The organism is Sphingomonas asaccharolytica NBRC 15499 (assembly GCF_001598355.1).
GTDB classification, from domain to species: Bacteria; Pseudomonadota; Alphaproteobacteria; order Sphingomonadales; family Sphingomonadaceae; genus Sphingomonas; species Sphingomonas asaccharolytica.
On record NZ_BCYU01000005.1, the window covers coordinates 1 to 91138 of the forward strand.

Annotated in this window: 83 protein-coding genes and 2 tRNA genes; 33 read left to right on the forward strand and 52 right to left on the reverse strand. The window is 64.4% G+C overall.

Annotated elements, in window-relative coordinates; all coding sequences use genetic code 11:
- The first annotated feature begins 75 nt into the window (after positions 1 to 75).
- Both SAS01S_RS02130 and SAS01S_RS22725 read left to right on the forward strand, forming a co-directional pair.
- Positions 76 to 486 (forward strand): SufE family protein, encoded by a 411-nt coding sequence (locus SAS01S_RS02130; RefSeq protein ID WP_066804089.1) that lies wholly within the window; start codon positions 76 to 78, stop codon positions 484 to 486.
- A gap of 69 nt (positions 487 to 555) precedes the next feature.
- Positions 556 to 729: a hypothetical protein gene (locus SAS01S_RS22725; RefSeq protein WP_169804886.1), complete on the forward strand. Its 174-nt coding sequence runs from the start codon at positions 556 to 558 to the stop codon at positions 727 to 729.
- Positions 730 to 766: 37 nt separating this feature from the next.
- Here the strand turns inward: SAS01S_RS22725 and SAS01S_RS02135 are convergent, their stop codons facing one another.
- Entirely contained in the window at positions 767 to 1087 is a 321-nt protein-coding gene (locus SAS01S_RS02135; RefSeq protein WP_066804092.1) for a DUF2218 domain-containing protein, read from the reverse strand.
- Positions 1088 to 1172: 85 nt separating this feature from the next.
- Positions 1173 to 1766, reverse strand: a complete 594-nt coding sequence (locus tag SAS01S_RS02140) for a PadR family transcriptional regulator (protein ID WP_439646826.1) — start codon at positions 1764 to 1766, stop codon at positions 1173 to 1175.
- Positions 1767 to 1926: 160 nt separating this feature from the next.
- On the opposite strand from SAS01S_RS02140, the gene SAS01S_RS02145 reads away from it, so the two are divergent.
- The 4 genes from SAS01S_RS02145 to SAS01S_RS02160 all read left to right on the forward strand — a co-directional run bounded on the left by SAS01S_RS02145 (position 1927) and on the right by SAS01S_RS02160 (position 4580).
- Positions 1927 to 3261: a replication-associated recombination protein A gene (locus tag SAS01S_RS02145; RefSeq protein ID WP_066804098.1), complete on the forward strand. Its 1335-nt coding sequence runs from the start codon at positions 1927 to 1929 to the stop codon at positions 3259 to 3261.
- On the forward strand, positions 3242 to 3598 hold the full coding sequence (locus tag SAS01S_RS02150; protein ID WP_066804102.1) for an MmcQ/YjbR family DNA-binding protein: 357 nt from the start codon (positions 3242 to 3244) through the stop codon (positions 3596 to 3598). The genes SAS01S_RS02145 and SAS01S_RS02150 overlap by 20 nt, the downstream gene beginning before the upstream one ends.
- Positions 3588 to 4460, forward strand: coding sequence for a hypothetical protein (locus SAS01S_RS02155; RefSeq protein ID WP_066804316.1), 873 nt, complete (start codon positions 3588 to 3590; stop codon positions 4458 to 4460). The genes SAS01S_RS02150 and SAS01S_RS02155 overlap by 11 nt, the downstream gene beginning before the upstream one ends.
- A gap of 44 nt (positions 4461 to 4504) precedes the next feature.
- A tRNA-Thr gene (locus SAS01S_RS02160) sits at positions 4505 to 4580 on the forward strand.
- A 53-nt stretch (positions 4581 to 4633) separates the two neighbouring features.
- Here SAS01S_RS02160 and SAS01S_RS02165 read toward each other — a convergent pair.
- Both SAS01S_RS02165 and SAS01S_RS02170 read right to left on the reverse strand, forming a co-directional pair.
- Positions 4634 to 5224, reverse strand: a complete 591-nt coding sequence (locus tag SAS01S_RS02165) for a hypothetical protein (RefSeq protein WP_218016231.1) — start codon at positions 5222 to 5224, stop codon at positions 4634 to 4636.
- Between the two features lie 65 nt (positions 5225 to 5289).
- Complete coding sequence (locus tag SAS01S_RS02170) at positions 5290 to 6078, reverse strand: class I SAM-dependent methyltransferase (RefSeq protein WP_084238405.1); 789 nt, start codon at positions 6076 to 6078, stop codon at positions 5290 to 5292.
- Positions 6079 to 6202: 124 nt separating this feature from the next.
- On the opposite strand from SAS01S_RS02170, the gene pdxR reads away from it, so the two are divergent.
- Together pdxR and SAS01S_RS02180 are read left to right on the forward strand one after the other, a co-directional pair.
- A complete protein-coding gene (gene pdxR, locus SAS01S_RS02175; RefSeq protein ID WP_066804109.1) occupies positions 6203 to 7702 on the forward strand; it encodes a MocR-like pyridoxine biosynthesis transcription factor PdxR in 1500 nt (499 codons plus the stop codon).
- Positions 7703 to 7799: 97 nt separating this feature from the next.
- Positions 7800 to 9860 carry a S9 family peptidase gene (locus SAS01S_RS02180; protein ID WP_084238414.1) on the forward strand — a complete coding sequence of 687 codons (2061 nt, stop codon included), beginning with the start codon at positions 7800 to 7802 and terminating at the stop codon, positions 9858 to 9860.
- Between the two features lie 39 nt (positions 9861 to 9899).
- Here SAS01S_RS02180 and SAS01S_RS02185 read toward each other — a convergent pair whose 3' ends face one another.
- Positions 9900 to 12290, reverse strand: coding sequence for a penicillin acylase family protein (locus tag SAS01S_RS02185; protein ID WP_066804112.1), 2391 nt, complete (start codon positions 12288 to 12290; stop codon positions 9900 to 9902).
- Positions 12291 to 12761: 471 nt separating this feature from the next.
- On the opposite strand from SAS01S_RS02185, the gene SAS01S_RS02190 reads away from it, so the two are divergent.
- From SAS01S_RS02190 to dgcA, 4 genes are all read left to right on the forward strand, one after another.
- The gene (locus SAS01S_RS02190) at positions 12762 to 15752 is read left to right on the forward strand and encodes a TonB-dependent receptor plug domain-containing protein (RefSeq protein WP_066804115.1); all 2991 of its coding nucleotides are present in this window, start codon (positions 12762 to 12764) and stop codon (positions 15750 to 15752) included.
- Between the two features lie 228 nt (positions 15753 to 15980).
- The gene (locus SAS01S_RS02195) at positions 15981 to 16865 is read left to right on the forward strand and encodes a LysR family transcriptional regulator (protein WP_066804118.1); all 885 of its coding nucleotides are present in this window, start codon (positions 15981 to 15983) and stop codon (positions 16863 to 16865) included.
- Positions 16866 to 16959: 94 nt separating this feature from the next.
- Entirely contained in the window at positions 16960 to 17991 is a 1032-nt protein-coding gene (dgcN, locus tag SAS01S_RS02200) for an N-acetyltransferase DgcN (RefSeq protein WP_066804121.1), read from the forward strand.
- A gap of 8 nt (positions 17992 to 17999) precedes the next feature.
- A complete protein-coding gene (gene dgcA, locus SAS01S_RS02205; protein WP_066804130.1) occupies positions 18000 to 18992 on the forward strand; it encodes an N-acetyl-D-Glu racemase DgcA in 993 nt (330 codons plus the stop codon).
- 56 nt (positions 18993 to 19048) lie between these two features.
- On the opposite strand, the gene SAS01S_RS02210 is transcribed toward dgcA, so the two are convergent.
- A complete protein-coding gene (locus tag SAS01S_RS02210; RefSeq protein ID WP_157082630.1) occupies positions 19049 to 19624 on the reverse strand; it encodes a hypothetical protein in 576 nt (191 codons plus the stop codon).
- Positions 19625 to 19810: 186 nt separating this feature from the next.
- On the opposite strand from SAS01S_RS02210, the gene SAS01S_RS02215 reads away from it, so the two are divergent.
- Positions 19811 to 20209 carry a response regulator gene (locus SAS01S_RS02215; RefSeq protein WP_066804136.1) on the forward strand — a complete coding sequence of 133 codons (399 nt, stop codon included), beginning with the start codon at positions 19811 to 19813 and terminating at the stop codon, positions 20207 to 20209.
- 184 nt (positions 20210 to 20393) lie between these two features.
- Here the strand turns inward: SAS01S_RS02215 and SAS01S_RS02220 are convergent, their stop codons facing one another.
- Positions 20394 to 20768, reverse strand: coding sequence for a ribose-phosphate pyrophosphokinase (locus SAS01S_RS02220; protein ID WP_066804139.1), 375 nt, complete (start codon positions 20766 to 20768; stop codon positions 20394 to 20396).
- A gap of 83 nt (positions 20769 to 20851) precedes the next feature.
- Here SAS01S_RS02220 and SAS01S_RS02225 point away from each other — a divergent pair, with 83 nt between their 5' ends.
- Positions 20852 to 21547 carry an endonuclease/exonuclease/phosphatase family protein gene (locus SAS01S_RS02225; RefSeq protein WP_066804142.1) on the forward strand — a complete coding sequence of 232 codons (696 nt, stop codon included), beginning with the start codon at positions 20852 to 20854 and terminating at the stop codon, positions 21545 to 21547.
- Positions 21544 to 23829: a patatin-like protein gene (locus SAS01S_RS02230; RefSeq protein ID WP_066804145.1), complete on the forward strand. Its 2286-nt coding sequence runs from the start codon at positions 21544 to 21546 to the stop codon at positions 23827 to 23829. Before SAS01S_RS02225 ends, SAS01S_RS02230 begins: the two co-directional genes overlap by 4 nt.
- A gap of 51 nt (positions 23830 to 23880) precedes the next feature.
- On the opposite strand, the gene SAS01S_RS22350 is transcribed toward SAS01S_RS02230, so the two are convergent.
- Entirely contained in the window at positions 23881 to 24042 is a 162-nt protein-coding gene (locus tag SAS01S_RS22350) for a hypothetical protein (RefSeq protein WP_157082631.1), read from the reverse strand.
- A 5-nt stretch (positions 24043 to 24047) separates the two neighbouring features.
- Positions 24048 to 25058 (reverse strand): threonine ammonia-lyase, encoded by a 1011-nt coding sequence (locus tag SAS01S_RS02235; protein ID WP_066804148.1) that lies wholly within the window; start codon positions 25056 to 25058, stop codon positions 24048 to 24050.
- Positions 25059 to 25208: 150 nt separating this feature from the next.
- Between SAS01S_RS02235 and SAS01S_RS02240 the strand changes: the two genes are divergently transcribed.
- Together SAS01S_RS02240 and SAS01S_RS02245 are read left to right on the forward strand one after the other, a co-directional pair.
- Complete coding sequence (locus SAS01S_RS02240; protein WP_084238415.1) at positions 25209 to 26426, forward strand: type III PLP-dependent enzyme; 1218 nt, start codon at positions 25209 to 25211, stop codon at positions 26424 to 26426.
- Between the two features lie 155 nt (positions 26427 to 26581).
- A complete protein-coding gene (locus tag SAS01S_RS02245) occupies positions 26582 to 27661 on the forward strand; it encodes a 1,9-bis(guanidino)-5-aza-nonane synthase (protein WP_066804151.1) in 1080 nt (359 codons plus the stop codon).
- 422 nt (positions 27662 to 28083) lie between these two features.
- Here the strand turns inward: SAS01S_RS02245 and SAS01S_RS02255 are convergent, their stop codons facing one another.
- Positions 28084 to 28854: an SDR family oxidoreductase gene (locus SAS01S_RS02255; RefSeq protein WP_066804153.1), complete on the reverse strand. Its 771-nt coding sequence runs from the start codon at positions 28852 to 28854 to the stop codon at positions 28084 to 28086.
- A 104-nt stretch (positions 28855 to 28958) separates the two neighbouring features.
- Between SAS01S_RS02255 and SAS01S_RS02260 the strand changes: the two genes are divergently transcribed.
- From SAS01S_RS02260 to SAS01S_RS02270, 3 genes are all read left to right on the forward strand, one after another.
- The gene (locus tag SAS01S_RS02260; RefSeq protein WP_066804155.1) at positions 28959 to 29357 is read left to right on the forward strand and encodes a winged helix-turn-helix transcriptional regulator; all 399 of its coding nucleotides are present in this window, start codon (positions 28959 to 28961) and stop codon (positions 29355 to 29357) included.
- Between the two features lie 75 nt (positions 29358 to 29432).
- Positions 29433 to 29873: an MAPEG family protein gene (locus SAS01S_RS02265; RefSeq protein WP_066804158.1), complete on the forward strand. Its 441-nt coding sequence runs from the start codon at positions 29433 to 29435 to the stop codon at positions 29871 to 29873.
- Positions 29866 to 30045, forward strand: coding sequence for a hypothetical protein (locus SAS01S_RS02270; protein ID WP_066804161.1), 180 nt, complete (start codon positions 29866 to 29868; stop codon positions 30043 to 30045). The genes SAS01S_RS02265 and SAS01S_RS02270 overlap by 8 nt, the downstream gene beginning before the upstream one ends.
- A gap of 113 nt (positions 30046 to 30158) precedes the next feature.
- Here the strand turns inward: SAS01S_RS02270 and SAS01S_RS02275 are convergent, their stop codons facing one another.
- The 12 genes from SAS01S_RS02275 to SAS01S_RS02330 all read right to left on the reverse strand — a co-directional run bounded on the left by SAS01S_RS02275 (position 30159) and on the right by SAS01S_RS02330 (position 45578).
- Positions 30159 to 32039 (reverse strand): XrtA/PEP-CTERM system amidotransferase, encoded by a 1881-nt coding sequence (locus SAS01S_RS02275; protein ID WP_066804164.1) that lies wholly within the window; start codon positions 32037 to 32039, stop codon positions 30159 to 30161.
- A 111-nt stretch (positions 32040 to 32150) separates the two neighbouring features.
- A complete protein-coding gene (gene xrtA, locus SAS01S_RS02280; protein WP_066804172.1) occupies positions 32151 to 33686 on the reverse strand; it encodes an exosortase A in 1536 nt (511 codons plus the stop codon).
- A complete protein-coding gene (locus SAS01S_RS02285) occupies positions 33683 to 34900 on the reverse strand; it encodes a TIGR03087 family PEP-CTERM/XrtA system glycosyltransferase (protein WP_066804175.1) in 1218 nt (405 codons plus the stop codon). The genes xrtA and SAS01S_RS02285 overlap by 4 nt, the downstream gene beginning before the upstream one ends.
- Entirely contained in the window at positions 34900 to 35967 is a 1068-nt protein-coding gene (locus SAS01S_RS02290; RefSeq protein ID WP_084238417.1) for a FemAB family XrtA/PEP-CTERM system-associated protein, read from the reverse strand. Before SAS01S_RS02290 ends, SAS01S_RS02285 begins: the two co-directional genes overlap by 1 nt.
- Before the next feature lie 2 nt (positions 35968 to 35969).
- Positions 35970 to 36812 carry an XrtA system polysaccharide deacetylase gene (locus tag SAS01S_RS02295; protein ID WP_066804181.1) on the reverse strand — a complete coding sequence of 281 codons (843 nt, stop codon included), beginning with the start codon at positions 36810 to 36812 and terminating at the stop codon, positions 35970 to 35972.
- Between the two features lie 20 nt (positions 36813 to 36832).
- Positions 36833 to 37963: an XrtA/PEP-CTERM system-associated ATPase gene (locus tag SAS01S_RS02300; protein ID WP_066804190.1), complete on the reverse strand. Its 1131-nt coding sequence runs from the start codon at positions 37961 to 37963 to the stop codon at positions 36833 to 36835.
- Between the two features lie 36 nt (positions 37964 to 37999).
- A complete protein-coding gene (locus SAS01S_RS02305) occupies positions 38000 to 39622 on the reverse strand; it encodes a hypothetical protein (RefSeq protein ID WP_245656720.1) in 1623 nt (540 codons plus the stop codon).
- Positions 39622 to 40626, reverse strand: a complete 1005-nt coding sequence (locus tag SAS01S_RS02310) for an AAA family ATPase (protein WP_066804196.1) — start codon at positions 40624 to 40626, stop codon at positions 39622 to 39624. The genes SAS01S_RS02305 and SAS01S_RS02310 overlap by 1 nt, the downstream gene beginning before the upstream one ends.
- Positions 40623 to 42143 carry an XrtA system polysaccharide chain length determinant gene (locus SAS01S_RS02315; protein ID WP_066804199.1) on the reverse strand — a complete coding sequence of 507 codons (1521 nt, stop codon included), beginning with the start codon at positions 42141 to 42143 and terminating at the stop codon, positions 40623 to 40625. Before SAS01S_RS02315 ends, SAS01S_RS02310 begins: the two co-directional genes overlap by 4 nt.
- Positions 42144 to 42159: 16 nt before the next feature.
- Positions 42160 to 42801 (reverse strand): XrtA/PEP-CTERM system exopolysaccharide export protein, encoded by a 642-nt coding sequence (locus SAS01S_RS02320; protein WP_066804202.1) that lies wholly within the window; start codon positions 42799 to 42801, stop codon positions 42160 to 42162.
- A 108-nt stretch (positions 42802 to 42909) separates the two neighbouring features.
- Positions 42910 to 44097, reverse strand: coding sequence for a pyridoxal-dependent decarboxylase, exosortase A system-associated (locus tag SAS01S_RS02325; RefSeq protein ID WP_066804205.1), 1188 nt, complete (start codon positions 44095 to 44097; stop codon positions 42910 to 42912).
- A complete protein-coding gene (locus SAS01S_RS02330; protein ID WP_066804208.1) occupies positions 44094 to 45578 on the reverse strand; it encodes an acyl-CoA ligase (AMP-forming), exosortase A system-associated in 1485 nt (494 codons plus the stop codon). Before SAS01S_RS02330 ends, SAS01S_RS02325 begins: the two co-directional genes overlap by 4 nt.
- A 248-nt stretch (positions 45579 to 45826) precedes the next feature.
- On the opposite strand from SAS01S_RS02330, the gene SAS01S_RS02335 reads away from it, so the two are divergent.
- Genes SAS01S_RS02335 through SAS01S_RS02350 form a run of 4 tightly spaced genes read left to right on the forward strand, consistent with a single transcriptional unit; the run spans position 45827 to position 48010 of the window.
- On the forward strand, positions 45827 to 46114 hold the full coding sequence (locus tag SAS01S_RS02335) for an acyl carrier protein (RefSeq protein ID WP_066804211.1): 288 nt from the start codon (positions 45827 to 45829) through the stop codon (positions 46112 to 46114).
- Entirely contained in the window at positions 46111 to 46809 is a 699-nt protein-coding gene (locus tag SAS01S_RS02340) for a hypothetical protein (protein WP_066804214.1), read from the forward strand. The genes SAS01S_RS02335 and SAS01S_RS02340 overlap by 4 nt, the downstream gene beginning before the upstream one ends.
- Positions 46797 to 47567: a hydrolase 1, exosortase A system-associated gene (locus SAS01S_RS02345; protein WP_066804217.1), complete on the forward strand. Its 771-nt coding sequence runs from the start codon at positions 46797 to 46799 to the stop codon at positions 47565 to 47567. Before SAS01S_RS02340 ends, SAS01S_RS02345 begins: the two co-directional genes overlap by 13 nt.
- Before the next feature lie 56 nt (positions 47568 to 47623).
- A complete protein-coding gene (locus SAS01S_RS02350) occupies positions 47624 to 48010 on the forward strand; it encodes a nuclear transport factor 2 family protein (protein WP_066804220.1) in 387 nt (128 codons plus the stop codon).
- Between the two features lie 2 nt (positions 48011 to 48012).
- On the opposite strand, the gene trxB is transcribed toward SAS01S_RS02350, so the two are convergent.
- On the reverse strand, positions 48013 to 48981 hold the full coding sequence (gene trxB / locus SAS01S_RS02355; RefSeq protein ID WP_066804223.1) for a thioredoxin-disulfide reductase: 969 nt from the start codon (positions 48979 to 48981) through the stop codon (positions 48013 to 48015).
- Between the two features lie 232 nt (positions 48982 to 49213).
- Between trxB and SAS01S_RS02360 the strand changes: the two genes are divergently transcribed.
- Positions 49214 to 50224, forward strand: a complete 1011-nt coding sequence (locus SAS01S_RS02360) for an alpha/beta hydrolase (RefSeq protein WP_218016233.1) — start codon at positions 49214 to 49216, stop codon at positions 50222 to 50224.
- A gap of 6 nt (positions 50225 to 50230) precedes the next feature.
- Here the strand turns inward: SAS01S_RS02360 and SAS01S_RS02365 are convergent, their stop codons facing one another.
- Positions 50231 to 51427 carry an acetyl-CoA C-acyltransferase gene (locus SAS01S_RS02365; protein ID WP_066804226.1) on the reverse strand — a complete coding sequence of 399 codons (1197 nt, stop codon included), beginning with the start codon at positions 51425 to 51427 and terminating at the stop codon, positions 50231 to 50233.
- A 105-nt stretch (positions 51428 to 51532) separates the two neighbouring features.
- Between SAS01S_RS02365 and SAS01S_RS02370 the strand changes: the two genes are divergently transcribed.
- Entirely contained in the window at positions 51533 to 52405 is an 873-nt protein-coding gene (locus SAS01S_RS02370; RefSeq protein ID WP_066804228.1) for an HpcH/HpaI aldolase/citrate lyase family protein, read from the forward strand.
- 107 nt (positions 52406 to 52512) lie between these two features.
- Here SAS01S_RS02370 and SAS01S_RS02375 read toward each other — a convergent pair whose 3' ends face one another.
- The 10 genes from SAS01S_RS02375 to SAS01S_RS02420 form a co-directional block, all read right to left on the reverse strand.
- Positions 52513 to 53361, reverse strand: a complete 849-nt coding sequence (locus SAS01S_RS02375) for a helix-turn-helix transcriptional regulator (RefSeq protein ID WP_218016234.1) — start codon at positions 53359 to 53361, stop codon at positions 52513 to 52515.
- Positions 53362 to 53429: 68 nt separating this feature from the next.
- Positions 53430 to 54251: a DUF4198 domain-containing protein gene (locus SAS01S_RS02380; protein WP_066804230.1), complete on the reverse strand. Its 822-nt coding sequence runs from the start codon at positions 54249 to 54251 to the stop codon at positions 53430 to 53432.
- Between the two features lie 4 nt (positions 54252 to 54255).
- Entirely contained in the window at positions 54256 to 54708 is a 453-nt protein-coding gene (locus tag SAS01S_RS02385) for a hypothetical protein (protein ID WP_169804887.1), read from the reverse strand.
- 17 nt (positions 54709 to 54725) lie between these two features.
- Positions 54726 to 55325, reverse strand: a complete 600-nt coding sequence (locus SAS01S_RS02390; RefSeq protein WP_066804234.1) for a HupE/UreJ family protein — start codon at positions 55323 to 55325, stop codon at positions 54726 to 54728.
- A complete protein-coding gene (locus SAS01S_RS02395; protein WP_066804236.1) occupies positions 55322 to 56506 on the reverse strand; it encodes a DUF4331 family protein in 1185 nt (394 codons plus the stop codon). The genes SAS01S_RS02390 and SAS01S_RS02395 overlap by 4 nt, the downstream gene beginning before the upstream one ends.
- Positions 56507 to 56570: 64 nt before the next feature.
- Positions 56571 to 57539, reverse strand: coding sequence for an alpha/beta fold hydrolase (locus tag SAS01S_RS02400; RefSeq protein ID WP_066804239.1), 969 nt, complete (start codon positions 57537 to 57539; stop codon positions 56571 to 56573).
- Positions 57540 to 57750: 211 nt separating this feature from the next.
- A complete protein-coding gene (locus SAS01S_RS02405; protein WP_066804242.1) occupies positions 57751 to 59799 on the reverse strand; it encodes an alpha/beta hydrolase family protein in 2049 nt (682 codons plus the stop codon).
- 71 nt (positions 59800 to 59870) lie between these two features.
- Entirely contained in the window at positions 59871 to 60335 is a 465-nt protein-coding gene (locus SAS01S_RS02410; protein WP_169804888.1) for a DUF2497 domain-containing protein, read from the reverse strand.
- A gap of 46 nt (positions 60336 to 60381) precedes the next feature.
- A complete protein-coding gene (locus SAS01S_RS02415) occupies positions 60382 to 61887 on the reverse strand; it encodes a TolC family outer membrane protein (RefSeq protein WP_066804245.1) in 1506 nt (501 codons plus the stop codon).
- 34 nt (positions 61888 to 61921) lie between these two features.
- Entirely contained in the window at positions 61922 to 62602 is a 681-nt protein-coding gene (locus SAS01S_RS02420) for a protein-L-isoaspartate O-methyltransferase family protein (RefSeq protein ID WP_066804248.1), read from the reverse strand.
- A gap of 182 nt (positions 62603 to 62784) precedes the next feature.
- On the opposite strand from SAS01S_RS02420, the gene SAS01S_RS02425 reads away from it, so the two are divergent.
- A tRNA-Cys gene (locus SAS01S_RS02425) sits at positions 62785 to 62858 on the forward strand.
- A 25-nt stretch (positions 62859 to 62883) separates the two neighbouring features.
- Here SAS01S_RS02425 and SAS01S_RS02430 read toward each other — a convergent pair.
- From SAS01S_RS02430 to SAS01S_RS02485, 12 genes are all read right to left on the reverse strand, one after another.
- Positions 62884 to 63774 (reverse strand): aldo/keto reductase, encoded by an 891-nt coding sequence (locus SAS01S_RS02430; protein WP_066804254.1) that lies wholly within the window; start codon positions 63772 to 63774, stop codon positions 62884 to 62886.
- 39 nt (positions 63775 to 63813) lie between these two features.
- Positions 63814 to 64200 (reverse strand): response regulator, encoded by a 387-nt coding sequence (locus tag SAS01S_RS02435; RefSeq protein WP_066804256.1) that lies wholly within the window; start codon positions 64198 to 64200, stop codon positions 63814 to 63816.
- Between the two features lie 66 nt (positions 64201 to 64266).
- Complete coding sequence (locus tag SAS01S_RS02440) at positions 64267 to 66645, reverse strand: ATP-binding response regulator (protein ID WP_084238425.1); 2379 nt, start codon at positions 66643 to 66645, stop codon at positions 64267 to 64269.
- Between the two features lie 98 nt (positions 66646 to 66743).
- Complete coding sequence (locus SAS01S_RS02445; RefSeq protein WP_084238427.1) at positions 66744 to 67949, reverse strand: EAL domain-containing protein; 1206 nt, start codon at positions 67947 to 67949, stop codon at positions 66744 to 66746.
- A 597-nt stretch (positions 67950 to 68546) separates the two neighbouring features.
- Positions 68547 to 70019, reverse strand: a complete 1473-nt coding sequence (locus SAS01S_RS02450) for an efflux transporter outer membrane subunit (protein WP_245656721.1) — start codon at positions 70017 to 70019, stop codon at positions 68547 to 68549.
- Between the two features lie 2 nt (positions 70020 to 70021).
- The gene (locus SAS01S_RS02455; protein ID WP_066804262.1) at positions 70022 to 71647 is read right to left on the reverse strand and encodes a DHA2 family efflux MFS transporter permease subunit; all 1626 of its coding nucleotides are present in this window, start codon (positions 71645 to 71647) and stop codon (positions 70022 to 70024) included.
- A 1-nt stretch (position 71648) separates the two neighbouring features.
- Positions 71649 to 72773 (reverse strand): HlyD family secretion protein, encoded by a 1125-nt coding sequence (locus SAS01S_RS02460; RefSeq protein ID WP_066804266.1) that lies wholly within the window; start codon positions 72771 to 72773, stop codon positions 71649 to 71651.
- Positions 72770 to 73402 (reverse strand): CerR family C-terminal domain-containing protein, encoded by a 633-nt coding sequence (locus SAS01S_RS02465; protein WP_066804269.1) that lies wholly within the window; start codon positions 73400 to 73402, stop codon positions 72770 to 72772. Before SAS01S_RS02465 ends, SAS01S_RS02460 begins: the two co-directional genes overlap by 4 nt.
- 94 nt (positions 73403 to 73496) lie before the next feature.
- Positions 73497 to 75152, reverse strand: a complete 1656-nt coding sequence (locus tag SAS01S_RS02470; protein WP_066804271.1) for an inorganic phosphate transporter — start codon at positions 75150 to 75152, stop codon at positions 73497 to 73499.
- 101 nt (positions 75153 to 75253) lie between these two features.
- Positions 75254 to 76501, reverse strand: coding sequence for an MFS transporter (locus SAS01S_RS02475; RefSeq protein WP_066804274.1), 1248 nt, complete (start codon positions 76499 to 76501; stop codon positions 75254 to 75256).
- Positions 76502 to 76789: 288 nt separating this feature from the next.
- Positions 76790 to 77239, reverse strand: coding sequence for an SgcJ/EcaC family oxidoreductase (locus SAS01S_RS02480; RefSeq protein ID WP_066804277.1), 450 nt, complete (start codon positions 77237 to 77239; stop codon positions 76790 to 76792).
- Positions 77240 to 77241: 2 nt separating this feature from the next.
- Positions 77242 to 77865, reverse strand: a complete 624-nt coding sequence (locus SAS01S_RS02485) for a hypothetical protein (RefSeq protein WP_157082635.1) — start codon at positions 77863 to 77865, stop codon at positions 77242 to 77244.
- A gap of 127 nt (positions 77866 to 77992) precedes the next feature.
- Between SAS01S_RS02485 and SAS01S_RS02490 the strand changes: the two genes are divergently transcribed.
- Complete coding sequence (locus SAS01S_RS02490) at positions 77993 to 78640, forward strand: outer membrane beta-barrel protein (protein ID WP_066804283.1); 648 nt, start codon at positions 77993 to 77995, stop codon at positions 78638 to 78640.
- Positions 78641 to 79007: 367 nt separating this feature from the next.
- On the opposite strand, the gene SAS01S_RS02495 is transcribed toward SAS01S_RS02490, so the two are convergent.
- Positions 79008 to 80510 (reverse strand): amidohydrolase family protein, encoded by a 1503-nt coding sequence (locus tag SAS01S_RS02495; RefSeq protein WP_245656722.1) that lies wholly within the window; start codon positions 80508 to 80510, stop codon positions 79008 to 79010.
- 86 nt (positions 80511 to 80596) lie between these two features.
- Between SAS01S_RS02495 and SAS01S_RS02500 the strand changes: the two genes are divergently transcribed.
- Positions 80597 to 82984 carry an ATP-dependent helicase gene (locus SAS01S_RS02500; protein WP_066804286.1) on the forward strand — a complete coding sequence of 796 codons (2388 nt, stop codon included), beginning with the start codon at positions 80597 to 80599 and terminating at the stop codon, positions 82982 to 82984.
- Positions 82971 to 84020 (forward strand): hypothetical protein, encoded by a 1050-nt coding sequence (locus SAS01S_RS22355; RefSeq protein ID WP_157082636.1) that lies wholly within the window; start codon positions 82971 to 82973, stop codon positions 84018 to 84020. The genes SAS01S_RS02500 and SAS01S_RS22355 overlap by 14 nt, the downstream gene beginning before the upstream one ends.
- A 76-nt stretch (positions 84021 to 84096) precedes the next feature.
- On the opposite strand, the gene SAS01S_RS02505 is transcribed toward SAS01S_RS22355, so the two are convergent.
- Positions 84097 to 84813: a phosphatase PAP2 family protein gene (locus tag SAS01S_RS02505; RefSeq protein WP_066804296.1), complete on the reverse strand. Its 717-nt coding sequence runs from the start codon at positions 84811 to 84813 to the stop codon at positions 84097 to 84099.
- A gap of 222 nt (positions 84814 to 85035) precedes the next feature.
- On the opposite strand from SAS01S_RS02505, the gene SAS01S_RS02510 reads away from it, so the two are divergent.
- Positions 85036 to 85380: a hypothetical protein gene (locus tag SAS01S_RS02510; RefSeq protein WP_066804298.1), complete on the forward strand. Its 345-nt coding sequence runs from the start codon at positions 85036 to 85038 to the stop codon at positions 85378 to 85380.
- Positions 85381 to 85420: 40 nt separating this feature from the next.
- On the opposite strand, the gene SAS01S_RS02515 is transcribed toward SAS01S_RS02510, so the two are convergent.
- The 4 genes from SAS01S_RS02515 to SAS01S_RS02530 form a co-directional block, all read right to left on the reverse strand.
- Entirely contained in the window at positions 85421 to 85792 is a 372-nt protein-coding gene (locus SAS01S_RS02515; protein ID WP_066804300.1) for a GFA family protein, read from the reverse strand.
- Positions 85793 to 85856: 64 nt separating this feature from the next.
- Positions 85857 to 86108, reverse strand: a complete 252-nt coding sequence (locus tag SAS01S_RS02520) for a hypothetical protein (RefSeq protein WP_245656723.1) — start codon at positions 86106 to 86108, stop codon at positions 85857 to 85859.
- Positions 86109 to 86268: 160 nt separating this feature from the next.
- Positions 86269 to 86655 carry a DUF427 domain-containing protein gene (locus tag SAS01S_RS02525; RefSeq protein WP_066804311.1) on the reverse strand — a complete coding sequence of 129 codons (387 nt, stop codon included), beginning with the start codon at positions 86653 to 86655 and terminating at the stop codon, positions 86269 to 86271.
- Between the two features lie 50 nt (positions 86656 to 86705).
- Positions 86706 to 89039, reverse strand: coding sequence for a GH92 family glycosyl hydrolase (locus tag SAS01S_RS02530; protein ID WP_084238421.1), 2334 nt, complete (start codon positions 89037 to 89039; stop codon positions 86706 to 86708).
- Between the two features lie 163 nt (positions 89040 to 89202).
- Between SAS01S_RS02530 and SAS01S_RS02535 the strand changes: the two genes are divergently transcribed.
- The gene (locus SAS01S_RS02535; protein WP_084238423.1) at positions 89203 to 89601 is read left to right on the forward strand and encodes a cupin domain-containing protein; all 399 of its coding nucleotides are present in this window, start codon (positions 89203 to 89205) and stop codon (positions 89599 to 89601) included.
- Positions 89598 to 91037, forward strand: a complete 1440-nt coding sequence (locus SAS01S_RS02540) for an MFS transporter (RefSeq protein ID WP_066804341.1) — start codon at positions 89598 to 89600, stop codon at positions 91035 to 91037. The genes SAS01S_RS02535 and SAS01S_RS02540 overlap by 4 nt, the downstream gene beginning before the upstream one ends.
- Positions 91038 to 91138: the final 101 nt, after the last annotated feature.

Here is a 91138-nt window from a genome sequence, read left to right on the forward strand (position 1 = left end):
CGATCCTCGTGGTAATTGAGTGCGGACCCAAGGGCGACGGTTGGATTGGACGGCAGGAGCGCTATAGCGCGGACCATGCCGAGCCTTTCCGACCTGCACGACGAATATGAATTCCTCGACGCCGACGATCGCTATCGCCTGCTGATCGATCTCGGCCGCACGCTCGAGCCGATGCCCGACGCGCTCAAGACCGATGCGACACTGGTGCGGGGATGTTCGGCGTCGGTGTGGGTCTACCCCACGGTTCGCGACGACGGCGTGCTCCATTTCCTGGCCGAGTCAAACGCTGCGATCACCAAGGGCATCATCGCGCTGGTATTGCTGACGGTGCAGGATCGGCAACCGGGCGACATCCTGGCGACCGATATCGACGCCGCGCTGGCGCCGTTCGACCTGCGCAACCAGCTCAGCTCGAACCGGACGCAAGGCATTCCCAACATGATCGCGCTGATCAAGGCGACCGCGGAACGGTACGCCGGGAGCTAGACCAAGCGATGGCTGTTCCAGCCGCCTCGAAAACCTTCTAGGGCGCCCGGAAATCCCGGGAGATTCTTCGTGAAATTCATTCTGCTCAAGTCGCGCGGCGGCGATTATCTCGTGGTCGCGGCGAACATCGCTTATCTGCGCGCCGACGAGAACGGCCAGACCAAGGTCGGCATAGTCGGCGGCGACTCCCTGCTTGTTGTCGGCAGCATGGAGGAAGTCGCGGAGAAGGTCTTGGCTGGGTGAAAATTCCTCCCCGGCACGGGGAGGAATTTTCAGTCCCTCACGCCACCTGCCAGTCGAATGCCAACGGCGCCTCGCGAAAGGCGAAGCGATCGAGATGACGCGCGACGGCACCCTTCAATCCTTCGAGCTGCTCAGCAACGCTGGCGTCGATCCGAACGTCGAGCGCCTCGCCCGACGCATCGAACGTGACCAGCGCGTCGCCGGGCCAGTCCGCACCGCGCGCGTCCTTCGGAAAGGTCACGGTACCGTGATCGGCGGTGAACTCAACCGTCAGATTGTGTTGCCAATGCTTGCACAATTGCTGGAGATATTTGCTGGCGCTCGCGGTCGGCACCTTGGCGGTCTCGGAAACGGTCATGGGGTTCTTTCGATAAGGGGCCGGCGGCCGGGTCGATGCCCAGCCGCCGGCGGAGGATCTGCAAGCGGGTAGTGCCGCTCACGCCTTACAGCCGCTCGATCTTCTGCGCGGCCTCGTCGAGCAATGCGACGACCTGGTGCAAGATCTCGTCATCGACCTCGCCCGAGTTGAGCCGGTTGACCAGCACTTCGCGAAGATTGCCCATCGCGCGGCGGATCGACGTGGCGTCGACTTTCTGCCGCTCCTCGCCGATCGCGCTCAGTCGGGCGATCAGCGCAGCGACCTGCTCGGCATTGGCTTCGAGCTCGGCAGTGCCGGCCTCGGTGACCGCGAACAGCTTCTTGGCGCCCTCGCTCTGCTGTTCCTGGATTAGGCCCATATCGTCCAGCAGGGTGATGGTCGGATAGACCACGCCCGGGCTCGGCGCATAGGCGCCGCCGGTCAGCTCTTCGATCTGCCGGATAAGGTCGTAGCCGTGGCGCGGCTCGTCGGCGATCAGCTTCAAGAGGACAAGGCGAAATTCGCCGCCGTCGAACATGCGTCGCGAGCGGCCCTCGCCGCGCCCTTCACGGCCGCCGCCGAAACCGCGGCCATGCCAGCCGCGATGGCCCCAGCCGCCGCGCATCGCATGATGTCCGGGATGGCAACCGTGGCCGCCGTGATGATGATGAGAAAACATGGATCTCCGATTCCTTGGGTGTTTCATGATGCCACCAAGATATATCTTAGATAGCCGCGTCAAGATATATCTTAGAATAATTTTTGATCGACGGCTCCGCGCTTCTCCCAGAACGATCGAACCGCTGGGATTCCCGCCCTCCCCGCCCTATGTTCCCGTTATGGCCGATCTCTTCGCAGGCTTCGAACCCGAAGCCTCTTCCCAGGATGTCCCGAGCGAGAACGCACCGCTCGCCGATCGGCTGCGCCCACGCCGGTTGGAGGATGTCGTCGGCCAGGAGCAAGTGACCGGGTCGGAGGGCGCGATCGGGCGGATGGTCGCCGCCGGTCGGCTGTCGTCGATGATCCTGTGGGGCCCGCCCGGCACCGGCAAGACGACGATCGCGCGGTTGCTCGCCGACTCGGTCGGTCTGCGCTTCGTCGCGATCTCTGCGGTGTTCTCGGGCGTCGCCGATCTCAAGAAAGCCTTCGCCGAAGCGCGCGAGCATGCCCGGATCGGCAAGCGTACCTTGCTGTTCGTGGACGAGATCCATCGCTTCAATCGCGCGCAGCAGGACGGGTTCCTGCCTTATGTCGAGGACGGCACCGTCACGTTGGTCGGCGCCACTACCGAGAATCCCAGCTTTGAACTCAACGCCGCCGTGCTCAGCCGCGCGCAGGTGCTGATCCTCCACCGGCTCGACGCCACCGCGCTGGGCAAATTGCTTGATCGTGCCGACGAATTGATGGGCCGTCCCCTACCCCTCACAGCCGAAGCCCGCGCGGCGATGATCGCCAGCGCCGATGGCGATGGGCGCTTTCTGCTCAACCAGGCCGAAACGCTCTATTCGGTCGACTTGCCCGAACCGCTCGACCCCGCCGGGCTGTCGGCGTTCCTGCAACGCCGCGTCGCCGTCTATGACAAGGATCGCGAGGGGCATTACAATCTGATCTCGGCGCTGCACAAAGCGGTGCGCGGCAGCGATCCCCAGGCGTCGCTTTATTATCTCGCACGGATGCTCACCGCGGGCGAGGAACCGCTTTTCCTGCTGCGCCGGCTAATCCGCATGGCGATCGAGGATATCGGTCTCGCCGATCCCCAGGCGCTGGTCCAGTGCATCGCCGCCAAGGATACTTACGACTTCCTCGGTTCGCCCGAAGGCGAACTCGCGCTGGTCCAGGCGTGCCTCTATCTCGCGACCGCACCCAAATCGAACGCGTCCTACAAGGCGATGGGCGCGGCGTGGCGGTCGGCGAAGGAAACCGGCTCGCTGATGCCGCCACAGAACATCCTCAACGCACCAACCAAGCTGATGAAGGATATCGGCTACGGCAAGGGCTATGCCTATGACCACGACACGGAGGAGGGTTTCTCGGGGTCGAATTACTGGCCCGAGGAAATGAGCCCGCAGACCTTCTATACGCCGACCGAGCGCGGCTTCGAGAAGCGAATCCAGGAGCGGCTGGATTATTGGGACAGCCTGAGGCGGAGGGCCGATGACCGGGACGCTCGATAGTTGGGACGACATCGTCGCCTTCGCGCTGACGCTGCCCGAGACCTATATGGAAAGCTTCTACGGCACGCCCTGCCCCAAGGTGAACAAGAAGGCGTTCGTGTCGCCCAGCCACGAAGCCGCGACCAGCTTCCATGTGCGTTGCACGCATGACGAAAAGGCTATCCTGCTCGAAACCGATCCCGACACCTTCTGGCAGACGCCGCATTACGAAGGCTGGCCAGGGGTATTGATACGCTATGGTTCGGACGATCCCGAACGCGTTCGGACCGTGATCAAGCGCGCCTGGTGGGATCGCGCAAGCAAGGCGCAACGAGTGGCTTTTGGCGATCGCCCCTGATCATTTCGACCATTATGCGGCGATCGACTGGTCTGGCGCGGTCGGTCCGGTGCAGCGCGGAATCGCGGTGGCGATCTGTGCCCGTAACGATGGCGCTCCGGAGCTGATCGCGCGGCCGGGCGGATGGTCGCGAAGGGCCGTGCTCCATTGGCTGCGCGATGAGATGCCCGATGCGACGCTGGTCGGACTCGATCTCGGGCTGTCGCTGCCGTTCGCCGATCGCGGCGCGTTCTTCCCCGGGTGGGACGAGAGCCCCGCCGATGCGCGCGCCTTGTGGGCGCTGGTCGACCGGATCTCGGCCGACGATCCGCACCTCGCCGCGTCGAGCTTCGTCGATCACCCGCACGCCTCGCGCCATTTCCGGCGGCATGGCGGGCGCGAGGGCGATCAGTATGGCGGTGGCCGTGGCCGACTCCGCCTCAGCGAGGTCGAACAGCGGCTCCAGGGGCTGAACCCGTACAGCAACCTCAATCTCGTCGGCGCGGCGCAAGTCGGGAAATCGAGCCTGACCGGGATGCGCGTGGTGCACCAGCTGGCCGGCAAGCTTCCGATCTGGCCGTTCGATCCGGCACCGGCGCGAGGATCGCTGATCGTCGAAATCTATACCAGCCTGGCCGCGATCGCCGCCGGGCGGGCGAAGGGGCGCACCAAGATGACGTCGATCGAGGCGCTCAACATCGCGTTGGAGGCAATCGGCAGCGCGCCGGTGACGGGGAGCGGCGCGATCGACGATCATAGCGCCGACGCGCTGCTGACCGCGGCATGGCTGCGCGCCTATGCGCCTCGTCCGGAATTATGGTCGCCCGCCGGCCTGACGCCTGACATCGCGCGAACAGAGGGCTGGACCTTCGGCATCACCTGACGCATGGGAGCTGCCAGTTGAATACCGGGGCTCAGGCCCCGAGGGCCGGATTAGCTCAGCTGGTAGAGCAGCGGTTTTGTAAACCGAAGGTCGCGGGTTCGATTCCTGCATCCGGCACCATCCCGACATACGCTATGATATTTGGATGGCCCGGTTCGGCGGTCAGAAAAAGGCTAGGATGTCGTCCGCGTATCGTCGGCGATCCAGTTCACTTCCCAGGTCTTGCCGCCGTCGGCGGAGAGGGCCTGTTCGAAATGGATCGCGTCCTTCGACCGCTTGATGATAACGAAGCGCACGAAAATCGCGCGGCCGCCCAGCGTATCCTGCTGATAGAATTCGCCACGACCATCGCGGAAGCCGCCGACGGTGGGCGCGACCATCTGGCCGTCGCTGCGGTTGGCGAAATTCAACCCCCATTGCCGGGTCTGCGGATTGTAGAGACGCAGCGACAACCCCTCGAAATGGCCGGCCGGTCCGTCGACGACGAGTTCGACCAGGTTCGCGGCGCCATTCCAGACGGGTCTGACGATCGTCGTACCGTCATAGTCGACCCAGGTCTGCGATCCCGTCAGCGGATGAAGACGGCGAGATAAATGCGTCTTCCACTCGCCGATCTCGAAGTCGAAATCGTGCTCGCCGGCGGCCAGCGCCGTCGCGGTCACTGCCGGCGGTAGCGTGCCTGCCCGGACCGGATCGTCGCTCGATCCGTATGCCGGCATGGTGAGGCACAGACAGGCCGCGAAGCCCAATCCCAATCTCGACATGGACCATTCCTTCCTGAGCCGCGCCGCCGACAGCAGAGAATCCGCCCGGCAATCAACGGAGTATCTCAACGCAGCGGCCGTCTGAACTTGAAAATGAACTGATCGGTATGCCCGCGAATAGCGGCGTTGAACGGACCCGCGGTATGCGGATCGGCTGGATTGGCGAGAAGGTCGCTGCCCCCAACGAACTCGAATCCCGCTGCTTCGACCTCGCGCCGAACCGTCGACGGTTCGATGCGATGCAGCGTATCGGTGACGTCCGCCGGCGATCCCTTCGCGGCGACATGATCGAGCACGATATAGACACCGCCCGGCTTGAGCGCGGCATAGACCGCGCGATTGAACGCCTTCATGTCGACCGGCCCCATGAACGGGTCGTGCAGATCGTGATAGTTTTGCGAAATCCAGAACAGATCGAGCTTTTCTGGAAAGCGCGCGACGTCGATCGCCGATCCAGCCGTCACCGAGACATTGGGGTGCTTGACGATATAGGCCTGGATATCGGCGATCCCTTTGACGATGTTCTCATATTGAAACAGGCTCGCCGGGACGCTCGCATAGACATGTCCCTGTGCGCCGACGATCCCGGAAAACAGCCGCGTGAAATAGCGGTTGCCCGCGGCGTAATCCGCGACCCGATCGCCCGGCTTGACGCCGGCAAAGGCGAGCACCTCGCCGGGCTTTCGGTTGGCGTCGCGCTCGACATCCGCCGCCGGGCGCGCGGAGTCGGCGATCGCGGCGGCAATATAGGTCGGCATCGGCCCGTTTACGCACGCATCGACTGCCGGAGCGGTCGCGAGCAACATCGAAAACCCGGCCGCCAGTCCAATTCGCCGAACGGTTTGCGCCAACATGCCGATAGCCTCCGATTGCCTTGATGTATCCCGCCCCGCACCTATGCTGGCGACGAGCGGGAATTGAGGGCCAGTCGGGACAAAATCGGTTGGTCCACTTGGCCGGGTCCGGCAAAAGGCTGCAATGAATCCATTGTTCGAGTTGCGGCTGGAGCGTGGCGGCGACGGCACGCGCAATTCCGCGCGCAGCATCTATGAGCAATTGAAGGCCGCGATCGTGGAGGGCCGGCTCGCGCTCGGCGCGCGGCTGCCCGGCACCCGGCAATCGAGCGCGTTTTTCGGCGTGTCGCGCAATACCGCGACCGACATCTACGAGCGGCTGATCAACGACGGCTATGCGGTCAGCCGGCGCGGCTCGGGCACCTATGTCGTCGACGCCTTGCCGATGGCGCCGCCGTTCGATGCCGACCAGGACGCCCCGACCGACGATCCGAGGTTGAACGGCTTCTGGTTGAGCGAGGAAACGCGCGCGGCGATCGGTTTCTGGCGCGATGAACCGATCGCCGGAAACCGCCCCGACAAGGGCACCGCGATCGATTTTCGTCCCGCGATGATCGACACGCGGCTCTTCCCGATGGACGTATTTCGGCAAATCAGCGTCAAGCAGTTACGTAGCCTCGAAAACCAGCCGCCTAGCTTTAAGAGCGCGCAGGGCAATCAAGGCAATTTCCGCCTTCGCGAGGCGATCGTCCGCCACATCGCGCTGACCCGCGCGGTGCCGTGCCGCCCGCAGGACGCGCTCGTCACATCGGGCGCGCAACAGGCGTTCGACATCCTCGCGCGGACTCTCGTCACGCCGGGCAAGACCGTCGTCGCGATCGAGGATCCCGGCTATCCACCGATGCGCGTCGCCTTTGCCGCGGCAGGCGCGACGATCGTGCCGATCGAAGTGGATGACGGGGGGCTGATCGTCGATCAGCTGCCGGCGAACACGAACATCATCTGCGTCTGTCCGTCGCATCAATTCCCGATCGGCGTCACCATGTCGCCGCGGCGCCGCGCGGCATTGGTGGCATTCGCCCGCGCCAATGGCGCGGTGATCGTCGAGGACGATTATGACGGAGAATTCCGCTACGAAGGCAGTCCAGTCGAAGCGCTGAGGACCGCCGATGCCGCCGATCTCGTCTTCTATGTCGGCACCTTCTCCAAATGCATGCTGCCCTCGCTGCGGCTGGGATTCATCGTCGCGCCGCCCTGGGCAATGCGGACGTTGATCGCGGCGAAAAACTGCCTCGACTGGCACTGCCCGATCCCGACCCAGATGGGAGTCGCCGGGTTCATTGGCGAAGGGCATTTGACGCGTCACGTGCGCAAGATGCGCGGGATATACGACCAGCGGCGGCGGCTGATCATGTCGCTCATGACGGCGCATCTGGGTGAGTGGTTCGATCCGGTCCCGCCACCTTACGGCATGCACATCGCGGGGCTGGCCCGAGATGGCGTCGATCTCGAAGCGGTGACCGCCGGCCTGCTTGCGAGCAACGTCAAGATCCACACGCTCGATCGCTACCATTTCGGCTCGCCCAAGCGGCGGGGCATTGTACTCGGCTATGGCGTGGTCGGCCTGCCAGAGATCGAGCATGGCCTGTCACTGTTGCACCAGGCCTTGGTCCGTCCGCGCTAGGCCGCCTATATCTCAACGAAGGAAAGCCATAACCGCCCGGCATAAGCAGCGAATCCAGTGCTTGCCCGACGCTTTTTTCTGATCCTAGCCTGTATCCATGAAGCTGCATCCCGCCTGGCTGGCCTCCGCATTGCTCGCACTTTCCGTCGCCGCCGCGCCGGCGCTTGGCGGACAAACTACGCGCGATGGCAAGCCCGTCGACGCATTGGCCTCCAATCTCGCGCTGCCGTTCGCCAGCGATCTCAATGGCGCACGCCAGGCGCCGGTCTTCGCCTGGATCGAAGATGTGGCGGGCGCACGCAACGTCTGGATTGGCGGACCCGATATTCCCGCCCATCCGCGCACCGCTTTTGCCGGCGACGAAGGCATCGAGCTCTCCGAGCCGCAGCTGAGCCAGAATGGGCGCCGTCTGCTGTTCGTGCGCGGCGGCGATGCCGAATTTCCCGAAGCAAACGTCCCCAACACGGGGATCACGCTCGAAACGCCTGAACAAGCGCTGTTCGTCGCCGACGTCGCGGGGGCGCAGGCGCCGGTCAAGATCGGGCTGGGCCATGGCGCGGCGTTCAGCCCGGACGGCATGCGCGTCGCTTACACCCGCAAGGGTGAGATCTGGCTGTGGAGCGGTGATGCCGCGGCGCATCGGCTCGCCACCGTCACGGGCTCGGTGGAGGATTTGCAATGGTCGCCGGACGGCAGGCAATTGCTGTTCATCGAGCAGCGCAAGGGCCATAGCTTTGTCGGCCTGCTCGATGTCGAGCAGCGCTCGCTCCGCTATATCGGGCCGACTCTGGGCCAATCGAGCGATCCGATCTTCTCGCCCGACGCCCGACAAGTGGCGTTCTTGCAGTTTCGCGATCCGCCTGCGGACGTGCCAGACAGTAGCGCCTCCTTTTGGTCCGTGCGCGTGACCGACTTGGCAAGCGGCGTCACGCGCTCGCTCTGGTCGGCGCCCAGTGGCGAAGGTGGGCAGTTCGCAGGGACGCGCGGGCGCAATTTGTTCTGGACCGCATCCGGCCATTTGCTGTTCCCGTGGGAGCGGACCGGCTGGATGCACATCTACGCGCTGCCGGCCGCGACCGGCGGCACGCCGCGCGACCTGACGCCGGACGCCAACGAAGTCGAGACTTTCACCCCGACGCCTGACGGCAAGGCAATCGTCTACGCCGCCAATGCCGGCAATCTCGATACGCGCCAGCTCTGGCGCACTGCGATTGAGGGCGGCAAGCCGGCGCGGCTGACCCAGAATGACTTCTTCGTCTTTCGCCCGGTGTTCGGTGGTGATCGGCTCGCGGCGACCGCGACCGACGCCCAACGTCCGGCGCATATGGTGCTCGTCGACGGCATGAAGCCGCTGGGGCCGGTGGCGATCGCGCCCTCCTATTCCAAGCCCGAGACGATCGTCTTCACCGCCACCGATGGCATGCCGGTCCACGGCCAGTTGTTCCGCGGCAAGGGTCCGGGTCCCCACCCTGCCCTGATCTTCGTCCATGGCGGACCGCGCCGCCAGATGCTGCCGGCGTTCAACCCGATGCATTATTATTCGAACGCTTACGTCCGCAATCAGCAATTCGCGGTGCTGGGATACACGGTGTTGTCGGTCAATTATCGCAGCGGCACCAATTATGGCCGCGCGTTTCGCGAAGCGCCCGGGACCGGGCGCGACGGTGCGTCCGAATATCGCGACGTCCTGGCCGGTGGGCGCTGGCTGGCGAAGCAACCGGACGTCGATCCTAAAAGGATCGGCATTTGGGGCGGAAGCTGGGGCGGATACCTCACGGCGCTGGCGCTCGCCCGCAACAGCGATCTGTTCGCCGCAGGCGCCGATTTCCACGGAGTTCACACCTTGGTTCGGCTTGGCGATGCGTCGCTGTCGCCCGATGCCGAGATCAAGGCTCGCGCGCTGCAATGGCAGTCTTCGCCGATGGGGTCGATCGACCGCTGGAAGTCGCCGGTGCTCATCGTCCATGGCGACGACGATAAGAATGTCGACCATGACCAGTCGCTGTTGCTGGCCCGCGAACTGACCGCGCGCGGCGTGCCGTTCGAGGAATTGAGTCTGCCCAACGAGCGGCACGAATTCTTCCGCTATGGCGACTGGCTGGCGAGCTATCGCGCGACCGAAGCATTCTTCGCGCGGATGCTGAAGGCGGGGAAGTGAGGGATTGACCTAATTCCTCCCCGTTCCGGGGAGGATTTTTTACGCCTTTGGCGCGATCGTCGTCCACGTCACCGCATGCGCGTCGACCGCCGCCTTACTGAACCACAAGGGCTGCGTGTTGGCGGTCAGCCAATCCTGATACCAGTCGCGATAATGCGGCGAACGCGGGTCGCCGGATTGGCCCGGGAGTAGCAGCACCCGGCTATTGTCCCAGGCGCCGACGTCCGCCACGAGCAGATAGCTCGCTCCGTGCATCACGTTGAAGCTCTTGCGCCCCAGGTTCACGCCGCGCGCCATAACGGTGTAGCTGTCGCCGCCCGACCGCCCGCCATCGATTTTGGGGAATGCCGCGGCGATCGCCGGCGAGGCCAATAGCGGATGCGCGATCGATACTTGGTGCAGGTCGCCCCAGCGCCATTTCGCAGGATCGACGCCGGCGAGCTCGACCGTTTTGGCCCATCCCGCCGCCAGCGCCTTGTCGAGCAAAGCGTCGCGTGCCGCGACGGGATCGTCGCCGAGATAATGGTCGGGCTTGGCGAGCAGCCGCAGCATCTCCGACAGGTTCATCGTCTTGAGGAGGTCGCGCGCGGCCTTCGGAATGACGAGGTCGCGGAACGCCGAGGACAGTTCGGGCATGACCTGTTCATACAGCAACGCCGCCGCGCTATCTGCCGCGATCCCGTAATTCCATTGCCGCAACAGCGCCGCCGCCGGCGCCGCTTGAGGCGAAAGACTGGCGGGCAGCAGCTTCACCAGCGCGCGCGCCGACAGCGATTGCACGTCGTGCTGGAGCGCGACGCTATCCTCGACGCGGTGCTTGGACTGGCTGCTCAGCACCTCGGCGATGCGATCGTAGCGATAGGAATCGCTCCAGCTGAAGCTGATCTTGCGCTCGCGATACGGATAATCGGAGGGCAAGTTCATCTGGTTGGCCGAGGCAAACCAGCCCGCTTTTGGGTTATAGCTGTTGGGCATTTCCTCGACCGTGAGAATGCCGGTCCAGTCGTAGCTGCCGTCCCCAGGCGCGGGGAACAAGCCATCGTGCTTGGGCCGCTTGGGCGTGAACCCACTGGCATGCCATCCGGTATTGCCGTGAATGTCGGCGTAGTGATGGTTGGTCGGCGAGACATGAATCTTGAGCGCCTGACGCAACGATGCCCAGTCATGCGCCAGGTTGATCGCGATGATCGCGAACCGCATGTTCGCGCCCGGCAACAGCGCCACGCTGGCCTGGACCACCGCGCGGTGGTGTGCCGGGTCCTGCGAGATGACCGGCCGGCCTTGCGAATAGCGCAAGGTCACACGCGCGGCCGGCGCGTCCTTGATCGCGATCTCTTCCTCGACCGTCTCGAAGCGCTTCCACTTGCCCTTGTGCCAATATTGCTCGGGATCGTCCTCGCGCGTCTTCAGGATGAACAAGTCGGTCTGGTCGATATGGAAATTGGTTCGCCCGAAGGCGAAGCGGTCGGTATGACCCTGCATGATGCCCGGCAGACCGGGATCGCCACCGCCCATCACATCCAGGCCAGGTGCGGTCAGGTGCGCGATGTGCCGGGGACTAAGCCCGCCAATCCCGAGATGCGGATCGTTGGCCAGGATCGGGCGCCCGGTCGCGGTGCGGCTGCCGGCGACGGTCCAGGCGTTGCTGCCTTGCGCGATACGGTCGATGCGATCGAGCTCACGGTCATAGGCGGCGATCTTCTGGCCGAACGGCAGCGGCGTCGATCCATCGAGCAGGATGCCCAGATCGGCCTCGCTGACCGCCGCGCAATCGAGCCCGTCGGGGACGGTGAATTGCCAAGCCGGGCGCAGCGGATCCATGAATCGATCGTATTCGAGCAGGCCGCGCGCCTGAAGCTGCGCGTGGCGCACTTCGTCATCGGCATCGCCCATCCCGCCGCCGCGCATGCGGACCAGGTCGCGCACGTCCCAGCGCAGCGGCGTGATGCCCAATATTCCATATTCGAGCGGTAGCTGACTGGGATCAGTCTCGAGTTCGTCGATCCGCGCGTTGATCCCCGCGACATAGCCGCGCGCGCAGTCGAGCACCTCGGGCGGCAACGACCTGAGTTCGGCGTCTATATCGCCGCGATAGAGGAACAGCCGCGCCGCGCTATCGGCAGTCACGAAACGCGAGCCGAACACTTCCGCCATGCGCCCGAGCTCACGGCGATAATCCCAATCGATCTGGAACATCCGGTCGCGCGCGACGACATACCCCTGGCCGAAGAACGCGTCATGCTTGGACTTGGCGCGGATGTGCGGGACGCCCATCGCGTCCTCGATGATCTCGATCGGCGCGCGGGCGCCGGCCAGGCGGATACTACGCCCGCGTCCAGGCCCGGTCTTACTCACCTCGGGCGCAATGCCCGCACCGGGCAGCGCGAGCATCGCGACCGAGGTCAACAGGAACGCGCGACGCTGAATCATCAAGGGCCCCAATCGTCATCACCCAATCGCCATCACCATGAATCGAGACCCTATCGCAGCCGGTTGGGCAAAAGTGCATACCGAGCCGGGCATCGCCTATAGCCATGAGTTATCGACGCCCCTGCCAATGCGACTCCGAGCCGCGCCGGCGAACCCTATTCCCTCAGGCTATACCCAAGCAAAATCATAGTAACCCCGCTTCTATTGACCCCCTTTAGGCGCCCTGTAACCTCCCGTCTCGGAAGTGACATGTTTCCGCAACACAGCGGGCAGTCACTCTTCCAAAAAGGCAGGGATGACAGGAGGACAAGCCGATCGGCCCTTCCGGTACATCCCGCCGACCAATGCAGGTGGGACACATGAGCTGATCGACAGCCATGGTCCAAGCTACGACATCGGGTCTCGACGCGCCACGCACGTCGGAGGAGTTCCTCCACATCGGCCCGATCGCAAGCCAAAGGGGTTGTTTGAATGTCTATTTTCGGGCGTATTAATCCGCGGATCGACCGCCGTTACGCGGCGGGCATCGCCATGACGGCGCTGGCCGTCGTCCATAGCGCGCCGGCTTTTGCGCAAGCGGCCACGGCACAGGACGCCCAGGCGACGCCGCAAAACGTGCCGGCCGCGGCGCCGATCGACGATTCGGACATCGTGGTCACCGGTTCGCGCATCGTGCGCAGCGGATTCCAATCGCCGCAGCCGCTGACGGTACTGACGCAGAAGGAGATCGAAACGCAGTCGCCGACCAACAACCTGGCCGACTTCGTCAACACGCTCCCCGCGCTCGCCGGCTCGACCAGGCCGGCCAACTCTCGCCTCAACCTGTCCAACGGCCAAGCGGGCATCAACCAGCTCAACCTGCGCAACCTCGACAACTCGTCGACCGGTACGCGCACCCTCGTCCTGATCGACGGCCGCCGCTCGGTCGGCTCGACCGTCAACGACATCGTGGACATCAACACCATCCCGCAAGGATTGGTGAAGAGCGTCGAGATCGTCACCGGGGGCGCATCGGCCGCTTATGGGTCCGACGCGGTCGCCGGCGTGGTCAACTTCATCCTCGACAAGAAATATGAGGGGCTGAAGGTGTCGGCCGACACCGGCGTCACGACCTATGGCGATGGCAGCAATTATAGGTTCGCCATCACGGGCGGCACGTCGTTCGCGGGCGGCCGCGGGCATGTCGTGCTGAATGGCGAACTCGCGCACCAAGACGGCATCTTCAGCGTCGATCGTGCCTGGAACGCCACCGGCTATGTCCGCTTCACCAATCCAGCATGGACCGCCGGCGATGCCACCGCACCGCAATATCTGACGACGCTGCGCCAGGTTGGCGCGGCGAACTCGACGCCGGGCGGTCTGATCACGGCATCGACGGGAACCACCGCCAATAGCCTGCGCGGCATCTATTTCGGCCAGGGTGGCTCGGTTAATCACTATCAGTTCGGCGCGCTGACCTATCCCGCGATCTCGGGCTCCGCAGGTCCCCAGGTGACTCAGGGCGGCGATTGGCTGGTCAACGATTCGGGCCGCCGGATCGGCCTGATGCCAGAGGAGAACCGCTACGGCGTGTTCGGCCGGCTGAGCTACGATATCACCGACAATGTCGAAGTGTATTTCGAAGGGTCGTACAATCGCGGGAAGTCGGTGTTCAACGCGGGGCCGAACCTTTCGACGGGCATCGCATACAAGACGGACAACGCTTTCCTGATCCAGGAATTGGGCGCGGCGCAACTTGCCGGCATCACTGGCGTGACCGTCGCCACTACCGCAGTCGACCTGCCCTATCGCGGCGTGAACAACGAGCGGAAGGTTCAGCGCTACGTCGTCGGTGCCGACGGCAAGTTCCAGGCATTCGGCAAGGCGGCCCATTGGGATATCTATGCCCAATATGGCCGCACCGATATGCGCGAGCAACTGACGAACATCATGAATACGCAGAACATGCTGAATGCGACCGACGCGGTGTTCGCACCGGCCGGCAACGCACTCGGCGTGGCGGCGGGGACGATCGTGTGCCGCTCGTCGCTGACCAGCCCGACCAACGGCTGCATTCCGCTCAATCGCCTGGGCATCGGCGTCGCCAACCCGGCCGCCTTCGCTTATGTGCTCGGCAACCCCGAGCGCAGCGAGATCGCCGAGCAGAAGGTCGCCGGCGCAAATCTGGCGCTGACGCCGTTCGCTACCTGGGCGGGTGACGTCAGCGTGTCGGTCGGTGCCGAATGGCGCGAAGAAAGCATCAAGGGATCCGTGCCGGCACAATTCCAGCCGATCATCAACCTTGACGCCAACGGGCATGCCATCTCCACAACGAACCGCTGGTCCGTCGGCAATTATCTGCCGACCAACGGCAGGTACAACGTGAAGGAAGCCTATCTCGAAACCGTCGTGCCGCTCGGGCTGGGGCTCGAGTTCAACGGCGCGGTGCGGGCGACCGATTATTCCACCTCCGGATATGTCACCACATGGAAGGGCGGCCTGACCTGGCAGCCGATCAAGGACATCCGTTTCCGTGTGACGCGGTCGCGCGACATCCGGGCGCCTAACCTGAGCGACCTTTACCAGGCCGGTGGTTCCAACAGCGATTCGGTCAGCAATCCTTTCTACAAGGACAACCACAATCTGCCGGCGAGCTATTCCTATTCGGCAACGGTCATCGGCAACCCGAACCTGAAACCCGAAAAGTCGAACTCGTGGAATGTCGGCGCGGTCCTGACGCCACGTTTCCTCCCCGGATTCAACGCCTCGATCGATTACTTCCGGATCGAGATCAAGGACGCGATCGGCTCGTTCGGCGCGCAGGACATCATCAACCTGTGCTATCTTGGCAACCAGGACTTCTGTGCGGGCTATACCGTCGATCCGACGAATGCCTCGAAGCTGCTGTTCCGTAGCCAGCCATTCAACTTTTCACGACAGCTCGTTCGCGGCATCGATTTCGAGGCGGCATATCGCGTGCCGTTGGGTAATGCTTCTTCTTTCACGCTGCGCGGTACGGCAACCAATTATCTCGACAATTTGCTGTACACCGGCATTCAGGGATCGGTTGCCGTCAACACAGCAGGTGTCAATGGCGGCCAGGGCAGCACGCCAAGCTGGATCTTCCACTTTAGCGGCACGCTCGACTTCCCAACCACGTCGATTACCGCAGTGGCACGTGGTGTGAGCTCGGGCAAATATGCCTCGAACGGCATCGAATGCGCGTCGGCGTGCCCGGTATCGACCACCAACTACCCCACTTACGACAACAACCACGTGTCGGGGCTGTTCTATGTCGATCTCAACCTGACGCAGCGGGTCAAGATCAACAACACGTCCGATGCCGAGTTCTTCGTCAATGTGACCAACCTCTTCAACCGCTGGCCGCTGCTGGTTCCGGAAACCGGTCTGGCCGCCAATACCACCTATTCCGACATGCTCGGACGTACCTTCCGCGTCGGCGTTCGCATCAAGCTGCGCTGATCCAGAGTCCCTCCCCCTGGGGCGTCGCGTGGCCGAAAGCCGCGCGGCGCCCTCCCCTTTTCGGGGACCGGACTTCCGAGCGGACTTTGCAATCCATAGCTTTAGGGAATAGGTACCGGGAACCGCTCCATTCCCAGCTCGCTAGCATGCGCCACCGACGCAGAGACGGCAATCAGAGGGGCGTTCGATGACCGGGCGTTTCGGTGCGGGTATCAAGAGGGCCAAGACATGAATCTGCGCCAGCTCGAAGTGTTCCACGCCGTTTATCTGCACGGCACCGTCAGCGCCGCGGCGCGATCGCTCAACGTCTCGCAACCGTCGGTCACCAAGGTGCTGCGCCATGCCGAGGATTCGATCGGCTTGCCACTGTTCGAGCGCGCGCGCGGGCGCCTGATCCCGACCCAGGATGCGCGCGCGCTGTTCGGCGAAGTGTCGGAAATCCAGGACCGCGTGCGGTCGCTGCGCCAGGCGTGCCACAATATGCGGCTGGGCCGGGGCAGCCTGTTGCGGATTTCGGCGCTCCCCTCGCTCGGATTGGGCGCCATTCCGGACGCTGTCGCCGAGTTCCTGCGCGGGCATGAGGACATATTGTTCGACCTGCAGACGCTGCATCACGATGAGATGGTGCGCAAATTGTACGAGCGCGAGACCGATATCGCGATCAGCTACGAGGTACCGCCGGCCGCACCGGTCGGGCATCAGGTGATCGGCGAAGGTGAATTGGTCGTGCTCTATCGCGAACAGGATTTCCCCGACGCACCGTCACGCATTCATCTTACCGATTTGCGCGAGCACAAGTTCATCAGCCCTGTCCAATCGGGGCCGATCGGACGCATGTTATCGAGCGAACTCAACCAATTGGGCGTGGTGCTCGACGAAGTGGTGTCGGCGCGCACTTACTATGTCGCGGCCGCGTTGGTCCGCGCCGGCGTCGGCATGGCGATCGTCGACAATTTCACCGCTCAGGCATCGGTAGCGACCGGGCTGGCGTCGCGCCCACTCCAGCCGGCGATCACCTTCGACATCAACGCGGTCTATATGCAGGACCGCCCGCCGACCCACACCGCTTCCGAATTCCTCGACCTGCTGGCGGACGTGATCGATAAGCTATAGCCCCACGCTATAGGGGCCGTGGCGTTAAATATTGGGGCTGGTCCGGGCCCGGCGATACAGTCTGTCCTCCCTGAAAATTTGCAGCCGAACCGACATGATCGCCACGCCTTACCTCCTCTATCTCGGTCACTCGAACGACCATGCCGGCATCAAGACGTCGCGCGGGCTGGCCGTGTTCCGGCCGGAAGTGTGCGTCGGCGAATTCCGCCACGATGATTGCCGGCTCACGCTCGACCTGCCGCGAATGGATTTCGCGACCGCAGTCGCGGCCGGCGCCAAGACGCTGATCCTGGGCGTCGCCAATGCCGGCGGCACGCTGGGCGAGGACATGGTCGCCGACGCGATCGCCGCGATGGAAGCAGGGCTCGACATCGCATCCGGGCTCCATCAGCGGCTGAAGGACGAGCCGCGGCTGGTCGAGGCGGCGAGCCTGCTCGGCCGCGCACTCCACGACGTGCGCGATCCGCAACCCGGCATTCCCGTCGGCAACGGCCTGCCCCGCGCCGGCAATCGCCTGCTGACCGTCGGCACCGATTGTTCGGTCGGCAAGATGTACACAACCTTGTGCCTGACGCAGGGACTAGTCGAGCGCGGCGTCAGGGCGGATTTCCGCGCCACCGGCCAAACCGGCATCCTCGTGGCGGGGAGTGGCGTTCCGCTCGACGCGGTGATCGCCGATTTCATTTCGGGCGCGATCGAGCAACTGTCGCCCGCGCGCAGCGACGGCGGCTGGGATTTAATCGAAGGCCAGGGATCCTTGTTCCACCCGTCTTTCGCGGGCGTTTCCACCGGCCTGCTACATGGTGCTCAGCCGGACGCGATCGTGATGTGCCACGACCCGGTGCGCAAGCATATGCGCGGCCTGCCGCATTTCAGCCTGCCCGGGCTCGCCGAGTGTCTGGAGGCCAATCTCCAAGTCGCACGGCTAACCAATTCCAAGGTGCGGGCGGTGGGCATCGCGCTCAACACCTCGGCCATGCACGAGGAAAAAGCGCGCGCGCTTTGTGCTCAGACCGCAGACGAGCTCGGCCTGCCCTGCTCCGATCCCTTCCGGTTCGGCGCCGAAGCCATTCTCGACAATTTGCTCGACGAGCCCGCCCGCGCGGGCACCAGGCAAGTCGCCTGATCGCCGCCATGCGCCGAACGATATCGATCCAGCCCGAGACCTTCCCGCTTAGCGCCCCGTTCCGCATCTCGCGCGGGACCAAGACCGCCGCCGAGGTCGTGACCGTGCGGATCGAGCAGGACGGCGTGGCAGGGCGCGGCGAATGCGTTCCCTATCCGCGCTATGGCGAGACGGTCGACGGCACGGTGGCCGCGATCGGCGCGGTACGCGACGCGCTCGAAAATGGGGTCGGACGTGACGAGCTGCTGCGGCTGATGCCGGCAGGTGCCGCGCGCAACGCTGTGGACTGCGCCTTGTGGGACCTGGAGGCGCGGCTGGCGAGCAGCGACGTCGCGACGATGATCGGCCTGAAGCAACCGCTTGGCCCGATCGCGACGGCGATGACCGTCGGGCTGGACACGCCCGACCGGATGCGCGTGGCCGCGGCGGCGCTGGCCGACGTGCAGCTGATCAAGGTCAAGGTCGACCGCACCGATCCCGCCGCGCAATTGCGCGCGGTCCGCGACACGGCGCCCCTGCCCCGCCTGATCGTCGACCCCAATGAGAGCTGGACGATCGACGAGGTGCGGTCGCTTCAGCACTTGCTGCTTGAACTGAGGGTCGACTTGCTCGAACAGCCGCTGCCGGCGGCGGACGATGCCGCGCTGACGGGGTTCGTTTCGGCCATCCCCATCGCCGCCGACGAATCGGTCCACGCCGCAGCTGACCTCGCAGCGCTGCCCGACGGCTATGGCGTGGTGAACATCAAGCTCGACAAGGCCGGCGGCCTGACCGGGGCGCTCGAGTTGGCGCAAGAAGCGCGCCGGCTCGGATTGGACGTGATGACCGGCTGCATGATCTGCTCCTCGCTGTCGATCGCGCCGGCGCTGATGATCGCCGCGGACAGCGTGTTCGCTGATCTCGACGGCCCGTTGTGGCTGGCCCACGATCGGGAGGGCGGGGTCGAATGCGTTGCCGGGACGCTCAGCGCACCGCGGCCTGGGTTCTGGGGCAACATTTAACATATGCGCATTTGGTTTGCCGCCTAGCGGACCACAGGGATAGGATTGTCCAGGATCTACTTGATGCGGGTCAGATAGGCCTTGAAGACGGCGGCCCAGCTCCGTCCGCCATCCTGTGAATAAGAGATTTCAAAGCGGTGCGAATCTGCCGTGATGTCCGACCAAACCCCGCGCACCAAGACGTTGCGGTCCTTGTATTTCCCGGTCGCGTAAAACTCGCCCCTCCCGTCCTTGAATCCACCGATCTCCGGCGTGTCCACCTCGGCGCCGTCGCTGTCGATATAGGACTGGCTCCATTGGCGAGACTTCGCGTTATAGAGAAAGATCGTCGCGCCCTGCCAATGTCCGTCCTGGCCGTCGACATCGAGCTCCTCGATCCAGCCCCGGCCACCCCAGATCGGCGTAGCGGTCTTGGTGCCATCGGAAGTGGTGATACGGGTTCCGCCGTCGAACGGATCGAGCACACGGGTGATGTGCGTGTGCCAGACGCCGCGCGCGAAATCGAAATCGTGCGATCCGTCGTGCGGCACTTGCGGCACGGTATTGGTGTCGGCAGCGCGACCGATGCCGACGGGCAGACTGAGCGCGAGAGTCAAGGCCAGACCGAGGGCCATTGGGGTGCGAACGTTCATCCCTACATCTCCGATAAGCGAGCGTGATCGCGCCACATGTGATCGGACGCACGATCAGATCGAAGTGCCGGTTTTAGGAAATCTTCCTGGTCCACTCAGTCGGGTGTGCTGGAGAACGGCGCGGTAGCACGCCACTAATTCCATATTAAGGCGTTGTCCGTTTCATAACGGACAGGGGAGAAGGTCATGTTCAATGTGCTCGTCGTTGACGACTCGCTCACCGTGAGGGCGATCATCGAGCAATTGCTTGAGGGCGAGAAAGATTTTCGGGTCGTGGGATCCGCGGACAGTGTGGTTGCGGCGCGGGAAATGATCGAAAAATTCGTGCCGAGCGTCATCATACTCGATCTCGCCATGCCGGGTATCGACGGCTTCGCTTTCCTGGATGAGCTGGCCGGACATCCGCACGCTCCCGTCCTTGTGGTATCGTCGCACACGACATGGGGATCGTCCGCCGAGACCGAGGCGATCGAGCGCGGCGCGAAAGCATGCTTCGACAAGGCTGAATTGGTCCGCCACGGAAAGAGCTTCGTCGCGTTGGTCAGGAAAGCCGTGAACAACACGGCAACATTGGATCGGGCGTAGCGAACCCTGCCCTTGGGTGTTGTCGACGCACGTGGAACGATAGTCCGGATCGGCGGCCATGGGAGCAACCCAGTCGGGCGACGTGGTTCCGTCGAGAATGTCGCCCGATTTCCCGGGATATCAGAGAATTACGTTCCAGATTATGGCGCGCGTGCCGCAGGCTCAAAACTTATCCGGTTGCCCATCATTCTGTCCGCCAATAATCGAACGCGATCCGCTGCTGCTCGCGCACCAGCTTCATCGCTGCCGGCCCAGTCCACGGCCCATCATACCCCAGCACGAACGCCCTCGCCCCGACCCACCAGCCCTGCCCGGGCAGACCATCGGATTCGCGCACGACCAGTACCGCCAGCCCGGGTTCGCCCGCCGTGATCGCGGCTTCGTCGATCAGGTCGAGCGTCTTGCATACAGCGCGCATCTTGGGCCGGGTGAAACGGTGCCCCAATTGCGCGAGCAGGTGCGAATAGCTGATCGCCTCGCCCGCTTTGGCCGCCTCAATCAGCAGCGCCCGGACGCGGGCGACGTCGGCGATCGAATTGGCGGAGTTCTGGTCGATCATGACGCCTTCGGGATGACATGCACCGGTCAATTGGGCTAGTCCTCTGCAACCCGCACCTATCGGAGGCGTTCACACAAGCTCCAATGATCAAGGTCGCGAGCTACAATATCCGCAAAGGGGTCGGCACCGATCGCATCCGCAGTCCGGAGCGGATCCTGGCGGTGCTGCACGAAATCGACGCCGATGTGATCGCTTTGCAGGAAGCCGATCGACGATTCGGCCGGCGAGCGGCGATCCTTGGGCCCGACCATTTGTCCGATCACGGGTCGTGGAAGGCGCTGCCATTCGGTGCCCGTCCGCTGTCGAGTGGATGGCATGGCAACGTGCTGCTGGTCCGACGTGACGTGCAAGTGGTCGATTGCGAGGCGATCCATTTGCCGACGCTGGAGCCACGCGGCGCAGTGATGGCCGATCTGCGCATTCGCGGCCAGGCGCTCCGCGTGGTCGGCATGCACCTCGATCTGTCGGGGCTGATGCGACGGCGCCAGGCCGACGCGATCCTGGCGCATCTCGACGCCAGCACGCAGCAATTGCCGACGGTGATGATGGGCGACCTCAACGAATGGACGCGGTCATCGGGCTGCCTCAAGGATTTCGGCGCGCGCTTCCACTTCGCCACGACCGGGCCCAGTTTTCACGCGCGGCGACCGGTTGGACGGCTCGACCGCATCATGGCGTCGCCCGACCTCGCGATCACCGATTGCGGGGTGCATGTCAGCCATGCATCGCGCTGGGCATCCGACCACCTGCCGATCTGGGCCAAGGTGGAGACGGCATGACGCGCGAGAAGGAGCTGCGCATGGCGCTGGTCTGCTACGGCGGGATCAGCCTCGCGGTCTATATGCACGGCATCACCAAGGAGATCTGGCGGCTGGCGCGGGCCAGCCGAGCCTACCATTCGGGCCAGGCGCCGCACGTCAAATCGACCGAACATATATATTTCGGACTGTTGAGCGAGATCGAGAAGGAAGCCGATATCCGGCTGCGCGTGCTGCCCGACATTATCGCCGGCGCCAGCGCGGGCGGGATCAACGGCGTGTTTCTGGCGCAGGCGCTGGCGACCGGGCAGAGCCTAGAGCCGCTGACGCAATTGTGGCTCGACGTCGCCGATATCGAGGCGTTGCTCGATCCGAAGGCGGCGCCGTCGCACCGTTTGTCCAAGGCTTGGGCATTGCCGATCGCCTGGATGGCGCAGCGGCGCGGTGCCGCGAGAGTCGACGAATTGGTCGAGGCCGGAGCACGCGCCGAGGTCGAGCGCAAGCTGTCGCATTTCGTCCGCTCGCGCTGGTTCGAACCGCCCTTCGGGGGCGAGCGCTTCACCAACCTGGTGCTCGATGCGCTGGCGGCGATGGGGGCAGGCGGAGGCGATGGACGATTGCTGCCCGCCGGGCAACCGCTCGATCTGTTCGTCACCGTCACTGATTTCCGCGGCCATCCCGAGCGGCTCGAGCTCAATTCGCCGCCCGAGGTGCTGGAGACCGAGCACCGTCTGGTCATCCCGTTCACCGATCACGGCATGGGTGCGTTTGCGGATCCCGCCGAGCTCGTCTTCGCCGCGCGGGCCACATCGAGCTTCCCCGGCGCCTTTCCGCCCTTCACCGTCGCCGAGCTGGACAAGGTGCTGGCCGACCGGGAAATGATATGGCCGACGCGTGAGACGTTCCTCGAACGCGCGCTGCCGCGGCAATATGCGGTCAACGCGATCGACAGCGCCGTGCTGATCGACGGGTCGGTATTGGTCAACGCGCCGTTCCGCCCGGCGATCGACGCCCTGCGCGAGCGCCCCGCGCGGCGCGAAATCGACCGGCGGTTCATCTATATCGACCCCTCGCCCGGCGCCGGTTTCCATTTCGGCACCACCGCGGCGCCATCGCCGGGCTTCTTCCAGACGATCATCGGCGCGATCTCCGAAATTCCGCGGCAGCAGCCGATCCGCGACAATCTCGAGGAAATCCAGGATCGCAGCCAGCGGATCGAGAATATGCGCGCGATCACGCGGTCGATCCGTCCCGAGGTCGAGACGCAGATCGAAAGCCTGTTCGACTATACGCTTTTCATGGACTCGCCGACGCCGACGCGGCTCAAGAACTGGCGAATCAAGGCACAGAATGCGGCAGCCGCGAAGTCCGGTTTTGCTTACGCCGCTTATGGCCATCTCAAGGTCGCAGGCGTCATCGACCTGATCAGCAACCTGCTCCACGCCGTGGGTGGCGAGACCGGGGCCGACCGCCTGATGCGCATCCGCCAGGTCGTCGAAGCGGCGGTGCAGGCCAGCGACGGCGGGCTGACCTTCGCCGGCAAGGCCAGCGAATCGGCGATCCTGTTCCTGCGCTCGTTCGACCTCGGCTTCCGCATCCGTCGGCTGCGGCTGGTCGCGCGCCGGCTCGCCGAACTGGAAGAAGATCTGTCCGAGGAGCAGCTCACCACCGCGCGCGACGCGATTTACGAGGCACTCGCGGCTTATCTCGAGGCCAAACGGACCGATACGCATGCGGCGTTACGCCGCGACGTGCGCAGCCTGCGCAGCGATGCGGCACCATTGCTCGAAAAGCTGGCGGCATCGCTCAACCTCAAGCGGCTCGATGACGATACCGACGCCAAGCTCGCCGACGCCTTTGCCGGCATGGCGAAGGATGTGAAGCGGCCGTTGTTGCTCAGCTATCTCGGCTTCCCCTTTTTCGACGTCGCGACCTTGCCGCTGCTCCAGGGCGAAGGGCTCGACGAATTCGACCCGATCAAGGTCGACCGCATCGCGCCGGAGGATGCCACCGCGATCCGCACCGGCGGCGCCGAAGCGACCTTGAAAGGCATTCAGTTCAACAGCTTCGGCGCTTTCTTCAGTCGCGCCTATCGCGAGAACGATTATCTCTGGGGCCGGCTGCACGGCGCCGAGCGGATGATCGACATCATCGTGTCCGCGCTGCCGCCGCGCGTGCGGATGAAGCCGGGACGCGTCGCCGCGATCAAGCGCAATGCGTTCCACGCAATCCTGGACGAAGAGGAAGCACGGCTGACCGCGGTTCCGGGCATGATCGATGCGCTCAGGCGGGAAGTGGGCTGAGATTGCGCCCCGGGCTCGCTTGGCTTGGACGTCGACCGTCTCAAACACGCTCTATAGCGTCGTCGCGATCAGCACGTTCCCAACGAGCACAGCGGCCATGACGATCATCAACACGCCCTTGAGCCGCGTATTTGGCCGACGGCATAACCGCACCCCGAAATAGACGAGGATCGCCGCCGCGATCATCGCAACGGCATAGATCATCTCCAACATCGCGCTCAGGACTCGCTTTCGCTGAGCGCCGGGAAAGCCGGTGCCTCAGCGGGTTCGGGGGCAAGCGCCCTAGCATAAGCGTCGATATCGACATTGCCGCCCGACAGGATGACCAGCATTCCCGCCTCGACGGCAACCTTGCCCGCGAGCAATGCCGCCAACCCGACCGCGCCGCCCGGCTCCACCACGAGATGCAGCTTCGCCGCCGCCCAGCGCTGCGCTGCGCGGACCTCGGCTTCGCTGACCGCCACACCCTTGGCATCGCGTCGCGCCAGCACCTCGAAGGTCAGGGGAGAGACGACCGGCGTCTGCAGCGCATCGCACGCGGTCGGCGGCGGGTTGGGGCCGACCGGCTCGATCCAGCTCGCTTCCAGGCTGCGGCACATATCGTCCCAGCCTTCGGGTTCGACCACGGTGATCCTGGCTTCGGTCAGGCCAAGCGCGATACCCGCGGCGAGTCCGCCGCCGCCGCAGGGAATCACGACATGGCTGGGTTCCCCCAGCCCGATGGCCTCCATCTGCCGCCGCGCCTCGATTCCCGCGCTGCCCTGCCCTTCGATGATCCACGGATCGTCGAAACTCGGCACCAACACCGCGCCGCGCGCTTCGGCCAGCTCGGCGGCGATTCGTACCCGGTCCTCGGTCATGCGATCATAAGGGACGATTTCGGCTCCGAGCGCGAGCGTACCGTCGCGCTTCGCCTTGGGCGCATCCGACGGCATCACGATCGTTGCGGGGATGCCCAACCGCTTAGCTGCCCAGGCGACTCCCTGGGCGTGATTACCCGATGAGAAAGCGACCACGCCCTTCGCGCGCTGATTGTCCTTCAAAGCGGTCAGGCGGTGCCACGCGCCGCGTAGCTTGAACGCGCCGATCGGCTGCAGCGATTCGGCCTTGAAGGCGATCATCACACCATTGATTTCATGCGTGAAAAGCGGCGATGGCGCCAGGATCGCGGCGATCTTCGCCGCCGCGTCGCGGACGCCCGCCCGTGTCGGCTGTCTTACGATTGTCACTTTTCGCCTCCGCTCGCCAAAATCGGTTCCAAAAAGTCTTTACTTGGTAACCTTTGGACCTTATCTGCCCGCTTCCCGCTGCCCCATGGGACTTCCAACCGCAAGGCAGCATTTCACCGTACGGCGCAAGCCACTTGGAGGTCCCTTGAGTTGCACAAGCATCATAGCGCGCTGGGGCTAGCGAAAGCCCCTGGTAATTCCGCCCGCGGAATTGCTCTTGATCAGCGTCCGGTTCAGCCGGTCACGCTCATTCGTCCGCATGCGGCTTCCCGCGCCGCCCGATTCTTCGTCGAGAAGTTTCCGGGCCGCTCGATGTATGCCGTCAAGGCGAATCCCTCGCCCGAGTTGATCCAGATCCTCTGGGACAGCGGCATCACGCATTACGACGTCGCCTCGATCGCCGAGGTGCGGCTGGTGCGGCGTACGCTGCCCGACGCGACCTTGTGCTTCATGCACCCGGTCAAGGCCGAGGAAGCGATTCACGAGGCCTATTTCAAGCACGGCGTGAAGACGTTCAGCCTCGATTCGATCGAGGAACTGGACAAGATCGTCCGCGCCACCCACGGCGCGAGCGACCTGACGTTGTGCGTGCGCCTGCGCGTCTCGTCCGAGCACTCGAAGCTCAGCCTCGCGTCGAAATTCGGCGTGGCGCCGGGTGAATCGAAGGAGCTGCTGTTCCAAGCGCGGCAAATCGCCGACGCTTTGGGCATCTGCTTCCATGTCGGCAGCCAGGCGATGACGCCGGCGGCTTATGCCGAGGCGATGGAGCGCGTGCGCCAGGCGATCGTCGAGGCCGGCGTGACGGTCGACGTCGTCGATGTCGGTGGCGGCTTCCCGTCGACCTATCCCGGCATGGAGCCGCCGCCGCTCGAACATTATTTCGAGACGATCCATCGTGCGTTCGAGAGCCTGCCGATTTCCTATTCGGCGGAACTCTGGGCCGAACCGGGCCGGGCGCTATGTGCTGAGTACAGCTCGATCATCGTGCGCGTCGAAAAGCGCCGCGGCGACGAATTGTACATCAACGACGGCGCCTATGGCGCGCTGTTCGACGCCGCGCATATCGCCTGGCGGTTCCCGGTCACGCTGCTGCGCGAGCCGGATAGCCACGCCAGGGACATGGGGTACAGCTTCTACGGCCCGACTTGCGACGATCTCGACCATATGCGCGGGCCGTTCATGCTGCCGGCGGATGTGCGTGCGGGCGATTATCTCGAAATCGGGATGCTCGGTGCGTATGGTTCGGCGATGCGGACCGCGTTCAACGGCTTCGGATCGGACGAGACGGTGATCGTCGACGACGAGCCGATGGCGTCGCTTTATATGAGCGAGGACCGTGAGGTCGCGTCGAACGTCGTAAAGCTGTAACGACAACCATTCAAAGCCGTCATACCAGCGAAAGCCGGTATCTCGGGCGGTATGCTTATTGCCTGAGACCTCAGCTTTCGCTGGGGTGACGGCCATTGTTACGGGTTTCCGCGTCCCCATAACGACGGCGGCACGAGAAAAACGGGAACAGACCCATGACCGACACCCTGACCAAGACCGCGGCCGCCAACGCGCCGATCAACGACACCCGCAAGGCGGAATTGCTGTCGAAGACGGTCAAGCATATCGACATCACTTCGTTCGACGCGCGCCCGATCGTCGACGCGATGAGCGACATGAGCTTCACCAGCCGCGACCTCGGCCGCGCGACCAAGATCTACAACCAGATGCTGGCGGACAAGGATTGCACCGTGGTCCTGGTCATCGCCGGCTCGACCTCGGCCGGCGGCTGCATGGACCTGTATGCCGAGCTGATCCGCAACAACATGGTCGACGTCGTCGTCGCCACCGGCGCCTCGATCGTCGACATGGATTTCTTCGAAGGCCTTGGCCACAAGCACTATCAAGCACTTGAAATTCCGGACGATGATACGCTGCGCTCGCTCTATATCGACCGTATCTACGACACCTATATCGACGAGGAGCAGCTTCAGGATTGCGACCACACGATCCTGAAGATCGCCGACAGCCTGGAGGCCAAGCCCTATTCGAGCCGCGCCTTCATCCGTGAGATGGGCAAGTATCTCGCCGAGTACGGCAAGAAGGACAACAGCCTGGTCAAGCTCGCCTATGAGCATGACGTGCCGATCTTCTGCCCGGCCTTCGTCGACTCGTCGGCGGGATTCGGCCTGGTCAAGCATCAGGTCGACCGCGCCAAGGCCGGCCAGCCCTATATGGTGCTCGACGCCATCGCCGACTTCCGCGAGCTGACCGAGATCAAGATCCAGGCGGGCACCACCGGCCTGCTGATGATCGGCGGCGGCGTGCCCAAGAACTTCGTCCAGGACACCGTGGTGTGCGCCGAGATCCTCGGTCACGAGGATGTCGAAGTGCACAAATATGCGGTGCAGATCACCGTCGCCGACGTCCGCGACGGCGCCTGCTCATCCTCGACGCTGCAGGAGGCCGCGAGCTGGGGCAAGGTCAACACCGGCATCGAGCAAATGGTTTTCGCCGAAGCCGGCTCGGTGATGCCGCTGTTGGCGAGCGATGCCTATCATCGCGGGCTGTGGAAGGACCGGCCGGAGCGCCGCTGGGCGAAGCTTTTCGCATGAACTGGACAGCAAGCGTCTGACTCGAATATAAAGCGGCGTCCCATCATCCGGGACGCCGCGTTTTCCTTCTCCCTAAGGAGAAGGAAGGGGCCCGCTCGCGCAGCGAGTGGGAAGGATGAGGACAGATCTGATCACCTGCCCTCACCCTTCCGCCGACTTATGTCGGCTCCCTCCCTCTCCCAGGGAGAGGGAATTAGGATCAATCCTTCGCCCGATAAGCCTCAGGCACGACGAACACCTCGTCGGCGCGGGTATAGCCGCCATCCCGCACCTCCTCGATCAGCACCATCGTATGCGCCCTGGCGCCTTCGCCGAAATATTCGACCAGCAGTCGGTCGTGCGGTGCGCGAGGTCGGCCTTTTGCGCCTTCGAGAGCGCGGCTTCCGGAAGTTTGAAATTTGCGAACGGCATTGACGGCGTCCTTACTGCTGGTTGCCGCGCGCCTGGCGGGCGAACTGGTTGAGTTGTTGGAAGGTCTCATCGAACCGGCCTTCGCGCTCGGCATTGCGAAGGAAGGCTACGCGCTGGACGAGGATCTCCGGCGGCGTGGGCTGCTGGGCGAACAATGCCATCACTTCGTCGGCGAACTCGTCGAGCGGCTGATAGCCTTCACGCGATTCCTGGCCGGGGGTCAGCCCCGTCTGCACCGCGGGCGGCGCCAGTTCGATCACCTCGACCTTGCCGGCCAGCGCGTCGCGCATCGCGACGGTGTACGAATGGATCGCCGCCTTGGTCGCATTGTAGGTCGGCGTATCGACCAGCGGCACGAAGGCGAGGCCCGAGGTTACATTGACGATCGCCGCGTCGGGCTGCGCGATTAGATGGTCGATCAGCGCATTGGTCAGCCGGATCGGGCCGAGCAGGTTGGTGGTGATCGTCGCCTCGGCATCCGACAGATCGCGGGCATGAACGAGCGCCTCGAACCGCATAATTCCGGCATTGTTGATCAGCACGTTGAGCGCCGGGAAAGTGGCGAGCACGCGCGCCGCGAAATCGGCTACCCCTTCGGCACTTTCGACGTCGAGTGTCATGGTATGGATATTCGGCCGGCCCGCCGCCGCGGCGTCGAGCGCGTCCTGGCGACGGCCCGCAATGATCACGGCATTGCCGGCGTCGTGGAACCGGTGCGCCAGCGCTTCGCCGATGCCCGACCCGCCGCCGGTGATGAGGATGGTGTTTCCGCTGCTTTTCATCGGATCGCTCCTGCTTGGGGTTGATGGCTGCGATGTACGCTCCTACTCTCCGGAGGAAAGAAGGCACCAGAAAGATTTATACTTACCCGAAAGAGAGTGACTGCATGAACGCGCCTGCCCCCAATTATCTTCCCTGGCCGACCGACATCGATCCGCGCGTCGAGGCGCTGGTGACCGAAGTGATTGGCCGGGTGGCAGACAAGTGGACGATGCTGATCCTCGACGTCCTCGCCGAGAGGGGCGAGTTGCGCTTTACCCAGGTTGGCCGTGAAGTACCCGGGATCAGCCAGAAGATGTTGACCCAGACGCTGCGCCAAATGGAACGCGACGGTTTGGTCGTGCGCACCGTTCATCCGGTGATCCCGCCGCGGGTAGAGTATCGCCTGACTGATCTCGGCTTTTCCCTCGGCGAAGCGTTTTGCGGCGTGTGGATCTGGGCAAAGGACAATCTCGAGCGGATCGATGCCGCGCGCGCGTCCTTCGATTCCCGACGGCCGGGCTGAGCGCCGCGCAATCCGTTGCAATCGCAAACCGGTTGATGCAGCGTCCCCGGCATATCAAGTCTGGGGAGGCTCTTCATGCATAGCGAGATCCTGAAACCGGTCGTCGTCCTGATCGCCTGGACATTGGTGATGTTCGTCTGGATGATCGCGGTGCGCTTGCCTGCGATGAAGGCCGCCGGGATCGACATAACCAAGCTGAGGGGCGGCAAGGGCAGCGACGCCGACGGCGTCCTTCCTGCCAAGGCGCAATGGAAGGCGCACAATTACAATCATTTGCTCGAGCAGCCGACGTGCTTTTACGCGGTATCGTTCGTGATCGCGTTCACCGGCACCGGTGACGGGATCAATGCCTGGATCGCCTGGGCCTATGTCGCGCTGCGTATCGCGCACAGCCTATGGCAAGCGACGGTCAACAAGGTCTCGATCCGCTTCACGATCTTCATCCTGGCGACCTTATGCCTGATCGCGCTGACCTTGCATGCCGCAATGGCGGTGTTCGGCTGGCATCATGGCTGAGAAATTCGAACGCCACCGTCAGCCCTGGCGGCAGGACGAAATCCAGAAACTCCACACGCTGGCCAAGAAAGGCATGGCGCTAAAAGCGATCGCCAAGGCGCTGACGCGGAGCGAGGAATCGGTGAAGCAGCGGGCTAAGGAAGACGGGCTGGCGATCGCCAGGTTGCGATGATCGTTTCTCCCCTCCCGCTTGCGGGAGGGGTGGGGAAGGGTCTTTTATCGTGAGCAGCGTCCCCTCGGACACGCCCTCCCCTAGCCCCTTCCGCAGGCGGGAGGGGGAATTGCCTACCCGAACAACCGCGCCAAGCTCCGATCCAGCGTCACCAGCTGCCACAACGTCCGCCCATGCTCGGCGCGGCCAGCTTTATGCTCCGCAGCGATTCGCTCGATCGCCGGACCATCAAACCATTGCAGCAGCCTCGGCGAACGCGACAGGTCAGCGGCTTCATTGGCCAGCGCGCCCCGGAACCAGGCGCTGATCGGGGTCACGAACCCCATCTTGGGTCGATAGAGGATGTCGTCGGGCAGATAGCGCTCCATCGCCTTCTTCATCAGCCATTTGCCCTGCCCGCGCCGCAACCGCATCGACGACGGCAAGGTCGCGGCGAATTCCATTAATTTGTAATCCAACAACGGCTCGCGCGCTTCCAGGCTGACCGCCATGCTGGTGCGGTCGACCTTGGTCAGAATGTCGCCGGTCAGATAATGCTGGATATCGGCATATTGCGCGCGATCGAGCGCTTCGCGCGCCGGCGCGTCGCGCATCGTCGCGATATAGCGGTTTTCGGCGCGATGCCCGCCGAGTTGCCGCCACGCCTCGGCAGTGAACAGTTTATCGCGCAGTCCCGGCGTCGTCACCCCGACCGACCGCGCATAGGCAGTCGCGCCGTCCTCCGCGAGCGCGAGCAAGGTCGTCTTGGCGCGCAGCGGGCGCGGCGCCCAATCTGCCTTTGGATAGAGCCGCCCGAGCGTCCCGAACACATTGGCCGACATCTCGCGCGGCAATAGCGAGCGGACTCGCTCCTCCGCCGCCTGGAACTTGTAGCGGCGATAGCCGGCGAACGCTTCGTCGGCGCCGTCGCCCGACAGCGCCACGGTCACTTGCTCGCGCGCCAGTTCGCAGACGCGGAACGTCGCCAGCGCCGAGGCATCGGCGAAGGGTTCGTCGAACGCGCTGGTCAGCCGGTCGAGTAGCGCGAAATCGTCCGCGGCGACCACACGCTCGCGGTGATCGGTGTGATAGCGCTGCGCGATCGCGTCGGCATAAGCGCGCTCGTCATGCCCTGCTTCCTGGAAGCCGATCGTGCAGGTCTTGACCGCGCCTTTCGACAATTCGGCCATCAGCGCGACCACCGCCGAACTGTCGACACCGCCCGAGAGGAACGCGCCGAGCGGCACGTCGGAGACCATGCGGAGCTTTACCGCGGCGCGCATGCGGTCGACCAATTCGGCCTCGAGATCCTTGAGCGATCCGCTCGCGCGATTGGTGAAGTCCAGATCCCACCAGCGCCGCGGCATCGGCACTGGCCGGCCGCGTTCGAGCATCAGATAATGCGCGGCGGGCAATTTCTTCACGCCGGCGACGACACAGGCATCGTCGGGCACATAGCCCAGCCCCATGAAATCCTCGATCGCGGCGAGATCGGGCGCTCGGCGCAGCAAGGGATGCACCAGCAAGCCCTTCAGCTCGGACGCAAAGGCTACGGAGCCATCGGACAGCTCGACATAATGGAGCGGTTTCACTCCCAGCCGGTCGCGCGCCAGGAACAGGCATTGCCGCCCCGCATCGTGCAGCGCGAAGGCGAACATGCCGTTGAGGCGATCGAGCATCGCCGGGCCCCATTGCCGCCAGCCATGGAGCAGCACTTCGGTATCGCCATTGGTGACGAACTTCGCGCCCATCGCCTGCAACTCGGCACGGACCTCGGCGAAATTGTAGATCTCGCCATTATAGGTGACGGTCAGGTCGCCGTCATGCATCGGCTGCGGGCTGCCCGCGACGTCGATGATCGCCAGGCGGCGGTGCGACAAGCCGACGCCCGACGCAGTCCACACGCCAGCGCCATCGGGGCCGCGATGCGCCTGGGCATCGGCCATCGCCAACACGCGGGCGCGATCGACAGGCTTGGGGGTTCCGGGGTGATAGATCCCCGCGATGCCGCACATGTTACCGACCGACCCCCGTGTTCGTGCTCGTCACCTCAGCGCAAGCTAGGGTCTCAGGCAATGTCGCCATAACTCTAGAGATCCCAGCTTTCGCTGGGATGACGAGGGATGTCACCTGACCATCCCCGCCGAACGATCGGCCAAAACGTCGAGCGGCCCCAAAGCCGCGAGGAATTTCGCCATCGCTGCGCGCGGGTCTTGGCCGGGCAGGGTTTCGGCCGAAATATGGATGGCGACCGCGCGCTGCGGCCCGCCCAGCAGCTTGGCCTTGAGCGTTTCGAGCTTCACGATTTTTGGGTCGGAGGTGAGGACATTGCCAATCCGGTACCACGTCGCGACTTGGCGCTCCACCGGCCCTGGCGCGGTGATGCGCATGACCGTGCCGGCATCGAGATCGTCGAGGTCTTCGACGCGTACCCAGCGATCATCCTGCTGCATGACGCCGATGCCGAAGCCGACAATCTCCTTGCCCTGATGCTGGCTGCCATAGACCGCGATCGCGAGATCGACGGCAGTGCCCGAATTGTCGACATAGCGGCCGAACAATTGATGATCGGCACCGGGATAGGTCGGTGCCCAAGGCGCGCGGGTACTGACCGGGGCGCGGCTCCAGCCCGCGACCTGCGGCAACTCGATATGCAGGGGCAGGGTCTGCGCGCGGCTAGCGATCGCTGTCGACCATCCGGGGAAGGCAGCCGCAACCGCGAGCACGAGCAGCGCGGCGACGATCGTATCGAGCGGCCAACGCACCGGACCTTGCAACCGCGCCGGATTGAACGCCGGCGCGTCAGGCGCGCGGTCGAACCATTTCCAGCCGAACGCCAACACCGCCGCCATCACCAGCCCGAAGAACACCCAGCCGAATACGATATGATCGTATCCAGTCGCCTGTTCGACGCTGGTCAGTACCGCGGCATAGATCGTCCCGAACGCGCGCACGCCATTGGCCAGTACCGGCACAATGATCGCCATCGCCATGAAGGCGATCCGCCGCGGCCAGGTGCGGTAGCAGAGGTTCGCGACCAGTACGCCATAAGCGATCATCGCGATCACGAACTTGGAGCCCGAGCATGCCTCGGCCACTTCGAAATATTTGTCGCCGGCGGTGATCAGCACACCGTCGACCGTGGCCGCGACGCCGACCAGATGAAGCAGATGCATCGTGATCCACACGGTGATCGCCTGCAGCGGCGGTTCGAGGAATTCGCCGAACGGCACCAGGAACAGCGCATAAGCGATCGGGAACAGCAGCCCGCGCGCCACATTGGGCCCGAGCATCGTCACCACTGCGCCTTGCAACATCATCACCACGCCCAGATGCCGCGCGAACGATACGCCGCCGGCATCGCCGAGCAGCCAGCCGAATCCTCCAGCCGCGACCAGCGCAAGGCCGGGCGCCCAGGCCCGGGGCGTCAGTTGTGCGAGTTCGCCGCGCCGGATCCACACGAGCCAGCCGACCACCGGCGCGATGAACAGGCAATGCCCGAACGTGGTGTTGGTCCAATAGAGCTCGGCCAGCGCCGCAACGTCCTGGCGGAACATCAGCAGGATCACCGCCATCGTCGCGGCAAGCGCAGCCAACGGACGGCGCCAGACCGGCGCGATCGCGAAAGCGAACCGGGGGGCGGCACCGGCAACGCTGGTCATGCCGCCGCCCGTCCCTTGCGCGGTGCTTTCTTCGCGCCCCAGCCCATCAACCCGTCGAGCGGTGCCAGCCGGGCGCTCCAGCCATAGCGCGCCTGGACCCGCACGCGCCCCTTGTGTCCCATCGCAGACGCGCCCTGTGCGTCCGACAGCAACCCGTTCACCGCATCCGAAACCTCCGCCACGGTGTCGCCGCTCAGGATCGTGCCGTCATGGTCGATCCCCTCGGCGGCGGCGCTGCTTGCCACTACCGGGCGCGCCATCGCCATGGCTTCGAGCACCTTGTTCTGGATGCCCCGCGCGATCTTCAGCGGGGCGACCACACAGGCCGCAGCGTCGAGCCACGGCCGGACATCCGCCACTTCGCCGGTCACCCGCACCCCATCCTGCTTCGCCAGCGCGGTGACCGCATCGGTCGGGTTGCGGCCGACGATGACGAAGACGGTATCGGGGTGGACGACGCGGATATGCGGCAACACGGTCTCGGCGAACCAGGTCACTGCCTCGACATTGGGGCGATAGTCCATCTGGCCGGTGAACACGATCAGCTTGCCGGTCGTATCGATCCGGCGAAAAGATGCGGCGGGATCGAAGAAATCGGTGTCGATGCCGTTCTCGACCACCTGGACATTGGCGGCGCCGGTGCGCTTGCGGAACAGCTCGGCTTCGGCCTCGCTGACGAACAAGCTGGCGTCGACCCGCCGCGCGACCCGGCGCTCGAACTGGAACAACAGATTCGCCTCGCGCTGCATCAGCCAGCGCATCGGGCCGCGCGAAGCCTTGGCGTAGTCGGCGAACTTGAGCGAATCCATGTCGCAAAAGTCCATGATCACACGGGCACGTGTTTTGGCCGGCACATATTGTGCCATCTGGCCCGAAAAGACGTAGATCGTATCGATCGAGCGGCGCTCTAACAGGTCGGCGACAACGTCATGCATCGCGTGATTGTCGAACGCGGTCAGCGACGCCGGCCTGCGCTGGACCAGCGCCTCGACTAGCGCGCGCGGTCGCGATTTGCCGCGCCACAGGATCGACCGGCTCGCGGTGAACGGCACCAACCCCTTCTTGGCCTTGAGATCGCGCGGATCGTCGGCGAAGGCGACGAGGTGCACCCGGTGCCTTGCCGCCAGATGCTTGAGCAGGTTGAACGCGCGGATCTTGTCGCCGCGATCGGGCGGGAATGGCGATCGATGCGCGAGGAACAAGATGTCGCCCATCAGCCAAGGCCTTTGGCGATTACCGGTCCCATCGCATTGGCGAGCCACAGGGGCAGCTTCTTCCACACCGCCACTTGCAGCCGATATTTTGGGCTCATGGGATTCATTTCGCGCGGCGTTTCGCCGGCAGCCACACGCTTGGCGTAGCGCAACGGCACGCCCTCGAATCCCCAATTCTTCTTGAACGCGGCGACTCCCGTGCCCGCCTTCGACCGACCGAAATCGTAGCGCGTACAGCCGCGGCGGCGCGCATGGCGCATCAACTCGTAATAGAGCCGGTCATTGGCCTTGAGCGCTCGCGCCTCGCGCGTGCCGCCGCCCCAGAAAGGATAGACGGTGCCGTTGAGGTAGAGGCTGAACACGCTGGCGTGCGGCTTGCCGTCCTTGGATACGGTCACGACGTCGGCACATTCGCCGAGCTCGGCAGCAACCTCGCGAAACAGCTTGGCCGGGAATACCGGCGTGCCAAGGTTGCGGACGGACTCCGAGAACACCGCATAATGCATCGCCAGATCGCGCGGCGTGTTGCCGATCGCAATCTCCAGGTCGGCGTCGAGCGACTTGCGGACATCGGCGCGCTGCTTGCGGGGGATCGCGAGCAATTCGGCCTCGTCGTCCTTGGCGAGATCGCGTGAGAAACCGAGATAGGTCGTCTCGTCGACGATCCACCCCTCGCCCGGCGCCGGGCCGCCCCGCAATTCGAGGCTGGGACAACCAAGCCGTTCGGCTAGCGCCCAGGCCGAAGCGGCGAGCGCATCGGCGATGGCGTCGCGATTGGTCAGGATGCCACCATCGACCGCGAATCCGGCCGAGACCAACGCCTTGCCGAACAGCGGCGAGCGGATTTCGGTCAGCGGCAGCAAACCGGCGAGCGTGCCATCGGCATGTTCGGAGATCAGGCAGTGCGCGGTCTGGCCGCACGCGCGTGCGACCGCGAGGTTCCAGCCGGTGAGGTGAAACGGCGTCGCATCGGGATGCGCGCGGACATAGGCATCGATCCGCGCGCGCTCGCCAGCCTGCGTCAGGTCGGCGGCGTTGATCGCCACCGGGGTCGAGATCAAAGGCATCGTCACTGCAGGCGCTCCGCTTCGATGGCGACGACGGCGTCGACGCGGCCCCAATCGTGGCGCTTGACCAGCCCGCGCAATTTGCCCGCCATCGCGCCGAGCCGGCTATAATGGCGCAGCCGCGACTTGAGCGGCGCGCGCGCGACGCGCGGCTGGTCGGGATCGACCTCCCAAGGGTGGAAATAGAATACCGCCGGGCGATGCTCGTCGCGATTAGCGCGCGACACCGCGCGATCGGTGATCGCCGCCGGAAACAGGCGGAAGAACCCGCCGCCGGTGGTGATCTTGCGCCCTGCGACATCGGCGAGCGTGATCGGCAGTTCGATCAGGTCCGATCCCGCCACCGGGCGATAGGCGTCTTTGGGCGCGTCGGCCCAGCCGTAGTGATCGTGGACCAACGGCGCGACGCTCGATGAATACGCATAGCCTTCCTCGGCCAGCACCTGATGCGCCCAGGGCGTGCGCTGGTCGATCGAAAAGCTCGGGGCGCGATACCCGGTCACGCGTTGGCCCGATGCATCCTCCAGCGCTGTGCGGGCGCGCCTGAGATCGGCGCGGAACGCGTCGGCAGTCATGGTGAAGACGCGGTCGTGATCCCAGCCATGGCTGGCGACCTCATGCCCCTCGTCGGCGATGCGGCGGATCAGCCCGGGGTTTCGCTCGGCCACCCAGCCGAGTGTAAAGAAGGTCGCCTTGACCCCCGTCTCACCGAACAAATCTAGCACCTTGCCGGTATTGTAAGCGACGCGGCTATCCAGGCCGTCCCAATCTGCCTTGGCGATCACACGTTCGAAGGCGCCGACCTGGAACCACTCCTCGACGTCAACCGACAGGCCGTTGCGCATGATGCCGCTCCCGTCGCGCGTCAGGCCGCGCGGCCACCGCGCGCTGCCGCGGCCTCGTTACCTTCGACCCAATCGACCAGCAATGCCAGCACGCGACGCAACGCCGCATCCTGCTCCTCGAGTCGCGCCTCGATCGCCGCGAAGCGATCGTGCGCGACCTCGATCGGCGCCGGCTTGGGGTCGTTCGCGGGCGCCGCGGGTTCGACCGCCACGAGCGGTTCGCGCATCGCGACCGGCTCGGAGGCTTTGATCGGTTCGGGCGCCGCGACGATTGCGGGCTCGGGCTTCGGCTCGGGAGCGGCGGCAACCGGCCACTGCGCAGGGGCGCTGGGCGCAGGCATGTCGCCGGTGATATCGGCGATGACGGCATCGACGACCTTGGCGTCGATCACCTCGATCTGCTCGATCGCGCCGAACAGCAACACGCGTCCCGCCAGCTGGTTGAGCCGACGCGGCACGCCATCCGATCCGCGATAGAGCGCGGCGAAAGCATCGGGCGTGAATTTGGGGCGGCCGTTCCAGCCGACCAGCGACAGGCGGTGCAGCACATAGGGCTCGACCTCTTCGGCGCCCATCGGATCGAGATGATGCATCGCGATCACGCGCTGGCGGAGCTGTTCGAGCCGGTCGCTGCCGTGGAGTGCGGCGCGGAATTCGGGCTGGCCGAGCAGGAAGATCTGCAGCAGCGCATGGCCGCCGGCCTGGAAGTTGGACAGCATGCGCAATTCTTCGAGCGCGCCGGTGTGGAGCGCCTGCGCCTCGTCGACGATCAGCAACGTGCGGCGGCCCGCCCGGGCGATCGAATGCAGTCCGCGTTCGATCGCGACGAGCAATTGCGCCTTCATCAAGCCCGCTGTCTCGACCCCCAAGCCAGTCGCGACGATCCGCAGCAGATCGTCGCCATCGACCTGGCTCGAGACCAATTTGATCACGTGCAGCCGCTCGCGATCAATCGTCGCCATCAGATGGCCGACGAGCGTGGTCTTGCCCGCGCCGACATCGCCGGTGATGACGATGAAGCCCTCGCCCTGGCTCAGGCCATAGCCTAGATACGCCATCGCCTTGCGGTGGGTGGCGGTATCGAACCAGAATTTCGGATCGGGCGTCAGCGCGAACGGGCGTCCGCTCAATCCGTAATGGTCGTCATACATCGTCTTCGTCTCCGGGCGGGGAACCCGCCTCTCCGGTCAGAACTGGTAACGTGCTCCCAGCGACGCCTGCGCCGTCGTCTGGTCCTCCTGTCCCTTCTGGCTGAAAGTATAGGCGCCAAGCGAGACGGTGGTGCCGAGGCGACCAAAGCTGCGCGAGACCGATCCGGTCGCGCCCAGGCTGTAGATCCCCGGCGCAAGGCCGCTATCGTAGTAATTGGCGAAAAGATTGGCGTTGAACGAGGTGTGCTGGCCGATCGAGGTCGAGTAGAACAGCTGCGCGTAATAACTCTCGTCGCTGGTGCCGATGATCACCACGCCCGGGCTGTTGGGCGCGTAGAATTTGCGGTTCGAATAGCCCACACCGAAGCCGAGTGTGGACGTGCCGCGAGTCAGGGTGGCCACCGCATCGACCCCGCGCGAACGATAGGTCGCGGTCGACACCGACTGGAATACCGAATTCATGCACGCGCCCGCGGCGCCGCCGCCGGTCGTGCCGAAGGTGCAGCCGCTGAATTGCTGGGCCAGCAAATCGCGCGTCGCGGTGAACTGCGCGGGGAGTCCGCGCAAGCTGCGCTGCAATTGGCCGCCGAAGGTCTCGACCGTATCGTAGACGCCGACCTGAATGCCGACGCTTCTGCTCGGGGCGTAGCTGAGCGAGCCAGTATAGCTCCACGACCCGTACCGGCGGCCAACATGCGCCTCGACCGCGGTGCGCGGGCTCGGGCGCCATATGACGCCGGCATCCCAATAGATACCGTCGGTTTTGTAGGCGATACGGCGCGGCGAGTTGGGATCCGTCACGAAGCGGCCATGACTGTCGGTGACCGGCACGCCGGCGGTGTCGAGCAACGGATCGCGCGCGCTCGAGGTCAGCTTTTCGTAACCGACGCCGCCGACGATCGCGATATTACCTGACAGCGGCAGGACCGCGTCGACGCGGCCGTAGAGATCATCGAACCGGTTGCCGAGCTGGCTCTGGTCGTCGCGGGTCCAGCCGCCGCTCGCGGTCAGGCCAACCGGGAGCACGGTGCCCGATTTGAAGCCGACCGAGGCGGTCGCGATCTGCGTCTTCGAATCGTCGAAATAGTCGAGCCGCGGGCTGCCCGGGGCGACCCCGGTGGGACCCGGCTCGGTTACCTTGGTATAAGCAAAGCGATAGGCCGCGTTGATCGCAACCGGCCCGCTGCCGGTGGTCAGCGTCGGGCCGACATAGCCCGAATAGACGTTGCTGACATTGTCGCGGTCGTTGCCGAAGAACACCGGCGCAGCGCCGCGAATATCATTGCGCGAGCGCGTGGCGATGCCGCCCGCGTCGACCGACAGCCCGCGTGCCACGCGCACCTGGGCGTTGGCGAGACCAGTAACGACATCGGCGTCGCCGCTGTTCTTGTCCCAGGCGAATTGATGCTCGTAGCGCGCCGACAGATTGACCGACACGCGCCGCATCTCGACCGACGCGTCGACCCCGGCCGCGGCCGAGCTATAGGTCAGGACATCGCCCGACTGAACGTCGGCGGTGAGCACCTGGCTGAGCTCGATATAGGGCGCGATCGTGACCTTGCGGTCTCTGCCCCGACTCTTGCCCCCATCGTCCTGCGCCGCTGCCGGCATTGCTGCCAGCAGCGTCACAAGCGCGACCCCCGCGGAAATAACGCGCATCATTGGCCCTCGTCCTCCTGGCCGTAATAACTGCCGAAACGAGCCCCCCCCGGGGCGAACGCAACGCTGTTCAACAAAAGCTGGATGTGCTCGCAGCCCTCGAGCCGCTGCACGGTGTCGCGGATCTCGCCTTCCGACGTCTTGTCGGCGCGGACCACGAGCATGATCTGGCCGACATGCAGCGCCAGGACCGAAGCGGGCGACGCCGAGAGCGCCGGTGGCGAATCGAAGATCACCACGCGCTCCGGATCGGCGGCAAGCAGCCGCGCGATCAGATCGGGGGTGCGGCCGCTGGCGACCAGCTCGACATCGGCATTGGTCCGGGCGCCGGCGGGCAGCAGGCTGAGATTGGGAATGTCGGTGCCAACGACGCATTTCTCGATATCGATCGAGGGATCGGCGAGCGCATCGAGCAGACCGGGACCGTCGGCGACTCCGAGCCGCTCCATGATCCCAGGCTTGGCGAAATCGGCATCGACCAGCAGCACGCGCGTGTCACGCTCCGCCGCCATCGAGATCGCCAGATTGATCGCGCAATAGGTTTTGCCGTCGCCGGGCTTGGCCGAACAGACCAGGATCGTCCGTGCCTTGTCGGGCTCGTGCTTATTGAGCTGGCGCGCAGTCAGCAGCAGGTGCCGCTTTGCGAGGCGGAATTCCTCGGCCAACACGCCGATCGCTGCGCCCGGGATGAGCAACTGGTTTTCCACCAACAGGTCGCGATCGACTTTGGCCTGGCGGCCCGCCACGGGCAAAGCCGCCGGCGGTACTGGCGCCGGCCGAGCGACGGGCGAGGCGAGTGTTTCCGCCGGCGCTGCAACGACCTTGGGCGTTTCCGTCGGCTTCGGTGCCTCGGCGACGTGCACAGGCGCGACCGGCTTGAGCACCGGCGGCGCCTGTAAATCGCTTTCCGGAATCGCGCGTGCGTTGAGGCGCGCCGAGAAGTCATAGACTTCCGCCGCGCGCTCGAGCAGCGATCCCTTTTTGGTGATGATCGGCTTGTTCATGCCGCGAGCCCCCGCATCAGCATCTCCACGCCGAGCAGGCTGACGAACGCGACCGGCAGCGCGGCCGCGGCGCCCGCGAACATGCGCAGCTTGCGTTTCCTGAAGTCGGCTTCCGCCCTCGACACGCGCTCGCTGATCGACCCGATCACCGGCAGCCCGGTCGCCTTTTCGAGGCGCCCGGCGGTGGCGTAGGTCGCCTTGAGCTGCGACAGCGCGAACGCCCCGCCGACCCCCGCGAAGATCGCCGCGAGCAGCACGCCGGTCAGCAACAACGGACGATTGGGCGCGGTCGGCGCGCGAGGCGCCACGGGCGGATCGATGACCTTGAACTTGATCGAATCGGTCTGCGCCTGCGCCTGGGCCCGCACGCGGACGTCCTCGCGGTCGCTCAGCAATTTGTCGTACTGGTCCTTAAGCACCTGGTAATCGCGGTCGATCTGGCTCTGCTCGTTGGCCGCCGCGGGATCGCCGTTCAGCTTGCTGGTGATCGCGTCCATGTCGTGCTGCAGCTGCTGCTTGCGCTGTGACAGCCCCGCAACCTGCGACTGCTTGTCTGCCTGCATCGACTTGAGCGAGAGATATTGCGGATTGGGCTGGCCGTTACCGGCGAAGCTGCCCACCATCGGCTCGCGCGCCGCCGCCGCACGCGCGGCGCCAAGCTGGCTGTTGAGCGCGATCACGTCGGGATGGTTGTCGGTATAGCCCTTGGCCCGCGCATCCGCGAGCTGGCCTTCGATCGCGGCAAGGCGCGCACGCGCCGGACCGGCGCTGCCGGCACCGCCAACGCCCGGAATGGTCGCCGCAGTGCCCGACATCTGGCCGTTGATCGACGCGAGGCTGGTCTGCGCGGCGGCGAGGTCGCCGTCGATCTGCGCCATCTGGGTACGCGCCGCCGACATGCGCTCGGACAGCGAGCCGGTGCCCGGCAGCGAGCCGAGATATTGGGTCTGGAACTGGGTGCGCTTGGCATCTGCATCGCTCAGGCGGCGCTGCAGATCCTCGACCTGGCTGTCGAGGAAGCGCAACGTGGTCTGGGTATCGTTGCGGGTGTCGGCCAGATTCTGGTCGACGAAGATCGAGATCAGCTTCTGGTTGATCTGCGCGGCCAGCTTTGGACTCGACGCGGTCACGCTGATCTCGAACAGATTGTTCTGTTGAGCGACGATCTTGACGGCCTGCTGCAAGCCAGCGACGCGGTCGGCGATTTCCTGCGGGGTCGAGACGGTGTTCGCGAGGTCGGTGCCACGCACGACCTTTTCCAGATTGACCGCGCTGGTCAGCGTCTGGCGAATCGTGTCGACGTCGTTCTGCTGCTCGGCCGCGCTGATGCCGATCTTGGACGGCAGCACCTGCCCCATCTGGACGAAGACGCGCGCTTTCGATTCGTAGCGATTGGGCATCTGGCTGACCGCCAGCCAGCCCAGAATCGCAACGACCCAGGCCGCCGCCAGCGCGATCCAGCGGCGGTTCCAGATCGCGTGCAGCGCGACGCGAAATTCGTCATAAAGGCCGTTCACGGTTTCAGGGCCTCCGTCAGAACATCGATTCGGGGATGATGATCACGTCGCCCGGCTCGAGCTTGACGTTCGCCGACGGGTCGCCGTCCTTGAGCAACTTGCCGAGCTTGACGTTATACTGGCGCTGCTGGCCGGTATTGCGGTCCTGGCGCACCAGCCGCGCGCGGTTGCCCGCGGCATATTGGTTGAGGCCGCCGACCGCGATCATCGCGTCGAGCAGGGTCATGTTGGCGCGATAGGGGATCGATGCCGGCTTTTCGGTCGCGCCCACGATGCGGATCGACTGGCTGTACGTGCTCTGCGGACTCTCGACGATGACCGAGACGATCGGGTCCTTGATATAGGTACCCAACGCGATCTTCATGTCGTCGGCGAGCATCGCCGGGGTCTTGCCGACCGCGGGCATGTCGTTGACCAGCGGCGTGGTGATGCGACCATCGGGGCGCACCTGGACCTTCGCCGACAATTCGGGGTTGCGCCACACGAAGATATTGAGCTGGTCCATCGGACCGATCACATATTCCTCGCTCGGCTGTTCGCGCGATCCGACGAACGATGCGGGCGGCAATTGGGCACCGCCGCCGCCGGCGCATCCCGTCAGCACGCTGGCGCTCGCACCTACGAGAATCAAGGCCTTGGAAAACTTCACGAAACTCATAATCAGCCTCCCGCCTGCGCACGGCTGGACCGGTGACGTCACTCCGGCACGCGCAGACTTCGGGCTTGGCTATGGGGTCGCGGGGGTAAAGATTGCGTTAGGAGTAAGTTAGACGAGGATCTCCGCGGGTCTGCGATGACCCAGGAACTCCCAGGGACTGGCGGTAAGTCCATATGCGCCCGCCATGAAGATCGCGATGACGTCACCAGGGCCGGCCACCGCCAAGTCGACCTGATCGGCGAGGCGATCGAGCGGGGTGCAGAGCGGACCGACGACGCTTACCATTTCGCGCTCCGCGTCTGGCGCAGCCGTGGCAACGGCGACGGGGTAATTGCGGCGGACGACGGTGCCGAGATTACCGGTGGCGGCGAGCTGATGGTTAAGGCCGCCGTCGCAGACCAGGAAGATTTCGCCCCGACTTTCCTTGCGATCGACGATCCGGGTCAGATAGACGCCGGCTTCGCCCACCAGCCAGCGTCCCAGTTCGATCGCGAATCGCGTATCGGGCAACGCGGTCAGTCTTGGCGTCAGCGCGGCACCGATCGCTTCGATATCAAGCACCTGCTCGCCGGGAAAATAGGGAATGCCGAACCCGCCGCCGAGATTCACGAGCGGCGGCGATGCCCCCGCTGCCTCAGCCAGCCGGACGGCGAGGTCGAGCGTGTGCGCCTGGCTGTCGATGATCGCCGCGGGATCGAGCGCCTGCGATCCCGCGAAGATGTGGAACCCACGCCATTCGGCGCCTCCCCCCAGGATGCGCTTCACCAGCGCCGGGACGCGATCCGCATCGATCCCGAATGGCGAGGGACGCCCGCCCATCCGCATCCCCGACCCGCGTAGCTCGAATTCGGGATTCACGCGGACGGCGAGTCGCGGCGCCACACCGCGCCGTTCGGCAATGGCGAGCGCACGATCCGCCTCGCTTTCGCTTTCCAGGTTGATCGTAACCCCGGCCGCGATGGCGGCATCGAGCTCGGCATCGCCCTTGCCAGGTCCGGCGAAACTCGCCGCCCGGTCGAGATCGACGACACGAGCCAATTCGCCCGCGGACGCGACGTCGAACCCGTCGACCAGCGGCGCCATCGCCGCGAGCAACGGAGCGAAGGGATTGGCCTTCACGGCATAATGGAGGTCGATGCCGGGAAACGCAGATCGGAACCGCGCAACCCGGCTCCGTACTATCGCTGTGTCGTAGACAAACAATGGCGACGACGTGATCAACTCTTCCACCGAGCGGCCGCCGACCGTCAAGGGAAGCGATTGGAATTCCAGCGGGATCGCGCCCATTGGCTTCATGACGTCATCCCCCTCAACCCAGCGCGATCGAGCTTGCCGTTGGCGTTGCGCGGCAACTCGGCCAGCCAGACATAGCGCGCCGGCTGCATGAAATTGGGCAAGTCGCGGCGTAGACGCTCCCGTAAGACCGGTTCGACGGACCCGTCGCCCTTCGCCACCACCAGTATTGCCTGGCCCTGGCGCTCGTCGGGAACGCCGATCGCGACCGCCTCACGCGTCTCGCCGCCGGCGGTGATCGCTTCTTCGATTTCGTTGGGACTGATGCGGTTGCCGGCCGATTTGATCATCTCATCATCGCGACCGACGAAGCGCAACAGCCCGTCGGCGTCCGCTACCACCGTATCGCCCGACCATACCGCCATGCCACCCGCTTGGGACCATGCTGGCGCGGGCCGGAAGCGCGCCGCTGTCCGTTCGGGATCCCGCCAATAGCCTTGCGCTACCAAGGGCCCGGCATGGACCAACTCGCCCGGTTCATCGACTGCCGCCCGTGCGCCATCGGATCGTACGATCATGATATCGGCAAAGGGGATCGCTCGGCCGATCGAATCCGGGTGGTCCACGACCAAGGCTGGGTCGAGATAGGTTGAGCGGAACGCCTCGGTCAGTCCGTACATCGGATAGATATCGGCGCGCGGAAAACGCTCGCGCAGTCCGTCGATCAATCTCCGGGTCAGTGCCCCGCCAGAATTTGTCATTTTTCTCAATGTGTTTGTGTCGATTTCGTGAGGGTCGACATCAAGTAATTGAGCCCAGAGCGGCGGCACGCCGGCTAGCGTCGTGATCCGCTCGCGCTCGATCGCGCGATAGACGTCGCGCGGCAGCAGATAGTCGAACGGCACCACGCACGCCCCTGCCGCCCAGGTCGAGAACAGCTGGTTCTGCCCGTAGTCGAAGCTGAGGGGCAGCACACCGAGCACGCGGTCGGCGGGATTGAGGCCGAGATAATGCGCCACGCTGATCGCACCGAGCCACAGATTGGCGTGGCTGAGCATCACCCCCTTGGGCCGCCCGGTCGATCCCGAGGTGTAAAGTAGTGCCGCCAAGGCGTCGGGATCGGTGTCTGACGGCGGCAGCGCCGGTCCGTCAAGCTGCGGATCGTCGGTCACGATCCTCACGCTCTCCGCATCGAGCGTTTCGGCGCGTGCGCCTTGCGTGATCAACAAGAGTGCACCACTGTCGGAAACAATATGCTGTACTTGTAGATGTTTGAGCTGTGGATTTATCGGAACATGTACGAAACCGGCACGCGCCGCCGCCAGCGGCATCAGGCACGCCGTGCGCGTCTTGGGCAGCCAGGTGGCGACGCGATCGCCTTGGGCCAACCCCTGCCCCGCGAGCCATCCGGCCAGCGCGCCGACCGCTGCTTCCAGGCCAGCGAAATCGAGCATGCCATCGCGCGTGGCCAGCGCCGGATCGCCAGCGCGCCCACGCAGCGTCAGGTGATCGAGCGGCCGCGGCACGGGGTCTAGTGGGATCATTCCGCTCTGATAGCGAGGCAAAGCGCTTCACCCAAGGGTACACTCTCGCACCCCTACGTCGTCACGCCGGCCTTGTGCCGGCGTCCACGGTGCAATTATCCGAATCCAGCCTTGTTGCGCGGTGGATGCCGGGACGAGCCCGGCATGACGACTGGATGTCCTGGGACACGTCACCAACGTCGACTGCGAGTCAGAACGATCGCCCCACCCTTCCCAAGCCGCTCCCCTATCGGTAACGCGCCGAAACGATGACTACGCACCACGCACCGTCGACGGTCGGCCAGACCGTGCGCGCCGTTCTTAAGGATGTCCTGGCGCTCGACGCCGATCGCGTCGCGGCCTTTGACGACGATACAGCGCTGTTCGGCGCCTTGCCCGAGCTCGATTCGATGGCGGTCGCCGGTGTGCTGACCGAGATCGAGGATCGGCTGCACATCCTGATCGAGGATGACGAGGTCGATGGCGAGATGCTCGAAAGCTTTGGTGCGCTTCGCCGTTTCGCCGAGGCCAAGGTCGCGGCGAGGAACGCCACATGATCGATCACTACGATTGGGCCGGTGGGCGCGAGGCGATGATGCGCTTCGGCCCCACCACTGGCCCGATCGTGGTCGCGGTTCTGCCGTTGTTCGAGGAAGCCAATCGCACCCGCACCTTCATCAGCGGGGTGCTGCGCCGCCTCGCCGAGCGCCACATCGCAAGCGCGCTCCCCGACCTTCCCGGCCAAGGGGAGAGCCTGGTGCCGACTGAAAACGCCATGCTGGCGGGCTGGCGCACGGCGTTGGCGTCCGCTTCGACCGCGGCCGCAGGCGAACGCCCAGTTCACATTTTATCGTGTCGCGGCGGGGCGTTACTCGATCATGACGTCAAGGCGGTATCGCGCTGGCAACTCGCCCCCGCCAAAGGCGAGGCCCTGGTCCGCGAACTGCTCCGCACCAGTGCGGCCGCGGGCGAGCGGATCGAGATCGACCTTGGCAATTACAATGACGAGGGTAACGCGGTGACGATCGCCGGCAATACGTTATCGCGCACATTGATCCGCGATCTCAACGCGGCCGATTGCGTGCGCGACGGCGCGGTCCGCGTCGTCCGGCTCGAGACCGACCCTGCGGTCGCCGACCGCAAAGTCGCCGGCGCACCGCTCTGGCGCCAGAGCGAGCCGGGCGATGATCCCGCGCTCGCCGACCTGCTGGCGGACGATATCGCCGATTGGATCGCGCGATGCGCGAGCTGACCAATTTTCCCTGCGAGGGCGATACGCTGATCGGCACGCTCGACGATGCCACAGATACGAGCGGGTTGCTGATCGTGTCGGGCGGCAACGAACTGCGCTGCGGCGCGCATCGCGGCATGGCGCTGCTTGCCGCCGATCTCGCCGCCGCTGGCATCCCGGTGTTCCGCTTCGACCGGCGCGGGATCGGCGATTCGGACGGCGCCAATCATGGCTATCAGGATAGCGGGCCCGACATCGCCGCCGCAGTTCGCGCTTTCCGCACACTGGCACCGCAGCTGACTCGCGTCGTCGCCTTCGGCAATTGCGATGCCGCCACCGCGCTCGCCTTGTTCCATCGCGGTGCCGGGATCGATGCGCTGGTCCTTGCCAATCCCTGGGTCGGCGACGAGGACGATGCCTTGCCCCCCGCCTCCGCCATCCGGTCGCATTATGCCGACCGCGCGCGCGATCCACGCCAATGGCTTCGCGCCTTGTCCGGTGGAATAAATATCGGAAAAGCGATCAAAGGGTTACGCAAGGCTTCTTCCAAATCGAAAGAAGCTACAAATCCGATTGCTGCGCGGATGGCGGTGGCGATGGTCGATACTCCCCGCACGATCCTGCTAGCCCAGCGCGACAATACCGCGATCCGTTTCGAGCATGCGTGGCACGAGGCGGATACGATCCATCATCGCGCAACCGACAGCCACAGTTTTGCACGACCGGGCGACGGCGACTGGCTGCGCGATCAGATTCTGGCTGTGATCCGAAGCGCCTAAGGCGGGAACGTCCCGCTCGCCTTCGCGTTTAGCCGTAACGTGACGGGAGCTATCCCATGTTTTCCAACCAAGACGTCGTCCGCGGCACGCTGCAAGCCTATGTCGACAAGGATCGCGAGACGATCGAACAGTTGATCGCCGAGGACTTCCATTTCTCCAGCCCGCTCGACAACCGGATCGACCGCGACACCTATTTCCGCCTCTGCTGGCCCAACAGCCGCAACATGGAGGATTTCGAGATCGTGCGCATGGCGACGGACGGGGACGCGGTGTTCGTCACGTATATCGGCACGGTCAGCGGCAGGCGTTTCCGCAACACCGAAGCTCACACCCTTCGCGACGGGAAGATCGTCGAGGTCGAGGTGTATTTCGGCTGGAACGTCCCACATGACGTCGCCGAGGGCGAGCATGCCGACCCGAAAACCGAGCCGGCAACCACCTGACCTCACTCGGCCGCTTCGGCGACCTTTTCGAAATCGGCCTCGGCCAGGAAGCGCTCGGCGTCGAGCGCCGCCATGCAGCCGGTGCCGGCGGCGGTGACCGCCTGGCGGTAGACCTTGTCCATCACGTCGCCGCACGCGAACACGCCGGGCACGCTGGTCCGCGTCGTGCCGGTCTCTACCTTGATATAATGGTCGGCGTCGAGCTCGAGGTGCCCACGAAACAGTTCGGTCGCCGGATGGTGACCGATCGCGACGAACCCGCCCTCGACATCCAGCCGTGAGAGCTCGCCGGTCACCGTGTCACGCAACTCCAGCGCGACCAGGCCGGCCGTGCCGCCGCCATCGACGAAGGTCTCGACCTCCTTGTTCCACAGCACCTTGATCCGCTCATTAGCGAACAGGCGCTTTTGGAGGATTTTCTCCGCCCGGAACGAATCGCGGCGGTGGATCAAGGTCACGTCGGGCGAGTGGTTGGTCAGGTAGAGCGCTTCCTCGACCGCGGTATTGCCGCCGCCGATCACCGCGACCTTCTTGCCGCGATAGAAGAAGCCATCGCATGTTGCGCAGGCGCTGACGCCCTTGCCCTTCAGCGCTTCCTCGCTGTCGAGCCCGAGCCATTTGGCCTGCGCGCCGGTGGCGATCACAAGCACGTCGCCGACATAGACCTCGCCACTGTCGCCGATCAGGCGGAACGGACGCCGGGTCAGGTCGACCTCGACGATCGTGTCCCACATCATCCGCGTGCCGACATGTTCGGCCTGGGCCTGCATCTCCTGCATCAGCCAGGGGCCCTGGATCACCTCGCGGAAGCCGGGATAATTCTCGACATCGGTGGTGGTGGTCAGCTGGCCGCCGGGCTGGATGCCCTGGACGACGATCGGCTCCATCCCGGCGCGGGCGCCATAGATCGCCGCCGACAGGCCGGCAGGGCCCGAACCGAGGATGAGCATGCGGGTCGTGTAGGTAGTCATGCGGGATGTCCTAGGGGCGAAGGGCGCTTTTGCGCAAATCTGGGGTGGCGCTTATCCACAACAAGCTGCGCCGCGGCGGAGAAAAGCTTGCTCCCACCCAAGCGGACCTGATCCGCAGCCTACGCTCTTCCCGGCCATCCATGAAACCGATTCATGGCTCCGTGGAGAAACGATGCTTTGTCGGCGCGGGACCGCATTCCTATCCCTCCCCGTTCCATAGAGGAGGTGAAGGATGAATCGAGTCATGGGTGTTGCAGCGATCCTGGCGGCCGTAGCAATGACGGCCACCGCCCACACCCAGTCGCGCGCCCCGCTAATCCAAACAGCCCCGACCGCCGCGGTCGCTCTCGAACCCGCCGCGGGCCAAAGGGTCGGCGTTTGGCAGCCGCGCGCCGGCCTGAAACAGGTTCCGATATGGCCAGGCAACGCGCCCGACGGTACGCTCAGGCCGCAACCGCCCGAGAACGTCGAGACCTATAAGGAACCGCCGGAATTCGGCGGCAAGTCGGAGGCAGTGCTCGACATTGCCGTGCCGACGATGACGATCATGCCGCCGAGCGGCCGCAATAAAGGTACCGCCGTGATCGTCTTCCCCGGCGGCGGGTTCCAGAAGGTTTTCATAACCTTGGAAGGGACCGAGATTTGCGACTGGCTGACCGTCCAAGGAATCACCTGCATCGTCTCGAAATATCGTGCGCCCGGCGGCAACGACTATTGGGACGACGGGCTTCAGCGTCACATCACGCCCAAGATCATGCGCGCTCTACAGGACGCGCAGCGGACGATCCGGCTGGTTCGCTCCAAGGCGAAAGAGCTGAACATCGACCCCAACAAGATCGGCGTGATGGGTTTTTCCGCAGGCGGTTATTTGGTCGCGCAGACCAGCAATATCCTGACGCCCGCGTACAAGCCGGTCGATGCGATTGATCGCATCAGCAGCCGGCCCGATTTCGCGGTCGCGCTCTATCCCGGCCATATCTGTCGCCACGGCAAGTTCGACCCCACGCTGCCGATCTTCAAGACCGCGCCGCCCACCTTCATCGCGCAGGCCTGGAACGATCCGATCGACCCGGTCTGCAACAGCCTGATGTACGCCAGCGCGCTCGACAAGGCCGGCGTGTCCACTGAAATGCACCTGTTCGCGAAAGGCGGCCACGCTTTCGGATTACGCAAGAAGAATGAGCCGGTTGGGATCTGGCCGCAATTGGTCGAGCGCTGGATGAAGCAGATCGGGATGCTGTAGGCGACCTCAGGGAATCTCGAATAGCCCCGCCGCGCCCATGCCGCCGGCGGTGCACATCGACACCACGGCGTACTTCACCCCGCGCTTGCGGCCCTCGATCAGCGCGTGTCCGGTCAGCCGCGACCCGGTCATCCCGAACGGATGCCCGACCGCGATCGCGCCGCCGTTGACGTTGATCTTGGCGGGATCGATCCCCAGCGTGTCGCGGCAATAGAGGCATTGCGAGGCGAACGCCTCGTTGATCTCCCACAAGCCGATATCCTCGATCTTGAGCCCGGCGCGCTTGAGCAGCTTGGGGATGGCGAAGACCGGCCCGATGCCCATTTCGTCGGGCTCACAACCCGCGACCTGAAAGCCGCGATAGATGCCGAGGATGTCCTTGCCCTCGGCTTCGGCGGCCTTGCGCTCCATCAGGATCTGCGCCGCCGCGCCGTCCGAGAGCTGCGAGGCATTGCCCGCGGTGACGTACTTGCCTTCCTTGATCACCATGCCGTCCTTGAACACGGTGCGCAGTCCCGACAGGATTTCCGCGGTCGTGCCGCCGCGGATGCCTTCGTCCTGGGTGACGGTGACCTGTTCGGTGCCGGTCTGGTTGCCTTCCTTGTCGAAGGTCGCCTTTTCGACCGTGATCGGCACGATTTCCTCGGCAAAGGCGCCCTTTTGCAATCCGTCGTAGGCGCGTTGCTGGCTCAGCGCAGCGAACTCATCCTGCGCCTGGCGAGAGATGCCATAGCGCGCGGCGACCACCTCGGCGGTCTCGATCATCGGCATATAGGCATATGGCTTCTGCGCGATCACCGACTGGTTCTGATACGGCTTGCCCGCCTGTTTCGCGGTCAGCGTGATCGATTCCATCCCGCCCGCCAGCGCGACGTCGAGCTCGTCGCATATGATCCCGCGCGCCGCGAGCGCGACCGCGGTGAGGCCGGAGCCGCATTTGCGGTCGAGTGTGAAGGCAGGGACGCTCGTCGGCAAGCGGGCGGCAAAGATCGTGTTGCGCGCGACATTATAGCCTTGCGTCCCCCATTCGTTGCCCGCGCCGTAGAACACGTCGTCAATGCGCGATGGGTCGATCCCGGCGCGTTCGACCGCGGCATTCATCACATGCGCGCCGATTACCGGCGCCTCGGTGATGTTGAAATAGCCGCGATTAGCCTTGCCGATGCCGGTGCGGGCGGTGGAGACGATGACGGCTTCGCGCATGGGCTATTCTCTCATTTATCGAATATCGGGTATGGTGCTTAGTCTCGCCGCGCGCGAAAAGCGAGAGGGCTGGCGCACATCGCTCACCTGCGCCAGAACGCCGCCATGAATATTGTCCCGCTTGCCGCCCGCTCGCTTCTATTCGCCCCAGGCGACTCGCCCCGCAAGCTGGAGAAGGCCGGCCTGAGCGCCGCCGACCTGGTGATCATCGACCTCGAGGACGCTGTCACCGAAAGCGCCAAGCCCGATGCGCGCAACGCAGTCGCCACGCACCTCAAGACGACGCATCGCCGCCAACCGCATTGGGTGCGGATCAACCCGCTCGATACGCCGCATGCGCTACCGGATCTCGCCGCAATCATCCCGGCTCGCCCCGACGGCATCCTGCTGCCCAAGGCGACGCGCGCCGATGCCGAACGGCTGAACAACTACCTGTCCGCGCTGGAGACCGCCGCCGGCCTGCCGCTCGGCGGCATTCCGGTGTTCGTCTTGGCGACCGAGACCGCCGCAGGCGTGTTCGACGTCGGCAATTACGCCGGATGCCCGCGCCTTGCTGCGTTGAGCTGGGGCGCAGAGGACAGCGCCACTGCGCTCGGCGCGACCAGCAACCGCGACGACGATGGCGAGTACGACTTCCCCTATCAGATGTTTCGCGCGCTCTGCCTGACCGGCGCCGCCGCCGCCTCGGTCAGCGCGATCGAGACTATTCACGGCGACTTCCGCGATTCCGCAGGTCTGGAGAAAATGGCCCGCCGAGCGCGCCGTGCGGGCTTTCGCGGCATGCTCGCGATCCACCCCGACCAAGTCCCGGTGATCAACGCCGCCTTCACTCCATCACCCGAAGAAATCGCCCATGCCAAGAAAGTCCTGACCGCGTTCGACGCCAATCCTGGCGCCGGCACGGTGGGTCTAGACGGCGCGATGCTCGACATGCCGCATCTCAAGCGCGCGCAGGCATTGCTGGCGATGAAGCGGTAGCGCTGGATCCGAACGAAAGGACGGCAGGGCGCTGATCCCCGCTACGCGACGCTCGTTCCGTTAGAATATGGCGGCGCGCGCCTTATTCATTTCCAGTTGATTGGCCGTCACCGCAGGGCAGTTGAGCGCTGAAAGTCAGTCGGCGATTGCCCATAATGCTGGCGAAACGCGGCGGTGAAGTGGCTGTGGCTCGAAAATCCGAGATCCAGCGCGAGCATGGTGAGATCGTCATACTCGGCGATCAGATCGAGCGCGCGCGCCAAGCGAACTCGCAGCTGGTACCGGTACAGCGGAACGCCTTCGGCCTGGGCAAACACCTGAGTGAGATAGACGGGAGAGACGCCGATCTCGTTCGCTATCGCGGCGAGCGTCCATCGCCGGCCCGGATTTGCGGCAAGCAGGATCTTCGTCCGATCCACCAGCTTCTTGCGTCCGAATGACGTGGCCCGAGCCGTCGAGGTCTTTTCGCCCAACGACCGCTCGATCAGGGTGAGCGCCAGCGTCTCCGCCTCGAGCGTCTCGATCGCGCCGCGGCCGAGCCCATGGCGCAGCGTAGCGACGAGTGCCTGCGCGCCGGGATCGATCCCACGACGCGCATGCCTGAACGTGATCGACGCTCCGCCCTTGGTCTGGTCGCGTGGCGCGAGCTCGCTCAGCAGTTCCCGCTCGATCGCGATCGACAGGCAGGCGTCGCCGCCGCCGACCGGATGGCTGATGCCATATTCCTCGTCATCGTTGAAAAAGATGAGTTGATTGGGCTCGGCGAGTGTCTCGGTTCGGCCGACATGCCGCATGAAAGCGCCACGATAGGGATAGACGAGGTGCGTCATAGTCGCGCATTCGCTCGGCGAGGCGTGACGACAGGTGCCGCGACATTGCACGTCCCGGATGGCAAGCGTGCTGGTCTCCAGCAGCACGCGAACCGACAATTCGTCGTCCATCGCCTGATTGCTCACGCCGTCAGCCCTGCTTCGCTCCATCGAGTCGCAAGGACTCATATCGCAAAAGCGCAAGGTTATCCCCTTCACTCGCTGACGCCGAAGCTGAGACTGGAGAAGTCGGTTTCGAAATCGGTCAGGCTGGTGCGCGGCCGCGGCCGCGTCCAGATCACGTTGAGCAGCCAGGCGCCACGGCCCGGCATCGCGAATATTGCCCGGCCGCGAGCATCCGTCCGGTGCACCTCGATCGGCTCGGCATCATGGTCGAGGTTGGTCAGCTTGACCAATGCGCCCGGCAACAAGCGGCCGCGATAGAAGATCCTGACCGGCAGGGTCCCTCCCCCCGGCCTGGTCAGTGGGCTACTCTCCGGGACGATTTCGAGCGACAGGCCTAGCGGCCTGGTTATCTGAACCTGGCCGCGCGGATCGACTGGCCCGACCTGCACGATCGCTTTTGCGTGGCGGCTGTAATTCTCGGCGCCATCCGTATCGGTGCGTCCGTTGCGAGCGCGCAGTTCGATCGCCGGCGTCAGCCCCTCGACCTTCAGATAGTCGTTGAACCGGATCGCGGGCAAATGGCTCTCGGCGCGATTATCGGTTTCGAGCGCGAGGACATAGGTGCCGGGCCGGCCGAACGACACGGTCGCGTCGTCGGCCGTCGCGCCGGGGTGGAGCTGCTTGCGCAGGTCGACCCTTCGTCCGTCAGGGGTCACGCCGTAAAAGGCCAGGATGCGCGACGCGGAGATCGGCGAGCGTTGCCGGTAAGAACCGTGGCCGACCTGGAGCGTCAGGCCGGCACGTCGTTGCGGATCGAGCCGCCAACGGACCGGCTGTAGCCAGAAATCATGCGCGAGCGCGGCGGTCGCACCGACCAGCGCGAATGTCGTCAAGGCGAAGCGAACGAGCATCGACTCACTCCATATGATCGGGAAGGTAGCCCGGCGTGACCGGCAGGACCGTAAGCGTTGCGTTCAGCGCCGCGATCGCGAGCAGCCAGCCTGCAACCACCTTCGGTGCAAGCGCCCAGTCACGCCGGGCGCCCCCCGCAGTCATGACGGTCGAAAGAGCGAGTATCGCGACGAAGAGGAGCTGGTTCGGTACGGTCGCCGAGAGGCCACCTCCGACGGCGCCGGCGGAACAGGCCAGCGCGACCGGCAACGCCGCTCCAAGACGAGGAAGCCAAGTCGCGATTGCCATTGCCGCAACGACTGCCCAGGCGACGCTCCAGACGATATCGGCCGGCAGCGCGACGACGAAGGCCAACGTCGCGAGCATCGCCAGTATCGATGCCGAGGCGCCGGCAAGCGTCGCTTTCCAGCGCTGCGGACCCAACACCAATCCGGCGCCGGTAGCCAGCAGCATCACCAATAATCCGGGGTCCCTCATCGCATAACGGCGCCCAAAAGGAAGACGCCTCCGATCGCCGCAATCGCACCGCCGGCCAAGCGGATCGCCGGCGTTCCCCCGCGTCGTGCCTCGAGCGATCCGAGCGCGATGCCGGCGACATGCAGCAAGCCCGTCGCCAGCACGAAGCCGACACTATAGCCCATCGGATCGGCGGCCGACGGCAATTCGCGGCCATGGGCGTAGCCATGGCAGATCGCGAACACGGCGACGATCGATGCCGCGATCCAGACAGGCGCGCGAAGCGCCAGCGCGATGCACCCGCCCAGCACCATCACCGACAGCTTTATGCCGATCTCGGTGGAGGGAATGGCAATTCCAGCCATGCCGACTACGGCGCCCGCGACCATCATCATCGGGAAGACGACCGGCAGTGCATAGACCAGCGGGCGCCCGAGAAAGGCGCCCCACAGCCCGACCGACACCATCGCCAGGAGATGGTCGGGTCCGCTCAGCGGGTGGGCGAAGCCCGATACAAAGCCACCGGCCAGCCCGGTTCCGGTATGCGCCGCCGCCGGCACCGCGACCAGTCCCATCGCGGGCGCCAATGCCCGCGCGACGAAACGAGCGCGGGTCATTTGCCGACGGATACCGCATCCGGCGCGGCCAGAAAGGGAAAGATCGTGGTCGAGTGTGCCTTGTCGTCGGCATGCACGCCGTCGTCGATCTTCGTGGTCGAGCCGTCGGCAAGCAGCGAGCGATAGACGTTGACCGCGTCGTAATTGATCGTCCGTCCACCGCAATCGCTCGCGAGCGCCTTTTCGCCGTTGAGCGCGGCACGCTCTACCGCGAACAATTGGGTGCAGACGGCCGACCGGCTGTTGAGCCACAGGCGATCATCGGCAAGCAGCCGGGCAAGCGGCCAATAACGTTGCGCTGGAGGGGCTTTGCGGTCGATCAGCAGACTATCCCCGCACCGGCCGTCGAACCCGTCGTAAAGCGCGATGCCCTGGGCGACCGCCGGAACGAAAGACGCGCTCGTCGCCGGCGTGGCTGCGTTGTAGCGCTCCTTCAGGCGATTGCTCTCGTCGGCCGCTCCCAGCGTCGCCAGCAGTGCGTTGCCCGTCAGCGGCCGCGCGGCGCGGTCGATTTGTCCCTTGGGTCCGACGGTCGCGCCCCAGACCGCAAGCATCGGCCCTCCCCTGGTGACTGCCGCGAGCTTGATCGAGACGACGATCGAATCCGGAGTCCAGCCGCGCAGGAAATTGGTCGCTGGACCGCCATCGGTCCTCTTCCAATGCCGCAAAATGTCAGCGGATTGCGCAGCGCTGAAGCCGGGGCAGCCCGACGCGTCGTAGCGCGCACCCGACGCGAGCGCAGCGATCGCGACATTATAGACATCGCGCGTACCGCGAACATTGTTGAAGAACGGATCATCGCGCAGCCCCGCGAACACCCGGAAATGGCCACGTCCGCTCACCAGCCCCGCCGACTTGCTCGCATCTCCGCGCGCCCGGTCGCCGCTCCCCAGCCGACAATCGGCGGCGGATGCGCTGGCAAAGCGGCAAACCAGCACGGTGGATGCCGCGGTTCGCCCGAAGCGCGCGCCGCTATCGATGTGGAAGACATAGCTCAGCTTGTCGGAAAAGCTGTGCCCGACGATCGTCATGACGAGATCGAGCTCGTTTCCATCCGGGGAAATCCACGCGAAAAGATCGCCAATGTCGGCGCGCGGATCGGCAATCACTGCCGGTGTGTCGAGATGATCGGACGCCCGCGCAGGCGTGATGGCGGTGCTCATGATCGCGATGGCGAGCACACAGCACCCCATGCGGCGCCGACGAATGGATTTTCCCACGAAATTTTCCTCGATGCTGTTGCTGTCAGGAGGCAAGCGAGCGCCACAGCCGGTCGCCTTCTTCGACAATCACGTCGGGGCGTTCCTCCGGCCAGAAGAGCTTGGCCTTCTCCAGACGCCGCACTCCCAGCGATTTGGCAAAGGCACGATCGAGATAATCGGCGTTGTCGGGAGCGAAGATCGTGTCCGCCATGCCCCAGATAATCCGCGTCGGGATCGCGCAACGGCCGAGCATGGGTGTGATACCCGCGAGCGCATTGCGGCCCTGCGCAATTGCATGCGCCTCGACCTGGCGCCGGCGCTTCGGTGATGACAGCAGCGGCCCGAAATACATTTCGAGCGCCGCGTCGGACGGATTGGCCGGGTCGGTATAGCACATGCCGCCAAACTGATCGGGCGCGCGGGCATGAGCGCGGTCGGCCAGCCACGGCGCCAGCCATTGCTGGGCATAGTTGCCCTGCTTCGAAAGCTCGATCACCGGCAGCATGGCGGGCGGCGGACTTTGCCGTTCGGTATCGCAATTGGTCAGGATTAACGACCGGACCCGCGTCGAATGATGGACCGCCAGCAACTGTGCGACCGCCCCCCCACTGTCATTCGCGACGACATGCACGCGGCGAACCTTCAGCGCGTCGAGCAGCGACACGATCATCGCCGCCTGCGCGGGCGCACCCAGATCCTGCCCCTCTGCCACGTCGGTCGCGCCGAGACCCATGAAGTCCGGCACGATGCAGCGATAGGACAGATCGAGTTGTTCGCGTGCGTGCCGCCATTGGAAGCCGCACAACGGATAGCCGTGCAGCAACAGCACTTCGTCGCCGCCGCCGCTGTCGACATAGGCGATCGAGCCGAACGCCGTCCGGGCGAAGCGCTGACTGCCGCGCCACTCGGCCAATCTAGTTCGATCGGAATCGGGGCTGGCAAACGCCCGCCGCGAGATGCCCGCGAGCGCCGCCGTTGCCGCCGCTACCTTGATGAAATCCCTGCGATGCATAGTCGATGTCCGCGTCGTTTACGGACATCGCTTTGGACTGAGCGTCGTCGGCGGCGCTGTCGAAATCTTTAGCGATCTATACGTTGCAATCTCGCACCATGCTGGTCGTACACTTGCGGCATGAGAGTCCAGAGGCCCGCGCCGTCTTCGTCGGCATGCGCCCGCCTCCGCTACTCGGTGTTGATCCGCCGCTGTCGAGGAAAGGCGCGGGCTAGTTAGCGCCCTTCCCTGTCCACTTGCCCATCCAGCCGAGCACCTCACGATACCATTGACGGCTCTCCTTGGGGTTGAGCACCCAATGGCTGCCGCCCGGGAAGACGATCAGGCGCGACGGGATGTCGCGGCGCTGGAGCGCGGTGAAGGCGGCGATGCCCTGGGTGTAGGGAATACGGTAATCGCCCTCGCTGGTGATCACGAGCTGCGGCGTCTTCCACTTGTCGACCAGGTTGACCGGGTTCCACTTCTCGAACGCGGCCGGATCCTCGTAATAGGGATGCCCGCCATGCTCCCATTCGTCGAACCAGAGTTCCTCGGTTTCGTAGGCCATGGCGCGGGCGTCGAATACGCCGTCATGCTGGACGATGCACTTGAAGCGATCGGGCCAATTGCCCTCGATCCAGTTCATCATATAGCCGCCATAGGAAGCACCGAGCGCGCAAGCGTTGTTGCCGTCGAGCCAGGCGAACTTTGTCGTCGCGGCGTCGAGGCCTTTCTTTAGGTCCTCGAGCGGCCAGCCCCCCCAATTGTTGCGGATCGCGTCGCTGAAGCCCTGGCCGTACCCGGTCGAGCCGTGGAAATCGACGGCGACTAGGCCATAGCCGGCGCCGGCGAACAAGGCGGGGTTCCAGCGGTACGACCAGCTATTATTGCTCGACCCCTGAGGACCGCCATGGACCATGAACGCAATCGGCGCCTTGGTGCCCTGGGCAAGGCCGGCGGGCTTGACGGCATAGCCCCACACTTTGTCGTTATTCGCCCCGGAGAAACTGAACCGCGTGACCGTCGGCATGTCGATCCCGGCGAGCTTGTCGGCATTGACGCTGGTCAGCCGCGCGCTTTTCTTGCCCGCCAGCCAGTAGAAGTCGTCGGGCGCGGTCAGCGAGTTCATCGCATAGACCAGACCCTTGGCGGTCGGTACGACAGCGGAAACGTTGCCTTCCTGCGTCAACCGTGTCGGCTTGCCCGACTTGAGATCGATCGCAAAGATCGGCGTTTCCTGCGTATCCTCGGCGGTGACGTAGATGGTCTTGCTGTCGTCGCTCCACGCGATCGAGCCGACCGAGCGATCCCAGCCCTCGGTCAGCGCGCGCACTTGGCCACTCGCCAGATCGCGCACCATCAGCACCTGACGATCGGCTTCGTAGCCGGGGCGCTTCATCGCGAACCATGCGAGATATTTGCCGTCGGGCGATGCGGTGGGAAGATTGTCCATCCCGTCATTGGCGTCGGTCAGATTGGTCGGCGCGGCCGATCCGTCGGCGGGCGCCGCGAAGATATCGAGATTGGTCGATAGCGGCTCGATCCGGCCCGCCTCGCGCAAGGCGAAGAACACCGTCTTGCCGTCGGCCGACCACGACACTTCCTCGCCACCGCCGAATGGCTTGGACGGGGAATCGCCGACCAGCGCGCCTTCGATCGCTTTGCCGTAGCCGGTCGCCTTGCCGTTTGCCATCGGCAGCACGAACAGCTGCGATCGCGTACCGTCCGCCCAGCTTGCCCAATGGCGGATGAACATCTGGTCAAAAGTGCGGCCATTGCCGGCATCGTCGCGCTTCTTGACCATCGCCGGCTCGCTCGACGGCGCGCCGGGCAGGCGATCGGCCCAGATCAGCATCTTGTCTTCGGTCGGCGCGACCTTGAACCCACCGATCCCGCCCTTGAGGTCGGTGACCTGGGTCGGCGCGCCGCCGGCGACCGCGATCGCCCAGACATTGTCCTCGCCGCCCTTGTCGGACTGGAACCAGATGGTCTTGCCGTCATGCGAGAATTGCGGGCTGGTCTCGTTTACCTCCCATTCGCCGATCAGCTTTTCGGGTTTCGCACCCTTCGCGGTCAGGTCGAGCCGCCACAAGTCGTAACGCCCCTTGTCACCCGCCAGGTCGGTTTCTCGCTGCTGCCAGACCAGCCAATGGCCGTCGGGCGACACTACCGGCGACGAGACGCGGCTGAGCATCGTCACGTCCTCGATCGTCAGTTGGCGCGCGGTTGCAGGGAAAGCGAACGAAGCGAGCGCGACGCTCGCGAGGAGAAGCTTGTTCATGACGCGAGATAGAGCAGATGGGGGGTGCGCGAGCAACTACCCGTCGTACCGAAAACTCGCTTCGTCTCTGCTCAGCGCTGGCCGGTGATCCGGGCGATTTCCTTGGCGACCATCGTTTCGACCAGATCCGGCAGATTCGCGTCGAGCCAGTCGCGCAGCATTGGCTTCAACATCTCGCGCACCAGGCCTTCGAGCGTGTCGCTGCCCGCGACTTCGGGCTTGATGACGAGCCGCGACAGGCTGGCGAGCCGCGCGCGGCTGACTTCGGCTGCTTCATCAGAGATGATCTTTTCGGCAGGCACACCGGGCGCCGGCGTCGCGGCAACCGGCGTCGCAATCGACGCCATGTCCGAATCGGGCGCGGGCTCGTTTAACTCGAGCACGTCATCCTCTTCCGCGGCCCCGGCAGGAATCGGCTGAGGCGTCGGCCGCCGGCGCGCGCGCGACGCTCCGCCGGTTTCGACATCCTCGGCAATGATCCGTTTGATCGAGGACAGGATGTCCTCCATCGACGGCTCGGCGCTTACATCCCCCATAGGCGGCCTGCTTCCTGACGACGCACGAACCCGCGCAAATCGCGAGTTATTTGGTCTCGTTTGCGGGACGATCGGGGGCCGTGTCAACCGGGGCGTTCAACTGAGGGTCGAGCGGACGCTTTTGCGAGGAGTCCTGCGGCGGCGTATCGCGGGTGCTGGTGCCGATCGGCTTATAAGCCGGATCGATGTCCCAATCGCTCCATTTGCCCTTGACCCGCTTGTAGTTGGTCAGCGGATCGTAGAGCGTGCCACCCTCGAGACCGAGGTCGCGCGCTTCGGCCTGCCCCATCGCCGCGAGCAAGGCGAAGCCGGCGACATAGGCGTCGCGCTGCGCGGTCACCAAGGTCACCTGGCTGTTGAGCAATTCCTGCTCGGCGTTGAGGATGTCGAGGATGGTGCGGTTGCCGACGCTATTCTCGGCGCGAACGCCTTCGAGGCTCAGCTTGTTGGCCTCGACCGCGCGCTGCGACGAAGCGATCACCTCGAGCGAGGACTTCCAGATGGCGTAAGCCGAGCGCGCCTGCGCGATCACGCCGCGCTCGGTATCCGTCGCCTGTTCGAGCGCCTGTGCGCGGCGGGCCTGCGCCTGGCGAACCTGGGCCGACGGGCCGCCGCCCTGATAGAGCGGGACGGAGAATTGCAGTCCGACGGTGCCCGCCGATCCGGTTTGGCCCGGCTTTGGGCTGGTGCCGGAGCCGTATGAGCCCAGGTAATTGAAGTAATTGCCGCCGACGACGCCGCTCAGCGTCGGCAGCCGCGCGCCTTTCGCGGCATCAATGTCGAAGCGCGTGGCATCGCTGTTCCGCTGCGCTGCGAGCAGCACCGGGTTGTTCTTGAGCGCGACATCGACCGCGTCGTCTGGCGCATTGGGCAGGTTCGGCAAAGCGGGCGGATCTTCCAACTGGCCCGGCGGTGTCCCGACCACGCGGATATAGCTTTCCTTGCTCGAAATGAGCTGCGCCTGCGCCTGCTCCAGCTGGCCGCGCGCGACCGACAGGCGCGCATCGGACTGCGCGACGTCGGTGCGCGTCAGGTCGCCGACCTGGAAACGATCCTTGGCTGCCTGGAGGTTGACCTCCAGCACCTTCACGTTTTCCTTGTTCAATCCGACGATCGCCTCGTCGCGGATCACATCCATATACGCGCCGACCACGCCGACAAAAGTGTCCGATTCGGTGCCGCGCAATTGCATCCGGCTCGCTTCGACTCGCGTTTCCGCCCCTTTGATCGAGTTGCGGACGCGACCACCGCTATAAACCGGAACCGCCAGTTGTGCGTTCGCCTGAAGCTGGCGATCAGGCGACAACAAGCTGTTCTGGCTGCTGTTCAGCGCATTCTCGGTATAATTGCCCGAAACACCGACATTGGGACGTCCCTGCGCCTTGGCGATCGGGACGTTCTCATCGGATGCGCGGACATTGGCGCGCTCCGCCGCCAGTCCCGGATTGGTGTTGTACGCTTTGACGAGCGCTTCGCGCAGCGTGTCGGCGGCAGCCGGCGCGATAGCGACGGTCACCATGGCTACACCAGCAAGCAGGACGGAAACGCGCATCAAATCCCCATTTCTTTCAAAACGCCCATTTCTTTCAAAAGGCGAAGCCCCGCGGCGCCGAAAAACCGGGCAGCGCGACGCAATCCACGTCGGCGAAAGCGCGTAGCCCGAACGCTCCCTTGATCGTGCGCCCCGACGCGAGGCGCGATACGCCACGTTCGCGGAGCCCGGTCACGACACGCCCTCCGGAAGCAATCTGGCCGACCAGCGATTCGGGCAGTGCCTCGACACAACCATCGACGATCAACACGTCATAAGGCGCGCCTGCTTGATGGCCCTGATCGAGCGGCCCCTCCACCAACTCGACATTGTCGTACCCCTCCAGCGCGGCGCGGGCATGCGCGGCAAGGTCGGCATCGCTTTCGACCGCGACGACCGAGCGGACCAGGCCGGACAGCACTGCAGCGGTATAACCGCCGGCGGCGCCGATCAGCAGAACCTTGTCGGTCGATTCCAGATACGCCTCGGTCAACAATTTGCCGGTCGCGATCGGCAGATTGAGATAGCGGCCATTGCGAACCGCTACGGCGGTGTCGCGATAAGCCAGCCGCCGTGCGGCTTCGGGCACGAAAGCCTCGCGTGGGATCCTGCCCATCGCGGTCACCACACGCGGATCGTTAACCGCGTTAGTGCGCAACTGGCTCTGCACCATCGCATGGCGCATCGCCTCGAAGCTGACGTCGTCGCCGATCGTTTCTGGCGCCAAGTTGTTCATAGCCCGCCCAATCGCATAACTGTTTTACGTATGCAACACACTTCATGCCGCTCGGCTGCTATATGGTGCGCCGCGCCGCACGCCAACCCGCAATAGCGCATTAAATTATAGTCGTCATATAAAGCTGCTGTTGACTTGAGGCGGTCCGATGCGCAAAGCCCCGCGCCTTACCACGCCTACGAGGCCCGTTGGCGGAGTGGTTACGCACCGGACTGCAAATCCGTTTACGCCGGTTCGATTCCGGCACGGGCCTCCATCGACGCGCTTTTGCCGCCGAACGGTCAGGGTAGTTTTTTCCCCATCGATGCCTGCAGGACCGCATACCATTCGGCGCGCGTCCATTCGACTTCGAAGGCATCGCGCGCCTCGCGAATTCGCTCGACGCGCTGGCTGCCGACGATGGGAATGACCCGCGCGGGATGCGCCATCAGCCACGCATAGGCTGCCGCCGCCGCGGAGACACCATATTGCGCCCCCTTCCCCGCGAGCAACGCGGCAACCGGCCCGTCCTGGCCGAGCCGCCCTCCGCCGAGCGGCGACCAGGCCAGGACGGCGTGATCGCGTGCCATCGCCAGGTCGAGCGTGCCATCCCACAAGGGATCAGTGTGGAGCGGCGAGAATTCGGGTTGCGTGCTCGCCAGCGGAATCGTGAGAAAGCTTTCCAGCGCCGCGACCTGCGCCGGCGTGAAGTTGGACACACCGACCGCACGCGTCTTCCCGCTGGCGATCATTTTCTCAAGCGTTGCCGCCAATTCCTGTGGATGCGCGAGTAGATCGGGCCGATGGACCTGCCAGAGATCGACTTGTTCGACGCCTAGGCGTCGCAGCGACGCATCGAGCGCGCGATCGAGATAGGCGGGACTCGAATCGTACGGCACGCCAGGGATGATCCCTCCCTTCGTCGCCACCACCATAGACGCGCGCAATTCGGGCGCCTCGCCCAGCACGCGACCAAGCGCTGATTCGGCATCGCCGAATCCGCCGGTGCCGTTGAAGCCATAGATGTCGGCCGTATCGAAGAGCGTGATTCCGCTGTCGAGCGCCGCCTCGATCAGCGCGTGAGCGCCGGCGACGTCGTCACCGCGCAGCCGCCACATACCCCAGGCAATGGGTGAGACAAGGATGCCGCTTTTACCAAGCGGGCGTGATTCAGCGGAAGGACGTTCGATCATGGCAGCGCTCTTGCCACGGCTGTGGGCGAGCCGAAATGGCTAAAGGATCACATCCCCCTCGCCGCCGGCGAGAATGCGCCCCATCGCCTCGAACAGAGCGTCCATCGCCACCGGTTTGAACAGCACCTCATTGGCGCCGGCCGCGATGCAGCGTTCGCGCAGATCGATCGCGGTATCGGCGGTAACCACGATGATCGGCAACTTCGCCTTGGCATCGGGACGTCCGCGAATGCGTTGAATCGCGGTGATGCCATCCATCCCCGGCATACGCAGGTCGACCAACGCCATATCGAAATCGCGTTCTTCGATCAGTTTGAGACCGATCTCAGCGCTTTCCGCCTCGGTCATTGCCGCCCCCGCCACGTCGAGCATGTCGGCGACGACTCGCCGATTCATCGGATCGTCCTCGATGAAAAGCACGTTCATCGCAGCGACCTCATTTGGGCCGTCGGGCAAGGCATATCAGATAGCATGGTTGTTCCCCCTATCCGCCTACGCAGCCCGACTATCAACATCTTCATTTTGCGCTACCGAAACGATCGTCTGCACCAGTGCCGCCCCGGCAATCGGCTTGGCAATCACTTGATCTACGCCTGCTGCGGTTAACCGGGTGCGGTCAGTCGTTTCCGGGTTTGTCCATAGCAACGACACCGGTACACCGGCGAAACGCCCGATCGCGGCGTCCACATCCCCGTCCATGGCAATCGTCGCTTCGTCGGTGACGATCCGCCGGACGCCGCCCGCTTCGATCATCTGCGCCGCTTCGTCGATCGAGCCGGCCGCGATCAGCGTCGGGAAACGCGGCGCGAATAGGGTCTTTAGCATCGCGCGGCTGATCGGGTTCTTGTCGACGATGAGCAGTGCCTTGCCATGCTCGTGCTCCACCGCCGCGGCTTCATCCTCCTCGACGCGAACCAGCGGAACGGCCACGGTAAAGGTCGATCCCTCACCCGGAACACTCGCCACCGTGACGTCGCCGCCCATCGCCCGCGCGATGTTGCGGCAGATCGCCAGGCCCAGGCCGGTGCCGCCGAATTGACGCGTGGTGCCGGCGTCAGCCTGACGGAACGACTCGAAGATAAGTTCGAGCTTGTCCGGCGGGATGCCGATCCCGGTATCGCGGATTTCGATAGTCACGTGCGCGCCGTCGGCCCCCTGAATCACCCCCGACCGGACGTGAATATGTCCATTTTGGGTGAATTTCAGCGCATTGGAAAGTAGGTTGAACGCAATTTGCCGCAAACGCGCCGGATCGCTTTCGATCAGCGGCGGCGCCTCGCTGACGTCGAGTTCGAATTCAACACCCTTCGAGGCAGCCTGATCCTGCCACATGCGAGACACGTCACGCAGCATCGCCGCCAGATCCACCGGCGCGCGTTCAATCGTCAGATTGCCCGTCTCCATCTTGGCGACGTCGAGAATGTCGTCGACCAGCGCTCGCATCGATACGCCGGCGCCGTGCACCACGCCGATCCGGTCGCGCATCGCAGGATCGAGCCGTCGGTCTGCCAGCATCACCTGGGTCATCCCCAAAATGCCGTTGAGGGGCGTACGAATCTCATGACTGGTGGTGGCCAGGAATTCGGTCTTGGCGGCCAGCGCTTTGCCCAGTGCCGCATTGCTCGCTTCGAGATCGATGTTCGCCGCGCGGACCTCGTTGCGGCTGCGGCGAATCGTGACGAGGCCGAAGCCAAGCATCCCAACGATGACCACCGCGGTCACGCCCGATCCGATGAAAATCCAGAATTGCGTATTGGCCCGCGCCTTTTCGTATTCCGCACGCCGGTTGGCTTCGTCACGCTGCAGCTTGGCAATCTTGAGGCTTTGATTGGCCGAATCGAATCGCGCCGCCATCAGCGCCGTCGAGTGCGACGACACCAGCTTGGCATTGTCGTCGTCGAGCTTCTTCAACGCCACCAGGTGGATCAGCGCGTGCTGCGAATCGCCCAAGCGCTCGTAGATCGCGAACGCGGTTTTATGCGCCCGCCACCAGACCATCGTCGGGTTGCCGATATCGACCCCGGCAAAGGCGCGCTCGACCATGGTTCGCGCCTGATCGACTTTGCCGCGTTGCAGCGCTGCCTGTGCCGCCACCGCCCAGAATTGTGCGGCGGATCCGTCGCTGTCGCCTTTGCGCAACAACTGAAATCCCTGAGCGATCGTGCGGTCGGCAGCGTCTAGGTCGCCGGCAAGCAATTCGTTGCGCGCCGCGTTGCGCAGGATTTGCGCTTCGAGCACCGGGCTATCCATTGTCTCGGCGAGCTTGTACGCCGCGCGGAAATCGCGTTCTGCATCGGGATAGCGCGCCAATTCCATCAACGCGTCGGCGCGATTGTTGTAAATCGATACCAGCAGTTGCGGATCGCCCCGGTAGATATCGAGCGCCTGTCCGTAATATTTCAGCGCCGTATTATAGTCGTTCGCCTCCTGATAAAGCGCGGCGATGCTGAGCAGCGCGATCGATTGGCTGCGCGTATCGTCGATCGCACGATAGATCAGGAACGCTGATTGATAGTCGGCCAGCGCGGTGGCTACGCTAGCCGACGCGGCATGATAGCCCGCGCGCGACCGCAACACGTCGCCCTTGAGCTTGCTGGCCTTCGCGTCCTTGAGCGCGGCGTATGCGGCGTCGAGCAGCGGCCCCGCCGTCACGATGTCATTCAGGCGAAGATGCGCCTCGCCTTCCAGCCACTGCGCGGTGGCGATATCGATCACGCGATCATGCCCGTTGAGCCGTTCCGCTATCGCCCGCGCTTGCTTCGCCTTGGCGATGGCCTTTGCCGGGTCGGCGAGCATCGTCGCCTTGGCGTCGCCGATCGCGCTGTCGAATTGCGCGGCCGGGTCTCCTTGTGCGGACGCAACGACGGGCATCGCCAGAAAGGCAACAATGATCAACAAAAGTGCGGCAAACCGGCGAGTCATGACGGGGCAGTAATGACCTCCGCAGCGTTAAAACGGCTTTAAGCGCGTCACGCCAAGCGGCGGAATGCGGTTGCACGGAAACTGGCGCGCGCCGAATCGACCAAGGCGGCATCCTTATGGTCGCGCAGGAACTGGCGGAATGCCTCGATCTCGATGGGGCGGCTGATCAGATAGCCCTGGATCATGTCGCATCCCATCACGCTGAGCAGCGCTAGTGCCGCCGGCGTCTCGACCCCCTCGGCGGTCACTTCCATCTCCAGCGCGTGCGCGAGATCGATGGTCGACCGAACGATCAGCGGGTCGCGGTTGCTGCTGGTCAGCTGCAAGACGAACATCTTGTCAATCTTGAGCTCGCGCGCGGGGAGCTGCTTGAGATAGGCGAGGCTCGACAGCCCGGCGCCGTAATCGTCGATAGCGATCGCAATGCCGTGGTCGGCGAAGATATTGAGGTTGGCGATCGCGCTGACCGGGTCGCGAATCACCGAGGTTTCGGTGATCTCGAAACCGAGCGGCACGCCCCCCTTGTTGACCATTTCGCAAGCGCGCTTCACGAACGAGGTATTGCTTAGCAATTGGCCGGAGATGTTGACGAAGACCGTGATCTCCTGCCCATCGGCACGGAGATAATGCTGGTCGATTATAACCTGCTCGATCGTCCACAACGTCAGCCGGTCGATGTCGCGTGACGTTTCGGCCAGAGGGATGAAGTCGCTCGGCAGGATCAATCCGCGCGTAGGGTGGCGCCAGCGTACCAACGCCTCGGCGCTCGCGATCTCCTGGCGGCGGACATGCACCTTGGGCTGATATTGCAGGAACAGCTCGCCGCGATCCATCGCGCCCTTCAATTCGCGCTTCAGCGCGAGTTTGTCGACCATCGGATCGACCAGCGACAGATCGCGCAATATTAACTGGCTCTCGTTGCGCGACTGAACCAGCGCGTCCTCGGCCTCCTCGGCCAGACGGACATCGTCCAGCGTCCCCGGCGGCCCGGCCGCGATACCGATCGCGAAATCGATGTGATGCCGTTCACCGTCCAGGTCGAACGGCTCCGCCAGCGCCGCGCTGAGGCTGTCCGAGAATTGCTGGAGTTGGCCGGCGTCGGCAACGCAGGTTTCCACTTCGACCGTCCAGCGACCAATCACCGTTGCTACGACCCCAGGCATCGCGCCCGCGATTCGGTCGGCGATGTCGAACGCAATGTCGTTCGACCGCGCGACGCCGAGATGCCGGCGCAGGAAAGCCTGATTGGTCATTTGCGCAAGCGCCTGAACAGCCCAGGGTTTTGTGGCGGAGACCTGCGCGAACGGCGTCGCGGCGCCACGCATGCGACTCCGCGATGTCGAGGAAAGGCCAGCTTGGCCAACCGGTTCTTCCACCGGGCTGATCGGGGTGCGGTCGCGCGCCATCACCGCCCTGCTACCCCAAGGGCCTGAAAGAACTCTTAAGCTCGCCGGACTGAAGCTCAGGGAAAACACGTAACTGCCCGGAATCGCGATTGCTTTTGAGTTAAAAAACTATTAATAATTTGGCCGTGCCCGGGGTGGGCGCATTAGGAGTAAAGCAATGCTCGCGTTTCTCATTGCGCTCGTCCACGGCGAACTCATTCGTCCCTGGTAAAGCGATTTTAGACGACCCGCTTCCCACTGATTGCCTTGTTGATTCAACAAGTTGGCGGTGGAAGCGGGTCGCTCTTTATCTGGCCGGCTCGCTGTCTTGCCGCACCGCCGTCGCGACCGAAAGTCGCGCTAAATTAACCATTTATTAACTTTTTCGAATCGGCCGCTAACCATTGGCGCCCGCGGCAACCCCCGGCGCAAAAATTGGCCCGCCTGTGGCGCAACGCGCTCTCTTCAGCCGGTACTCGGCGCGCCTTCCGTCCATCCGCCACCGATCGCCTTGAACAAGGCAACTGACAGCTGCCGCAGCTGCGCGTCGCTATCCGCCAGGTTTTCCCGCGCGCGCAGGACGTCGACCTGCGTATTGATGACCGTATCCTGCGCGACCAATCCTGCCTGGTACCGTGCCACATCGGCGGCGGCGGTGCGGTCGGCATCGGCCAATGCCTGACGCAGCAGAGTATTACGACGGCGCTCGGCGTCGATCCGGCTCAACGGATCCTCGACGTCGCGCAGCGCCTGCAGCACCGTCAGGCGATAATCCTGATATGCTTGCTCGCGCTGCTCCTTGCGGACGCCGACCGTCGCTTTGCGCTTCCCCCAATCCAGCAGCGGAAACGTCGCCTGTCCGGTGCCGGTCAGCTGCAGGCTGTCGCCCGCAAACAGGCTGCCCAGCGAGGTGGAAATGAGTTGCGCCATCCCGGTGAGGCTGAATTTCGGATAGAGGTCGGCGACGGCAACGCCGATATCGGCGGTCGACGCGGCGAGGTTGCGTTCGGCCGCGCGAACGTCCGGACGGCGGCGGAGTAGGTCGCTGGGCAACCCGGCCGGAATCTCCGGCGTCGGAACCAGCGCGGGCAGCGCCCCGGACAATTCCGCCATCAACGCCTCTGGCGGCTGTCCGACCAAAACGCCGAGCGCATGCTTGCGCACGTCGAGGTCGGCCTTGAGCGGCTCCAATCGCGCGCGCGTCGCGGTGATGTTGCCGTTCTGCCGGGTGACGTCGATCGACGGTGTCAGGCCGACCTTGGCGATGTTGGAGGCGATCTGCAACGCCCTGCTCTGTCGGTCGATCTCGCTGTCGAGCACGGCGATCTGTTCCTGATCGAGGCGAAGCGCGAAATACGCGTCGGCGACTTCGGCCGCGAGCGTCACCGCGGCGTCGCGCCGGTTCCACTCGGCGGCCTCGGTTCGCGCCAGCGCCGCCTCGACGCCGCGCCGGCCACCGCCGAACACGTCGAGCTCCCAGCTCGCGTCGAAACCAATCGCGAAGGTCTTGATGCTGTCGCCGGGCAACGCGACGCCGGAAGGCGGTCCGCTGTTGCCGCCTCCCGAAAAGGCCCGCGCCAGCGTCGCGAAGCCGGCATTCTTACTGAACTTGACGTCGGTCGCGTTAGCGTCGGCATTGACGACGGGTTTGTACTGCGCACGTGCCTGGATTTCGCCCAGCCGCGCCTGACGCACGCGGCTGGCGGCGGATGCCATGTCCGGATTGTCCTTCAACGCGCGGTCGATCAGGTCGGTCAGCTTGGGATCGTTGAACGCCTCCCACCAACGCGCCGGATCGATCATCTGCCCAGGGGGCGGCGCGCCTTGCGGGCCGGCATAGGTCGCAGGCACCGCCAGATCAGGCTTGGTATAGTTCGGGCCGACGGTGCAGGCGGCGAGCGCCAATGCCGAGACGAGGAGGATCGATTTTTTACTCATCATCAATGTCCCATTCCGCCGCTCGCGCCCTTGCCCGAATTCATGAAGATGACGACCGGCAGCAAGATCAGGATTAGCACCATCAGCGACCGGAAGACGTCGAGGAACCCTAGCATCGCCGCCTGGCGCTGCACTTGTTGATAGAGGATCGCCTGGGGCAACATGGTCGGATCGCCCAACCCGCTGAACGCGCCCTGCGCCTTGGCCAGCCAGTCAGTATAATTGGGATCAAGCGGGTTAAGTTTCTGGACCAGCTCGGCCTGGTGCCGCTGCATCGCGCCGGCGAGCATCGATTGCGCCGCCGAGATGCCGATCGATCCGCCCAGGTTGCGCGCGACGTTGAGCAGGCTCGACGCTTGCGCGGTCTTGTTGCGCGGCAGCCCCTGATAGGCGACCGCGTTGATTGGCACGAACAGGAATGGCAGCGCCATCGCCTGATAGAGCCGTCCCATCGCGGCGTCGGCGAAGCTGATGTCGGGGCTGAAATGCGACATGTTCCACAGCGCCGCCGCTTGCACGAGCAGGGCCCCGCCGAGCAAAATCCGAGCATCGACCTTGCCCACCATTCGGCCCGCGAACGGCACGGCGACCAAGGTCGCGAGGCCGCCCAGCGTCAGCGCCAGCCCGGCATCGAACGAGCTGTAGCCCATCACTTGCTGCAGCATCTGTGGGATCAACTGGGTCGTGCCGAACAGGATCAGCCCGGTGATGCCCATGATCAGCGTGGTGATCGCGAAACTGCGGTTCTTGAACAATTTAAGGTCGACCACCGGGTCCTTGTGGTTGAGCTCCCAGAAGATCAACGCGACCAGCGATACCGCTGATATCGTCGCCGTGGCGACGATCAGTCCGCTGGCGAACCAATCCTCGCGCTCGCCGCGGTCGAGCGTCAGTTCGAAGAAGCCGAGGCCAAGCGCGACCAGGATCACACCGATATAATCGATGCGGAGACCACCCTCGAGCCGCTTCGCGCGATCGTCCTTCACCTGCTTGGGTTCGTCGACGAACAAGTCGGCGAGGATCCACGCGCCGATGCCGATCGGGACGTTGATCAGGAACACCCAATGCCAGCTCGACGTCTCGGTGATCCAACCACCGAGCGTTGGGCCTAGCACCGGGCCGACGACGACGACGATCGCGAAGGCCGCCATAGCCATGCCGCGTTGCCTGGGCGGGAAAGTGTCGACCAGCATTGATTGCTCGACCGGCGCCAGCCCGCCGCCGCCTATCCCCTGGAACACGCGCGCGATGACCAGGGTGGTGAGATTGGGCGCGATCCCGCAAACGAACGACGAGATTGTGAACAAGGCGATCGAGATGAGGAAATAGCGTTTGCGTCCGATCGCGTCGGACAGCCAACCCGAGATGGGGATGACGATGGCGTTGGCGACCAGATAGCTGGTCAGCACCCAGGTCGCCTGATCGATGGTGATCGACAGGCCGCCGGCGATATGGTCGAGGCTGACATTGGCGATCGAGGTGTCGAGCACCTCCATGAAAGTCGGCAGCGAGATGATCGCGACGATCAGCCAGGGGTTGAACCGCCCCGCCGCCGACCTGCCGTCATCCCAGCCGTCCTCGCTCGGCGCGGTCTTCGCCGCGCCGGCCGGCGCCGCGGCGCTCGCCACCTCAGCGCACCTTGACCGACGGCGACACCGACATGCCGGGGCCGATCGGGTAATTGCGGGGGTCCGGATTGCCGTTGCCGGTGACGAAGGTGATCCGCACCGGCACCCGCTGGACTACCTTCACATAATTGCCGGTCGCGTTCTGCGGCGGCAGGATGGCGAAGGCCTGGCCGGCGCCGCGCTGGATCGAATCGACCCGTCCCTTGAACTCGACATCGGGATAGGCATCGACCTTGATGGCCACCGGCTGGCCGACCCGCATGCTCTTGAGCTGCGTTTCCTTGAAGTTCGCGGTGATCCACATCGTGTCTGGCACGATCGCGAGCAACTGGCTGCCCGGCGCAACGTAGGATCCCTTGTTGACCTGCCGATTGACCACCTGACCCGACACCGGCGCGACGAGGCGGAGGTTGCCCAAGGTGACATTGGCCTGCGCCACCTGGGCGCGCTTGGCGGCGATGACAGCACCGGCGGCGTCAACCTGCCTGCGCGCGACGGCGATCTGCGCCTCCGAGCTTGCGATCTGGCGCCGCGCTGCGTCAGCCTGCGCCCGGGTCGAATTGGCATTGGCGCGCGCCTGGTCGAGCTGGGTCGAGGCTACTGCCGAGCGATCGATCTTCGCCAGATTCTGATAGCGGGCGAGGTCCTGCGCGGCCTTGACCGCGGCAGCTAGCGGGGCTTGCGCTTCCGCCGCCGATTGGTTGCGCGTGGCGATCGCGCTGCTGACCTGCGCCTGCGCTTGTTGCAGCTGCGCGAGCGCCTGATCCACCCCGGCGCGGGCTTCGTCGAGCTGCGCTTCGGGCCCCGACGGCTTGATCACCGCCAGCAACTGGCCGGCATTGACGTGGCGGTTGTCTAAGTCGGCGACATCGATCAGCGTTCCGGCCACTTCGGGTGCGATGCGAACGATATGCGCGTCGACGAATGCGTCGTCGGTCGCTTCGAATTGGCGTGAGTGCAGATAATAAAGCGTGCCGCCAACCACCGCGACCCCCGCCACCAGGACCAGCACCCAGAAAAACGGCCGGCGATAGATCGGGGTTGCATCCTTGGCCTTCTTGCCGTCGTCGTGCGCATCTGCATCGGGCTGATCGGCTGCGGGCTCGGGCTTGGTATCGTCGCTCATCGGCTTTCCTTTGCTTCCGCCGTAAGGGCATCGAGAATGGCATTGGTGTTGATCCGGATTCGCGCGCGGATTCGTTCGGCGAGCGCTGCGTCGATCGCCTCGACGTCAAGCACGCGCAGTACGGAGGCGCGTGCCGATCGCACGACCAGCACCTGGCCGAACAACGTCATCGTCGCGATTCGTGCCGCCTCGCTGTCGTCGATCCCGGCCCCGGTGCAGACGAACCGCACCAGCCTCCGCAGCATCTGGCCCATCGGGCCATCGAACAGCCGGGCAAAGGCGGCGGTGGGGTGCATCTGCTCCCGCACGATGAACAGACTCCAGTTCCGAACCTGCTGGTCGAGCATCTTGTCGAGCAACGCGCCCAGCACACGGTGAATGGCCTCGCGCGCCGCGACCGGATCTCCGTCGGCCACTTCTACCGCGAACGCGGGCGACATCGTCTCGCCCATTTGCTGCGCGATATAATCGGCGGCGGCCAGATAGAGCCCCTCCTTGCCACCGTAATGATAGGTGATCGAGGACATTGCCGTCCCGGCGGCCGCGGCGATTTCGCGCGTGCTGGCCCCTTCCAGCCCATGCCTTCCGAAGGCATCGACCGCGATATCGAGGAGTCGCTGCTGGACCATGCGCCGCCCATTAGTTCGTTCGAACGAACAAGCAACCTTTAAATTAAGGGGAGAGCAAAAATCCGCTCTCCCTCTCCCCGAAATCAGCCGGCCACTAGCTAACGAATTGCAGCAGGATCCAATATAGGCCGCCTGACAGGATCATCGCCGCCGGCAACGTCAACACCCAGGCGAGCACCATGTTCCGTATGGTCCGGAATTGCAGGCCGGCGCGATTGGCGAGGCTCGCTCCCGCGACGCCCGACGTCAGGATATGCGTGGTCGAGACGGGTACCGCCATCTTGTCGGCGAACGCGATCGTAACGCCGGCGACCAATTCCGCCGCCGCGCCCATGCCATAGGTGAGATGCGTCTTGCCGATCCGTTCGCCCACGGTCTTCACGATGCGCCGCCAGCCGACCATCGTGCCGAGGCCCAGCGCGATCGCCACCGCCAGCTTCACCCAGATCGGGATGTAGCGCGTGCCCTGTTCGAGATTCTTCTGATAACCGTCGATCGCCTTGAGCTCGTCGGGGCGGAACCGCGCGCCGGCGTCCTTCGCCTTGGAGATCAGCTTCGACGTGTCGAGCACGAGGTACATGTCGTTGCGTAGATTCCCGGTCGCCGCCGCGGGAACGTTGGAAATTGTCCCATAGCCCTGGATGCGATGGCTGATGTCGCCGGACAGCGTGGCGATTGCGCCATAGACCCGCGCATCGTCCGCTTTGCGCTGCTGAAGTGCGGTGATCAGCGTTGTGCGGGCATGGTCGGTGTTCGGATCGACGGTGCCGGCGCGCGATGCGAACGGCGCGACCCCGGTCCTCGCCGTCTCGATGAAGACCGCGCTGGCACTCGCCGGCATCGTGCGGTTGAGCGCATAAGCGGTCGGCGCGCAGCCGATCAGGATGAGCATGATCAAGCCCATGCCCTTCTGTCCGTCATTCGAGCCGTGGAAAAAACTGACCAAGGTGCAGGTGAAGATCAGTAGCGCGCGGATCGGTCCCGGCGGCGGCGCGTCGCCCTGGGGCGCCTCGTAGAGACTGGGCGTGCGGATCACCTTTTTTATCAGCGAGAGCAGCAGGAACGCGCAAGCGAACCCGATCAGCGGGCTCCAGAACAGCCCGGACAGCACGCCATAGGCCTGGCTCCAATCCACTCCGGCGGTGCCGCCTTTCGAGCCCGAGGAGATCAACTGATTGGCCAGACCGACACCGAGCACCGACCCAATGAGCGTGTGGCTCGACGAATTGGGCAGCCCGACATACCAGGTCGCGAGGTTCCACAGCACCGCCGCCAACAACAAGGCGAAGATCATCGCATAGCCGGCATTGGATCCGACATGCAGGACCAGATCGACCGGCAACAAGGTCACGATCGTATAGGCGACGGCCCCGGAAGACAGCAGCACGCCGAGGAAATTGAACGCCCCCGACCACATTACCGCCAGCGGTGCGGGCATCGAATTGGTGTAAATGACCGTCGCGACCGCGTTGGCGGTATCGTGAAAGCCGTTCACGAATTCGAACCCTAGCGCGATCAGCAAAGCGACGATCAGGAACGCAAAGACGTGCGTTGCCATCTGCTCGCCGACATGGCTAGTGTCGACCAGGATCGAATAGCCTGCATAACAGAGCGCGCCAACGATTAGCGCCGCGAAGACGAATTTCGCGATCGGATGGTTCGGCTGATCGAGACGCGGACCCCGCGCAGTCGGGCCGGCCTCGGCCGCAAGAGGCACGTGACCGGAATCGGCCGTCAAATCGGTAGCCATGTCGCCGCCCTGCACGGATCGTGTGACAGGCTTGTTACAGCCACGTCCCGTTGCGGGCCGGCATTGCCGATTTCTCGATGGTCACCGCGTGCCCACAGAGATCAGCGATTGCGCGACGCCGCGAGTCCGATCCAGCTCAGCACGCCCGCCGCCGCCAGATACAGACCGACCCAGCCGAGACCGTGCGTCGACAAGGTCTGTGCCGCAAACGGGGTCAGCGCGCCGCCGATCACGCCGCCGACATTGAACGCGATCGACGCCCCGGTATAGCGCACGCGCGCCGGGAACTGATCGGGCAGCCATGCGCCGACCGGTCCATAGACGAATCCCATCACGAACAGCGCCAAGGCGAGGAACACGCCGGCCAGCAGCAGCGGCCCCGCCATCAGCGGCGCGAGCAAGATGCCCGCGACGACCGTGCCCGCGCATCCCCACATCAGCACCGTACGTGGGCTTGATCGATCGCTCCACCAGCCGGCGATCGCAATCCCGGCGGCCATGAACAAGATGGCGACGAGTTGGACGCCGAGAAACGCCTGTTTCGGGTGCCCCAGCTTGGTCGTGCCGTACCCCAATGCGAACGCGGTCGCGATGTAGAAGATCGCGAAACACGCCACGACCGCGAGCGTCCCCCGCGCCACCGCGCCGAGATGCTCGCGCGCCATTTCACCCAGCGGAACGCTCGGCGGCGGCCCTTCCGCCAAAACGCGTTTGAACGCCGGCGTCTCGCTCACCTTGAGCCGCACCCACAGCCCCAATCCGACCAGGATCGCGCTAGCCAGGAACGGCAGCCGCCACCCCCAGTCGCGAAACTGCTCGGGTGTCAACGTCACGCCAAGGATCAGGAACAGGCCGTTGGCAGCGACGAACCCGATCGGTGCGCCCATTTGCGGCGCGGTGCCGAACCTGCCGCGCCAGCCTTCCGGCGCGTTCTCGACCGCGAGCAGGGCCGCTCCGCCCCATTCGCCCCCTAGCCCGAACCCCTGGCCGAACCGCAACACGCACAGCAATAACGGCGCCCACCATCCGATCTGCTGATAGGTCGGCAGGAACGCGATCAGCAATGTCGACGCGCCCATCAACATCAGGCTGGCGACCAGGGTCGACTTGCGCCCGATACGGTCGCCGAAATGGCCGAATACGGCGGCCCCTACCGGGCGCGCAACGAACGCCAGGCCGAAACTGGCATAAGCCGACAGCAATTGCGCGGTGTCGGAGGTCGAGGGGAAAAATAGCGGCCCCAGGACCAGGGCAGCGGCGGTCGCGTAGATATAGAAGTCGTAAAACTCGACCGAGGTGCCGACGAGAGCGGCGAGCAGGATACGGCGATTAGCGATGATCGGGTGCATGCGCCCACTGCACGCAGCTTGCGACAATTTGCAACAATTGCGACATTGCGCTGCGACAAAGTGCGCCTACCTATGCCTTGCCGCGGAGAGTTCTTCCCCTTGCTTGCCGCGGTTTGTTCCGGCCGCCTCCCCTGTCGGCCGGTCCTCCCTGAACTACGGGGCGGTTCCACCTGCGAACCGCCCCCTTTTTTTGGGCGATTTAATCGCTTGCCAACTCACGTAGATGCCGGCGCGAGATTTCGAGCGATCCAGCCCTACGCGTTCGGGTCATCTTTACCGATCGGTAAATCAAGCCGTCCCGGACGAAGCGGCGGGTACAACCGCGGATGCCTGCGGATGCACGATCACATTGTGGAACGCCGCGACTTTCCAGCTTCCCTCCGTACATACCATGACCTGTTCCAGCCGGGTCTTCAGAACGCCATCATATGGTCGGATAGCAGGCGGCAATGCGCCGAAGCCGATGACTTCCGTAAGCGTGTTCGCGATGACCACGTCCGGCCGCACGAACGTGATCTGCTCGACGACCTGCCGCAGGATCGAACCCTTGTAGAAGGTCGAGAAGATGTGGCGGTGCTGGGCCTCGAAGCCCGCCCGACCGACCGAGAACAAGCCCACCACGTTGGTGAAGACGATCTCCGGTGTCGCGGCTCGCGAAAAAGCGGCGGCATCCCCTGAACGCCAGGCATTCTCCTGCTCCGCGAGTAGGGCGTGGATCGCGTCGGTCTCTTCCGTCATGTCTATTCCTCGATCGCTTCGTTCAGCGCCTTGTCGAGCAAGGCGTTCGCCATCCAGATCATGCGTGCCTCGATCTTCTCTCCCGAAAGCCCGCAGACGTCGCGGAGCACCATCAACGCGTCGATGCCGAGGCACACGGCGAGGCTGTCGGTCAGCGTCTCGAAGCTGGCAGCCGGAATTTTCGCGCGGAGCGGCTCGATGCTGGTCCTGATCCAGTCGAGTCGCCTGCCTCCCCGTGATCGAGGCGCATTGCCCTCGGCGGCCTTTGCGCTCCTGCTCAGGGACGCCCGGATCATCTCGCGCAATTCGGCATCATACTCCTCGGCGAGGCGGTGTAGCCCGACGGCAAGGGTCGCGACGCGCGCATACACGTCGTCCGACACTGCGACCGAGGTAAGCATCTCATCCATTTGTGGGCGCAGCGCTTCCAGAGCGGCGTCCGCCAAAAGATGCTCCTGGGAAACAAAATAGCGATACGCCGTACGCTTGGAGATACCCGTCGCGGATGCGGCCTCTTCCACCGTGGGCCTCTTGCCCGCCCGGATCAGCGCGCCGGCCGATTCAAGAAGCGCGGTGCGTGTCCGAGCCTTCTGGTTAGTCCGTTCTCTCGTGAGATCTTGACTCAATCCTTTATGCCCCTAATGTGCCATAACGCTACTTAAGTGACATTACAGAAGGGATTTGTCAATGGACCGCATTTCCGCGGCCGCTCTCGTGCGGCCAAAATACTTTGCAGTTGGGCTTGTCTTCCTGATGAGCGGAACCAGCTACGCCCAAGAGGCCCCACGGGATGGTTGGTACGTCGCCGCCGCGGTGACCGGCTCGGCGCTCAACAAGCCGCGCCAGACGATCGCTAACGCGCCGACGCCTGGTTCCACGTTGCAGGTGACCAACGATGTCGATTTAGGATGGGGCGGACAGGCGGAAATCGGGCACAGCTTTGGCCCGGTGCGCATCGAAGCTGAAGTCGGACGCACGACCAACAAGTCGAAATCCTACACGGCGACCTCACCAATCCAGATCACCTTGCCGCAGAAGGGCACGAACGATGCCTGGCGCTATATGGCCAATGCCTATTTCGATCTGCCGCAGGGCAAGCTGCCCGTGCGATTCTTTGTCGGCGGTGGGATCGGTGCCGCGCGCGGTCATGTGACGACCTTCGCCGCGCCCGCCCGTGCGCCGATGGCCCCGCCCTCGCAACTGATGGACATCAGCCAGACCGTCTTCGCCTATCAGTTGATGGGCGGTCTCAGCCTCAAGATGACGCCCCATCTCGCGCTGACCGCGCAATACCGCTGGTTTGACGCAGGCACGATAAAGGGCCGGGACGCGCGCGGGCAGCGCGCTACGCGCGACATGGCGGGCTCGAACGTCGATGTCGGACTGCGTTTCCTGTTCTGAGCGCGAAAGGAACCAGCAAATCGAGGATCCGACCAATCTACCGAAGGCTGCCTGCAGGTTCCGACGGCTCCATTAGGCAAGCAGCTTTGATTGGGCTGCGAGTGGTCGCCCCGTGCGTGACGTGTCCGCAAGCGGTGTGATCGCCTTTTTTGCCCGGAGCGGTCGCGCAACCGGGTCACCGATGATCGCGCTCTTTTTTCGAATTGCGACATTTTGATACAGCAGTGACACGCGGATGCGACAATTGACGCCCAGAGCGCCGCTCGCGGTAGGCCCCTTGCATGCCGCGAGCGCCGGTCCATCCCCATGTACCGGCTCTTCCCGAACTGCGGGGCGGTTCTTCTCGGAACCGCCCCGATTTTTCCGCTCAATATTGGCCGTAGCGCCCGCGCACCGACGCCAGCAGCGCCGCCGGATCGTAGCCTATCCCATCCTTGAACACCGCCTCGACATTCTCGATGTCGGTAATGCGCCGCGATGGGTCGCCACGCACAAGCAGCAGGTCGGCATGCTTGCCCGCCGCGATCGACCCGATGCGATCGGCCAGCCCCAGATAGATCGCCCCGTTGAACGTGCCGATGCGGATCGCCTCGATCGGGGAGAACCCGGCGTCGACCAGCAATTCGATCGCGCGCTGATCGCCGAATCCGGGCAAGACATGGCCATCGCCGGTGGGATCGGGTCCGGCGAGCAGCAAGCCGCCGGCGGCAACGAAGGCGCGCTCCATGGCAAGCTCGTTGGTCCAGAGAGTCGCGAGTTCCTCCCGTGCGGCGTCGCTGCGGCGGCCGACCCGCGCGAACCCATAGAGATACGCCGTGCGCGCTTCCACCGTCAGCAGCTCCAATTGGCGCGAAGGCAGGATCTTGTACGATGGCGAAGCATCCTCGAACACCGGAAGGGTGGATGTCACCGCGACGTGACGGTCGACCAACAGCTTGATCAGCGCCGCGCCCGCCGCGCTGCCGGGCGTCATCGCGGTCAAGGTCGGATCGCCGCCGCTATCGGGGCAGGTATCCGGCGTCTTGCCCGGATCGAGCTGCGTATTGACGAAGAATCCGTGCTCCAGATCGTCGATGCCGAGCGCGGCCGCCTCTGGAAAAGTCACCGAACAAAGGTGCCCGGTGAGCTTCAGCCCGCGGCGATGCGCCTCATCGATCGCCGCCTTGAGCTCATCGCGCGTGATATTCATGTACGCCTTGAACGAGGTCACGCCGTGATCCGCCCAGAACGCGACGACGCGGCGAGCATCGTCGGCGTCCTTCAGCCGCTGCATCTGGATGAACGGGCTGCTGGCGCCTTCGAGATAGGGACCGGTCACGTCCATGTGCGGGCCGGGCAGATCGCCGCGATCGATCGCGCGCTTGATGTTGACGTCCGTCGCCGGCTCGACCGCGCCGGTGGTGCGCATCGTCGTCACGCCCGCCGCCAGATACAGTCTGGGCGAGCTGAACGCCATTTCGGGAACCATGATCGGCGGTTCGGACTTGCCGTCGGATGTCAGATTGGGCCGCGCGGCATAATACATATGGTCGTGCATCCCGACGATGCCCGGCATCATCGTCTGTCCGGTCGCATCGATTACGCGATATCCCGCCGGCACCGAATCGCTGCCGGCACCGATCCCCACGATCTTGCCGCCATCGATCAGCACCAGGCGATCGTCGGTCGCGGGCGCACCCGTGCCGTCGATGACGCGGACATGCGCGAGCGCGATCCGCCCCTCGCCATATTTGACGAACGGCGCGACCGCTTTGCCCGGCTTGGCGGGCGGGGGCAGAATCGCGGCGGCCATATCGACCTTCTCGACCTTGGCCGGAGAGGCGGCGGTTCCCAGCAGGAGCGCGATCAAGGGTATCAAGGTACGGCTCAAGCGACTTCCCCTCCACTCGTTTCGAGTCCGGCGAGCGTGCGCCAAGACAGTTGCCCGGGCAAGCACCGTTCCCTAAGTGTTCACGCGTGACCGACCCTGCCCCCGCCTCTCTTCCCGACGATCCGCCTTATCTGCGCGGCCTCAATCCGCCGCAGCGCGAGGCGGTGCTGACCACCGACGGGCCGGTGCTGGTGCTGGCCGGCGCGGGCACCGGCAAGACCGCGGCGCTGACCGCGCGGCTCGCGCATCTGTTGTGGACGCGCAAAGCCTATCCGTCGGAGATCCTCAGCGTCACCTTCACCAATCGTGCCGCGCGCGAGATGAAGGAGCGCGTCGGGCGACTGGTCGGCGACGCGGTCGAGGGCATGCCGTGGCTCGGCACATTCCACGCGATCGGTGCCAAAATGCTGCGCCGTCATGCCGAGCTGGTCGGACTGCATCCCAATTTCACCATTCTCGACACCGACGACCAATTGCGTCTGCTCAAGCAACTCATCCAAGCCGAGGACCTCGACGAGAAGCGCTGGCCCGCGCGCCAATTGGGCGGCCTAATCGACGAATGGAAGAACAAGGGCCTGACCCCGAAGGACGTCGACGCCGGCGAAGACGAGCGCTACGCCAATGGCCGCGGTGCTCAGCTTTACGCCGTCTATCAGGAGCGGTTGCGCGCGCTCAACGCCTGTGACTTCGGCGACCTGCTGCTCCACGTCCTCACCATCCTGAAGACCGACCGCGAGGTGCTGCAGCATTATCAGCAGCGCTTCCGCTATGTGATGGTCGACGAATATCAGGACACCAACAGCGTCCAATATCTGTGGCTCCGCCTGCTCGCCCAGGAGCGCAAGAACATCTGCTGCGTCGGCGACGACGACCAGTCGATCTATTCATGGCGCGGCGCGCAGGTCGAAAACATCCTGAAGTTCGAAAAAGATTTCCCCGGCGCCAAGGTGATCCGCCTCGAACAGAATTATCGCTCCACCCCGCACATCCTCGCCGCCGCATCGGGGGTGATCGCCAACAATTCGGGCAGGCTCGGCAAGACCCTGTGGACCGAGCATAATGACGGCGAGAAGGTGAAGGTGCTTGGCGTCTGGGACGGGCCGGAGGAAGCGCGCCGCGTCGGCGACGAGATCGAGGCCGCGCAACAGATCCGCAAGGCGAGCCTCGACGACATCGCCATCCTGGTCCGCGCCCAGCACCAGACGCGCGAATTCGAAGACCGCTTCATCTCGATCGGCATGCCCTATCGCATCGTCGGCGGCTTTCGCTTCTACGAGCGGCAGGAAATCCGCGACGCGCTCGCCTATCTCCGCGTCGTCGCCCAGCCGGCCGACGATCTGGCGTTCGAGCGTATCGTCAACACCCCCAAGCGTGGTCTCGGCGACAAGGCGCTGGCCAAGGTCCACCAGCTCGCCCGCGCCGAACAGGTCCCGCTGACCACCGCGGCCGCGCGCATCCTCGACACCGACGAACTGACCCCGCAAGCGAGACGCGCGCTCGGCAACCTCGTCATCGACATCGCCAGATGGCGAGACATGCTCAATTCGTCCGCGCTTCGCGGAGAGGAGGGCCAACTAACGGAGCTGACTGGCGGAGGGGGCGTGCCTCACTCCGAACTCGCGAGAGTCATTCTGGATGAGAGCGGTTACACCGCCATGTGGCAGGCCGAGAAATCCGCCGAAGCCGCCGGCCGCCTCGAAAACCTGAGCGAACTCGTCCGCGCGATGGAGGAGTACGAAACGCTCGGCGCGTTCCTCGAACATGTCAGCCTCGTCATGGACAACGAGGCGCAGGCCGACGAGGCCAAGGTCACGATCATGACCATCCACGCCGCCAAGGGCCTGGAATTCGACACCGTATTCCTGGTCGGCTGGGAGGAAGGCCTGTTCCCCTCGCAACGCGCGCTAGACGAAGGCGGGCTGACGAGCCTCGAGGAGGAACGGCGCCTCGCCTATGTCGCGATTACTCGCGCCCGGCGCCGCGCGATCATCATCCACGCCGCCAACCGCCGCATCTACGGCCAGTGGACGTCGAGTATCCCCAGCCGCTTCGTCGGCGAACTGCCGCAAGCGCATATCGACAGCGAAAGCAGCATGTCCGGCGGCGAAAGCTTGTGGCGTGCGAACTGGAGCGAACGGAGCGATCCGTTCGCGGATGTCGGGCGCGGGACCGGGCGTGGACCCGGGTGGCAAAGGGCGGCAGGCACGCTCAACGCGGCCAAGCCAGGCGGGGAATGGCAGAGCCGGACATTCACGCGCGAACCGGCGCGGGTGGTGGAGAGTCGCGCGAGTGCGGTGAGTTTGGGGAATAAAGGTCGCAGCGACCTGTCGGTCGGCATGCGCGTGTTCCACCAGAAGTTCGGTTACGGCGAAATTGCGGAGATTGAGGGGAATAAACTGGAAATCGATTTCGAGCAGGCTGGGCGCAAGCGGGTGATGGATAGTTTTGTGACGGCGGGCAATGGCCAACCCTAGAGCAACAGCATCTGCCTTTATCCTGCCTCGGCCTTGGGGCGAGGATGTGGAATTCTTAGAGTATCGGCGCGAAGTGCTCCGAGCTTTGGACGGCCTTCAGATAGACGCAAGTGTTCTTAATCCGGATTCGCCCATCGGCACTTGTTCGATTTCGATCAGATCGCCCCATCCTGATGAGGCCACATTCGTTGGCGAAAGACTATTTAGAGCCGGGATAAAAGGTTCTATTGTTTTGGATATTTCCTCTGAAGATTTCTGCTTGTCGAGTATGAAAAGCAGTATACACTCTTCGGACGGCAGCCCTCTATCGTCGCACGACGAAATCTACCTACCCAAGTATTTAATGGCCGTCAGCTTAAGCTCCGTCTTGAATGGGTGCTTGTCGATCTGGAATATATGCTACTTCGGTTGCCTTAATTCCGTCTATCATATCGCTTCGCTTGGCGAAGAAATTCTCGACTTCGGCGACACGCGCGAATTCAGAACACTTTGGGCAGTCGCTGATGATCGAATGATCGCAGGCACTCCTGGTGTCAAAATCTTTCCAAATCTGGCACTGGAATGGAGTAGGAATTGTAGCGGCTTTTGGAAGGGTTTCGCCGAAACTAGAATCCAAAGAGCGACCGCCTGTTTATTGAGAACATTTTCCACAAGAACCGCAAGCATGGATGCCTACGGTACTCTGATGTGGTCCTTGGCCGGACTAGAAGCACTTTATTGCAACAATGAAGCATCTATTAAATACCAAATCAGAAAACGTGCTCCGATCATTGTAGATCGATATGGCATAATAGATTTAGATAAAAATATATCTAAAGGCTATGATTTTCGGTCGAGGCTTTTTCACGGAGACGTAAAGATCAGAAGCCCTATAGCTGATGATGATAGCGGCTACACAGACGATAAAAATCATAAAAGGCAGGCGGATCTATATGCAGATTTCTTTTGCCTCCTTCTAACTTGCTCCATAATGGCAGCGATTGAGGAGCAATCACAAGACGTCGTGTTTGAAGAGTGCGCGAGTTTCGTAAAGTGAAATCGGCGCTAAGTTTGATATCTTAACGGATGCCCCTCAGTGCGCGTCGGGCCCGGTTAACTAACTGACACCGTAATCAAACGCGCTGTCGCCCCAGCCACCGATCCCCCATCCAAACCAACAACGCCCAAGCCGTCCCGAAACACCACCCCGCCAGCACATCGCTCGGCCAATGCACGCCGAGATAGACCCGGCTCATCCCGATCAGCACCGCGAGCAGGCTGAAGAACGCCACCACCGCCACGCGCCCTGCCCGGCCGCGCCAGCCGTCGCGCGGCATGCCTTCCGCCAGCATCAGTGCGATCGTCAGATAGACCGCGGACGAGATCATCGCGTGGCCGCTGGGGAAGCTGGCATGGGTCACCTGGACCAGATGGGGGACGAGCTCGGGGCGCGGGCGGGCGATCCAGCTCTTGAGCAGGCCGTCGATCACCGAGCTGCCGATCAGCGACAGCGCGATGCCCGCCGCCTCCGACCTTTTGCCCGCGCCGATCAGCCAGGCGATGCCGGCCACGCCGAACAGCCACAACAAGGTGTAGCCGCCCAGCGCGCTGATATCGACCGCCGACTGCAACAGCCACGACGGCCCGATCGGGGTTTGCGAATGCCCCGGCACGCGGAGCGCGAGCAGCAGGCGGGTGTCGAACGAGAACCCCTCCCCTTCGATCAGCTCGTCGGCCAGGTGCACCCCGAACAGCACCAGCGACACCGCGAATAGCACGAGCGCGGGCCAGGCCCAGCCGCCGCGCCGCGCGGGGGCGGTTACGTGTTCGATATCGTCCGCGTCCGTCATCGCTCCTCCAACGCGCGAACCCTCGCACGGTCGCCTCATGCTTGCCAGATAAACCGCGCTACCTCCCCTCCCGCAAGCGGGAGGGGAATGATCCGTAGCTGCGCGGTCGCGTCTCCAACCCCGACGGCGAATGTGAACCTGTCAGAGACGGCTCGTTCAGGAACCATAACGGCTGCGAATCGTATCGTTCGGAACGGCTCATATCGGGCCAGGAGAGGTTATATGAAAACGTTCCTGATAGCGGCAGGCCTGATGGCCACCATGCTGGGCGTTACGCCGGCGGTCGCAGCGCCGGTCGCGGGCAACGCGCCGGGCATCGAAGCACCGCAGTCGCGTGGCGACGTGCGCGACGATCGGCGCGACGACCGCGGGGATCGCCGGATGGACCGTCGCGACGACGACCGTCGTGGCGACCGCTGGGACAATAATGGCCGTCGCGATGATCGTCGTGGCGATCGTTGGAATAACGGTCGTGGCAATCACTGGGGCTGGAATAACCGCCGCTGCCACAATGAACGCCGCCACGGCCGCTGGATCCGCGTCTGCGGCCGCCGCAACTGGCGCTGAACGAACGAAAGGGGCGGTCGGTTGGTCGCCCCTTTTCATTTCACCACAAATTCTTGCCGTCCAACACCGTCACCGGCCAGTCGGCCGCCTCGAAATCGTCGAGCAGCCGCGCGTTGACCGCTATCCGCCGCGTCTTGCCGTCCCAGCTGCCGTCGCGCTGAAAATCCGGACTGTCGGCGTAGAGATCGCACCCGCAAGCCGAGCAGAAATGATTGTGCACCATGCGGCTGTTCCAGCGATAAATCGCGTCGCTATCGGCCTGGGTGACCTTGAACCGGTCGGGCGGATAATAAGCGTAAAGGTGCCCGCGCTTCGAACAGAACGAGCAGGTACAGCGGGTCAGTTTCTCGGGTAGTTCGCCATCGATCTCGAACGCATTGCGCCCGCAATGGCATCGGCCGGTCAGTGTCATCGGCGTCCTCCTCTCGGCACTACGCTCGAAGCGTGTTGGAGTTGCCGCAGGAGATCGGCTTGGATCAGCCCTCTACCGCCATCAGCGTCGAGCCGACGAAGCGCTCGTCCTCGGGCTCGTAGACCGAGCTGGTCACGAAATCGCGCTCGTCGAGCCGCAGGCCGACCAGCCCGTCGAGCTTGAACAGCCCGACTTTCTCCTCGCGCGGACGTTGCCCGTCGCGCTGGATCGTCACCGCAGCGACGTAGAGCGCGTCGTTCTTGGTGAACAAGGCGTGCGGCGCCAGGATCACTGCCATGCGGTTATAAGTCGCCACGACGCACTTCTTGCGAACAATCCCTTCCAGGATGACGGGGGCACCGCCATTCGGGGCGGGATCGGTTTTCTCAGCGAGGTACATGACTCGGCTATAGCCCAAATGCTGCATTGCAGCAAGAACGTCGGACCGAAATGTGCTCGCCGATCGGTCGGTCGCGTCAGTCGTCGCGTTCTTCGATCGTAACGCGATCGGGATAGAAAGCGAGATGATCGCGGATATCGGCGACCGCCTCTTGCGGTTGCTCATAGGTCCAGATCGCATTCTCGCCGCGATCGATCCCCGGAATCGAGAAATAAGACGCCTCGCCCTTATACGGGCACCAGCTGTGATGATCGGTCCGCTCGAGCGCCGCCAGATCGGCATCGGCGCGCGGAATATATTGCACCGCGGGGTAGCTCGCTTCCTGCAAGGTCACGGCGCTTCGTGTGTCGGCAATGACCTTCTCGCCGGCGCTGACGACGACACGTTTGGCATTAGGCGTCACGGTTATCGGATGATCAGGACCCGGAATCAGCGTGCGGCGGGCAGTGGCGGTGTCGGACATGACGATCCTCCTTGAGGTTGCCGGTCAGATGGGTCCGCTCCCTGCCCTACTCAATAGCCGCTCATCGAATAAGGCCGTGAGGCGATGCCCGCCCCCCATGTCTTGTTGGGTGTCGCCGTCATGTTGAATCGCAGCGTGCCGCCCCGCATGATCTCGTCATGCCCGATCCACACGCGGTCGAGCACTTTGCCGTTGAGCGTCAACGCGCCGACATAGCGGTTGGCCGCCGACAGACCGTCGGCGAGGATGGTGAAGCGCTTGCCGTTGGGCAAGTTGAGCGTCGCGCGGTCGACGAACGGGCGACCGATGACATATTGCCCGCTGCCCGGCGCCACGGGGTAGAAACCGAGCGACGTGAACACCAGCCAGGCCGACATCTGGCCGAGATCGTCATTGCCCGCGAGCCCATCCGGGGTGGGCTTGTACTGGCTGTCGACAATCTGCTTGAGCCGTTCCTGGGTGCGCCACGGCGCGCCGGCATAGGCGTAGAGATAGGCGACGTGGTGGCTGGGCTCGTTGCCATGGATATATTGGCCGATCAGCCCGGCAATATCCTCGGCGTGGCTGTAGTCGATCTTCGAATTGTCGAAATCGAACATCGCGTCGAGCTTCTTCACCGTCGCCGCGTCGCCACCGAGCAGCTTGATCAGCCCGCCTTGGTCGTGCGGCATGAACCAGGAATATTGCCAGGCATTGCCTTCGGTATAGTCCGATCCATAGTTGATCGCGGTCGGATCGAACGGGGTGCGATAGCTGCCGTCGCTCTTGCGCGCGCGCAGCCAGCCGGTCTGGGTGTCGAAGCTGTTGCGCCAGAAGGCGGCGCGCTTCTCGAACGTCTCCGCGACGTCGTTGCGGCCGAGCTTTCGCGCCATTCGCGCGATCGTCCAATCGTCGAAAGCATATTCGACCGTCTTCGACGCCGCCTCGGGCTCGCGGTCGATCGGGACGTAACCGAGCTTCATATAATCGCCGAGCCCACCGTAAGGCGCATAGGTGGCACTCGCGACCATCGCATCGAGCGCCTTGTTGGCGTCGAAGCCCTTGATTCCCTTGAGATAGGCGTCGGCGATGACCGGCACGGCGTGATAGCCGATCATGCACCACGTCTCCTGCCCCTGGAATTGCCAGACGGGCAAGATGCCGTACGGGCTCTGGTCGCGGCTCGCGAGCAGCGAGCGGACGACATCGGTCGAGGTCTGTTGCGGCTGGATGATGGTCAGCAGCGGGTGCTCGGCGCGGAACGTATCCCAGAGCGAAAAGGTCGAGCGGAAGGTGAAACCATCGGCCTTGTGCACCTGGTCATCCGGTCCACGGAAGCGGCCGTCGGCGTCGCCCGCGATGCTCGGCGCCATCATCGAGTGATAGAGCGCGGTGTAAACCGACTTCTTGATGCCCGGCTCGGCCTGGATGTCGACCGCGCCCAGCGCCTTTGCCCAAGCCGTCTCTGTCTTTGCGCGGATCGCGTCGAACCCGCCGGGCTCGCTGTCGAGATTGCGGATCGCGCCGTCCTCGTCGACGCTGGAGATGCCGACCCTGACTTCGAGCGGGGCATCGAGCCGGCCGAAATCGAGCCGCGCGACCAGCGCCCTGCCCTTGATCTCGGCGATGTCGCTGCCGGTGCGGCCCGGACCCTTGAAGCCCTTGTAGGGGACATCGGTCTCGCGGTTGACGAACTCATGGCCGGTGAGCGGGCGCGAGAAGCGCATCGCGAAGAACAATTTGCGCCCCGGCGCCCAGCCGCGCGTCTCGCGTCCCCCGGTCAATGTGCCGTCGGCGCGCAGGCGGACTGACGACCAGGATACCTTGCCCGGGTAATTGTAGAGGCTGGAGCGCAGGTCGAACACGAGATGCGCGGGCTTGCTGCCCTCGAACGTGTAGCGATGGACGCCAATCCGCGTACCCGCGGTGAGTTCGGCACGAACGCCGGCATCGGTCAGGTTGACGGCATAATAACCCGGCGAGGCAATCTCGCCTCGATGGGTGAAGCGCGAGCGGTAGCCGCTACCCGGTTTGGCAGGATCGCCTGGCTCGAGTGGCACCGCATCGCCCGACACCGGCATGACCAGGAAATCGCCGAGATCGGAATGGCCGGAGCCGGAGAAATGGGTCTGGCTGAATCCCTGGATCGTCGGATCGTCGTAGCGATAGCCGGCGGCATGGCCGTAACAAGTGCGGATCACGCAGGTCGCGTCGGTGTCGGGTGAGACCTGCATCATCCCGAACGGCGATACCGCGCCGGGGAAAGTATGCCCCTCTCCGCCCGTTCCGATGAACGGATCGACCGCCGCAACGGCGCCTGACGGCGCGGCCTGGGCGATCGGCGAGAAGACCAGCCCCCATGCGGCAAGCATGGCTGGCAGACGGCGGGGGGGGAGCATCGGCATGCTCCGCTTCAAAGCACACCGGCCGCCCCGCGCCAAGGTTACCGGCGAAATCAGGTCATTAGATATCCCCTCTCCCGCAAGCGGGAGAGGGCGGTGTTTTTGCTCCGGACTAACGCCATTTTGGGGTTGTCCTGACCCGATTCCCGGGAGCATGGGCTTACGCATGCCGCATCCCCTCGTCGCCAGCCTCGACCTCGCCCCCCACCCCGAGGGCGGGTGGTTCCGGGAGACGATGCGCACCCCCGATCCGCGCGGTGAACGCGATCTCGCTACCGCGATCCTGTTCCTGCTCGATGCCGGCGAACGCTCGCATTGGCACCGCGTGGACGCCGCCGAATTGTGGATCTGGAACGATGGCCACCCGCTCACGTTGCTGATCCATGACGACGGCGGGACGTGCGACCATCGCCTTGGTCCGGAAAACCCGCAGGTGCTGGTCCCGGCCGGCGCCTGGCAAGCGGCCGAACCTCGCGATGGCTGGGCCTTGGTCAGTTGCGTGGTGACGCCGGGGTTCGATTTCGCCGGATTTGAACTGGCGCCACCAGGATGGAGCCCGGCATGAGCGCCGACCATCACCTCGAACCGGAGATCGCACCGACGCGCAGCGATGGCCTGGCGCTGCCGCAGCGTTATCTGGCGATCGGCGCGCTGTGCTGCGGGACCGCGCTGATCATCATCGACGGCGGCATCGCCAATGTCGCGCTGCCGTCGATCGCGCGCGATTTGAAGGTCGATTCGAGCTCGGTCGTCGCGATCGTCACCGTCTATCAGTTGATGCTGGTCATGCTGCTCCTGCCCTTTGCCGGGCTCGGCGAGCGGATCGGGCTGAAGCGGATGTACCAGGTCGGGCAGCTGATCTTCACGGTCGCGACGCTGCTCTGCTTCTTCGCTAAGAGCTTGCCGTTCCTGCTCGTCGTCCGCGCGGCGCAGGCGATCGGCGCGGCGGGCGCGCTCAGCGTATCGTCCGCGCTGATCCGCTCGACTTATCCCTCGAAGCAATTGGGTCGCGGCTTGGGCATCAACTCGGTCATCGTGTCGAGCTCAGCCGCCGCCGCGCCGACCATCGGCGGGCTGGTGCTGGCGATCGCGCCCTGGCCCTGGGTGTTCGCCTGCGCCATTCCCTTCGCCTTGCTCAGCCTCGTGCTCGGTCGCGCCCTGCCCGATCCCAAACCGCGCCATGCGCATTTCGACCTGCTCGGCGCCGTCATGTGCGCGGCGATGTTCGGGCTGGTGATCGGCGGCGCGGAAAGCGCGGTCCATGGCAATAGCCCGGTGGTCTCGGCGGCGATCGTCGCGACCGGCGCGCTGATCGGCTATTATTTCGTTCGTCGCGAACGCGGCGACGCCAATCCGATCCTGCCGCTCGATCTGCTCGAACGCCCGGTCATCGCGCTGTCGGTGATCGGCGCCTATACCGCGTTTATCGCGTCGATGACGTTGCTGCTGTCGACTCCGTTCCGACTGACCCAGGAATTCGGGTTCAGCGCGGCGATGGTCGGCGCGGCGATCGCGCCCTGGCCGCTGACCAACATGATCGTCGCGCCGATGGCGGGCTGGCTGTCCGACCGCATTCCGGCGGGTCTGCTCGGCGGGATCGGCATGTGCGTCAGCATCGTCGCCTTATTGCTGATTGCGTTCCTGCCCGATCACCCGACCTATTTCGACATTGCCTGGCGGATGGCGCTGTGCGGATCGGGCTTCGGCACCTTCCTGCCGCCCAATGCCCGCCTGATCATCGGCAGCGCCCCGCGCGACCGCGCGGCGGCGGCGGGCGGTCTGATCTCGACGGTGCGCCTGACGGGTCAGACGACCGGCGCGACCGTCGTCGCGCTGTTGCTCGCACTCGGCATCGGCGCGGGGCGCGTCCCGCCGCTGGTGTCGGTTGGATTGGCGGTCGTCGCCGGCTTGTGCAGCATTGCCCGCCTGCGTCCCTCGATCCGCAACCCGACCGGGACCGAGGTGCAGGGAGACGTTCCAACGCTCAAGACGACGCGGTAGTCTCGGGAAATCGCCGCAATTTAACCCTCTCCCGCGTGCGGGAGAGGGTTGGGTGAGGGTCTTCTTTCTTCTTCCAAGCGGTAGCGCCAAAAAAGAAGAAA

Excerpts from the sequence above, each read along its gene's own strand:
- SAS01S_RS02170 (WP_084238405.1), bottom strand. The coding sequence starts at position 6,078 with ATGTTGGCGCAAACCGTTCGGCGAATTGGACTGGCGGCCGGGTTTTCG.
- SAS01S_RS02335 (WP_066804211.1), top strand. The coding sequence starts at position 45,827 with ATGACTACGCACCACGCACCGTCGACGGTCGGCCAGACCGTGCGCGCC.
- SAS01S_RS02380 (WP_066804230.1), bottom strand. The coding sequence starts at position 54,251 with ATGCTCGTTCGCTTCGCCTTGACGACATTCGCGCTGGTCGGTGCGACC.
- SAS01S_RS02195 (WP_066804118.1), top strand. The coding sequence starts at position 15,981 with ATGAATCTGCGCCAGCTCGAAGTGTTCCACGCCGTTTATCTGCACGGC.
- SAS01S_RS02180 (WP_084238414.1), top strand. The coding sequence starts at position 7,800 with ATGAAGCTGCATCCCGCCTGGCTGGCCTCCGCATTGCTCGCACTTTCC.
- SAS01S_RS02190 (WP_066804115.1), top strand. The coding sequence starts at position 12,762 with ATGTCTATTTTCGGGCGTATTAATCCGCGGATCGACCGCCGTTACGCG.
- dgcN (WP_066804121.1), top strand. The coding sequence starts at position 16,960 with ATGATCGCCACGCCTTACCTCCTCTATCTCGGTCACTCGAACGACCAT.
- SAS01S_RS02420 (WP_066804248.1), bottom strand. The coding sequence starts at position 62,602 with ATGAACAACTTGGCGCCAGAAACGATCGGCGACGACGTCAGCTTCGAG.
- SAS01S_RS02490 (WP_066804283.1), top strand. The coding sequence starts at position 77,993 with ATGAGCGGAACCAGCTACGCCCAAGAGGCCCCACGGGATGGTTGGTAC.
- SAS01S_RS02415 (WP_066804245.1), bottom strand. The coding sequence starts at position 61,887 with ATGCGCGTTTCCGTCCTGCTTGCTGGTGTAGCCATGGTGACCGTCGCT.
- SAS01S_RS02220 (WP_066804139.1), bottom strand. The coding sequence starts at position 20,768 with ATGATCGACCAGAACTCCGCCAATTCGATCGCCGACGTCGCCCGCGTC.
- SAS01S_RS02480 (WP_066804277.1), bottom strand. The coding sequence starts at position 77,239 with ATGACGGAAGAGACCGACGCGATCCACGCCCTACTCGCGGAGCAGGAG.
- SAS01S_RS02265 (WP_066804158.1), top strand. The coding sequence starts at position 29,433 with ATGCATAGCGAGATCCTGAAACCGGTCGTCGTCCTGATCGCCTGGACA.
- SAS01S_RS02410 (WP_169804888.1), bottom strand. The coding sequence starts at position 60,335 with ATGGGGGATGTAAGCGCCGAGCCGTCGATGGAGGACATCCTGTCCTCG.
- SAS01S_RS02505 (WP_066804296.1), bottom strand. The coding sequence starts at position 84,813 with ATGACGGACGCGGACGATATCGAACACGTAACCGCCCCCGCGCGGCGC.
- trxB (WP_066804223.1), bottom strand. The coding sequence starts at position 48,981 with ATGACTACCTACACGACCCGCATGCTCATCCTCGGTTCGGGCCCTGCC.
- SAS01S_RS02460 (WP_066804266.1), bottom strand. The coding sequence starts at position 72,773 with ATGAGCGACGATACCAAGCCCGAGCCCGCAGCCGATCAGCCCGATGCA.
- SAS01S_RS02530 (WP_084238421.1), bottom strand. The coding sequence starts at position 89,039 with ATGCCGATGCTCCCCCCCCGCCGTCTGCCAGCCATGCTTGCCGCATGG.
- SAS01S_RS02320 (WP_066804202.1), bottom strand. The coding sequence starts at position 42,801 with ATGAGTTTCGTGAAGTTTTCCAAGGCCTTGATTCTCGTAGGTGCGAGC.
- SAS01S_RS02440 (WP_084238425.1), bottom strand. The coding sequence starts at position 66,645 with ATGCCCGTCGTTGCGTCCGCACAAGGAGACCCGGCCGCGCAATTCGAC.
- SAS01S_RS02275 (WP_066804164.1), bottom strand. The coding sequence starts at position 32,039 with ATGTGCGGCATCGCGGGGATCTATCACCCCGGAACCCCCAAGCCTGTC.
- SAS01S_RS02210 (WP_157082630.1), bottom strand. The coding sequence starts at position 19,624 with ATGAACGTTCGCACCCCAATGGCCCTCGGTCTGGCCTTGACTCTCGCG.
- SAS01S_RS02535 (WP_084238423.1), top strand. The coding sequence starts at position 89,203 with ATGCCGCATCCCCTCGTCGCCAGCCTCGACCTCGCCCCCCACCCCGAG.
- SAS01S_RS02525 (WP_066804311.1), bottom strand. The coding sequence starts at position 86,655 with ATGTCCGACACCGCCACTGCCCGCCGCACGCTGATTCCGGGTCCTGAT.
- SAS01S_RS02435 (WP_066804256.1), bottom strand. The coding sequence starts at position 64,200 with ATGAACGTGCTTTTCATCGAGGACGATCCGATGAATCGGCGAGTCGTC.
- SAS01S_RS02405 (WP_066804242.1), bottom strand. The coding sequence starts at position 59,799 with ATGAACAAGCTTCTCCTCGCGAGCGTCGCGCTCGCTTCGTTCGCTTTC.
- SAS01S_RS02400 (WP_066804239.1), bottom strand. The coding sequence starts at position 57,539 with ATGCATCGCAGGGATTTCATCAAGGTAGCGGCGGCAACGGCGGCGCTC.
- SAS01S_RS02255 (WP_066804153.1), bottom strand. The coding sequence starts at position 28,854 with ATGAAAAGCAGCGGAAACACCATCCTCATCACCGGCGGCGGGTCGGGC.
- SAS01S_RS02330 (WP_066804208.1), bottom strand. The coding sequence starts at position 45,578 with ATGATCCCACTAGACCCCGTGCCGCGGCCGCTCGATCACCTGACGCTG.
- SAS01S_RS22350 (WP_157082631.1), bottom strand. The coding sequence starts at position 24,042 with ATGTTGGAGATGATCTATGCCGTTGCGATGATCGCGGCGGCGATCCTC.
- SAS01S_RS02300 (WP_066804190.1), bottom strand. The coding sequence starts at position 37,963 with ATGTATGACGACCATTACGGATTGAGCGGACGCCCGTTCGCGCTGACG.
- SAS01S_RS02130 (WP_066804089.1), top strand. The coding sequence starts at position 76 with ATGCCGAGCCTTTCCGACCTGCACGACGAATATGAATTCCTCGACGCC.
- SAS01S_RS02230 (WP_066804145.1), top strand. The coding sequence starts at position 21,544 with ATGACGCGCGAGAAGGAGCTGCGCATGGCGCTGGTCTGCTACGGCGGG.
- SAS01S_RS02185 (WP_066804112.1), bottom strand. The coding sequence starts at position 12,290 with ATGATTCAGCGTCGCGCGTTCCTGTTGACCTCGGTCGCGATGCTCGCG.
- SAS01S_RS02445 (WP_084238427.1), bottom strand. The coding sequence starts at position 67,949 with ATGACCAATCAGGCTTTCCTGCGCCGGCATCTCGGCGTCGCGCGGTCG.
- SAS01S_RS02270 (WP_066804161.1), top strand. The coding sequence starts at position 29,866 with ATGGCTGAGAAATTCGAACGCCACCGTCAGCCCTGGCGGCAGGACGAA.
- SAS01S_RS02370 (WP_066804228.1), top strand. The coding sequence starts at position 51,533 with ATGAATATTGTCCCGCTTGCCGCCCGCTCGCTTCTATTCGCCCCAGGC.
- SAS01S_RS22355 (WP_157082636.1), top strand. The coding sequence starts at position 82,971 with ATGGCCAACCCTAGAGCAACAGCATCTGCCTTTATCCTGCCTCGGCCT.
- SAS01S_RS02340 (WP_066804214.1), top strand. The coding sequence starts at position 46,111 with ATGATCGATCACTACGATTGGGCCGGTGGGCGCGAGGCGATGATGCGC.
- SAS01S_RS02470 (WP_066804271.1), bottom strand. The coding sequence starts at position 75,152 with ATGGCTACCGATTTGACGGCCGATTCCGGTCACGTGCCTCTTGCGGCC.
- SAS01S_RS02305 (WP_245656720.1), bottom strand. The coding sequence starts at position 39,622 with ATGCGCGTTATTTCCGCGGGGGTCGCGCTTGTGACGCTGCTGGCAGCA.
- SAS01S_RS02295 (WP_066804181.1), bottom strand. The coding sequence starts at position 36,812 with ATGCGCAACGGCCTGTCGGTTGACGTCGAGGAGTGGTTCCAGGTCGGC.
- SAS01S_RS02140 (WP_439646826.1), bottom strand. The coding sequence starts at position 1,766 with ATGTTTTCTCATCATCATCACGGCGGCCACGGTTGCCATCCCGGACAT.
- SAS01S_RS02450 (WP_245656721.1), bottom strand. The coding sequence starts at position 70,019 with ATGAGTAAAAAATCGATCCTCCTCGTCTCGGCATTGGCGCTCGCCGCC.
- SAS01S_RS02475 (WP_066804274.1), bottom strand. The coding sequence starts at position 76,501 with ATGCACCCGATCATCGCTAATCGCCGTATCCTGCTCGCCGCTCTCGTC.
- SAS01S_RS02150 (WP_066804102.1), top strand. The coding sequence starts at position 3,242 with ATGACCGGGACGCTCGATAGTTGGGACGACATCGTCGCCTTCGCGCTG.
- SAS01S_RS02225 (WP_066804142.1), top strand. The coding sequence starts at position 20,852 with ATGATCAAGGTCGCGAGCTACAATATCCGCAAAGGGGTCGGCACCGAT.
- SAS01S_RS02145 (WP_066804098.1), top strand. The coding sequence starts at position 1,927 with ATGGCCGATCTCTTCGCAGGCTTCGAACCCGAAGCCTCTTCCCAGGAT.
- xrtA (WP_066804172.1), bottom strand. The coding sequence starts at position 33,686 with ATGACCAGCGTTGCCGGTGCCGCCCCCCGGTTCGCTTTCGCGATCGCG.
- SAS01S_RS02310 (WP_066804196.1), bottom strand. The coding sequence starts at position 40,626 with ATGAACAAGCCGATCATCACCAAAAAGGGATCGCTGCTCGAGCGCGCG.
- SAS01S_RS02465 (WP_066804269.1), bottom strand. The coding sequence starts at position 73,402 with ATGGTCCAGCAGCGACTCCTCGATATCGCGGTCGATGCCTTCGGAAGG.
- SAS01S_RS02290 (WP_084238417.1), bottom strand. The coding sequence starts at position 35,967 with ATGCCTTTGATCTCGACCCCGGTGGCGATCAACGCCGCCGACCTGACG.
- SAS01S_RS02540 (WP_066804341.1), top strand. The coding sequence starts at position 89,598 with ATGAGCGCCGACCATCACCTCGAACCGGAGATCGCACCGACGCGCAGC.
- SAS01S_RS02165 (WP_218016231.1), bottom strand. The coding sequence starts at position 5,224 with ATGTCGAGATTGGGATTGGGCTTCGCGGCCTGTCTGTGCCTCACCATG.
- SAS01S_RS02325 (WP_066804205.1), bottom strand. The coding sequence starts at position 44,097 with ATGAAGCCAATGGGCGCGATCCCGCTGGAATTCCAATCGCTTCCCTTG.
- SAS01S_RS02390 (WP_066804234.1), bottom strand. The coding sequence starts at position 55,325 with ATGACCCGCGCTCGTTTCGTCGCGCGGGCATTGGCGCCCGCGATGGGA.
- dgcA (WP_066804130.1), top strand. The coding sequence starts at position 18,000 with ATGCGCCGAACGATATCGATCCAGCCCGAGACCTTCCCGCTTAGCGCC.
- SAS01S_RS02345 (WP_066804217.1), top strand. The coding sequence starts at position 46,797 with ATGCGCGAGCTGACCAATTTTCCCTGCGAGGGCGATACGCTGATCGGC.
- SAS01S_RS02430 (WP_066804254.1), bottom strand. The coding sequence starts at position 63,774 with ATGATCGAACGTCCTTCCGCTGAATCACGCCCGCTTGGTAAAAGCGGC.
- SAS01S_RS02360 (WP_218016233.1), top strand. The coding sequence starts at position 49,214 with ATGAATCGAGTCATGGGTGTTGCAGCGATCCTGGCGGCCGTAGCAATG.
- SAS01S_RS02215 (WP_066804136.1), top strand. The coding sequence starts at position 19,811 with ATGTTCAATGTGCTCGTCGTTGACGACTCGCTCACCGTGAGGGCGATC.
- SAS01S_RS02510 (WP_066804298.1), top strand. The coding sequence starts at position 85,036 with ATGAAAACGTTCCTGATAGCGGCAGGCCTGATGGCCACCATGCTGGGC.
- SAS01S_RS02350 (WP_066804220.1), top strand. The coding sequence starts at position 47,624 with ATGTTTTCCAACCAAGACGTCGTCCGCGGCACGCTGCAAGCCTATGTC.
- SAS01S_RS02365 (WP_066804226.1), bottom strand. The coding sequence starts at position 51,427 with ATGCGCGAAGCCGTCATCGTCTCCACCGCCCGCACCGGCATCGGCAAG.
- pdxR (WP_066804109.1), top strand. The coding sequence starts at position 6,203 with ATGAATCCATTGTTCGAGTTGCGGCTGGAGCGTGGCGGCGACGGCACG.
- SAS01S_RS02245 (WP_066804151.1), top strand. The coding sequence starts at position 26,582 with ATGACCGACACCCTGACCAAGACCGCGGCCGCCAACGCGCCGATCAAC.
- SAS01S_RS02260 (WP_066804155.1), top strand. The coding sequence starts at position 28,959 with ATGAACGCGCCTGCCCCCAATTATCTTCCCTGGCCGACCGACATCGAT.
- SAS01S_RS02135 (WP_066804092.1), bottom strand. The coding sequence starts at position 1,087 with ATGACCGTTTCCGAGACCGCCAAGGTGCCGACCGCGAGCGCCAGCAAA.
- SAS01S_RS02285 (WP_066804175.1), bottom strand. The coding sequence starts at position 34,900 with ATGGGCGACATCTTGTTCCTCGCGCATCGATCGCCATTCCCGCCCGAT.
- SAS01S_RS02515 (WP_066804300.1), bottom strand. The coding sequence starts at position 85,792 with ATGACACTGACCGGCCGATGCCATTGCGGGCGCAATGCGTTCGAGATC.